Genomic DNA, 115,343 nt, shown 5'->3' on the forward strand with positions numbered 1-115,343 from the left:
TCGATGAACCTTCATAGAAGACAGACCGCGATTGATATCAATATAAAACCCGGTTCCAATGAGAACCGGGTTTGTTTCCTTACAGCAGCGTAGTGCCTCGCGGCGGAAGCATATCGTCCCGATCCAGATCAACCGCACCGGCACGACCCTCGTTTCTATAATCATAATCGCGGAATATATCGTAGATGCCTGTATTTTCTTGATCAGCGTCAACCAGTACCAGAATCCGTCCTTGCTCTATATAGGACTCGTACTCTTTCGCCTCATCTTCCGGGATGCCAAGGCCGATAAAACCACCGACCAGCCCCCCGGCTCCCGCACCCACTGCTGCGCCGGTAAGCGTCGCTGCAATAGGTCCTGCGGCAAGAATCGGACCGATGCCGGGAATAGCCAAAGCCCCAAGTCCTGCCAGCAAACCTGCCGTACCCCCAAGTATGCCGCCTGTTGCTGCGCCTGCAGCTACTCCTTCTGGCGCCATCGTTCCCGTCTGTTCAGCAATCATGTCTGCTTCGCGTTTATCCTTCGCTATAATCGAAATGGCATCATTCGGAATCCCATGCTGCTGAAGCTGCTCGATGGCTTGAGCCGCTTCCTGTTCCGAACGGAATACTCCAACAATTTTCTTCTCCATGATAAACCCTCCTCATCGGTGGTCGTTCATATTTAACATTACCCGACGGAAGGTGAAATTAAACGTGGCGCTGCTCTGTTAAGCCTTGGGCCGGATCCGACGGGTTGCAGTCGCCTCCATGGGATCATCAGGCCAATAATGTTTAGGATATCTTCCCTTTAAGTCTTTTTTCACATCGAAATAGCCGCTGCGCCAGAAACTGGATAGATCCGAGGTTACCTGAACGGGCCTTTGTGCAGGTGACAACAAATGCAAGGTCAACGCAACCCGTCCATTGGCAATTCGCGGAGTATCCTGAAGTCCGAATATTTCCTGCAGGCGAACAGCCAGGAACGGTTGTTCAGGGTCACTGTAGTTAATTGGGATCAAGGACCCGCTCGGTACCCTGATATGAGTTGGCGCTTCCTTCTGAAGCTGCTGCTTTTGCTCCCAGCTCAGCATATGCTCCAAGAGCGTTCCCGGAGCAAGACGTCTCATATCATTTCGATTCCGCAGCCCGTCCAAATAAGGGAGCAGCCACTCCTCCGCCTGATTCATCAGGCCTTCGTCCGAAACATCAGGCCAATTCCCCTCGGGATCATGTCGGAACATAAAAGCCAGCCGCTCTCTCAGCTGCAATGCTGCCTTGCTCCACTGTAACAATCCAAGGCCCTCTTGCCTGATCCCTTGCAGCAAGGCTAGCGCTATTTCCTCTCCAGTTGGATTCGAATAGGCTTGCTCCTTGATCACGATCGCTCCAAGCATCTGCTTTTGTCTCGCCCTGATGCTGCCGGTAGCAGCATCCCATACGACCTCTTTATGCTGTTCCATCTCGCCATGATAATACTTATCGAGCCATAATTCATCCATTTCAGAGGCAAGCTGAATATTCCCGTCCGCGCCTTGATCATCAACTGCAGCGACCACAATATACGGGGCACGGCTCATAGGCTGTACCGACACCAATTTCACACCTCTGCCGCTTCGCATAAGGAACCCGGTTCCTCCCCTGTTCTTTGCGATCCGATCCGGGTAGGCGAATGACAGTAATAGTCCACAGAGGTTCAGATCCCCGCTTACTGTATATGTGATATTTAGCTGTGTATGCAGTTTCCTAATCTCTTGTTTCATCCGCTGTAGTACGGCTTCATTGGACATATCTTGTTCGGCGAACCGCTGCCCACCTTGTTCATACGCGAGAAGCCGCTCCACGCGCGAACGCATATCCTGATCCCTTAAGGCTTCACCTCTGCTCATGATATCACGCTCCTGAAGCAGTACAGCCATTCGGATGGCCAGCGATGCCTCGCCTAGTTCTTGTGCCTTCAGCAGCATGTGGGCCAGCCTTGGATGAAGCCCGAGAAGCGCCATCTCACGGCCATGCTGTGTAATACTGCCCGAATCATCCAAAGCCGACAGCTGCTTCAATAACGTTTGCCCTTGCGTAAGAGCTGGTCGAGGCGGCACATCAAGCCAGGCAAGCTGCTCCGGGTCGCGCGACCCCCATACTGCCAATTCCAAGGCCAGCGGCGTCAGATCGGATTCACGGATCGCCGGAATGGTACTTTCCGGCAGATGGCGATGCTCTTCCTCACTCCATAAGCGATAACATACACCAGCAGATACACGTCCAGCCCTTCCCCTCCTCTGATCCGCGGATGCCCGGGATAACCGTCTCGTAATCAATTGCGGCAGTCCCGTTCTCGACGAGAACACCTCCGTCCGCATATAACCGCTGTCAATAACGGTCATGATCCCCTCAATGGTAATACTGCTCTCGGCAATGCTTGTGGAGAGTACAATTTTACGCCTGCCATTCGAATCGCGTCTAATCGCTTCATCCTGCTTCTCTATGGGAAGTGCGCTGTATAACTCTCGAATGACGACATCTTCCCTTAAACCCATTCTTAATAATTCGTTAGCGGTCCTCCTGATTTCGCGGGCGCCCGGCAAAAATACTAGGATATCGCCTTCCTGTTCGGAGAGTGACCGCATGATGGCACTCGCAGCACCTTTATGTAACTCTTCGAGAGAGAATGAGCGCAAATAGTGAGTAGACACTGGAAAAGCACGCCCTTCACTAACGATGATCGGTGCATCGCCAAGAAGCTTCGCTACTGGTGCGGCCTCAAGGGTAGCAGACATGACGAGCAGCCTTAAGTCTTCCCGCAGCACCGACTGGGATTCCATCGCAAAAGCCAGGCCGGTATCGGCCTGCAAATTTCGTTCATGAAATTCGTCGAATATAATCATACCAATGCCGGTTAATTCCGGATCATCCTGCAGCATGCGCGTCATGATGCCTTCCGTCACAACTTCGATCCGCGTATTCTGCCCGATCTTGCTGTCCATTCGGACGCGATATCCGATCGTCTCACCAACTGCCTCTCCTAAAGAGGATGCCATGTAACTCGCGGCCGAGCGGGCTGCGATCCTTCTGGGCTCCAACATGATGATCCGCTTGCCTTCCAGCCAGGGTTCATTCAGGAATGCTAAGGGCACCTGGGTCGTCTTGCCTGCACCCGGTTCAGCGATCAAAACCGCATGGGTCCCAGTAGATAAAGCCATTTTCAATTGTGGAAGTATTCGGTGAATCGGTAATTCAGTCATGGATACATCTCCGTTATCCTATTAAATATCAATATAATCCCTTAATTATATAAAACACCCGATGTTCGTCAAGGGGAGCTCCTTGTTCGCCACGGCTGGAAAGTATCGATATAATTGCGCTACAATATGAATATCATTCCCAAGTGAACATCAAGATTCATGGAGTCAAGAAGGTGAACTGTATGGAGTTGCATGCCACATTTCGCGGTCGCTTTGCCCCTACGCCATCAGGCAAAATGCACATCGGCAATGCATTGACCGCTTTACTTGGATGGCTGCAAATAAGGAGTATGAACGGCCAATATATACTCCGAATAGAAGATATCGATGTCCAGCGTTCCCGACAGGAGCTTGCCGTCGAGATTATGAGAGATCTGGAATGGCTCGGTTTGGATTGGGATGAAGGTCCTGGTATGGCCGGTGCCTATGGACCTTATCATCAGGCGGCACGCCAAGCGCTGTACGAGCGGGAAATCAGCAAGCTGAAGGAATCGAATAAACTATACCCCTGCTATTGCAGTCGGGCCGATATCACGGCTGCAGCCAGCGCACCGCACGGCATTGCATCGGAAGGCCTCCGCTACCCGGGAACTTGCAGAGATTTAACTCGGGAGGAAGCGGTGCTTAGAGAGCTTCATAAGAAACCTTCACTGCGGATGAAGGTACCGCAAACGATCGTTTCCTTTGTTGATGGCATCGCCGGAGAGCAGTCCTATCGGCTATCCGATGGAGGAGACTTTGTGGTTCGCAGGGCAGACGATATTATCTCATATCAACTTGCGGTAGTCGTGGATGATGCCTTAATGGGCATAACGCATGTACTCCGAGGAGCCGATCTACTGGACTCCACCCCACGTCAGCTTCTGTTATACCAAGCATTAGGCTACCACCCGCCACAGTTTGCGCACACCCCGCTGATGGTGGATGCGGAAGGCAGAAGGCTCGCTAAGAGAACCCGCGGACTTAGCCTCTCATTTCTTCGCGGCCAGGGCCTGATGCCCGAACGCATCATCGGCTGGCTGGCTTGGACCGCCGGCCTTCTGGATCATTTGGAATCCGTTCGCCCTGCGGATCTAATTCCCGTTTTTGACTTATCAAAAGTATCCTCTGCCCCGATAAAACTGACGGATCATGTCAAAAATCAGCTGTTTGAATCCTAAGTACGGCTCACCGAAATAAGGGATTCATTGAGCATTATTCAAATTACGTTCCTTCACATCCCGACAAACAATCAGCGCCAGCACTATCATTCTCGAAAAGAGAAGAAAGGCTGGCGCTGTTCTGTTATTCCTCATGGGTTAATCGTTCCCTGACCTTGGACTCATACTGTGTAAACGCGCTATTACCACTAAGGCCCCGCTGTTCCATCAGCAATTGCAGTCTTAGATGCTTTTCATTCAGCTTGCGTTGAAGCTGCTCCTGCTCACCCTCGTTTTGGGCTGCACCGAGTAGGTCATACAGCTGAACGCATTCCTTGCGAAGTGTAACTTCTTCAGGAACATAACCCGCATTTTTCATGATGCGGTAGGACATTCTCAGATCTTCCGGAATGTGCGAAAGATCGTCGATCGGAAGTTTCTTCCCGGCAAAAGGCAAATGATCGAGCTCTCCGTTACGGATCGCTTCTTCAATCTTCTGCTCAGCCAATCTGGAAAAGATGCTCATTATTATCCAGCCTCCTCCTTTTCCCTTCGTCCTCCTCATCATATAGCAGCGCAGTTTATATTCCAAGTTCTAAATGCAGGGAACCTTTGGGGGTTCAACTGATCTCATTTACAACAGCGATTCGGCTCCATCTATGAATATTTGAGCTCCTGTAATATGTCTCGACTGATCGGAAGCGAGAAACGCCACCAAATCCGCGACCTCTTCAGGCGTACCCGGACCGTCAGACAGCGGCTGGCTCCCCTCCGGATATTCCACCGGAATCACGATCTCCTCCAGATCGCCCTGCTTCTTCGTGCTTTGATCAATGTTGGTAGAAATTGCGCCGGGGCAGATTACATTAACCCTGATCTTGAATTTTGCCAGCTCCAGCGCAGCCATCTTCGCAAAAGCCACCTGTCCCGCTTTGGTTGTGCTGTAAGCGCTCATCCCAAAGTTGGAGAAGGTTCGGGTGCCATTGACGGAGCTGGTAATGATAATGCTGCCCTGTCCCCGTTTCTTGAGGTGCGGAATCGCATATTTGACCGTCAGAAACGTACCGTTCAAATTCACGTTCAGCGTCTTGGTCCATTCCTCCAGCTTCATTTCATCAATTGGCGTCATCACGCCATTAATCCCTGCATTGGCGAATACGATATCCACACCGCCAAAAATCTCCACCGTTTCGAGGACCGCCTTCTCCACCCGGTCAGGATCTGTGGTATCCACGTCAAAAGCTCTGGCGGAACCCTCCCGAATCGAGTTGATCTCCGATTCCGCTTTATTCGTTCGGTCATCCAAGAGATCAAATAAGGCAACGTTTGCGCCTTCCTTCGCCAGGTGAATCGCCGCTGCTTTTCCGATGCCTGATCCGGCTCCGGTAATGATCGCTGTTCTCCCATGAAAACGTCCGTGCACTTCATTCATTATCAACACGCTCCTTTTTATCGTCATCCGTTATGCATTCATCTGTCACAAGATTACCCAAAAGGAGTTGTTTTATAATCATGATTTCTAATTTTTTGCACAAAAAAGCCGGACCCTTGGGTCCGACTCAGCGTTTATCATACCATACTTCTTGGGAACCTACCATACAATCTCCAGAAACGAAGCATCATCTTCCAGACCGTCCGTATGGCGAGCATTCATTAATACTTGCACCTGCTCATCGGGAATCGGCTCCTTCATCGGGTCCAGATCGTTGAGCCCATCGCTGTATAGCTGAAGCCGATATTCGGTCTCCGGGTCTAATTTGCACGAGAACACATGAGGACTGCCTCCGATCGGTCCACTTCGGGAAGACCAGCGTTCCGACGTTCGGAAACGATCTCCGAATACCGAGGTGATCTCGTCTTCCTTGCGCCACAAGCGTACCCTGGAATCACCCTGCCATGCGAGCCACAGCCTTCCTTTGCGACGAAAACCCGAAGAGAGCTCTATGCGACCGCAAATATACATGGCTTCGCTTCCCTTGCGCTGCTTCTCCTCCAGTACTTCACGAAGCAGCTTTGGCGTTTCGGAACTCAGCGAATGCGTCCGCATTTCCCGATCGGCTTCATGGGTGAGTTCCTTCAGTTTGCGTTCAAGCGATGCGCTCGTGAGTTCCTCCACCGTTTCCAGCCAGTTCATTAACCCCTGACCCAGCAGACGTGAAGCCACATCGCCTCGATAACTCAATCCGACACCATCACACAGTACAAAATGGCACACATCTTCATTCATCTTTAACGCAATGAAATCCTGACCCATCTCGGAGAGCATGACAGATTCTGCCGCTCTGCCATACGCATAACGACATGTGAACAAATCTTTAATCTTCGTAATCGGTTCTTCCACGGTCTGCTTGCTCTCGTAATAAAACGACGCTGCTTGAGCCTTCCGCTTACGAATTCCCAACGATTCCATGCTTCTCGTGTATGATCGCTTCATCTTTGTGACCTCTTACCTTACCGGCGTGGCAGCTGACATCTGAAAACCGATGGACACCAGCTCAGAGCAAGTGCCTGGAAGCATCATCAAGGCTCCCGGGCTCAGTTGATAATCCGCCTCAAGCAGCATTTCTCGATAGCTTTCGGGAAGAACGGAAGACATCATTTTAAGTTTGCGCGCATGTTCATCCTCAAGCGATGTATCAGCCAAAATCCCCTTCCATCGGCGCGGTTCGGATATCGGCTGGCTCATCAGATGATCGGAAATGAAAATATTCTCCACGAGCACGTTGCCGTCCGGAACGCTCATGTTCATGATGCGGCGAGCAATTGGTTCCGGATCCTCTCCCGTGGCTACACCGTCCGTCATATGACACACAAGCGGTGCAGGGCAATCCTGCATATTCGGAATCTCCGATTGCAGAATTTTCTCGGCTTGAAGGAACGCTTTCGCCGAATCGGAGAACCGTTTAGGCGTTAAGTCCGGAAGCGATCCGATCGCTGCAATTTCGTCAATGCCCTTGATCCCGTTTAACAGATCATAGACATCATCGCTGTAAGCAAGAATGGCGATCCGGTACCTCGGCGTCAGCCGATTCCCTTTGGTGGAGCGAAACACCATTTGCCGAATGGCCAAGGACAATGCTTCGTATACGACGTCGATCCGCCTGCGGTCCTCCATCAGCATATTCATAGACGCGCTGATATCAATCAGATATATAATGAGCGCTGGCGTGCGCTGTGATGCTTGAATGGTATAGTTCATCGTGAATTAACATTCACCCCTGCATTTTCGTCATGTTTACTTCTTTATAGTTTTGGTATCCAGTGACTGTCGTTACTTATGAATTCCTGCAGATTATTAAGGCGGCTGCTCATTTTACCAACCGTCTTATAATAGGCTTTATCGTTGTTATACAGCTCTATGAACTCACGCGCGGCATTCTTGGCGCGGTCTTTGTTGCCGGCTACCTGCGCATTATAAGCCTTATTATATAGGGCAACCAGTTCTACAACGTTTTGGGAACGCTGCTTCTGAAGCATTGCGGCTTGGGCCTCTTGGGCAGCCTTGGCTTTCGCCTGACGCTCTGCCTCCGCCTTGGCAGCCGCTGCTTCCTGGGCCGCCTTTTTCTTCTTCTCTTCCATTTGGGCTAAGTACGCCTCATACTTGACTTGATTATCATATTTCTCTTGCAATGCTTGCTTCTTTTTCTTCTCTTCTAGCGATGCCAGGTAAGCTTCATATTTCGCCTGCTTCTCATACTTTGCCTGAAGCTCGGTTTTCTCCTGTTCCTTCAGCGCCTGCTCAGCTTCTTTAGCCTTCTTGGCCTCTTCTGCCTTCAAGCGCTCCTCTTCCGCTTTCTTAGATTCTGCTTCTTTCTGAGCCGCCTCTTCCTGCTGCTTCCGCGTCTCTTCCTCTTGCTTGCGGGCAGCTGCTTCTTTCTCCTGCGCTTGCTGCTCGGCTAATCGCTGGGCATCCAACTGACGGCTCTCTGCCTTCTCCGCCAAAATCTGGTTCACCGTAATCGCAGAACCTGCCAATATGACGATAGCCGCAGCGGCCGAGAGCATGAATTTGCGGGATAACAATAGTGCTTTAATGCCTTTGTTGGATGATTCTTCAGCCGGACGAAGCTGCTCCTCGAGCCCCTGTATAGCGGCGGCAAGCTCCACTTCAAGCGGACTATCCTTTTTTACAAAATGATACGCGGAGCGGAATATTTCCAACGCACCGGAAAGATTGCCCGCATCCTCCAGATCACGTGCCTGATGAAACAAACGTCCAACCACACTGTCGTTGACCTCTCGGGTGCCTGGCTCAATTCCAAGCGATGCCATAATCTCAGCCGGCACCTCTTGGGAAGTTTCAGAACGGGGTTCATCCGAATGGTCGTCATGGGCAGTTGCAGCGGCTGCAGCGGCTGATACTTCCTCCACCACTTCTTCCTCACTTAATGAGGATAATGCAATCAGCCACTCACCAAAGGTAGGACAGCTGCTCAAATCCTGACTGTCCCAGGTTCTGCCGAACAGATCCGAAATCCGTGTACCCCAACGCTGACCCAGCGACTTTTTCAGTAAAAAATAACGCTCGCACGGAGTCTGCATTTCATGCTGGTCAAAATAACTTTCGCCCCATGCCCGATTAACGATAGCCGGATCGCTCCATCCCAGCATTTCCGCAATGATAACAGCGCCCGCGAAACGGTCGGCATACGCACTCCATAACCCGCTATGTACCGTTCGATGAGCCGCATATCCAGGAGAGCCAGCAAGCAAAACATCAGGTCGATCCATTTTGGGGCTGTACATCTGCTCCACATCGACAAGCTCAACGGCGGCAGCGCCTTCCGGCAGCTTCACTTCCGAAAAAAACGGAAGCATGACATTGGGCGCAGACAGGTCACAGTGTGCTAATCCGCGCTGCTCCATGCTTGAACCGATGGCTGCCAATGCCTTGGCAAGCATCAGACTTTCAGAACGTCCCAGATTACGCTGATCGCTTATTACGTCAAACCAAGTACATCCATGAATCCATGGCATGATGACCGCGTAGAGCAAATCCGGATATTCCGCTATCAAATCTCCGTTTCTTTCGGGAGTGAGCACCTCTCGACTACTTACCTGCAAACCCGGTATCTCGCGATAATTCCCCATATGCTCGGATTGGTACACCATAGCCGGAATTCTGAACTTAGGAAAAAACACCTTTAGTGCTTTGGCTTCATGCAGCTCCCCATCCACAGGAAGCAGCTGATAGACGATTCCCTGCCGCCCAGCTTGGGCGTAGGCTACGCCTGGCGCTGCGGGATGCTGCCCTACTGTATAAGCCGTTCCATTTACAACAATCCCATCGCCCGGGTTTGGCTGAAATGTCATGAACGTCATCCTCTCTTAACTCCGTTACCTAACTATATAACTCTCTACTCTATTAACCAGATTGTTATATTCTAAACATCCAAAATTGCAAGAAAACCGGGTTGTCTTCCACCCGGTTTATTCTGCCTATTAAACTATTATAAAGCAAAAGTCTCCGAATGGGTATTAACGAGATTCGTCAGCCATACGGAATTTCTGAGCGATCGCTTTCAGCTCATTGCTGATGCTGTCAAGCGTTTGTACGAAGGAGTTCATCAAGCGGCTTGCTTCCTGGAATTCTTGGAAAAAGCGCTGCTTCGTCATACCGTCCCATTGACCTTCCATACCGTTGATCGATTGAGTCAGGCTGTTAACGATTTGCTGACTTTGATCACCGCTCTGTTTAAATTGGTTCGCTACTTGCTCGACTTGCTCTGGCGTAATTAAAATACGTCCTGCCATTTATGTAACCTCCTAGAAATTCGTTTTCTGGTGACACTTGACATCTTAGCCCAAGAGTCTCAGTTTATCAAAATGTCCTCAGACCTAATTTCCAGTTACCCTATACGTCCCAATTTGAAACATTTACCATCCTGATTATCCCAAAGGGAATAGGAATTTAGTTGGCAATACCAAATGAAGACGGATCGGTAAAGGTCCAGCTTTGCCCGGCTAATGCGGCTTGTTTAGCCGAATCCCCGTTGTCTCCACTGGCCATACCTACGGCAGCGGCTACCGAACTCGGGTTCGATATTACCGTCGAGGAATTGCCATATTCCGGTAATATGGATGAACGTCCCTCCATGCCGGAAGCCGCAAACAGAGCTGTCGGTGATACTGTACTTATGATTGCATGCTCCAAAATCGTATGGTACTGATGATCCGTTTCTTGAAATTGATCGGCTTTGCTTTGAAGATGCTTGCCCAGCTGAGCTAGAAGAGCTCCCAGATGCTCTCCAAGACTCCGGGCAGACTGCCACTCATCAATAACCGCCGCTTTGAGAGACGTCTCCCAAACGAGTGATTCCATAGCTTGGTTGAGCGTTCTCGTAATCGCTAAATATTCATCGCCACTATGCTGCAGCTGACGGCTTAACGTCCGGAGAGACTCCGGCTCGACAGAAATACGCATTGGTCCTCACCTTTCATACAGGCTCTGTTACTGTTTCAGCCACATGAGTAGCATATGACGAAACTGCTCTTTAGTCGCTGGCGCTGCGGTTAACCAGTCCTGGTCTCCCTCCAGGCTCATACGCAGCAGCCAATTCATGGACTCGTTCACTATAAATGCTGCATTTTGACTTTCCCAGCTGATTCCGTTCCATATCGACAGCTGGAGTTCCCCCGAAGACACCTTGTTTTTCATACATTTCGCTAGAGCGATTGAACCCTCCGCATCATCCGTCAACCTGGCCAAGCGATCGCCGATATCGTCACACTTCTGTTCGGAAACGGAGGTGTAAATATCTCCGAACTCCTTCCGGCTAAGGAGTAGTGCCGGTATATCCCCCCAGTTTTGGTCGCTTAGGGCCAGATCCTGCACGAGTTGATCGCAGGTTTGTTCGATAGTACCAAGTTCGCTAAGCAGGTAACATCGGTTGTCTTCGCTGCTTCTGCATACTTGTATTACCCGTTCGTCCGTAACATGCAGATATCCTTCAAACGCCGAATCCTGATTTTCATATTTCAACCAGCACGCACGTTCCGCAAGTCCGGCAATAGCCACTCTTGAGAAGACTTCGGGTGGAATCGACAATTCCCCGCCTTCCTCTTGAATCAAATATTGCTTGCTTAGGAGCGATTGTTTGGTTTTCTCCCACTCAACCGCGATTTCTTCCGTTAAGTATCCTACAAAAGGATCTTCAACACCAAGTAATCGGTCCGATCCGATAATTCCAGCCAAGAAGAAAAATTCCTTGTCGTTCAGCGTGATCGTTTCTTGTTTGGAAGCATGAATTGTCAACATTATGAGCCACCTCCCCTCAAACTACAACATGCCATCGGTCGCGAATTTCTGTGACCCATCTTTGGGCGTTCCATTCGTCATCGAACGGAACTGCGCCTTTTATTCTGGAAAATTTACGTTTTACATAGTACCCCTGTCCTGGCGGAAGTATTTTTAGTCCTCCAGGACTATTGGTGGATTCGGAAAAAGGAATTCTGAAGAACGATAAATCGTTGGAATCCAATGTTCCGAATAAAAATCCGTTTTGTGCAGCCTTGATATCGGTAAACCAATCGACGCCATACGTCGGGAAATCGGCCGGTACACCGGCAATGACAACATGTACCTTGCGGTCTCTTCCCTGTCTGACGATGGCAGACAGCTGGTCTTTCAAGGTGAAATCGGAAAGCTGCTTGCTGAGCACGTCAGCGTCATCAATCATAAGCAGGATAGTCGGATCTTCACTGTCTTTGGACCGGGTCTGAACCCGTTCATAAAGGCCTGAAATGAGCGGAGCCAAATCTTCCTCATTCTCCGCATGCCCACGGACATGCGGAAGATGGTTCATCCGACTCAGACCACTGCTTCCATAGCGCGTATCTACCGTATATAATTCCAGCTCATCCGGCGATGTATGATATGCAAGTGATAACATCCAGCTAAGGAGGAATGATGTTTTACCACCTTCCATCGGACTCGCCACAATAAAATGTGGTCCATCCTCCAGATTGATAGCAAAAGGGGTCAAGTCATCCGTAGCCACCCCGACAGGAACCCGAAACTTCACCATTCCTGCTGATTCATAAGGCTTTTGTACCTTCAGCAGTTGATGGAGCGGAATCTTGTCCGGCAGTGACTCAATCCGTGGTGCTTCTTCCCCGTGCCACGTTGCCCGGTGAGTGCGAATCGTATCGCGGAGCGCTGCGGAACGGTCCCCCTCTTCCTGACCGGAAGCCGGCAAAGCCGTCTGAAATTCAAGCGGCGGCACCTGCCCTTTAACCAATCCTCTTCCTGGAGGAAGCTGGCTGGGAACTCTTGTTGGACGCCCCACTGCATAATAGTAATCAGCAGGATCGGCGAGTTCGTACGATACTGCTTGCGAGATATTGCTTCGGACCTTCTCGAACATATCCGAAATCCGGTTCGCCGTAATGACAAACGTAATCCCCAGACTGCCGCCTTCTCGCAGCAAGTATTCAAGCATATCATTCTCATCCGGATAGGAGTTGCGGAAATTCAAGTAACCGTCAATAACCACGACCAGCTGCGGGACGGGGCCTGTGTTGCCCCGGCGGTAGGACGCAACAGTCTTCACACCTGCTTCAGCAATCATATCTTTGCGAGTCGCCGCCGTTTTCGTCAGAAAACGGAACAGGCGCTTGATACGATCCTCTTCCTCCGCCATCATGACTCCTCCGATATGAGGGAGCCCTGCAAAATCCCGCAGCATCCGGCCCATATCCACGATATACCCATGCCAAAAGTCCGGGGTATACCGATTGGCTAACGACATCAGCATCGTTTGAATAAAGGTGGTCTTACCAAGTCCGGGCATGCCATATACGGCCCAGTGGCCTTGCTCAAGATTGAGCATCAGCGGCTTCTGGCACTGGTTTGGCAGATCATCAACCATCCCAACATAGGACACAAGTGCCGAATCACTGAACAGATCCTGCTTCTGCAGCTCGGTCCCAGACGGTATGCTCTCCAGATCCAGACTCTCCGGAAGCGGTGGAAGCCAAGGTCCCTGGAGCCGTTCGATCCCTTGCTCCTTGGCCACCTCAGCCACATGGTCGATAAACACCTGGAGCTGTTTGGGCACCTCCAGATGCGCCCCCAGGGAGGGATTAGAAGCAAGCAGAGGCTCCGACTTCCCGTTGATTCGCACCTCGCGAATAACCACTGCGCCTGGTGTATCCTTTTCTTCAATATAAGGAGCGCCGCTCCAGGCAAACTGCATTTCTTCAAACACTTCGTCGCTGCCCACCTGAAAATAGCCTCGTCCGGGCTTGTTAATCCAGGCTGCATTCGGAATCTTCAGCATATCACGGCTGTCGCCCTCGCTTTGTACCCGAAGACAGATCCGAAAGCGCGAGTTACTCCAAATCTTATCGTCCACGACACCTGCCGGTTTCTGGGTCGCAAGGATCAGATGGACACCAAGTGTTCGTCCAATAGCGGCAATGCTGATCAATTCATCCATGAACTCCGGTTGATCTTTCTTCAGCTGTGCAAATTCATCAATGATGATAACGAGATGCGGGAGCGGCTCGCCATGGCGATTGCGCAGCAGCTTGTAGTACTCGTCGATATGCTGCAGATTTCCCGCATCGTTCAATATTTTCTGGCGGCGGACCAGCTCGGCTTTCAGCGACACCTTCGCACGTTCAATCAGATTGTTATCCAGGTTCGTTATGGTGCCTACTACGTGCGGCAAGTTAACAAACGTATTGGACATGCCGCCGCCCTTATAATCAATAAGCATAAATGCTAGATCATGCGGGTGAAACTCGGAGGCCAGGGAGGCCACAATAGATTGAATAACCTCACTTTTCCCGGAACCGGTCGTTCCCGCAATCAGACCGTGCGGTCCATGACCTTGACGCTCTATTTTATCATGAAGATTCAAATTAATCTTCTTTCCGCCCGCCCGGACACCCATCGGAACGGGTAATGAATCCGGATATCGGTTCTGCTGCCAGCGTCTGTGCATATCCAAATCGTTGATTTTCTGTATATCCATCATCTCGAAAAGTGCCAAAACGCTAGGGATATCGGACGCAGAAGATCGCTTCAGCCGGATCGGCGCCATGTATCGAGCCAAGGCTTCAATCTGCTCCCTACTAATATGATGGGATTGGAAGGTTTGTTTGGAGACCGTGCCGTCCGCTTTCTTAATCGTGTACGCTGCCTGCTCCCGGTCAACCTCAACAATAAGCTGGCAGTGCATCGGCAAGCTTTCCTTGCGGTCGGACAAGATGATGGTAACCGCATCGGTCGCTTCGGCATCTTCCATCAGCAGAGGCAGCAGCGGTTCTTCCTCGATTAATTGGGTAGCAGATAAGATCACCACGTATGCCGGCGTCTCAATCGATTTCTTCCCATGTTCAGAGCGATTATTTTTACGCCGGTACAAGTGAGTAAATATTTCATCGGCAAGTTGATGGGCATTGCTCCGTCGATCCGCAAGATAGCGGCTGGAACGATCATCATCCCACGTATGAGGGAGCCAGCGCAGCCATTGCCACTCGCTCGCTTCTTTCTCTTCGTAGAAAGCGGCAATCTTCACTTCATCGGGTGAGTGCCGCACAGCCGTTTGGGCCATCATCACGCGCAGCATATTTAATACGCGGTCTCTTCCGCCTACGATCCCTATTACCTTGGATTCGAATAACGGCAGCGCAATCGATGCATCGTCGACGGACTGAAATTCGGAAGACAGCAATTCGGCTGCTTCTATCAGAGGGTCCTTGTCATACCCATCCGCACGGGGTGGCTTTACGTTAATGTAGAACGGAACCTCTCCCTTGCCCACGCAAATCTCCAGAAAATCCTTATCTTCCGGGGAACGTTCCCACAAGCTGCTGCTCCGGTTCTTCACAACGTTGTAACACACGTCCGGATCGCCATGGATATCAAACAGAATGTGTACCTGATCCTCCTGCCGCTCCTTAAGCTCTTCCCGGTGCAGGTCAAGCTGTGCACGGTACTTCTGATTTCGTTCGGCCAGCTTCTTCTGATAAGTCTTCTTGTTGCTTAAATACATGAAGAACGGCAGCGTGTAGGAAGTCAGCATCATAAAGATGGTGAGTATCATGTAGCTGCTCCCCATTTTGCCGTTTGCGCTCATATAGAAATAGAAACCAACCATCGCAGCCGTCATAATAATCGGAATAATGATGGCAATCATCGAAAACGACGGTTTGCTTGGCTCGGACGGCGGTCTCAGAATCTCCATGTCTTCATTGGGTAAAGCCGGTCTAATACGCGGCGAACGTTGGTACAACACGTTCATATGTCACTTCCTCCTAATCCAGAGCGTCTGAAATGTACAATTATGTATTTTGCTGTTTCAATTAAAACCAAAGGGTTACTTACCCAATCTCAGCTTTCTTGAAACAACAATCTTCTGCCATAGACAGGAGCTTCCTCGGTGGTTGTTGAGAATGCCCGCTGTAAACGGATATAGGAGCCTTCTCTAAGTCCTGCTTCAACTAGGTTAGAATGGCCCCCTACCGTAAACCACAAGCCTTCCGGGAACTTTGCTTCCAATATATATTGAATCCCTTCACCCGAGGGTTCACGAAAAAGACGTAGCCCCAGCAGCTCATTCAACCGTTCAATTGAGCACTCATCGGGTACGTCGATATCAAACCAATCATCTTCATTTCGCCCGCTGATCACGGTGAGTATCATCTGGTTAACCTGCCTTTCCAAAAATGGTAATCCTTATGTTTATTCCATATGCAAAGTCCAATCACCTATTTCAATAGTTGCAAAAAATAGTTACATTATTGTAATAATATCATCCGAGGGTCAGTTCTGTCAATTTGTGTCATATTTCCTATTTCCTATTTTTCACGCGGCATTGTTAGTCCCGAGGGACTATTTATGTATTGATTATAGGTTAAATCCGGGTTTGTAGTCGGGAAAATATCGTCGTTCACAAAAATGTCACGCTCAGAAAAATGATGCTGATTAATTCTATGAATTTAAGGTTATTTTAAGATTGGCAATTTATAATGCAAATATCATGAAAAATCTTTCGTGAGGTGATTGATATGAAAACACTAATCATGTTCCAAAATAAGCCGGTTCCCGTATACTTTACAACGGATAGCAAGCAGCCGGTACAGAAGGTGCTAAAACTGCTAACCAGCGCGCTTGACCATAAAATTCAAACCGGTAAAAACGCGCTGCAAAAATGCCTCAATTCCCTGATCAGCATTGAAATCGAGGGATCCGAGGCAATTCTTCACAGCAAAAGCGAAAACGACTCTCTTGCGCTATCTCTCTTTTAAAGAGGGGTAGCCCTTTTTTTGTTTAACTTCATTATAACCCGTAATGGCGATCCTCGGCTATCTGCGCTCTCTGAATTCGGATTTGAAACAATTTTACGAGATTTCTCCGCGTTGTGATCTCCTGGCATCTGTCCAATTTTTTTAATATAAACCGATCGATGGACATACTGTTCATCCCTCCATTCTTCTTTTGGAAAAACGACCCAATGTTCTGATAACTTCTATTAACCGTGCCTTTTTAAGATTAAACGAGACTTTCTTTCGTTTAACAAAGCTTCTTATGATTCGACGATATTCTGACGACAGCCCATTTTATAATCAGTACCTTGCATTAATCAGTACTAAGTGATATCTTATTCATAGACCACTACTGAATATTAATTACTACCTCATGTTTACAGCATGAACATGGACTTATGAAAGGAGGTATCATCTGCCGTATGAATGTCAGTATTCAATTCAAAAAAGGCGTGCTTGAACTCTGCGTGCTTGTGTTAATCCATCGCAAGGACCAGTATGGCTACGAGTTGGCTCAAGCGGTATCGAGGCATATTGAGGTAGCCGAAGGGGCGTTGTACCCTCTCCTTCGCCGACTTGTTAATGAAGGCTATTGTACGACGTACCTCCAGGAATCGACCGAGGGTCCGCCCCGTAAATATTATAAGCTGACGCCTAGCGGAGTGATTTATATGAGAGCCTTGGTAAAGGAATGGCAAGCTTTTGTGGGCAATGTGACCAATCTGATAGAGGAAGGAAATTTGTATGACTAAAAAACAATTTATTTCAATTTTGGAATCGCGTCTTGCCGCGCTTCCTCCCGACGAACGGCGGGAATTCATTCATGATGTGGCGTCCCATTTTGTCATTGGCATGCAGAATGGACGAACCGAAGAGGAAATCGCCCGTGAATTGGGAGATCCTTTTGAAATGGCCAAGGAAGCGTTAGGCGACCGGTATGTGGATATGGATATGCCTGTTCCGGCAGCGATCCGAAGACCGTCTTCTTTTGGAAAATATGCGTTAGGAGTCGGTTTGTTCTTCTGTGCATTGGTGGCAGTCCCCTTCCTTGCAGCATTATGGTCCGGAGGGGTCGCCATTGCTCTGGGAGCCCTGGCAACCTTGCTGAGCCCAGTGCTCGTTCTGATTGACTATATCGTAAACGGAACGTTATATCCGGCCAAATTATTCTTATCCATCTCTTTGATCGGAATCGGCATCTTCCTCGGATATGCCACACGCTCAGCCATGGTTGGATTGTTATCGTTAACCTTGAGGTACTCCAGATGGAATACGCGTTTGTTGAAGGGACGTGACGCACAGTGAACAGAAAATGGTTGTTCAGTTTAGCAATCGCACTTATATTGGTAGGAATCATTGGCATGGCCTTGAACAAGTTTAAATTCGGTGAAGAGCTTGTCAGCTATCAGAATCGATGGGATCTGCAGGATGCCGTAAATTTGAAAAAATTAACTATTGCTAGCAATATTAATATCAGCTTCGCGTTTGAGGACAGCGGCGATTCGAACGGATATATCGCGTTTGACGGCAAATTAAAACCGGAGCATGTCGATATTCTTAAAAGATTTAATCCATCAGGCCCTGAGGTGAAATTGGATCTGACTACACCTTCCACTTTTCAGTTGATGAGTGTGGACTTTCGTTCACCGAAAGGAAAACTGACCATTTTGCTTCCATCAAGCACAAAACTCGACGAACTCGATTTATCGACGCTCTCAGACAATATCCAGGTAAGCGGAGCTTCCTCCAAGATGATTGACATCTCCGTGAAGTCAGGCGACATTAACATGAGCGGAATACAAGCCGAGCAGTTAAGCGTTGAGAACATTTCAGGAAATATTCGCGGTTCTGACATCCGGGCATCCACCCAGATGGTCAATCATTCGGGAAATGTCGTGCTGAAAAATATGGAAGGTCCCGTCGACGTTGAGGTCACTTCCGGAAACGTAAACGTGGGATTGCTTGGCGTTTCATCGGTTAATATCCTGTGCAGATCCGGCAATGTGAAAGTGCAGCCTGACCCGTCCTTCCGGGGATTCTATGACCTTAAGACACTATCGGGAGACGTTTCAGCGCCGGAGTCACTGAAAGAAACAACCGATACCATCCAAGTGGAAACCTATTCCGGAAATATCGATATCGTACATTAAGAGGTTGTTCAAAAAGTCCGCTTTTGATCACGAAGCGAATAAGGAAGCAGCTCGACATCGAATCTTGAATTCAGCCGGGCCTTCCGGTGCTCACGTACCCAAAACGTACGCTCCGCTCCTGACGTCCCTAGCTTCATCCAACCTTCTCGGTGCTGAAAATCGACCTTTTTGAACACGCACTTTAAGACGTTGTTGACAAACGATCGAAATGAAATATACTATATTTTATAAAGTAAACTACACAACAAGGAGAGTTTTCATACATGTCTAATGTACTATTCATCAAAGCAAACAACAGAGCCATCGAACAATCGGTAAGCGTAAAAATGTACCATGCGTTTTTGGAATCCTTCAAAGCAAGTCATCCGGAAGACCAAATCACGGAGCTTGACCTTTTTGCAGAGAATCTTCCTTATTATGACGGCACAGCCATTAACGGTATGTTCAAAGCTGCTCAAGGATTGGAATCTACCCCCGAAGAGCAGGCAGCTGCTGCGAATGTAAGCAAATATCTTGACCAGTTTCTTGCTGCTGACAAAATCGTGCTCGCTTTCCCATTGTGGAACATGACCGTACCTGCCGTTCTTCATACCTATATCGACTACCTGAACCAAGCAGGCAAAACGTTCAAATATACGCCGCAAGGCGTTGTAGGTCTGGTGACAGGCAAAAAAGTCGTCATCCTGAATGCTCGTGGAGGTAACTATTCGGAGGGACCTATGGCCGCGGCTGAGATGGCAGTTAACTTCGTAATGGGTAATCTTCGTCAATGGGGCGTGCAAGATATCGAAACCCTCATCATCGAAGGCCACAACCAATTCCCTGATGAAGCGGAAATGATCGTTCAGAACGGTCTCGAGCTCGTTAAAAAGGCTGCTGCCGGTTTCTAATCGAACTTTTACCTATGAATACAACGGATAGTTAATACAAAAAGCCACCTTCCACTGCTCAGGCAGTAAAAGGTGGCTTTTGTGTAATCCCGTTTAAACCTTTTCCCATTGGGTCCATAACTCGCGCGGGTTACGTGTATAGATTTCATGATCACGGCTCATATATTGATGAATGATAAATTCCCGCCGAATGGTCGCATAATCCGCATGATAACGCTTGATAAACGCATTGATATCCTTTTCCGGATATTCTTTCCCTGCTTCAAGCTGCTCTACCAGATACTCCAATATGACGAGTTTCTTTTTGTACTGGGCCGGAATGGAACGCAGCGTTCCGTCTTTCGTTATAAAATTCCGGAGAACGGATGCCTTATAGGCTTCACTTGCAATTGGTTCCATCATGGTGTTCTTCCTCCCTTCTAAATAAATTTTACAATCATCTAATTTAATATTAATCTAATTAGATGATAATCAAATTTGAAATGTTTGTCAATCCCGTCAAATCTGGATTTATCCTTTTATTTGCTGTAGGATTATTATGCAGATCGATTGCGTAAGGTTATTACATAAGGAGGTTCACCATGCTCGACGTCTTAATTATCGGCGCAGGCCCATGTGGTCTCTCAGCTGCCATTGAATGCCGCAACCGGGGCCTCAGCTGCGAGATCATTGATAAACACAATGTAGTTCATTCCATTTATCTCTATCCAACGCATATGCAGTTTTTCAGTACGGCTGAAATGCTTGAAATCGGAGAAGTTCCGTTCGCGATATCGAATGATAAACCGTTTCGGCACGAGGCACTGGCTTATTATCGCAGAGTTGCCAGACACTTTAATCTGAAGATCTCCCCATACGAAGAAGCTCTCACCATAACCAAGCAGCCTGACGGCAGCTTTCAGGTAAAGACCCAGCGCCGCGGCGGTGTAGAGTCCATACGAGAAGCCAAACACGTAGTCATTGCTACGGGTTATTTTGATCATCCGAATTATATTGGCATTCCTGGAGAAGACTTGGAGAAAGTTACCCATTATTTCCGGGAAGCCCATCCGTATGCTGGAATGAAAACCGCGATCATTGGCGGCAGTAATTCCGCTGTGGATGCTGCCATGGAGCTCATCCGTGTCGGAGCCGAGGTCACGATGGTATATCGGGGTGAGGAAGTTTCACAGAACATCAAACCTTGGGTACGTCCTCTGTTCGATAGTATGGTGCAAAAGGGACATATCCAGCTTCACTTGAACTCGCGTGTCGTACAAATCGCAGAGTCTTCCATTACCGTCCTTTCGAATCAAGGCCAGGAAACAATCATTGAAAATGATTTTGTACTGGCATTGACCGGATTCCGTCCTGATCGGAAATTGCTTGCCTCCTCCGGCGTTGAACTGGATGAAGACATGGAGAAGCCGCTCTATAATCCGGATACGATGGAGACCAATGTTTCGGGACTCTATGTCGCTGGTGTCATTGCATCCGGTCGTAATGCCAATGAGGTGTTTATTGAGTCAGGGAGACTACACGGTCGTTTGATTGCCGAGCACTTGGTCTCGAACGCTTAACAAAAAAGGAGCAATCCCCCATGGACGTAACTTCACTCATCCTGCTGGCAATGGCGGGAATTGGCATTATCAGCAGCAATTCTGCCGTGACGATTGCGATGCTGGCATTGCTTCTCATCCGTGTAACCGGCTTTCAGCAAGCATTCCCATGGCTGGAGAAATACGGACTGACGGTCGGCATTATCATTCTCACCATAGGTGTCATGTCACCGCTGGCCAGCGGCAAAATGAGCCTGCAAACGATCGGCGAATCCTTCCTGAACTGGAAATCTCTTTTGGCCATCGCCGTCGGCATGCTTGTCGCTTATCTGGGCGGTCGTGGTGCCACGCTGATGGGAAGCAATCCCACCGTGGTTGCCGGTCTTCTTGTTGGCACGGTACTTGGGGTCGCCCTATTCCGCGGCGTGCCCGTCGGGCCGCTCATCGCCGCCGGTCTGTTATCCCTGCTCATCGGTAAATCGTGAGAAACAGGAACAGATGCAACCTTTTTTATAAATAACATAAATAGAACAATAACCTCCCTGCCGGTTCGTGAACGCTTGGGGAGGTTTATTTGTTCTATTAACAAGCCTCGTATCGGACGGATCATTACCATATATAGTCTATTTTATGGTATGATAGCTATCGTGTTTTAGCGATTTTTCCGTAATCCCTTATGAAATATGATGTATCAGGAGGTAACACAATTGTCTTCAACGAATACCGAATCGGCGGCTGCTCCGCCTAGGCAGCTTCCCATGCTGCTCTTCAGGCAGCTGAGGCCGAAGCAATGGACCAAAAATCTGCTCATATTTGCAGCCCCCCTCTTCTCGTTTGAAGTGGTAAATCCAGGCGTGCTCTTCGACACCCTGATCGGTTTTTTCCTGTTGTCCTTCGTTTCCGGCTGCGTCTATATTGTGAACGATTATGCCGATCGCGAAGCGGATCGCAACCATCCGGTAAAGAAATACCGTCCCATGGCCTCGGGTGCGCTGCCGCCCAAGCTGGCTATTGCATTCGGCGTGCTGCTGCTAATCGCTTCGCTGGCCGTATCTTATTTCCTAAATCCGCTGTTTACCGTGTTATTGGTGCTCTATTTTGCCATGAACGTAGCCTACTCCTTCCGGCTGAAGCATGTTGTCATCATTGACATCATGATTATCGCGGCCGGGTTCGTGCTGCGAGCCATCGCGGGCGGACTGGTCATCCACGTCCCGTTCACGCCATGGTTCCTTCTCTGTACGATGCTGCTATCGCTCTTCCTGGCGATCGGCAAGAGACGACATGAGCTCCATCTGCTGCAGCATGACAAAGGCTCTCACCGCAAGGTGCTCGATCAATATTCGTTCGATCTGCTGGACCAGATGAGCAGCATTGTCACCACAGCAACCATCATCAGTTATTCACTGTTTACCTTTACGTCAGGCAGAACCGTTCACCTCATGTGGACCATACCGCTTGTCATATATGGGATGTTCCGCTATCTTTATCTGATTCATATCGAGAAAAAAGGCGGGGCTCCGGACCGGGTGCTCCTGGAGGACACACACATCCTGGTCACCGTGATCCTCTATGTCATCAGCGTTATCGGAATTTTAGTATACTTTGAATAATACAGAATTAGTAATTGAGGGAAATGATATGAAACAGAAATTCGCAATCTTTGACATCGACAAAACGGTCATCCATACAGACTCCATGTTTCAGTTTTTAAAATATGGTATTCGAAAAAAACCGTCTACAGCACCCTTCATTCTGAAAGTCGTGCTGCATTCCGTGCTGTACAAGCTCCGTCTTCTGGAGGCTGAGAAGGCAAAGAGCGCTTATTTTCATGCGATGCGCCATATGGATGATGCCGACCTGAAACATTTTTACGAAACGGAATTAAAACCTGCCATCTTTCCGGCTGCGCTGAAGGAAATGCAGCGAAAAAAAAGCGAGGGTTATCATGTGCTGCTTGTAACGGCGTCCCCCGACGCTTACATGAGATACTTTGCAGAGCTTCCTTGCGTCGATACCGTGATCGCTACGAAACTTTCCGTACGGGAAGGACGCTTTACCTCGATGATTGAAGGAAACAATTGTAAGGGGGAGGAAAAAGTGAACCGGATTCAGCAGTACTTGAACGAGCGGCAACTGAGCATTGATTATGCAGCTTCCTGCGCTTACTCCGATTCCTTGTCCGACCTCCCTATGTTCGGGCTCGTCAAATACAAATATTTGATCAATCAGAAATCTGCTCAGGGATGCGAGGGATTAACATGGAACAGATAAAAGTGCAGAGCGCCCCGCCCCACCTGGGCAAGCTGTTCATGGTTCTATCGGCTTTTTTGACGGCTACCGGCCAGCTGTTCTGGAAATGGGGCCACGCCAACTTGATATACATGGGAATCGGTTTTATCTGCTACGGCCTCGGGGCCATTCTCATGATCAAATCGTTTTCATTGGAGAAGCTCTCCGTTGCCTATCCTCTGATGTGTATCAGCTATATTGTGGCTCTGTTTTATGGTGATTTTTTTCTGGATGAACCATTAACCCTGCAAAAACTGGCAGCCGTAGCCCTGCTTGGAATCGGGGTGACATTAACTTCCTATGAAAAATGACGGGTTCCTATACTTGCTTCTGCTCCTGATGACCTTACTCGGCTCACTGGGCAGCGTATTCTTCAAAGGATATACCGCAAACAAACAAATCAAGCTGCTGCTGATCGGTTTTCTTAGTTACGGATTGGGAGCCTTGTTAAACATATACCTTCTAGGAGAGCTTCCTTATACGCTGGTTATGCCGGCGAATGCACTTACGTTTCTCTGGGCGTTACTGTTTGCCAAACTGGTATTCAAGGAAACCATCGGGATCCGAAAAATCGCTGGCGTCGCTTTTATTATTTCCGGATTGCTCCTGCTGATCTGGTAAGCGAATGCCGCTTGGCCTATTTTCAGTACATATAATAGCAAGATGGGGGGAACGAAAAACATGACTTTCTTCAGTTATTTATTTCGACATAAAAAAGATAATTACACGGCGATTGGCCTAAGCGTCTGTCTGGCCCTATGGTATGTGTTCATGAACCTTCCGTTCGTAGCCTACATCAAGGATCATGCAGCCGAGTTGATGCCTCATAGCCCATTCTATGGTGCGCCCTTTACGCTGAATCTGTTCAACTTCGATCCTTCAATGGAATATGGACCGGAAAACATCTCAATTATCCATCCGTTCATTAATTTCCTGACCAGTCCGTTAACAACGATGATCGGGAGCTCCAACCTCCCTTATCTTCTGATTCAATCGGTCCTGAACGCTTTTAGCGCAGCGCTGGTCTACTACATCGTCCGAAGAAGCGGAGCCAGCTGGTTGTTGTCTCTTGTCACGGCGGCTTTCTTCGGAATCAGCTCTTATTCGCTGTTCACGGCATTCATACCGGATTCCTACGCTTATGCGCAGTTTATGATCATCCTATCAGCCGTTTATTTGCACTATGGCCGGCTTACGAATCGATTTGCCGTCATGCCGAATGCCTCCCTGGCCCTGATTAATTTCGGCATCACGTCTACGAATGTAGCTACGTTCGCAGGAGCACTGCTGATCAGCCAGTTCGATAGAAAACAAAAGGACACGTTTAAACGGTTTATCATGATCATGCTGGTTTTCCTGGGGATGGCGGTGATCGTAACTCTGCTTCAACACTTGCTGTTCTCAGGTAAATCGTGGATCGCCAACGTGTTTTCAAGCGTGCAGAACGGTGCGCTCAGCTACGTTTCTCCTTTTTCATTTGAGCACCATTCCCGAGTCTTCTACATGCTATTTGTAAGTCCCATCCTGTCGCCTGAGCTTGCCATGATCGATCCGGGAATCGCTGCATTCGTGACGAATTTGGCCAAGCCGTATCCGATTCATGTCCATATCGTCGGTATCGGGATGCTTATCCTTGCGGTTCTATCCTTCATTAAGGGTATCCGTTCCCGCGATACCTGGGCATTTGGCATCTATATTCTGTTCGCGATTCTGCTGCACATCATCGTTGGGTTTGGTTTGGCTACGTATGCTTACGATCTGTACTTGTACGCAGGACATTATCTGTTTGCCCTGTTTGTGCTTGCAGCACTGTTTATTGCCAAAACAAAGAACCTCCGGATTCAACAAGCTCTGACCGGCATCATGGTACTGTTCCTGCTGATCACCTTGGTGAACAATATCGTATTACACGGGCAGACGCTGGACTATATTCAGACGACTTATGACACGGTGTTCAAGAATATCGAGAAATAAGCCTTTAAACACATCAAAAGACCCGTCCCCTGAAGCATGGCCGAACACCATGCCTTAGAAGGACGGGTCTTTCGTTAATCAATGAAATAAGAGAATATTAATTCTCCAAATGCTGCACGTTGTATAGTCTGGCATAACTTCCATCCAGATTCATCAGCTCGCCATGCGTGCCTTGCTCTGTAATTCTGCCATTCTCCAGCACAACGATTTGATCAGCATGCGTAATGGTAGAAAGGCGATGGGCCACGATCAATGTGGTGCGATTGTTGGACAAGGACTGCAGCGCCTGCTGTATCAGATGCTCGGACTCCAGGTCCAGCGCCGAAGTCGCCTCATCCAGCACCAGAATGTCCGGATCCTTGAGGAAGACTCTGGCGATGGCAAGTCTCTGCTTCTGCCCGCCCGAGAGCTTGACGCCCCGTTCCCCCACTTCGGTCTCATAGCCTTGCGGCAACTGGGTGATGAAATCATGCGCATTGGCGGCTTTGGCAGCGGCGACGATTCTCTGCTCATCCGCTTCCGGATTGCCAAACAATATATTTTCACGAACGGATCCGCTAAACAGGAAGTTGTCCTGCAGGACCATCCCCACCGATCCGCGCAGGCTGTCCAGCGTCAAATCCCTGACATCGTGACCGTTAATCTTCACTGCTCCCTGCTGTACATCGTAAAATCTCGGTATCAATCCAATCAGGGATGATTTGCCGCCGCCGCTCATGCCGACGAAGGCAACCGTCTGCCCCTGCTTGATGGTCAGGTTAATATCTTGCAGCACCCAGCCTGCGGCATCATTGTACTTGAAGCTTACGCGGTCAAACTCGATCTGTCCTGCTGTCTTGAGCGTTTTTGCACCCGGACGGTCCACGATGTCATATGGCTCGTCCATGAGCTCCTTGACCCTTTCCAGCGAAGCTGAAGCCTGTGTCAGCACCGTTGACGAGTTGATCAAGCGGCGAAGGGGCGCATACAGCCTGTCAAGATAACCAAAGAAGGCAACAAATGTACCTAATGTCAGATCTCCCTGAATCACCCGATATCCTCCATAACCGATAACCAGAATAGGCGCAATATCGGTGAGTGTGTTGATAATGGAGAAGGTGAGCGCATTCCAGCGGGTCTGCGCCATCGCTTTTTTCAGAAAATTGCCGTTGATGCCTTCGAATTTCTTCTGGTCGTACCGCTCCAGAGTAAAGCTGCGGATAACCGAGATCCCTTGAATCCGCTCATGCAGGTACGCTTGAATGCCTGCGAGAGCCTGCGACCGGTCCTTAGTCAAGCGCTTAAGCCGCTTATACAGCAAATTCACCGCTAACCCGTAGAGAGGAAGAATCGAGATGGCAACCAGCGTCAGAACGGGATTCATGAAGAACATGACGATTAATACAAACACCAATGTAAACATATCCAGCCAGATGTTCATCATACCGACTTCTACCAGGTTCTTGGATTGTTCCACATCATTGATAAAGCGCGATATCGCCTCGCCTACCTTGGTATTCTGATAGTAACGAAGGGATAACCGCTGCAGATGGGCATACAGTCGATTACGCATATCGAATAAAATACGACTGGTAATGAACTGGGCAAAATACTGCCGCAAATATTCCACCGGACCACGTACAACGACAAACAGCACCAGGGTCCCGGCGAGAATCCACATCAGATCCTGGATTTTCTGTTCAATGGTCATCTGCTGGTTGATTAGCAGATCATCCACGACATATTTCATGATCATGGGCAGTAACAACGGAATTGCAAATTTGATCATGCCGATAATAAGGGTCAGGATGATCCACTTCATATATGGCTTAACGAACGGATAATAGATTTTCCATGATTTCAAAGGTGATAACAGCCCCTTTCTGAAGTAACATCCACGTGGTTGACAGGCGAAGAGCAGTTGACATTTATGCGCTTCAATGCTTTATTAGTTCTAAACTTATGAATGTATCATGTCTTGCAGGAGGATTTAGTCATGACCAGAATTTTCGTGACGGAGGCCGTCATGCTGGCCATTTACGGTCAGCTGTTAGTACCACCTAAACCCGTCGAGTACATCATTCCGTACACTACCATTTTGGAATTATATGAGCTTCATACCACCGAGGAACATCTCATGAATAGCAGTGCTGATGACCAGCACGTCAAGATAAAGATTGGCGAATTGATTTCCTATTTTGAAGAACCACTGAACAAAAAGAAAATCGAGCGCGCCCTGCAGGTGCCTTGGTCCAAGAGCCCCACCATTCCCGTTAGTGAAACTACCCGGGTCTCGGTCATGAATACCATGGACACCGCACCCTATGGGGAATCCTTCGATCCTGTGGAAACCGAGCTGCTGCTGGCATCCCAAAGAGCCGCGGCTCCCATACTGACCGATCAATACGAATTGATTCAGCGTATCGTCGAAAGCGCTCTTCCCGTTCAGGTCTATGATATCGACGATTTTGATTTTGCATTGGAGGTCCCGCTGTCCGGGCAGCCATAATGATCCTATGTACACGCCTTCGCATGGCAAAAGGAGTCCCTCCCCCGGTTTGAATGGGGCAGGGACTCCTCATGTTGACCGAAAAAAATTCCCCGTGCGGGGAATTTAAGGCGTACAAACTGCCACCACTAAACGAGCCTCAGCTGTTCTTTTTTATCTTGTCCAGCAAGCGGACCGTGATCTCATCCATAACGGGCAATGCTTGAAAATCAAAATATTTAAGAGATACTTCCGTATTAGGGGACAAATGAATGGCACTGTGCAGGCCGGTTGCCGCATACACACCGATCACATAATACACTTCATCTCCACCTATTTGCTTCTTCATATACTCCGGACCCGACACAAGGTCCAAGAGTCGCATATCATCCGCTGTCTGGCCGCTCTCCTCCCACAGCTCTCTGGACGCTGTGTCTTCAAGAGCTTCGCCGGGCTTCAGGTTTCCGAGTGGAAGTCCCCACTCGTCCTTGTTCTGCCGCTTCAGGAGCAGAATCTCTCCGTTATCGTTCAGCACAAGCACCGCCGCTTTCACACGGACCACCGAGCGTTTGCCGATGTATTGGCGAATATCGCGGTGATATACGCTCATCTTGGGAACCTCCTTTCCCTAGATGGCGCTGCAGTCTCACATCAGGTTAATTCACTGCGCCCTCTTCTTCATAAATATACGAAATGTCATCCAAGGATTCCTCATACTTCACGCGTAGCGTATATCCCTCCAAGTACCACAAATCCTGTTCTTCCATAAAAAATGTTACCTCTTCGGAATGCTCCGTCAGTCCCGCTTCTCTTGGTTCTTCTACCGAAATACCGAGCGAAAATCCGGGATGGAGACCGCCGCCTGAGCTATATCGTGGAAAGAAGCGAACGAACGTGCCTGACTGAAGATCAAGTTCCTTCTTGTACCAACGTGCCGCCTGGTCGCTGACTTGAATTTGCATGTGTCGTACACCCTCCTTAGACGTCATATTATGTTGACCCCTATCTTTTTGCAGACCGGAGATCTTAGGGACGGTATCTTATAAATAGTTGCAATATTATCATAACGCATACGCACGTTAGGATACAAATCATTTTGATAATAAAATAGTGACATAAGGTTCTATCCTACCTTCACTATCGAATATCTTGCTATGATCCTGAAAAATAAGTTTGACACATTCCAGTTCATGGTGATAAAATTCAGTCCATACGAGATCGATTTGAATAAATTGTAAATTTACGAAGAAAGGGTGAGTGACATGTTTAAACTGTTTGCGATGGATCAAGATCATCTGGATCATCATTTCCTACAATTAAATATGGATCGACTCCCCAATGGTGCTGTCTCATCATCATCAAGCCTCGTTCATTCGTTGCCAGAATGATCAGAACGAAGCAGCTAACCGTTGCGCGGAAGTCATGATCGCCGTGCGAATGATAAGTTCAAAATTAATGAAGCATATCGTCCGTCGTCGGATGATGTGCTTTTTTTGGTTTTTAGGATGATATGATGCCGGAACGACCTACGAAAGGAAGGGATAATGTGTTTGCCGTACTTAAAAATTTAGGCTGGTTTTTCAAGCAAGAGAAAAAGCGTTACTTGATCGGCCTTGCGCTTCTCATCTTTTGCGGACTGGTTGAGCTGCTGCCGCCGCTTCTGCTCGGAAACGCCATTGACGATATCGTCAGCAGTTCCATAACGTGGGCGTCCCTCGTCCAATATCTGCTCATGATTCTCGGCATCGTTGCTGTCGTTTATTGTGCCACTTACATATGGATGCACCGTTTGTTCGGAGGAGCGAACCTCGTGGAACGCCTGCTCCGTACCCGGTACATGAACCATTTGCTGCGGATGCTTCCGCCGTTTTTCGAACGTAACCGTACAGGAGATCTCATGGCAAAAGCCACGAATGACCTTCGCTCCGTGGCAGCAACTGCTGGCTTCGGGATGCTCGTCATGACCGACTCCACCATATACTTGATTGTCGTACTGTTCGCCATGGGCTTCATTGTCAGCTGGAAGCTGACATTGGCAGCCATTCTGCCCATGCCGATCATAGCCATTGGTATGGTCATCTACGGAAGAGCCATTCATAAACGCTACACTCTGGCGCAGGATGCCTTCGGTGACATGAACGACCAGGTTCTGGAGTCCGTAGCCGGCGTGCGCGTCGTGCGCGCTTATGTACAGGAACGCGCCGATCAGCAGCGCTTCCAGGACATTACGGATGATGTATATCGTAAAAACCTGGCGGTAGCCAAAGTGGACGCCTTATTCGAACCAACCATCAATTTCTCCATCGGTCTCAGTTACGTCATCGGTTTAGCCTACGGTGTGTACCTGGTGTTCCAGAATCAAATCACGCTCGGAGATCTCGTATCGTTCAACATGTACCTCGGGATGATGATTTGGCCGATGTTTGCCATCGGGGAATTGATCAACATTATGCAGCGCGGAAACGCTTCCCTGGATCGGGTCAACGAAACCTTAAAGACCCCGCCAGATGTTACCGACGCCGCGAATCCTGTAGATGTGGAGGTTCCGGATACGATTCAATTTAAAGATGTCACGTTCCGTTACCCAACCTCTACAATTGATAATTTGAAACATATTAATTTTACGCTGCAAAAAGGCCAGACGCTCGGCGTCGTAGGACGCACGGGCAGCGGCAAATCGACGCTGCTGAAGCAGCTTCTCCATGAGTACCCTACTGGAACTGGCGAAATCCTCATTTCCGATATACCAATGGAGATGCTGGCGACTGACCGGCTCCATGGCTGGATCGGGTATGTGCCGCAGGAGCAGATTTTGTTCTCCAAGACGGTGCGTCAGAACATCCAATTCGGCAAAAAGGATGCCAGCGACGAATTGATCATGGAGGCCATTACGACCGCTGCGTTTGACCGCGATCTGGTCACCCTGTCCGATGGGCTTGATACCCTTGTAGGCGAAAAAGGTGTGGCGTTGTCCGGTGGGCAAAAACAAAGGGTCTCACTGGCCCGAGCTTTTATCGGCGACCCTGAAATCTTAATATTGGACGACTCCTTGTCCGCTGTAGACGCCCGGACGGAAGCCAGAATCATCGATAATATCCGGAGCAAACGCGCCGGCAAGACGACCCTGATCTCCACGCATCGACTCTCAGCCGTTCAGCATGCCGATGTCATCGTGGTGCTGGAGGACGGTCGAATCACGGAGCAAGGAACCCATGATGAACTGCTGGAGCTCGGTGGCTGGTACCGTGAGCAATTCGAACGCCAGCAGGTAGAAAACAATCTGACCTCGGAGGAGGTGTCTTAATTGACTCCAACCGATACGACCATATCGAATGAATCCGGCATTGCCAAACGACTGTTCCGTTATGCCTTAACAGCCAAGGGCACCTTCATCGCCGCCTTGATTCTGCTGGCCATCGGCGTTGCCGCAGAGCTTGCAGGTCCCTTCATCGCAAAAACGATGATTGACGAGCATATCCTGGGCATCGAACGGCCTTATTATGAGACGACGCAGGCTCAAGATGCCGCATCCTATAACGGGACTTATTATAAACGCGAGGATCGCTTTCTTGAAGGCGAGACGCGAGGACAGGAAGTACGTCTCGTTCAGGCTGGCCGCAGCTTTTACTTCATTAACGAGCCGGTAGCCCGAACCGAAGGAAACCGCTCCTTTCAGGACGGTGTCATGACAATTTCCTACGCCTCAGAGGAGATGCAGTATCCGGCTGTTAAATTGACCAAGGAACAGCTGTTTGAATTTTATAAACCCGAACTTCCCAACATATATAAGCTGGTCGGCCTGTTTCTGATCTGCCTGTTGATCTCCATGATTACGGTATTCGGCAGAACCTACTGGCTGCAATCGGCAGCTAATCGGGTCATTCAGAAGCTGCGCACCGATGTGTACGCCCACATTCAGCGGCTGCCCGTCAATTTCTTTGATGATTTACCGGCGGGCAAAGTCGTTTCCCGGGTAACCAATGATACCGAAGCGGTAAAGGACCTGTTCGTTGCGGTATTATCCAACTTCAGCTCCGGCGCCGTGTATATCACGGGTGTCTACGTCGCATTGTTCCTTCTGGATGTACGACTGGGCTTGATCAGTTTGTTTGTTATTCCGATGTTGATTGTATGGACCATTCTGTACCGTAAATTTGCAACCAAATACAATACCGTCATCCGCTCCCGTCTGAGCGAGATCAATGCCATCATTAATGAATCCATTCAAGGTATGGCCATCATTCGTGTATTCCGCCGCCAAAAAGCGACCCAGGACGAGTTCGAGGCGCTGAATGCGGACTATATGGCTCATCAGAACAAAATGCTCAATCTGAACTCCTTCACCACGCACAATCTGGTGAATGTTCTGCGTAACGTTTCCTTTGTAGTCGTACTCTGGTATTTCGGTTCTGCTTCATTAAATGGTGCCGGCATCGTCTCGATAGGCGTCCTCTACGCCTTCGTTGATCTGCTTGGCCGCATGTTCCAGCCGATAACGGGTATGGTTAACCAGCTGGCAGCGCTCGATACCTCCATCGTCTCCGCCAAACGAGTGTTTGAGCTGATGGATGAAACAGGCGAGAAAGTAACGGATGGCAGCATGCCGCGGTATTTAGGAAATGTAGAATTTCAGAACGTGTCGTTTGCGTACAAGAAGGACTATGTCCTTAAGAACATTTCTTTTGAAGCGAAGCAAGGCCAAACCGTGGCGCTTGTAGGTCATACCGGCTCCGGCAAAAGCTCCATCATCAATCTGCTGTTCCGCTTCTATGACCCGCAGAAAGGCACGATTACCATTGATGGCCAGCCCGTTACCGATATTCCAAAGCAATGGCTCCGCAAGCATATGGGGATTGTACTGCAAGACCCGTACCTGTTCACAGGCACCATTGCTTCGAATGTCAGCCTGGGTGATCCGAGCATTACACGGGAACAAGTGGAGCAGGCTCTGCGCGACGTAGGGGCTGATCGGCTGCTCGCTCATCTTCCGCAAGGCTTCGATGAGCCAGTACTGGAGAAAGGCAGCACACTCTCCGCCGGACAACGACAGTTAATCTCTTTTGCCCGGGCTCTTGCGTTCAATCCGGCCATACTGATTCTCGATGAAGCCACCGCTAACATTGATACGGAGACGGAAGCCTTAATCCAGGAAGCCCTGGAGGTCCTGAAGCGAGGGCGCACGACCTTTATCATCGCCCACCGCTTATCCACGATCCGCAGCGCCGATCAGATTCTGGTCCTTCACCGCGGCGAAATTGTGGAACAGGGTTCCCATGACGAGCTGATGGCCCTGGGCGGAAGATACTTTAATATGTATCAACTCCAGCAAGGCAGCACGACTCCGATTGCAGAGAGTAAGGAGACGGTACTTGCCTCCAACAGTAAAATGGCTGGTGGTCATGTATAAACCAAGTAGTTAGAAGAGTTTTTTCTTGCGAAATCAGGAAGACCCAGGCTTCGAAGTTTATACCTACAGATATCAATAAAAGAAGGCTGTCCCCTGTCGAATGTTACATTCGCTTGGGAACAGCCTTCTTTATTGCATTGTATGCTGGCGGTACATTACAAGAATTACTTTGCCGGATGATCAAGAGTAGCTTCTGCTTTGACCGTGATTTTGGTGTACTTGGAAGGCACGAGCACGTCATCTGAAGATTTGGAGATGACTTGCGGGTACATTTTGTCCGGATCGGGTTGAAGAACTTTGTAGTAGATCACGGCTTCGGTATCGCTAACATAGTCGACCGACGTAATTTTAATGCCATACCCCGGATTCGGTAGGTCTTCCTTGGTTACCGTGACTTTATTCTGCGCATCATCCACCTTAACGACGCTTGTACTTACATCCGGTTCAGATTGTCCCGGCTTCTCGGGTATCATGTTCTTCTGATGCTCCTCAATAAATTGAATGGAATTGTACGCAAGCTCTGCCGCTTCAATACGGGTTAAACTCTTGGCGGGATGGAACTTGGCGTTGGCGTCGAGCTCAGCGATCTTGGTTAACAGCAGGAATTGCACCGCTCCCCGGCTCTCCTCTTTCATCAAATCCTCGTCGGCCACATGCAGATACATCATGACCACGGGATAATTCCCGGTCTTCTGAATCGCTTCCGAGAGCAATGTCGCGAACCCTTCTCGGGTTATCGGTTCATTCCATTTCATGTCTGCGGATACGGACAATCCGTTCTGAGCCGCTATATTCACAGCATCCGCGAACCAGGCATCCTTCGGCACACTGTCAAACGAACGGCCCGTATAGTTCGGTTGTACCTTCAGGTCGGCGACATTCACAATCATCTGCACCGCTTGGGCGGTCGTTATTGTTTTGGCCGGAGCGAATTTATCGGCACTAATCCCTTGGATAATTCCTTTCGCTTGCAGCTCCTTCACCATTTGTAGTGGCTGCTCCTCTTGAATATCGTTGAAAGCAGAGGCGGCGCCGGCACCGAGCAATGACGAAGTGACAAGCATTGCAGTTAACAATTTCGTAGTTTTTTTCATAATTACACCTCCTAATCTATCTGACGCAGAGGTGCTGGAATATGTTTCATCTCAGCCCTAATTTCTTTTATACGCTTTTTTCGCTGTCCAGGCCAAGCTTCACATACATTTCGCGAGAATAGCCCTGCAGCTTTTGCTCTAACGCTTGAGCCTGGTCCTTAAATGCGGTCAGCTCCCGAATCATTCGGGAACGGCCAGCCGGACTGAACGTCTCATGAATCCGTTCTTTGAAATAATCATGAACGATGTAGTTACGCTGCTTCCAGACTTCTTTTAATTGAAGTGTTTCTTCTTCGGAGAATGGAAAGTAATGCTGGATCTCGTGTACCAGTTGGCCCAGAGAGCTGCTTAATTTCCGATGATATAGTTGGGTGAAATCTTCTTCTGAAGGCACATTCCCTTGGGAAAGCTTGATCAGCATCAACAGATTCGCGAGCTGCTGCTCAAGCGCCTGTGAATAATACACCGCTAATCCGAAATAGGCAAACAGCTCTTTGGAGTGGTCACTATCCATCAGTCGAGATTGTTTCATGGTATCCTCCTCTAGTATTGGCTGTCTTTACCGTTTCTATTTGTGTATATCCCTATGGTAAAGGAAGATTCCTCCTACTTCAACCTACTTTTCGGATTATGGTTGCCGCATCCTTACGACAGGCCGTCCATAGATAAACCGCCAGCAAAATAAAGCTGTATATGAACGTGTACGCAATCGTCATGAATAACACGAACTGGGAACGCTCGTCAGCGTGAATGAACATGTCAATCATAACAGAGACAGGTGGCAGAACATAAGGAATCAATCTCAAATCAGCAAGATCATCCTGAACGATAGATTGCCCGGCTAAGGAAATAACGATAACGATTAACAGCCATCCTGCCGCTCTTCCCTGATTCTCCATAAAGCCAAACTGAAAAAATACGGACAGAGAAATCCCAAGCAAGGACAATGCCACATGTCCCAGATAACCCAATGCAAACTGGGATAATGTAATCGGCTTATCAAACATTCCAAATACGATTGGATAAAGGACGGCAAATAAACTGAACAGGATAGATAGAAGCGTTACGGTTACATATTGGGCGGCATAATATCGTATGGCCTTCCCGCTGTGAACGATCAGGAGCATGGTTTGACGCCCTTGATCATGATTGAGAAAGTTCAAACCTAGCCAAGCTGAGCCAACAAACAGAAATGCAGCCGTTACGGCATAACTGTCCATGATCGGATTGGGCCGGTAGGAGTATATAAACACCACCGATATCAACATGAAGGCAATCGGAGCGAAATATCGATAGGATCTCGTGTAACTAGCAAGCATGTAACGAATCAATGACCACATTATGCTCCCTCCCCTTCATTTGATTGACCAGAGGTTGGGTACACTTGCTTTGCCATCTCTCCGCTCCAGGGTTCCAGCCGTATCAGCGAACCACCTGACTGTAAAATATCCAGCAGCATATTATCCGCGACTTGCCGCGACACGACCATCGATGCCGGGTTACCTCTCGAAATCCAATAGTGAAACCCTGAACGGCGTTCCAGTTCCAGCATTTTGTCCTGAGAAACACGCGTGAATTCCAGCTTCATCCGTCCCATCTCCGAACCGGCTTCCAGCGTTCCGTCCCGTTCGATCCGCCCCTGGCGGAGCTGCGTTACCCGGTCGGCCAGCGAAGCAATAAGCAGCGGCTCGTGAACGGACATCACAATGGCTGTCCCTTGTCTTTTGATTTCACTTAGAATGCCAATCATCTCCATTTGAGAAGCCTCGTCCAGTCCCGACAGAGGCTCATCCAGAACCAATAGATCGGGCTGACGAAGCAGGGCTTGCATGATGTTGACTTTTTGCAGCATCCCCTTGGAGCATAGGGTCATCTTCATGTCCTGCAGCTGAAACACATTCAGCATCGCACCAATTCGGTTCTCGGCTTCTTGCTTGTTCATACCCTGAATGGCGGCCATATGGCGCAAGTATTCAGAAGGACGAAATCGAAGCGCAGGGAATCGCTCCGGAACATATCCGACGCGAAGGGAGGTTTCATACTCGACCCGGGACCCTCCCGATGGATTAGCAAGTCCGGCTATTACATGCAGTAGGGTGCTCTTTCCCGCGCCGTTGCTTCCTGTAATAGCAACACACTCGGCTCGGGAAATGCACCAGGTAATGTTATGTAAGATGGCAAATTTACCGAAACGCTTGTGTACTCCGTTCAATTCCAGCAGCTCTTGCAAACATTTCAACTCCTGTTCACTTAATCTGGTGTTGTATGTATTGTAGAGCTATTTTACCTGAAAGCACAACACTTCAAGCTCTGTGAACAAAGGTACCGTTATCTCACATGACATGAAAATCCAGCGATTATTCCGGCCACGAGGCCATTATCAAAAAGCATCGTAGGTCACGGGCAGGAAGATAAAATAAGCAAAGGCGACCTAATGGCCGCCTTGTTAATCATTCTTTCTTAACGTTTACCTTGGTCATAACCCTTTTCTGATTAACCCAACAATATTTACGTCGCTAATTATTTTTCTTATTCTTCAGATCATCGATATTCTGATCGCCTTCATCCTTGATATCGTCATAAACCTGATTTCCACTTTTCGAAACAGCGTCATATAATCGCTTTCCGGTATCACGAGCGTATTTCCACGCGAAACTTTTGCGTTCATTGATTATTTTGACAAGCTCGCTTCTAGGGAAGTCCTGTTCCTTTTTAGTTTCCAGATATTTAAGAGCTTCCAGAAGATGTGCATTTTCTTTGTTCACTAAGCGTTGCATCTCCTCCTGTGCATTGTTGATAGCTCCCTGCTTTTGTTCTTTTTGTATATTGGCCTCCCCTTCCCCTTTCTCTTTCCACCTCGTCCACTCGCCTTGTAATTTATCGTAAGCCTTATTTAAATAATTTTTCAAAGCTTCGTCATTATCAACGGAAGTGAATTCCCCCCCGCCGGATGCAGCCACCTGTCGAAGCAGTTTTTGTCCTTCATTATCCACGTCAAAGCCAATAATGTTCACGACGGTTTTCACTCTGGACTGATTAAGTTCTTTGGCAATCTGCACGGGATTACCGCCACAGGTTTCAATTCCATCACTCACCACATACACGACCGAATCGGTTGTCTCAGGATTTATATCTTGTTTTACAGATTTCAGAGCATTTGCAATGGGTGTCCATCCAGCTGGTTGTACACTTTGAAGTGCGGTTTTCATCTGATTTGTCTGGTCACCTAGCCCATGAAATAGTTCTTCTGTACTGTTACATGATACTTGTTTATCTTTCTGACTCCCTGATCCTTTATGTCCATACACCCGCAATGATACCTCGGCATTCTCGGGTAATTTATCAGCAAAGATCTGAATAGCTTCTTGGGCAGATTCCATTTTTGATTTGCCATTGATCTTTGCTTTCATGCTGCCACTGGCATCAAGCAGGATCGAAACGTGTAACTTCTTACTTGCGGGTAATGTGATGTTACCATTAGGTCGTTCATTCTTCACTTTAACTTCTGTCTCAAAATTATGGAAAGTGGCCACATAAGAGCGATAATCTTCAGCTAATAGGAGGAGGAGTTCTTCCGTATATTGATCAGCTGTCATTTCACTTGGTATTTCATCCAAAGCTGCTTGAACTTTCTGTTCATTATAGTTAGAACCAGCAAAGCGACCTGGAGGTTTCATTAATATTTCTTCATCAGTTAAGGGAGTCTGACTAGAGTCCGGTGGACTCTGAATTTCCGAGCTGGGTTCTCTTTGAGCTGAATCTGATGGGGTTTGAATTTTAGAAGGGTCCTTTTCTGGTTCATTACTTTGCGCAGAATCCGATGAGTCAGGAATTTTTAAAGCACCCTTATCTGTTTCATCTCGGCAACCTGCAAGCAAGAAGATTAACATCATACAAATGAAAATAGATCTTCGAAACATCAACTCACCTCAAATTTAATAATCGACTGATACATAATCAAATACCGCTTACGGTCAGCGGACATGATAAACGTCTCCCCTTTAAGCTCGTGCAGCTGTATTTAAGGGAAATTCGGAACCTGCCCTCTCGTATTCGGACTTCCCTCCTTAATCTAATTGTTGTTATAAGGACCCGAATCTCCTGTGTCTTTCCAAAATCATACACGACAATCAAGTAATTAACACCTAATAATGGATAATTAAATAAATATTAGACTTTCTTCCCATAACCATGGGACCATGAAGAGGACCCACCAGCACATACCGTGATCCTTCGTAAATAAATGCCGGATAGCCCGGTACAGTCCGCAATGCCTAGACTTGGGTAAGGATGAATATACTTCGGCAGCAAAAATAGATTAAAAAAGCAAAAACAGCCCGTTTATCGTTGGATAAACGGGCTGTTTTTGCTCCCCTGCTAAACTCACGGATTTGCCTTGCCAAAATCAATACTTGAGCATAGCCAAGAACATTCAGGAATTTATTAAACCTTATTTAATATTAATGAAGGTGAAGAAGTCCTTTCCCTCTAATCGCTCATTTCATTCAGATATTTTTCAAACACAATCGTCCCTGCACCAATGATGCCCGCATGTTCTCCAAGCTCTGAGGGCTGCAGCACCATCTGATTATGGAAGCTGGACGAGCTTCTGTTAAAGGATGTTTCATTAACATGATTGTAGAAATCCGGGTAACGATTAGCCAGTACTCCGCCAAGGATGATGGTTTCCGGTGTTAGCAGATTTATCATATTGGCCAGGGATATACCGACATAACATGCCGATTCATGCAGGATATTGGCAGCTAGTGGATCTCCAGCCAGCCCGGCATGGATTACATCGGCTACATCCAGATTCTGATTCTCACCATTTAAATAAGAACAAAGAGAACTTTCAGTCCCACGTCCTATCTCCTCACACACTCTACGGACGATGGCAATCCCTGACGCCATTGCTTCAAGGCAGCCGTCATTACCGCAAGTGCAGCGCGGACCATTGATATCTATCGTACAATGCCCAATCTCACCGGCTCCAAAGGGGAAACCCTGATATATTTTCTGGTTGATGATCAGGCCGCTCCCAATCCCGATATCCGCATCCACGTACACCAGATTGTTGAAATGGCGACCGTTTCCATACCATAGCTCACCGAGTGCCATTACGTTAGCGTCCTTCTCTACATGGGTTGGGAGCTCCGTATTCTCCTCGATTAGTTCCTTTAAACGTACTTGTTGCAGACCGGGTAAGTTGGGCGGAGACAGAATTTTGCCTTGAAACGGATCAAGCGGTCCGGGAGCCCCTACGCCGATGCCGATAATTTCGGACTCCAAACCTGACTTGTCCAGTACAGCTTGTATCGTGGATATAATAATATTCACTACACTGCCGCGATTGGCGCTATCTTCAAAGGAGCAATGTTTCGTGAACAACATGTCTCCCTGCAAATTAATGACCGCTGCCCGCACGGAGGCTGCGCTAATATGGACGCCGACCGAATACTTATCGGCGGGATTCAACGAGATGAGCTTGGGCTTCCTGCCACGGCTGGAGTCATCATATAACCCGGCTTCAATGATCAATCGCTCCTTCATCAGCTCTTCCACCAGATTGTTAACCGCCGTAAACGTCAAGTCCATCTTGGCTGCGATTTCCGCTTTCGTTAGACTGCCATAATCGCGAAGCAGCCCGATAATGCCGATACGATTCATATTTCGGACATACCGATTGTTTTTTCCAACTGAATTATTCATGTTACAACCTCATTCTTTACTCTTCATTGTACTTACCTTCCTCGCACATCTATCATAGGGGAAAATACGAAGTTAGTAAAATTCCTCCAGTTGATCTCGTGGAGAAAAGTCAGTTCACCGAACCTGAAGACACTCAACTTACAACTAAAAAGCCTAATTTCCCGCTTCGGAAATCAGGCTTTGTTATATCGTACTACGATAGTTAACTTACATGTGCTTTAGCATTTCGCGGCATGCGTCGGCACATTTCCGGCATGCGTCGGCACATTGTTTGCAGTGCTCGTGATCATGCTTCCCGCATTCTTCCGCACAAGCCAGGCATGCCTTGATGCATAGTTCGCAAATTTCCTTAACGTAAGGACTTTTCCGTGACATGGCTTGAGCCGCAAACGCGCATATATCGGCACACTCTCTGTCGAGCGTTATACAATCACGAAGCATGGCCAGTTCGTATTCTTTCAGACAGGATACATAGCATACATTGCAAGCGTTCATACATTGGAGACATGCTTCAATACATTCTTTATATTTGAGTTCATTTAACATTGGGTAGGTCCTCCTTGTAGTTATTACGCTATGCCTTTGTATTAAACTTTGAACTGCCCTCTGAATCAAACATGGGCCAGAAAGACCCCAGTACAATTGCCCAAAAATGATCAGGCAAGTCTGTGACTTATGCCCGACTTATCTTCCCTTCCAGCATTTCAAGCTGCTCTCGCAGCAGCGACTCCTGGAAGTGCTCCCCGATAAATACCACCACATCCGGTACTTGACCCTGGGGCGTAATTTTCATAAAATCGGATTCCCGGAAGGCGTACTGAAATAGAAACCGGCTGTTGGTATCATTGAAGGTGAGGATGCCTTTAGCCCGGTACACATCCCTTGGCAGCCCAGCTATGAATCGCTCGAATTCCACACTGTCTACCGCATGGCTGAAATAGTAGGTGTACGACATCACATGATCATGAGAATCGTGAGCATGACCATGGTCGTGGTTGTCGGCATGGTCACGATTGTGCGCATGTTCATGGCTGTTGGCGTGCTCTTGCTTGTATGTATGTTCATGGACATCCCTGTTCTCTCGACCATGTACATGCGAATGCTCATTCTGTCCATGTGAACCGCTCTGCAGCAGATCTTCAAAATTCAAGTCGCAGCGTACCGCAGGGATAATCGGAGCATACGGGTTCCAACGCTCAACCAGCTGCTCAATCGTCTCTTTGTCCTGATCGTTCACCAGATCCATCTTATTGAGGACGAGCGCCGAGGCGGCGCGAATCTGCTCCTGCATCAAACGATACGTCTTCCCCTTCTGCTCTATATTCAAATGCAGCAGATGCGCGGCATCCACGACAGTGATCAGCTTTTTCACATCGATTCTCATGTATAAAGAAGCTTCTGCCGCTGCGTCCAGGATTTCCATCGGATTGGCGATCCCCGTCGCTTCAATGACGATGACATCCGGCTGTTCCCGCTGGATCAGCATCGCAATTTCAGATGATAAATCGGATCGAATGGTACAACAAATACAGCCACTTAGCATCTCTGCCGTTGGTACCTCTTCACCGGCGACAAGCCCTTCAATGTTGACCTCGCCGATTTCGTTCATGACAATGGCCGGCCGCAAGCCCTGCTGCTTGAAGCAGGTAATGAGACGGCTAAGCAATGTCGTTTTTCCACTGCCAAGAAAACCTGATAAAATATAAATGGGTGTTACATGCTCCACGTTCCATACTCCTTTGCGTGCATCATGATTATGCTAGCGAGTGTACTACATTTCATCCGACTACTGCAAGTTCACTACCATTAACTACTACAGGAGATGTCATTTCTATGAATTCAACGCAAGAGCATAAACAGCAATCCCCCGCTTCCGTGAACTGTAAGGTGATTACGGTCTCGGACACGCGGACCAAGGACACGGACAAGAGCGGTAAACTGATGATCGGCTTGCTTGAAGAAGCTGGGCATGCCGTTGTATCTTACAGCATTGTCCAAGACGACTATGAAATAATCCGTGAAACGATCTATTCCGCGGTCAGCAATTCGGAGATTGATGTCGTCCTACTAACCGGCGGTACAGGCATATCGAGCCGGGATACCACCTATGAAGCCGTATCTTCACTGCTAGATAAGGAACTCCCCGGATTCGGCGAGATCTTCCGCTTCCTAAGCTTTACGGAGGATATTGGGTCTGCGGCCATTTTGAGCCGCGCGATCGGCGGCACGCTAAGCCACACAGCCGTCTTCTCGATGCCAGGTTCGACCGGAGCTGTAAAACTTGCGATGAACCGGATTCTGCTGCCTGAGCTGCGGCACATCAAATATGAGCTGGATAAACACAAATCATAATAACAGCGAATTTAACATGCTAAAGAGGGTGTCCCAAAAGTTCTTAAATCTGGCGGGATGCCCCCTTTTTCTGTTAGGAGACGCTCCGTGTACGAATCGTTCCTCCCATCGCTGTTGCCCCCAAATTTCTTGGAACGACTTCCGTACCATCAATCGTTTTCGTTCCTACGTCAAACTGGAACACTATTATTTATATTTCTGCTTCGAGGACTGACGAAAGTGAGCCTATGTCGGATGGCTTTCGCTTGCCCATAATCTACTCAAGCAAGCGACAATGACCGAAAAGCAAGAAATAGCGGTGCAAGGATAATATCCTGAGCACCGCCATTTCTTCATTTGACACATTTTTTATCTGACGAACCGCCCGTCAAGTGAGCAAACCTACTTATGGACAGCTACTTCTCTCCACTCTAACTGCTGGCGCGTCGTTGATGTTTGGCAAGCAGGGAGGGCGCTATTTTTTTGACCTGGTCATAATAGTTATCCGTTTTGTCGCCCGTCGACGTATATACGATGGACGTTTCCTTGTCGCTCATGATCAGGTTATGCCCGCCGGCCGCATTGGCATCCCCTTCTGTAACGCCGTATATCTCCTTGATCCCTTTTTCCCTGGCCGCTTGATCCTGATAGACATACACGGTAATAAACTGGCTTGCATCATAATTGATCCGGTATTGATACGTGATGTTGCCTACGTTGTCCTCCGCATAGGTTTCATTGGTCAGCGGCATGCCCACCTGATTGAATGAGGCCTGGAGATCCTCAAGGAATTTTCCATTCATGCCCCGCCCCGATATCCGGGCCTCCCTGGAACCTTCCTCGTAAGCCCTCATGTTATATAAGCGCGCCTCGTCCCTGGCCACCTGCCTGGAACAACCGACCGATATGGCAAGAATGGAACAAAGCAATAAAGCGGTAACGATTCTGCGGTAATTCATGTTCACTCACCCTTCCTTAGGTGTCAGAGGTTGCCTTCCCTTAGCATGTCTGAGGATGAGGAACATTATGCGTATGAGAAATCAAGGTAATATTATAGAGCGATGACGCTTCTTCCAACCGCCCTGCCCTGCAGAATGGTGTTCAGCACTTCAGGCAGATCGTGTAGACCGTATTCTGTAATTCCTTCTTGAAGAACAGATGCCGGCTTCCATTCATCGGCCAGCTTCGACCATACCGATCGGCGGAAGGCCATAGGACAATACACCGAATCGATTCCGAGAAGATTGATCCCCCTAAGGATAAACGGAAACACCGTCGAATCAAAAGCACCGCCGCCCGTCATGCCGGAAACGGCGACGCTCCCGCCGTATTTCACGCCTTTCAGCAGTGAACCCAATTGGTTTCCACCGACCGGATCTACCACCGCTGCCCATCGCTCGGCAGAGATGGCCCCCCTGGAGGATGCCGCAGCCTCTTCCCTGGATATCACTTCATGGGCTCCCAGCTTTAAGAGCCAGTCCCTCTGACTTGATTTGCCTGTGGATGCTGTTACGCTATAGCCTAATTGACTGAGGATGGAGACCGCGAAGCTGCCCACGCCCCCTGTTGCCCCCGTAACTAGAACGGCCCCCTGTTCCTGTCGCAGTCCATTCCCTATCAAGGCCTCTATCGATAATGCAGCCGTAAAACCTGCGGTTCCGATAGCCATCGCATCACGCGGGGACAAACCCTGCGGCAACGGGACGAGCCATTCTCCCTTAACCCGTGCGTACTGGCTGAACCCACCTTCATGAGATACCCCTAATTCATAACCGGTACAGAGAACGCCATCACCTTCCTTGTAATCAGCATGAGCGGAATGCATAACCGTCCCTGCCAGATCAATACCCGGAATGAACGGGTACCGGCGGACAATTTTCCCCTCCGGTATGCTGGCTAGACCGTCTTTATAGTTGACCCCGCTGTATAATACCCGCACAATAACGTCACCTTCGGGCAGCTGCTTCAACCTCATGTTCTCCACACTGCCGCGAACCCCTTGCTCATCTTGACGCAGCACGTAGGCCTGAAATTCGGTTTCGTTGTCCACACATATCACTCCTTGGGTTAGTTTAGGTGCTGTAAAGCAATTTGGATCTGCACTATGAATATGTCGAAGCTTTATACATGCTCTCGAAATATGGCGACTTATGCGCTTTCCCGAGAAACGATCCAGTATCGTCCTTTATAATCAGAATTATGTTATTATGGAAAAAGAATACTTTCATAAAAAAATTATCAGCAGGAGTTGAAATCCACGTTATGACTCATTTTGATCATGGATCTAAACGTAGATCCTACCGCTTCTCGTTCTTGCTCACCCTGGTGACACTACTTTTGTTACCGGTCATCTATAAACCGATCAGCCAGGTTTTTGGATTCCTTGGGATACATACACAATCAGGGGGCATTGCCGGCTCGTTTCTCGTTTTCTTTCTAAGCTTGGGTCTCGTTCTAACGCTGTTTAGACTAGTCTTCTGGGTTTTCCCTTTAATTACCCGGCCTGGTCTCAAAGTGTACGTACTAATCGGCCTCCTCTTCATTTTGATAACAGCTACGAATACACAAGCACACACCGCTCGATCGAAGCGGCGGTATTCAACGAGAAACATGCTTTTCTTGAAACACCTTTCAGCATTGATCATGCTAAAATCATACAATCCGAATTAAAGAAGGCTTATTCTTTCGTGGTGACATCTAGACTGGGACTACAATTATCCACCTATACCAAAGGATGGTTCGGATGGAATATGTCCGCCGTATCTACATTATACCCTTCTGCCGAGAATCCCTCTTCTCCATCCGTTTTTTCGGAGACAAGCATGGATTCATCACTCGTATTTGGCCTGTATAGAAGCACAGAACCCATTCAGATTCATGTAAATGGTCAGCCGGCACATACCATACCCTACCAACAACTGAGGCCATATGTCAGTGAAGATTTGTACATTTGGTATTACGAACGCCAGCCCGACATGCTAGAGAACAAGGACAAGGTTCATCTCACCGCGCGTGACGTCAACGGAAGTATAGTGGATCGACTTGACCTATAGCCGAGTACAAAAAGACGCCCCTTCTCCTGCCAAGCGGCAAGATTGGGAAAGCGTCTTTTTCATTGCTGTATTTTATAACCTACTCTTCATGCTGTTCCATGAACTCGGCCATCATCCGATGTTTCACTTCCCAGACCTCTTCACTCAGATTAACGCGGTATATTTCCGGATTAAGCTTCCGCAGATACTCCGGCCAGAACTGATCCAGCTGAGCATCATGATAGCTGCGAATCTCTTCAAGCTTCGGCAGCTCATACACCAGTTCGCCATTCAGGAACACCGGTTCAAGCATGGACACCGCTTCAAAATTCTTTACATTCTTGCGCATGTAAGGATGCAGCGGATTAAACAGCTTTAATTTCCCGTTTTCCGGCGGCATCTCTTCTTCCGGGAAGCAGATGTAATCGGCTATCGCTTTACCACTTCCCTTGGATATGATGCGGTATACTTCTTTTTTGCCTGGTGTGGATACTTTTTCCGGGTTGCCCGAGATTTTGAGAGTCGGCACCATCTTGCCGTCAACTTCCCGCTCCACGAGCTTATAGACGCCTCCAAGCGCAGGCTGGTCGGCTGCCGTGATCAATTGGGTACCCACGCCCCAAGTATCCACTTTAGCCCCCTGTGCCTTGAGATCCAGAATCGTTCCTTCATCCAGATCATTGGATGCCACAATGCCAACATAATGAAGACCAGCCTCATCCAGCATCTTCCGTGCCTGAATCGACAGATAGGCCAAATCCCCGCTGTCCAGACGAATAGCATTCATCCGCTTCCCTTGAGCCTCCAGCTTCTTCGCTGTTACAATGGCATGGGGAATCCCGCTCTTTAACGTATCAAAGGTATCCACCAGCAGCGTCACTTGATCCGGCATCACCTCGGCAAAAATATCAAAGGCCTCCTGCTCACTCCGGAAGGTCTGCACCCAGGAATGCGCATGCGTACCTTTCGTCGGGATTCCGAACTTCTCGCCAGCCAGCATATTCGATGTGGCATGGAAACCGGCCAGATACGCAGCACGCGCGCCCCAAACCGCCGCATCCGCTTCCTGTGCACGTCTTGTGCCAAACTCCAGCAAGGTATCGCCGCTGGCAACCTGACGGATACGGGACGCCTTGGTGGCGATCAAGGTTTGAAAGTTCATGAAGTTCAAGAGTGCCGTTTCAACCAGCTGTGTTTCAAAAATGGTCCCTTCAACTCGAATGAGCGGCTCATTCGGGAATACCAGCGCCCCCTCTTTCATGGAATGAATATTCCCTTGAAAACGGAACCGGCGAAGCTCCTCCAGAAATTCAGGTTTATACTTCTCTTCCTGTTTGGCCAAATACGCGATATCATCCTCCGTGAAACGCAAGGATTCAATATAATGTACAATCCGTTCAAGACCGGCAAAAACCGCGTATCCGTTACCGAATGGCAGCTTGCGGAAATACGCCTCAAACACCGCACGCGTACGATGAGAGCCATTAATCCAGTGAGCGTACATCATGTTGATCTGGTATTTGTCCGTATGTAGTGCTAATCCTGCTGTCAGCATCACGATCATCCTCCACTGTTACCCGGTTCAACTAGGCTTCCGGGTGGTTCAAGCTGTCTATTGATTAAGAAGTTCCTTACTTCGCACGACCGATGCCCCGAGACTGCCTTGAAAGTGACTTAAAGCCCACTTGTGTCCCTCCGGATTAAAGCTCGCGACGGCATCTTCATAAATCGTAATCCGGTATCCGTAATTATAAGCATCCACTGCAGTATGCAGAACGCAGATATCTGTGCATACTCCGACGAGATCGACTTCGGTAATCCCGCGTTCCCGCAGCTTCTGGTTCAGATCCGTACCGCAAAATGCGCTGTATCTCGTTTTGTCCATCCAATAAATGGTGTCCTTGCGTTCCTCATATACCTGCTGAAGTTCACCGTACAATTCCCGCCCCCGGGTTCCCCGAATGTTATGCGGAGGAAACAGCTTGGTTTCGGGATGATAAGCATCATTGTGCTCATGCAGGTCCACGGCCATTACAACAAAATCACCACGATCACTGTATGACTTGGTTAGCTCCGCGATTGTGTTCTGAATGTTGATGGCGGGTTCGCCTACAGGCAGATTGCCATCCACGAAATCATTCGTGAAATCTATCACGATCAAGGCTTTCATCTGACACACACTCCTCTTCAACATGATTAATGTGATCGATAAAATAACAGCGGGTGAATCCATTCCATTCCTACGTATAAATCGATAGCAGTGGTGCATGATCCGTAAACCGATACAATTGGGCCGGCCGTTGGGAATATTGATTGGAATTTAGCGGCTTGCCGTTCTCATCACGGGCTTCTTCCAGTATCCCCTGCCTGCTGCGGGTCGATGTGATTTTACGGATGAAATTGGGCTCGTTGAACTCGGGCACGACGGTCTGAATGACCTGATACAACTCACTCAGTGTAAAATGCTCCGGTAAAAACTGCCTGGCAATCGTCGTTTGCAGCATTTGCAGCTGAATCTTGCGGTAAGCATCCATGATGATATCCCTGTGGTCAAAAGCAAGCTCCAGCTTCTCCAGAGCTTCCGCTACAGTAAACAGACCCACCTCTTCCGCATCATCGGCAGCCTGGCGGTGCTCCAGCATCCATTCTTCTACCAACGCATAGAATGCATGGCTGATGATCCAGCCCCTTGGATCCCGTCCCGGTGCGCTGTATACGCCCAAGTACTCCAAGTGACCGCCGTCCACCCCGGTCTCTTCTTTCAGTTCCCGTTTGGCGGCATCGTAAATAGACTCACTCTCACGGCAAAATCCACCGGGAAGTGCCCACATCCCCGCACATGGCCATGATCTGCGCCTGATCAGCATCACCTTAAGCTCACGTATGGGCAATGTCTTGGTGAAGGTTTTCCGTTCCCGCTTCGTCAAGGTAAACATCACGATATCGGCGGGTACACCATCCGGTGTTCTGTATTTCTTGGCACTGCTCTTTGGCGCCTGTTCGCGATCCGTCATTTCCATCACCATAACTATTATTTTGATAATTTCATTATGACATATTTAAAGATGATGTCAAGGATTTCCTGACCTCATCCTCTTTATAAGTGTACTATGCCCTATTCATTCTCATTCTGTGCATAATGCAGCAAGAATAGAAAAGGTGCGGAACCATTCCGCACCTCGTTTTATCTATCCGCAGCTGCTTGGCGGCGTATCTTTTCCTGTTTCCACATTCACTTTTTCCGAAACGGTATCATGAATCACGGACACAACCAGCTGAAGAAGATAATTAATATCGCTTTGACTTTGCTGGAATTCCATCACGAGCGGAATACCGTCAATTTCCTCTTGCAGTTCCTCGATCTCCCGTTCGATTTTGGCAACCATATCCTTGTTCTGGAACGATTCAAAGGCTACGATTTCTTTTTGCTTTTTCTTAATGGTTTTAATCAGGTTTTGAACCCGTTCGTGGTTCTGGATCTTCTCTTCGGCCTGCTTAAACATCTGAACTTCTTCACTGGTGGATATTAATTCAGCCAGCTCGCCGGCTTTTGCTAAAATATCGTCACGTATAATCAATTCACGCGTGTTGTAAGTTGACATACCGTATGTGTTCGTACGAACATGATCATGTGCCAAGGTTCATCGCTCCAATTCTTCATCATCTATATGGGAATATGCAGCACCAGCCGCATTCTGCTCGCAGCCCAATGCTGCATTTGAATGCTGTGCTTCTCTATTATACCGCATCCGAGGCAGGAATCGTGTTCGGGATCATATCCCCTTTGATATACCAGGTCTTCGTATCCGTAATTCGTACATTCACAAAGCTGCCTATGAGATCCGCTGAGCCTTCGAAATGAACCAGCTTATTCGTGCGTGTGCGTCCCGACAGCATGGAATCATTGTTCTTGCTGACACCTTCTACAAGGACCTCCACCGTAGCGCCAAGCAGCCTATCATTGCTCTGGCGGCTGTACTCACTAATGGCTGCATTCAAACGTTGAAGTCGCTCGCTCTTGACCTCCATCGGTACATTATCCTCCATCACTGCAGCCGGTGTTCCTTGGCGAGGAGAATAGATGAACGTATAAGCAGCATCATAACCTACTTCTCGCACAAGAGACAGCGTCTCCTCAAACTGCTCATCAGTTTCACCGGGGAACCCGACAATAATGTCGGTGGTAAACGCTACATTGGGAATTGCCTTCTTAATTTTATGGGCCAGTTCCAAATACGTCTCGCGTGTATATTTGCGGCTCATTTTTTTGAGCACTTCGGAGCTGCCCGACTGTACCGGCAGATGAATATGCTCGACCAGGTTGCCACCCTTCGCCAGCACTGCGATCAGATGATCGTCGAAATCCCTTGGATGGGATGTCGTGAAGCGAATACGTGGGATATCGATCTTGTGAATATCATCCATCAGATCGCCGAAACGATACTCGATATCTTCAAAATCCTTGCCGTAGGCGTTCACGTTCTGACCGAGCAGCGTAATTTCCTTATACCCTTGCCGGGCCAATTCACGAACCTCAGCAATGACATCCTCCGGACGCCGGCTGCGTTCCTTGCCGCGAGTGTATGGAACGATGCAATATGTACAGAATTTATCACAGCCGTACATAATGTTGACCCAGCCGCGGAGACCTTCTCTCTTCTTCGGAAGATTCTCAACAATGTCGCCCTCCTTGGACCACACTTCAACCACCATTTCCTTGCTGAAGAGCGCTTCCTGAATAAGGTGAGGCAGACGATGTACGTTGTGCGTACCAAAGATCAAGTCCACGAAGCCATGCTTTTGAAGAATTCGATTAACAACCGATTCTTCCTGCGACATACAGCCGCAAACCCCAAGCAGCATATCCGGCTTTTCGATCTTCAAATGCTTCAGGTGGCCGAGTTCGCCAAACACTTTGTCCTCCGCATTTTCACGAATGGCACATGTATTGAGCAAAATGATGTCCGCCTGCTTCCGATCCTCGGTTGCCTGGTAGCCCATCTGCTCCAGTAATCCCTTAATCGTCTCGGAATCATGCTCATTCATCTGACATCCGAACGTATACACAATATAATGCTTGCCAGCTCCGATGCTTCGGAACTCTTCCGGCAGCTCGGTATCATACAATACTTCGACACTCTGCTTGCCGCGCTGTTTTTCCTGTCTATGATTAGGCTCCGAAAGGATGTTGATTTCCCGGCCATTGATGCGAATTCTCTTCCCGTGTTCATCTTCCGAGAGAACTTTGGCTCCTGAAAAATCAAAATACTTGGAGTAGTCCTTACTTTCTTTGGACATGCTTGGTCACTCCTTAGATCCGCAAAATCTTTGGTTTACATGACAAAATATCTTAGATAGTACGTGTTCAAAAAGTCAGGTTTTCAGCACCGAGAAGGTTGGATGAAGCTAGGGACTGAGGAGCGGAGCGTAGGCAAAACCTACGTGAGCACCGGAAGGCCCGGCTGAATTCAATATTCGATGTCGATTAAGCTTCATGTGCTGCTTCGTGTTAGATATAGGATTTATAAGTTATCAACGGAGTTGATGAAATTCTATATCGCAAGAAAACCTACTTCCGAATCGTGGTCGCTCAGCCTTGAATTTGCCTCGATCGGTTTTCTTATCAAAAGATGACTTTTTGAACTACCTCTAATTAGGCACTGTTTTAAATTATATCATGATCTTATTGCCTAAGCTACCACCCTGGCGTTATTGAGGCTAAACCTTAACAGATGAACTTTTTCCTTCAAATTGGCTTCCAGAAACATTAAACCCTTGGGAAATTTCAAAAAAGAGCCTGAAATCGAAGTGAATCGACTCAGGCTCTTCCAGCTGTGATCGCTTAACAGCAGCACATGCGTGACACATACAGTATGTTCATAAAGGTTTACTGAAGCTATGGATTAATCAATAATTTCAGCAGTGTCTCCGGTTTTGGCGCCAGCAGCGTTAGCTTCATCGGTATCGATGTGCATGTCGAGCGCAAAATTATCGGATACGCGGGCAATGACATTCTCCAGTACAAGACCGCGTTCGCCGCCTAAGCGTACCTTCAGCAGATCCTTGTCTTTAATCCCCCATTGATCCGCAACGGACGTATGGAAGTGAATGTGACGAGCAGCTACGATAACACCTTCGTCCACCGTTACTTCACCTGCCGGGCCTTTAATCGTGATACCCGGGGTACCGGCGATGTTTCCGGATTCGCGTACGGGTGCTTTCACACCGATGGCGAAGGAATCCGTGCGGGAAATTTCCAGCTGGGTTGCAGGACGTGCAGGTCCCAAAATTCTTACTTTATCGAATTGTCCCTTCGTTCCAATGACCGCTACCGTTTCGTTGGCTGCGAATTGTCCTGGTTGGGACAATGGTTTGAACTCTGTAAGCTGATATCCAGGGCCGAACAATGCCTCAATATGCTCTTGGGTTAAATGAATATGGCGGGCGGATACACCCACAGGTACAGTTTTACTCATCTGTCTCACTCCTTGTTTTTCTCTATATGCTGTACATGCCATCACCTATTATACTCTCTATTACCCAAAAATAAAAAGGCAACCCGGGTGATTCAGGCCGCCTTCTTCCGTTTCATGAGCAATCTGCAACAGGATTGTCAAAGTTATCCTCGAATCATGGTCGTTATGCGAAAGGTTACTATGCTTGAGTTGACAATGAAGGTAAATTCTGCTCAAGAAAACGGAGGGCATACTCCGACATCCAGCCCTTGACCATCGATTCAGGATAATGTTTAAGCAGCAGCTCCTGAAAATCCGAATACTGGCCCGGATGCTCAAGTCCGGCTACCCATTGATCAATCCCGTCGAAATCCGAACCAAACATGATGTGCTTCTCTCCGCCCATCTCACAAATTTTCTCGATGTGCGGCAATACGTCCTCCGGCTTGACACGCTCTACACCGCTGCGGATAAACCAGGGCACAAACGTGATTCCGATCATCCCGTTTAGCGCGATTAATGCCCTTATCTGTTCATCATTCAAATTCCGGGGATGCTGGCAGACGGAGTACGCATTGGAATGCGAGGCGATAATGGGTCGCTTGGTCAGCTCCGCGAGCTCCCAGAAGCCAGCTTGGGACAGATGGGACACATCCAGAATAATACCTGTCGAATTGCATAGCTCTACCAGTTGACGCCCCCGTTCTGTGAATCCCCCATTTCGCTGCTCCAATGCTCCATCTGCAGCCCAGTTCGCATAATTCCAGGTAATCCCCATAAAACGAACGCCCATCTCATACAAGAGCTGGACGTAATACAGATTCCCCTCCAGCCCGTCAACGCCTTCCAGCGACAGAACGCCGTATCGTCCATTCTTCCGTTGTCCGAACTCCTGGACTTGTTCTCGCCAGAGCAGTGGCTTCAGATGACCCGGTTTAACAATGCGTCTGCGGTAAGTATCTATTTGTCCCAGCACCCGTTCAAAGGAAGGTCTCCCCCATTTCTCCGATAAAAAAACAGCGAACACCTGAAGGGCCAGATCGCCCTCCTCCATGCGCTGCAGCGTTACATCCAAATGCGGGTCATCCACAAAGGAGGCTTGGGAATCTTCCCACATTTTGCTCAAAACATCACAGTGAAAATCAACCGTCCGCATCGCGCCATTCATCTCCCTTCTAAACTTATCACAGCAAAAAGCCTGTTTACACCAAGGAGAGTAAACAGGCTAATACCTCAACATTCGAAATTTATCTAGGTTCTACGATCAATTTAATTGCCGTCCGGTCTTCGCCATCAATCACAATATCCGTAAAAGCAGGGATACAAATCAAATCCACCCCGCTCGGTGCTACAAATCCCCGGGCAATCGCTACCGCTTTAATGGCCTGGTTCAGTGCTCCCGCCCCAATCGCTTGCAGTTCCGCCCCGCCTCGCTCCCTAAGAACTCCAGCGAGCGCCCCTGCAACTGAATTAGGATTGGATTTTGCTGAAACTTTTAATACTTCCATGGTAAGTACCTCCCCTGGGAATGTTGAGTGATGGTTTGCTTCCGCTTACTAGATGTTATTCGTGAGAGGGGAAAAAATTCCTGCTTTTTACCATCCGTTCCTAATTTAATTAAACGGATTCCGCCTTTTTTAATCCATCCGCCATTCGTCTTCGTACATGCGGATTTTCTGTATCTTCCGGGCTCTTCCCGTTTCCTCATCCATATCCACGCATACGGCATGGAACTGCCATTTGCCTTCGTCGACCTGGAAACGAGCAGGAAGCTGGGTCTTGAACTTATACATTACCGCATCGCGCTGCATGCCGAGGATGCCTTCCTTGGAACCGACCATGCCGGTATCCGTAATATAAGCTGTTCCTCCAGGCAGTATGGTGTCGTCATTGCTTTGTACGTGGGTGTGCGTTCCAACCACCATCGAGGCGCGGCCTTCCAGATGCCATCCCATGGCAATCTTCTCCGAGGTTGCCTCTGCATGGAAGTCCACCAGAATGCACTTCGTCTTCTGGAGAAGTTCATCCACAATGTCATCGGCTGCACGAAACGGGCAATCGATCGCTGGCAGGAATGTTCGTCCCTGTAAATTCACAATCGCTAGCTGTTTGCCGTTCCCTTTGATGATCGTGTATCCGCGGCCCGGTGTGCCGGGCGGAAAGTTTGCCGGACGAATCATGCGAGGCTCATCATCGATAAACTCAAAAATATCCTTGTTATCCCACGTGTGGTTTCCCAAGGTGATGCCATGAATGCCCCAATTAAAAAATTCATTGGCTATGGCCGAGGTAATGCCGCGTCCTGAAGCTGCATTCTCCCCATTGGCAATAATGATGTGCGGATTATATTTGGACTTCAGCTCCGGAAGGGAAGCCTTCAAAGCTTTACGACCTGTACTGCCGACAATGTCTCCGATGAATAATACGTTGATGTCAATCACTCCTTCAGGGATGCTTGTCCTGATTCCCGGCAAGACCGTTCCCGATTCATAAATGTCCGAACTGTATTTTCGGAAATTTCAAAGATAAAAAGTGGCCGGATTGCGGCCACTTTTTAAGGTCCAAACTCTATTTTGCGTAATCCACCGCTCGGGTTTCCCGGATAACGGTGACTTTGATATGACCCGGATAATCCAGTTCATTCTCAATCGTTTTGGTAATGTCGCGTGCCAAGCGGAATGCTTCAGCATCGTCGATTTTCTCAGGCTGTACCATGACACGAACTTCACGTCCTGCTTGAATGGCATAGGATTTCTCAACGCCTTCAAAGGATTCGGAAATTTCTTCGAGCTTCTCAAGACGACGGATATACGTCTCAAGCGTCTCTCTGCGTGCTCCCGGTCTGGCAGCAGACAATGCGTCAGCTGCGCCAACCAGCATGGCAATAACCGAAGTTGCTTCACAATCACCGTGATGAGAGGCAATGCTGTTGATAACCACCGGATGTTCCTTATACTTCTTCGCCAGCTCCACGCCGATTTCAACGTGCGATCCTTCCACTTCATGATCCAGCGCTTTACCGATGTCATGCAACAGTCCTGCCCGTTTCGCAAGCACGATGTCTTCGCCCAATTCGCCGGCCATCAGGCCAGTCAAATAGGCCACTTCCATGGAGTGTTTCAACACATTTTGTCCATAGCTTGTACGGAATTTCAGTCGACCCAGAATTTTGATCAAATCTGGATGCAAACCGTGAACGCCAACCTCGAAAGTGGCTTGTTCTCCGTACTCGCGAATGCGTTCGTCCACTTCCTTGCGGGATTTCTCCACCATTTCTTCGATACGAGCCGGATGAATCCGTCCGTCTGCCACTAGCTTTTCCAAAGCTGTACGGGCAATTTCACGGCGAATCGGATCAAAACCGGAGAGAATAACAGCTTCCGGAGTATCATCGATAATAAGGTCAATCCCTGTAAGGGTCTCAAGCGCACGAATGTTTCGGCCTTCACGTCCGATAATCCGGCCCTTCATTTCTTCATTCGGCAAGGTGACTACAGATACCGTGGTCTCAGCTACGTGATCAGCCGCACAGCGTTGAATAGCCAGCGTGATGATCTCGCGTGATTTCTTATCTGCCTCTTCCTTCGCCTGCTGCTCGATTTCTTTAATCATCTGAGCGGTTTCATGACGAACTTCCTGCTCAACATTACTGAGAATAATGCTGCGGGCATCCTCCATCGACAGGTTGGAGATGCGCTCCAATTCTGTCGTTTGTTTCTTGTAAATGGCATCGATTTGCTGCTGGGTCTCTTCTATTCGTTTCTCTTTGTTCGCCACTTGTTCTTCTTTACGTTCCAAAGATTCTATTTTTTTATCCAGCGACTCTTCCTTTTGCAACAATCTGCGCTCCTGCCGTTGAATTTCATTCCGGCGCTCACGAGTGTCTTTTTCAGCTTCGGCTCTGATTTTATGAACTTCGTCTTTAGCTTCAAGAACCGTTTCTTTCTTCAATGCTTCTGCTTCCTTCTTCGCACTTTCTACGATCTGCAAAGCGGCATGCTCGGCACTGGAAATTTTAGCTTCTGCAAGGGATTTGCGAATAAAATAACCGAACCCAAAGAATATAGCGGCTACAACGAGAACGATTATGATCCACCAAATTGGATGCATCTGATCACCTCCTCGTTGGTTCCTCCAAGGCATTCCTTGGGAAATGTGCAATTGTCAGGTTACTCATTCATACATAAAATTTTCCGGCAGTGGAAGCTGCCGTCCATACTGCGAACGCCGTATCACGTACGCAAATTCCGCCTTAACCAGCGGAATACATTTCACTATGAATTGGCGATTTAAGAATCTTTCACAAAGTAGTCACTTTTTTGGAAGGAAAAAGGATTCTAATTTATGATAAAAAGATTCATATTTATTTTAGTATTTATAAAAAGATATTGTCAAGGGAAAGCAATGGGTAAACGTCAGTTTCATCCAACGAAACCATTTCTTTCACGAAAAAGTGCCCAATTTGCCCTTTATTCGAAATCTTCCAGCCCATCGTCCCACTCGCCCTGTTGCTGATCCTCATCGACCAGACGTTTGAGTACCTGACGCACCTGGTCCCCGCCGAAGCCCCTACGCATTAAATATGCTCCCGTTTTACGTTTGCGATCCAGCATCTCCCCATGGGTTTGCTGCCATTTTTTCCGTCCCACGGCGAGCGCGCTCTCCAATTCGGCATCTGCACTGATCTCGCCCAATGCCTCGGAGATCAGCTCCGTGCCGATTCCCTTCTGTCTCAGCTCCTGTTTGACCCACAGCCGTCCCTTCTTATGGCTCGTCATGCGCTGCTCCGTCCACATCTTGGCGTATAACGCGTCATCAATCAGCTTGTCCTTCTCCAGGCGCTCCAGCGTTGTCTCTACGCTGCTCGGCTCGAAACCTTTTTGCTGCAGACGCTGGGTGATCTCCTTGGCTGTTCTTGGTTTCCTGGCCAGATGATTCAGCGCCTCTACGTAAGCCCGCTGTCGCTCATCGGCCACGATAATTTCTTCCAGCTCTTCCTTGCGAAAAACATTTCCCTTGAACATCCGGTATTTCAGCATCACATCTTCATGAACGGTCATGAGGTACGGACCAAACGCGATTTGGTATCGGTGTTTGGGCTTTTTCAGCATTTCGACTGAAGTTACAACCAAATCCTCGTGAGCCGGAAAATGCTCAATACCTGATGATTCTGCCTGCTCCGACATTTCTTTATTCTCTTCTTTCATATGTCGCTCCTCTCACTACCGCGCCATCCTGAGTAAAATAACCAAGACTGACTCTCAATTCTGGATAAATGCAAAGAAGACCGTCTGGTGTTACAAACACCGGACAGTCCTCAACACTTAATCGTTAACCAGCAATTTACTACTCTACTTTAAACAACTCTTGCTCTTCTATTTCCTCTTGTTCCTTATCCTTCTCGGAAGGCTCAGGAACAGCCGTAGTCAGATTGCTCGCTTCACGGATTTTGTTCTCGATAACACTAGCAATCTCCGGATTCTCCTTCAAGAATTGCTTCGCATTCTCACGTCCTTGGCCAAGACGGTCACCTGCATAAGAATACCATGCACCACTCTTATCCACGATATCGAGGTCCGTTCCGATATCGATTAGGCTTCCCTCTCTAGAGATGCCTTCACCGTACATAATATCAAGCTCAGCCTGTTTGAAAGGTGGCGCTACCTTGTTCTTAACAACCTTAATCCGTGTGCGGTTACCCACCACATCGTTCCCCATCTTGATGCTCTCAATTCGACGCACATCCAAACGAACCGTCGAGTAGAACTTCAGAGCACGTCCGCCTGGAGTCGTCTCAGGGTTACCAAACATAACACCAACCTTCTCACGAAGCTGGTTGATAAAGATGGCAATCGTTTTCGATTTATTAATAGCACCCGACAATTTACGAAGAGCCTGGGACATCAGACGAGCTTGCAGACCCACGTGGGAGTCCCCCATGTCGCCTTCAATTTCAGCTTTTGGAACAAGCGCAGCAACCGAGTCAATAACGATGACATCCACTGCACCACTGCGTACCAGAGCTTCCGCAATTTCCAACGCCTGCTCACCCGTGTCCGGTTGGGAGAGCAGCAATTCATCAATATTAACGCCCAGTTTGCTTGCATACGATGGATCCAGAGCATGCTCGGCATCGATAAATGCAGCCTGTCCACCAGCCCTCTGAACTTCCGCAATAGCATGGAGGGCCACTGTTGTTTTACCGGAGGATTCCGGTCCATACACTTCAATAATCCGGCCTCTAGGCAAGCCGCCGGTTCCTAAAGCTATATCCAATGCCAACGATCCGCTCGGCACAATCTCAACTTGCATGTGGGTGGATTCACCCAGTTTCATGATGGAACCTTTTCCGAACTGTTTCTCTATCTGACGAAGCGCCATTTCCAGCGCAGCACGACGATCTGACAATTGTTCCACAACCCTTCACTGTTGATAGTCATATCATACCTTGTTTTGACACGTTTGCCAAGCTTTTTTTCGAACATACATTCGTTTTTTTTATTCAACGCCCCTTCCGGTATATGCTCCATCCCCTATGTATAAAGAACAAGAACCGTGGCAACATCATTCGATATGCCACGGTTCTTCCGTATTTCCCATTATACTTGGAACTGTTCGTTAATTCAAGAAGAGGTACCAAGCAAGGTGTAAATTATTTACTTTTTTTGAAAAGCGGATATCTCTATTTTCGCAAAATTAATCTTGTTTGGAGGCAACAAGACGCTGCCAAAGCCGGTAGAGCAGCGCCTTCGTCGCACGGAGTCGGATCGTCTCACGGTTACCCTGGAGGTGCAGCTCATACACTTCTGTTTCTTTTCCCCGTTGAGACAATCCGATGTAAACAAGACCTATAGGCTTGCGTTCAGCGTACCCTGGACCTGCTACGCCCGTTACCGATAAACCAAAGTCGCTGTCGGTTACCATCCGAACATGATCTGCAAGCGCTTCGGCAACCTCCGCACTGACGGCTCCCGGCGCATCATCCCCCTCAAGCAGCGCATGCGGGATATGCACAAGCTTCTCCTTGATCTGGTTAGTGTAACAGACGATCCCGCCAAGGAACATCGATGCGCTGCCGGGGATGGAGGTCAGCGTCTCCGCTACAAGGCCTCCCGTGCAGCTCTCCGCGGCGCTCAGCGTCCAGCTATGATCTGCCATCATATCCACGATAACCTTCTCAATGGGCACATCCTCGTTAGCATACATAAACTCAGGGCCTCTCTCCTGGATCCGGGCTTCCAGTTCATTCAACCGGACCATCGCCTCAGCCTCGCTGGAGGCCTTCGTGGAGATTCGGACGGTGACCTCCCCTTCCTTGGCATACAATGCAATCGTCGGATCGGTCTGGGCCGTAATCAGGTCTTCCAGGCGCTTATCAAGCGCGGACTCCCCGATGCCTGCGAATTTGAGCATCTTCGAATAGATGGGAAGCTCTCCCGTAAGCACATGCTGCAGAAGCCAAGGCTTGGCCTCCTGCTCAAACATCGGCATCAGTTCTTTCGGCGGTCCCGGCAACACAATATAATGAGTGCCTTCATACGATACCGCGTTCCCGACGGCGAGGCCTGTTTCGTTCGGAAGGGGAGTCCCTCCCTCGATAGCCAGGGCCTGTCGCCGATTGTTCTCGGTCATTACGGATCCCCGTTCTTGGAAGAAACGTTCGATCCGGTCCATAGCCATCCGATCAATATGCAATGAACGATTCAGAAAGGATGCGAGCGCATCCTTCGTCAGGTCATCCTGTGTGGGGCCCAGGCCGCCGGACAGAAGCACGATATCGGCTCTGCTGCTGGACAGCCGCAAGGTCTCCTTGAGCCTCTCCATGTTATCCCCGACAACCGTTTGATAGTACACATCGATTCCCATTGAGGCAAGCTGTCTGGACAAATACTGTGCATTGGTATTCACAATCTGTCCAAGGAGAAGTTCGGTTCCAACTGCAATGATTTCTGCTTTCATGATTCGTCGATCCTCCTGTATCTTCTATCTCTTCACAATACTCGCCACTCGCCGTCACAAATTTATTACCCTGCGGAAGAAAAAAGCAATAGGATAGCTCCTATTGCCGTTATGCCCCGGTACCTTTAAGAAGATGCCTGTTCTGGACAAAATATTCGATTCCCGAATAGATCGTAATTATCGCGGCAGCCCAGATTGCAATGACATCAAACGGAATTCCCAAGAATACAAACGGGAAATTATTGATCAGAAGCGCGACAATTGCCACAATCTGAATCACCGTCTTGATTTTTCCTGATTGACCTGCTGCAACGACGGAACCTTCCAGGAGCGCAATTTGTCTCAAGCCAGTAACCGCGAATTCTCTGCTGATAATGACAACAGCAATCCATGATTCACATTTCCCCATCTCCACAAGCGATATGAGGATAGCTGCCACCAGCAGTTTGTCCGCGAGCGGATCCATAAGTTTACCCAGGTTTGTCACCATATTGTTTTTCCGGGCCAAATACCCGTCAATCCCATCCGTGCTTGCAGCAAGTATGAATATCAAAGCCGCAATCAATTGGTTATAGGGCAGGACAAAATCATTCCATACAATAGGAGCCGGATAAAAATCAAAATCCACCAGCAGAAAAATCATCATGACAGGGATCAAGCAAATGCGGGCCAACGTGATACGATTGGGTAAATTCATGGGGCAACCTCCCTTGCAACGGGTTGTCTTGAAATTTTCGCAGACCCCGCGACTGTTATCCATCTGTACTTCAATAGGGTCGCTCTTCCCAAGAGCCTAAAGGGTTTGAAGCGTGAAGCGCTGTCTGTCATATTCATCCCCCAGTGATCTATGTATACGTTAATCCTTATATATCGTTTTTTAGTATAATATTTCCGTTGACGCCCTGTCAAAAGAAACAACCTGTCCATCCAATCCTACGTGAGCCTGTGACGAGCGTTTATTTAAAATTGGTGAACTGCAGGTCCAGAGAAAGATCCGCTTTGCGAAGCAGCTGCATGATCTGTTGAAGATCGTCCTTGTTTTTTCCGGTTACCCGAATTTGGTCACCTTGAATCTGACTCTTGACCTTCAGTTTGGAATCACGGATCAATATATTGATCTTTTTCGAATTTTCCTGATCGATTCCCTGTTTTAAGGTCAAACGCTGGCGAACGGTACCCATGGAAGCCGGCTCGATTTTGCTGTACTCCACATTTTTCAGCGACAAGCCCCGTTTCACCATCTTGGTTTGCAAAATATCAATAACGGCGTTGAGTTTATACTCGTCATCGGATGCAATGACCAGTGCGTCCTTGTCCAGCTTCAAGCTGCTCTTGCTGCCCTTGAAGTCAAAACGGTTCTCAATCTCCCGCTCCGCCTGATTAACCGCATTACTAAGTTCCTGCATATCCATTTTGGATACGATATCAAATGAATTTTCTGAAGCCATGGTGAATCCTTCCTTTCATTAACGATAATGCTTCTATTATAGGTAAAACATAGAGACAAGTCTAATCCCATTAAGGATCAGCGGGTGGATCTGGAACGAAAAAGACTCCGCTTATCGCCAACACCCGGCGAAAACGAAGTCTGCTCCTTCAACTGCTAGCTTTCTCATCCTGCACCGGACGGCGGAACATGCTCAATATACCAAGCAAAATATGTGCCAGTCCAAAGCCTAATATGCCATATCCCCAGTCGCTTGGAATCAAATAATAGCCCAAGAGGCTGACGATGACGCCTAATCCGAATATAATCCAGTTGACCGTCACGAAAGCAACACCTCTTCCATGAAGCGAAATAACAGCATGCAGCTGCATGCTGTTATGATGGCCTGGAGGTGAGACAATTATTCTACATCCGTAGTGCCTGTAGAGTCAGTAGTACTGGTATCCGTAGTCCCTGTGGAACCATCTGCCGGCTCCAGCAAGATACGCGACGTTGATTTCCCATCTGTTACGGGCTGGCCGCCAACCGTAATGGTGGTTGCAGCGGAATTCCCCGATTTCACGTAGAGTCCCTGGCTATCCAGGTCAAAGCTGAGCGCAGCACCATTCTCAAGCATTTGGAAAGCCAGCTTCTCCCCGGAGGTATTGTAACCACGATACACTTCTACCCAGCTCTTTCCTTCACTTGTTGCCACAATTTCAACCTTCACAGACGAGCCTGATACCTTAAATACGGTGTTCTTGCCTTCCGTCCGGTCCTGCGTCACCGTAGTTGCTCCAGGCGTTGTATTCCCTGGTTCATCGATGTCCGTGCCATCTGTTCCATCCGTTGCGTCTGTTCCTTCACCGTCTGTGCCTTCGTTACCTGTACCGTCCGTGGCGTTATCGCCGCCCTGCGCTCCGTCACCTGGCGTGGCGGGATCCGTATTGCCAGAATCTTCCGGCTTTTGCGCTTGATCCGTCTGCGTCTGGTCATTATTGCTTACCTGAGGTTCATCCTTAGGCTCATTCGAATTGATTGCCACCAAATAAATGACGACAACGATCAGAATCGGGAATGTCCACATCAGCAGAGTAGGCAGCCATTTCATGTTCCGTTCGGCTGAAGGTCTGGTGGCACGCTTTTGAATAACCGGCTCCATGGTCGCTTCCGGTTCGGATTTAGGCACATCCTGTTTATGGCCTTCAAGCAGTTCGTCCGGGTCAATCCCCACCGCTTCCGCATAGGTTTTGATGAATGCCCGCACGTAAAAACTGCCGGGAAGTACTTTGTAATCCCCTGCCTCGATGGCTTCCAAGTATCGCTTGCGTATTTTTGTCATTTCCTGCACATCATCAAGGCTCATCCCTTTTTGTAGACGCGCCTCCCTCAATTGCTGTCCCAGTTCGGACATGCCATCACCTCCTACTTTAGAATTTCGTGGTCAAAGTCAAAAAAATATTATAAATCGTCACTATAAGAACCCGTGAACGTATCATAAACGATTTCCTCTTCCGGATTGTTTCGCAATTCGATTATAATGTCGAAATCATCATAGGAATATTCGGATTCGCGAACAAAAATATCCGGATGCTCGATCACCTTCGTGCTCCCCATCCCCATAATATCCTGCAGGAGTTGATAGTGGCGCTCATTCGATCGGATCGTGCTGACAATCCCGTCAATGATGAAAACGTTGTTCGAGTTCATCTCGTCCTCAGAGAGTTGACTGCGAATGGTTTGGCGGAGCAGCGTAGAGGAGACAAACGTCCAGCGCTTCATCGCGCAGACACTGCCAGCGATAATGGACTCGGTTTTGCCGACGCGAGGCATTCCGCGAAGACCGATGACCTGATTACCTTCCCTTTTGAACAATTCACCCAAAAAATCAACAAGTAAACCGAGCTCATCACGCGTAAAACGAAACGTTTTACGATCATCCGAGTCCCGGTCAATATATCGTCCATGTCGGACAGCCAAAATATCCACCAGTTTTGGGGGTCTCAAGGCTGTTACCGTAATATTTTTCATTTTGTTTAACATTTTGCCCATCAGGATAATTTTTTCTTCATCATCCGTTTCCAGCAGCATTCCGCGAGTTTGGCCTTCAACGCCGTTAATTGTCAGGATGTTGACTTCGAGCATACCTAACACGGATGCAATGTCACCGAGCAAACCAGGTCGGTTCTTATGTATCTTGTATTCCATGTACCATTGATTCGATTCCACAAAGACACCTCTTTGCACTTCTTTTCCATCAATATTCGACAAATTTCAGCGAAAATCGCACGCAAAAACAGGTCAAATGAAAAATGGGTCACGTTAATGATATATAAAATAAAAATGAAAGGCAAGTATTAACGATGACATGAAAATTACATTCTTTTTTCTTGACAAAAAGCCCCCGTTGGCGGGGGGCTTTTTGCAAGAGGGTTATGCGTTGTTCTTGGCCAGTTTCACCATCAGACGCGCGATAACGTGGCGTTCTTCCTCGTTACCTACATCCCACAATTCTTTCAGTGCCCGGTTGGATGAGTTTTGCGGATCAACCTTCTCATCAAGGAAATCACCAATTTCATAAGCCAGCTGAGAAATGGTGTCTTCACTCATACCCGCTTTCTCGGCTTGAACGACACGATCGCCCAGGAATTTCTTCCAAGAATCAAAGTTTTTGATTACGGATGACATGAGTTAAATCCTCCTTTTGCGTGGTGGCAATTCAGATTTAAAGTAACAATAGTAATATGTCCCCGTAACCAATACCTTATGAGTGGTGAATTGCACCACGAACTTACGATCAGGTCACCCAGCCGCCATTCGGGCTGATCACTTGCCCGGTAATGTATCCCGACTCGGGCAGCGCCAGAAAATACACCAGTGATGAAATCTCATCCGGCTGTGCCAATCTGCCGACCGGAATTTCATCCTCCAGCATGCGGATTTCATCCGATTCCAGATGCCCCAGCATGGACGTATCCACCGCGCCGGGTGCAACGGCGTTCACTGTCACTCCTGATGGAGCAAGCTCCTTCGCAAGGGCCTTCGTAAAGGCGTTAACGCCGCCCTTGCTTGTTGAATACAATACCTCGCAGGAGGCACCCGATAAACCCCAGATCGAGGACACATTGATAATCCTGCCAAACCGCTGGGAGATCATACGCCCCATAAACGCCTGGGAACACAGAAACATCCCTCTCAGGTTAATGGACATCAAAGTGTCCCACTCTTCTTCCGTCACGTCAGACAGAAGCCCATAATGGGATACCCCGGCATTGTTTACCAGGATATCGGGCTCCATATCATGACTCTGCAGCTTCTCTTTCATGCGCAATATCTGCTCTTTGTCGCGAAGGTCCGCAGATACGGTTAATACCTTAGCTCCATAGCCCATACAGCGACGGGCAACTTCATTGGCCGCTTCATGCGAATTCATATAGTGAATAACCACATTCATGCGTACCGAGGCAAAGCGCTCGGCAACAGCCGCACCAATGCCTCTGCTCGCACCGGTGATCAGCACCGTCATTTCCCCGATCGGTTTCAGTTCTCTTCCCATGTCTTGCTTCATTACGGACTCACAACGATTGATACGGCCAATTGATCCCAATCGACATGCTCCTGCAGGCGGCGATTTACATCATCAATGGTAATCGATTCATAAACCGAAAGAACCTTGAAGAAATCCACCCCGCGGAATTGATAGCGAGTGAATTCATGAGCAATGTTTTCCGGGGAATTGAGCATACGCAAGTATCCGCCCATTTTCTTTTTGCGGGCACGTTCAAAGTCGGAGACCTGAAATCCGGTTGCCTTTAGCTTATCCACCTCTGTGCGGATGCGCTCAAGCAGTTGATCCGGATCCTTCGTATCTCCGCCAACCGCAGAGAACGCATACTGGGGTGAACTGTTATACTCATGGCCGAAGCTGTCGGAAATCAAATCTTCGTCATATAGCTGCTGATACAATTCCGTACTGGATCCGAACAGGAGATCCATCATCAGCTTCGTTGTCAAATCGCGTCGCAGCTGCTCCTCGGCCGTTAAACCGATCTGCTTCTCCTTGAAGCCGAACAGGCATTTCGGAAGTGATACAGCCAGGCGGCTCTCTCTCCGCTTCTCTTCAACTCCCTGCGGCTCCGGATCGAATAAACGCTCAATGGAGCCTTGCTTCTCATACGATTTCGCGGCTTGATTTGAACGAATCAGGTTCATCGTTTCTACAGGATCTACGCCACCCACCACGAACAGCAGCATGTTGCTCGGGTGATAAAACGCATTGTAGCACGTATACAGATCTTCCTTCGTAATCGTCCCGATGGATTCAACCGTACCGGCAATATCAATATGCACCGGATGCACCTTATACATCGCTTCGATCAAACCGAAGTATACGCGCCAATCCGGATTGTCCTGGTACATGTTGATTTCCTGGCCGATAATCCCTTTTTCCTTCTCCACGTTCTGATCGGTAAAATAAGGGTTCTGCACGAAATTGATCAGTGTCTCCAAATTTTCATGGATGTTCTCCGTGGCAGAGAAGAGATACACGGTCTGGTCAAAGCTTGTAAATGCATTCGCCGAGGCACCGTTCGAGGCAAACTTGGCAAAAATGTCGCCTTCCGGCTCCTCAAACATTTTGTGCTCGAGAAAATGCGCAATGCCATCAGGTACGCGAGTTTCGGACTCGCCTTCGACCTTGAAATGGTTATCCACCGAACCGTATTTGGTTGCGAAGGTCGCATAAGTTTTCTGGAAGCCGGGTTTAGGCAGCACGTACACGTGCAGCCCGTTATCCATCACTTCGTAGTACAGCGTCTCCTGCAGGTTGTCATAATGAATGCTCTCCACCGGCTATTCCTCCTTTTGACCTTTCAGGAAATAGATCGTATCCAGCGAAAATGCCGCAGCCGCCTGCTTCACATCATCCACTGTAATGCCTTCCACCTGCTGCAGCAGCTCATCCGGCGTACGTTCCCGGCCTGACAGCGTTCGGTTGAAGTCATAGGCAATCATCTCAAAGGCCGAATCCTGCATTTCCTTAATTACGTTGCGAATCATCGCTTTCGTTTGGGTCATTTCGATATCCGTAATGGCACCCTTAGCCATGTCATCAAGCTGCTGGCGAATAATTTGGACGGCTTTCTCGAAATTTTGAACTTCGATGCCGGACTGAATGGTAGCAATCCCTTTATGACCGTCATATCGGGACGACGCGTAATACGCCAGACTTTCCTTCTCCCTCACGTTAACGAATAGCTTTGAATGCGGGTAACTTCCCAAAATCCCGTTATACATGAGCGCAGCGGCATACTCATCATCGCCGTAAGTAATCGTGCTTCTCAGGCCCATGTTGAGCTTGCCTTGATTAATGTCCAGCTTCTCCACAACCGTCTGCGTCTCGCTCGCGACCGTTCGTGTGGTGGAAGGGACATAATCCTTACTTCCGGTTCGGTTCAGTTTAAAATGCTCCTCTACGAGCTTCTTCACCTCATCCAAACTTGTATCGCCAACTACATACAGATCAAGAACAGATTCATTAAGCCAATTCTGATAGGACTCATACAAGCCTTCCGGCGTGATACCGTCAAGATCCTTCCGTTCTCCTAACGGATGCAATCGATACGGTTCGTTCTTGCACATGACCTCAATGCAGCGTTCCGCGGCGTAACGAATCTTATCATTGACGATGGACTCCAGCTTCTTGCGGACCGTATCACGCTCGGTCTGTACATAAGATTTGCGGAATGCGCCATTCTCTAGCACAGGCTGGGTGAAAGCTTCACCCAAAAAAGCAAATGAAGAGCGCAGCAGGCTCTCCGGACTCTTAACAAAAGAGTCATTGATCGTATCCATGCGAAAGTGTACGATCTGATAATCGCCACGCTTATACACGTCAAATCCAAATCCGGCGCCATATAACTGCTCCAACTGCTCTCGGAATGCTCTTGTTTCCGGGTATGAAACAGTTCCTCTGCGCAGCACAAAAGGTGTAAGCGCGGTCGAGGTCACGGTTTCTTCTGCTAATGGACTTCCGGCGTAAAGCGATATCGCAAATGTCTTGAATCGGTTGGTCGGCAACACGTGAATTCGTATTCCTCCGGCCATACCGTGTTCAAATTCCGTTTTCGTCAAGGTCCATATCCCCTTACATCATGGATTGTCGTTGCCATAATTTACTTCATAGATAACTTTCATTCTAACCCATTCCAAAGTGAAGAAGCAACCGAAGACAGGCCCCGGTTGCTGTTGTTTGCGGCTTACATACAGAAGATATGTTGACCGATGGTTTTGACTTGAGGGCGGGTCCATATCCATGGCGAGGTCGCTGTTTTCGGATTAAAGTAATACAGACAGCCCCCTGTCGGATCCCAGCCATTTAGCGCCTGCTCTACGGCTTTCCGCGCCTGCTCGTTCGGCTCAAGCCATATTTGACCGTCAGCTACAGCGGTAAAGGCTCTCGGCTCAAATATAACCCCATGCGGCGAGTTAGGGAAGCTTGGAGATTTCACTCGATTGAGAATAACCGCCGCTACGGCAACCTGGCCTTCGAACGGTTCTCCGCGCGCTTCACCATAAACGGCATTCGCCATGATCCTTAAATCATTGTCTGAAAGTCCCATGGTATTCGAAGAGGCTAAGTTGTTATTGCCGCCTTCCTTGTTGGAGGTACCGCCGCCCGCACCGGCCGCTGCTCCGCCCCCACCTTCATGAAGCTTCGGAGCGGTCGGACGGAAATCCTTGGTTGCATTATACAGTTTAAGCTTGACCTTCGGACCTACGATACCGTCAACCTTCATGCCAAACTCCGATTGGAACCATTTAACGGATCCTTGGGTTTTGGAACCGAATACGCTATCGATTTTGCCATGATAAAAGCCCAGGTATTTCAGACGGCCTTGCAGCTCATACACATCTTCGCCGGTAGAACCAAATTTGATGGTCTGCTGGCTAAAGGTTGGCAAAGCTTCCTGAAGATTTGAATGATCTGCTTTAAGGCCTCCCTGAGCGAAGACAACGGCAGATAACAGGATCGCAATGCTGATCAGAATCCAGATTCTTGAGTTTTTCATGCTGCGCTCTACCTTTCTCTTGTGGTTTAACAAGCCTCGCTACCGTTATTATGACATGCCTGCCAGTTTCCTATGCACCTGTTCGGGAGAGGAGCGAACGAAGACGGCACATCATTGAAACACAAAGAGAGCTGTTCCTCTAAGGAACAGCTCCTTGTCGTTCGGAGTAGAGTTAACGATCCTGCGCCGATTTATTCAGATGTTCTGCCAAGTTCTACACACGCCATGACCAACGCTCCGACCCCATGAAGATCATTCTCGCATTGCTGCCTTTCCACATAGTGCTTATAATCGCCGACACCTGTGCCGATGCAGATTTTAGGCATAACCAGATGCCCCTGATCATTCATATATACGGATTGGGCCAGGCCAGTATATCCGTGTCTTGCGTGCGAGATCAGGGAAGAATCCAGGTAACCGAGACGGATTCCTTTGGCTAAGGTATATATGAAGAGACTGGAGCATGAGGTTTCCAGCCAATTGTCCTCCCGGCCCCCTTTATCTATAACCTGATACCACAGCCCGGTCAGTGGATCCTGATAACGCACCAGCGCCTCACTTAATTCGCGGAGCACGACAGCCAGTTCTTCCCTCGCCGGATGATCCTCAGGCAGTAAATCAAGGAATTCCACGATCGACAGCGCGTACCAGCCTAACGCGCGTCCCCAAAATTCCGGGGATTGTCCGCTAACCGGATCTGCCCAGGGCATCGTTCTGCTCTCGTCCCAAGCATGATAAAATAACCCGGTTGCCTGATCCTTGGTATGGGAACGCATCAGCCTCTCCTGGAACAGCACCTCGTCAAATAAATGCGGCTCGTTATACTGCTGCGCATATTTCATCGTGAACACGCCACCCATATACAAGCCGTCCAGCCACATCTGGTAAGGATAGCGATCCTTATGCCAGTATCCTCCATCCGTGGTCCGATTCAGCGTAGATAACAGACAGAGCAGTTTATCTGCGGCAGCCCTGTACCGATGTTCGGGACATACAGCATCCAGCTCCATCAGGAGTTGGCCCGCTTGAACGGAATCCAGCTCCCCCCGCTCCAGCAGCAGATTCCCGTTGGAGTCCACCAGATGATCGACATAACCCTTTACGTAATCCAAAAACTTTGACTCACCGCTAAATTTCCACAATTGTGACATGCCAACCAGAAATACGCCCTGGTGGTAATGCCACCGCCCTGCAGGCGGCAGCTGCTCCGGCGAATACGTTCCCATGATCGATTGACAAGCCTTGGTGCCAAGTTGTAGGGGTGATAAGGTTAACGGTCCTTGCTGCTGAATAGGATTGGACATATGTGCTCCTCCTCTTTTTTCTAACCATCGTTCCAACAACTCACGCTATAAAATGACGCCATCCTTAAAAATGGATATTTCCCTGAAGCCATTGCGTTCATTTCTCGTCTGTTCAACACCCGAGGCTAATTGGACCATACGATTCATGAGTTCCTCATGGAGATCCTCCATGCTTTTGCCTTCCAGCAAAGCACCTGCATTAAAATCAATCCAATGCTTTTTGCGAGCGGCCAGTTCGGAATTGGTCGCGATTTTGATGGTGGGGACCGGGCCGCCAAACGGCGTCCCCCTACCCGTTGTGAACAGGACGAGATGGGCGCCCGCTGCAGCCAAGGCCGTAACCGATACGAGATCATTGCCTGGCGCTTCGATCAGGTTTAACCCCGGCTTTGTTGATCTCACGCCGTAACGGAGTACATCGGTCACCGTTGCATTTCCTCCTTTTTGAGTGCACCCCAGTGACTTCTCCTCCAGGGTTGTGATGCCGCCGTCTTTATTCCCTGGAGAAGGATTTTCATAGATTTCCTGTCCGTGCGATACGAAATATTGCTTAAAATTGTTAATCAGCACCGTAATATCCTTAAACACCTGTTCGTCGGCTGCCCGGTCCATCAGGATCGTTTCGGCTCCGAACATCTCCGGCACCTCCGTCAGCAGAGCTGTGCCACCGTGAGCGGTGATGGTATCTGCAATGCGGCCCGCCAGCGGATTGGCTGTAATGCCCGACAGACCGTCCGAACCCCCGCATTTCAGTCCGACCTTCAGTTTGGAGAGAGGAACTTCCGTTCGTTTGAAAGTCTCGGCATATTCCACAAGCTCGGATATGAGGGACATGCCCTCCTCCAATTCATCCTCCATATCCTGAGCACGCATATACTTGATCCGTTTTCCGTCCTGCTCGCCAATCATGGCCTGCATTTGATCGATCTGATTATTCTCGCAGCCGAGCCCGATAATAAGCACGCCTGCCGCATTGCCATGCTGGGCCAGGGACGAGAGCAGACGCTGGGTATGGCTTAGATCATCTCCAAGCTGCGAGCAGCCGTAGGGATGCGGGAAGTGATAAACTCCATCAATGCCTCTCCCTTGAAACTGCTGGCCAGCCATACGCGCTAACAGCTCGCAGGTTTTGTTAATGCAGCCGACGGTGTTGATGATCCAAATTTCGTTTCGGATCCCAACCTCACCGCTTGATCTGATATACCCTTGGAACATCGAGGATTCCATAACAGTTGGTGAATCTTGAGGCACTGCTTTTGCACTAGGATTATACTGGTACTCCACTTCACCGGATAGTCCGGTTTTCAAATTGTGAGTATGGATCCATCGTCCCGGCAAAATGACTTCCTTCGCCAGTCCGATCGAATAACCGAATTTTAAAACATGGCTGCCCGGCTCTATCAATCGAAGAGCCACCTTGTGACCTTTTGGCACGCTCTCGGTTACCTCGATCGCATGCTCCTTCCCGTTCAGAAACCCGATGGCATGTTCTCCTGCTGACAAAGGACGAAGCGCGATGCCTACATCATCCTTGTTGTGAAGTATGACGATGTCGCTCATGTCTCGATCAGCTCCATTTCTTCGATATAGCTGCTTACAACTTCATGAAGATGGGATATCCGGTTCAAATCCTCGCCCCATAAAGCCTGATTGCCAAGAATGGATGCCACAAGCTGACGTATACTCCATTCCCCGTCTTCTACCTTTTGCCACGCTTGGTAAAATGTCATCAGGCTGTCCGGATCATCTCTTAACAGCATCTGTTTACCGTCAAGACACGTTCCGTACCACTGCCCCTCGACCGATTTGGCATGATACAGACGGATCAAGGAGGCCAATCCCCGAGTCATGAGGCTTGGGAGCGTGTTGTGCGAACTGACATATTCCTTTAAGCTTGGCAAAAGCCTCACCTTGAACTTGGAGATGCTGTTCATGGCAATATCCTGGAGCTTGTGCCGAAGAAAGGGATTGCGGAATCGCTCCCATACAGATATGGCATATGCCGTAACCTCTTCCAACGGGAGAGGCACCAAGGGGACGATCTCTTGCAGCATTGCGTCGCGAATGTCTTTTCCCCATTCCGTGCTTTCTGCGATCTCTTTCACTTCAGTGAAACCATGAAGCAAACCGATGGAAGCCATCAGCGTATGCGTTCCATTCAATATTCTTACCTTTCTCACTTGATACGGGGTCAGATCGGGTACCCATCTTGCCTGGAGACCCGCTGACTGCAGGGGCAGCCTGGACTCCAATGACGAGTCGCCCTCAATAGCCCAGAAATAATAGGGCTCAGCCGTGTTCAACAATCGGTCTTCATAACCCCATTGGTCAAAATAGCGCTCAGCCTCTTCCGGATAACCGGTTACGATCCGGTCCACAAGTGAGTTCAGAAACAGGTTGCACTCCTCGATCCAGCTCTGAAAAGACGGCGAAAGGCCCCAATCCTCTGCATGCCGCAGCACAATCGAGCGCAAGATGTCCCCGTTTCGTTCCAGCAGCTCGCATGGGAGGATCAACAGGCCCTTGTCCGGCGAGCCTTCATAACACTCATAACGCCGATATAAAAGCATAGTCAGCTTTGCGGGGAATGACATCGGTGGTTCCGACGGATTCCAGTCACTGAGCTGATAATCGAGACCAGCTTCCGTTGTATTGGAGACTACGATCTCCAGGGAATCCAGCTCGGCGATCCTTAAGAAATTCTCCCATTCCGCATAAGGATCTATGATCTTTGAGAACACCGGGATCCACCGTTCTTCTTCTATCTTCCGTCCATCCTGGATACCTCGGGTCAGCAAACCGTAAATCCCTTCCTGCTCTCGAAGCTGCTCCAGCTTGCGTCGTCCCCCTGGTCTTGGCTGACTGACGGCAACGCTCCCTTGAAATAACCCCTGCCGGTTGCATTCATAGATCATCCAATCGAAGAACCCTCTAAGAAAGTTGCCCTCGCCGATTTGAAGCACCTTAACAGGGTAATTCAACATGTCCAAGTGGTTCTGCTGTTGTAATTGTAAAAAATCCCGTCCTATCAACTTCAGCGCTCGGCTACGGTCTGTGTTTGCATCCATGTTCTGATCTATCTCCCTTCCATCCCGCCAAATCGGAAATAACTCTCTGCGTTGTTGTAACAAATATCCTGTACAATTCCCCCGAGCCATAGAAGATCATCCGGCGCTTCTCCCCGTGTAACCCACTCTCCGAGGAGATTGCACAGAATCCGCCGGAAATACTCATGCCGGGTATAGGATAAGAAACTTCTGGAGTCGGTCAGCATGCCGACAAAGCGGCTTAACAGCCCCATATTGCCTAGTTTGCTCATCTGGTCGACCATACCGTCCTTGGTATCGTTGAACCACCACGCGGATCCGAACTGAATTTTACCCGGAATGCCGTCGCCTTGAAAACTGCCGATCAGTGCTGCGAGAATATCGTTATCGCTTGGGTTAAGTGAATAGAGAATCGTTCTCGGAAGTGCCCGCTCTTGATCAAGCCGATCCATCAGCTTCACGAGCGGTACCGCAATTGAACTGTCGTGAATCGAATCATAACCGGTATCCGGGCCCAACTCTCGGAACATCCGGGTGTTATTGTTGCGCTGGGCATTAATATGAAATTGCATGACCCAGCCAAGTTTTGCGTAGATTTGGCCGAGATAAAGCAGCGTATACGTTTTGAATTGTTCCTCCTCCTGACGGGAAACCCGCTCCCCTTTAAGCGCTTTCAGGAATATGTCAGCCGCTTGCTTCTCCGTAACCTCTTGATAGGGCACATAATCCAGCGCATGATCGGATACCCGGCCGCCAACCGAATGGAAAAACTTAGCCCGCTGCTCAAGTGCCTTCAGAAATACCGAATAATCCGTAATCTCCATCCGGCTTCGGTCCGCCAACAACTTCACCCAGGGCAGGAACGTCTCCCGGTTAATCTCCAGTCCCTTATCCGGACGGAATGAGGGGAGCATCTGAAATCCGGTATCGCCTTCCTCCGCCAACTTGATATGATAATCCAGGTTATCCGTCGGATCATCTGTCGTACAGACGACTTTCACACGGCTTGAAACGATCAATCCCCGGGTTGTCAAATCATGTTCCTGCAGTCGCTTGTTCGCCGCTTCCCATATCTGCGGAGCATTCTGTTCATGAATAATATCCTTAATGCCAAACAGTCTTTGCAGCTCCAGATGAGACCAATGGAATAACGGATTGCCGATCGTCATCGGAACGGTGCGCGTCCAAGCCAAGAAGCGGTCATAATCGCTCACTCCCGGGCCGCTCGTGATATATGCCTCTTCCACTCCAGCGGCTCGCATTGCCCGCCATTTATAGTGATCGCCGTTAATCCACGCTTCGGTCAAGTTCTCAAACCGGTGATTGTCATAGATCATTTTTGGACTCAGATGACAGTGGTAGTCGATGATTGGCATGTCTTTTGCATAATCGTGGTATAAGGTACGCGCAGTCTCGTTATTGAGCAAAAAATGTTCATCCATAAAAGATCTCATCATAACACCGCCCATTTCTGTAGATTATCTACTATGTTACGGCATCATCAGTTGGATTTCTTCACGTTTATTGCGAAATTGAAGGATTATTCAACATATCTTGCTTTGTTTTGGTCAATAGAAGTTGCTACAATATAACTGAAGAACTGGAATAGACCTGATCATGAAGGAATTGAAACGAAGCGGGGGCGATTATGATATCCAGCGATACCCATACCGTAACCTACGGAGAAGAAGAAGGGGAATTTTACTACCATCGCATTCATCGCACAAAGCCCTTTGAACGAAATAACCATTATCATGGAACCTATGAAGTCTACTATCTGGTTTCAGGCGAGCGCAATTATTTTATCAAAGAAAAATTGTACACCATTCGGGCGGGAGACCTCATTCTCATCAATAAATTCGACGTTCATAAAACCTCGGGTCAAGGCGATCCGGAGCATGAACGTATCGTCATAAATTTTAGCGATTCTTTTCTGGGGAAAGGCCACCCCTTGCTGGCATCCGAATTGCTGAGCATGTTTAATCAGGATACGCCGCTGCTGCGTTTAACCGTTCCAGAGCAAGCAATCATCATGCAAATTTTGAATAAAATGGCCGATGAGATCAGAGAAGGCTCTGCTTCGTACGAATACATGCTGCAGGTACTGCTTACCGAGTTATTAATTAAAACCTCTCGGTTAACCCATTCCGCCTCGCTGCCTGCTCACATCTCCATGAACCCGCTCCATCAGAAAATCACGGACGTCGTTAAGTTTATTCACGCCCATTACGCAGACAAAATCACGCTGCAGCAATTATCTGAAACCTTCTACATCAGCCCGTTCTACCTGTCCCGGATATTCAAAGAAATTACGGGCTTTACGATCATTAACTATCTGAACCTCACCCGCATTCGCGAGGCACAGCGCCTTCTGACGGATACGGACCTGAAAATCGTGGACATCGCCGAATCGATCGGCTTTGAAAGCCTGACGCATTTTGACCGAACCTTTAAGAAACTTATGAAAATGACGGCAAGCAAATACCGCAAAAGGCACAGCATTCCGTGAACCAACAAAAAAGGAAGCGATCAACCCAAAATTCTGGTTGTTCGCTTCCTTTTTCTGAAGTTAAGGGATTGACTCCCTTAACTGATTCGATTCTGCTGTTGTTGGTATTGCTCCATAGACATCAGCACTTCCCGCGGTTTGCTTCCCTCGTAAGGTCCGATAATCCCGCGTGCCTCCATGGAATCTATAAGACGCGCTGCACGGGTATAGCCTACGCGCATTCTCCGCTGCAGCAGCGATACGGACGCTTGCTTCGCTTCCAGTACGATGGTCACCGCCTGCTCATACAGCTCATCCAATTCTTCTTCATCCGAATTCGACGATTCCTCTATCTCAGGCACTAACGACTCATCATATTCCGCCTGCCCTTGATCCCGGACAAAATCCACAATGTTCTCGACCTCATGATCACTCATGAAGGCTCCCTGCACCCGGATCGGCTTGGAGGAGCCCATCGGCATAAACAGCATATCCCCGCGGCCAAGCAGCTTCTCTGCTCCCGCCATATCCAGAATCGTTCGGGAATCGACCTGCGAAGACACGCCAAAGGCAATACGCGACGGAATGTTTGCTTTAATGACCCCCGTAATAACGTCGACCGACGGACGCTGCGTCGCGATGATCAAGTGAATCCCGGCGGCACGGGCCATTTGGGCCAGACGCGTGATCGCGTCTTCCACATCGTTGGCTGCAACCATCATCAAATCGGCCAGCTCGTCCACGATCACGACGATATAAGGCAATACTGCCGGCAGATTATCCTTCATCAGATTGTTGTAACCTTCAATATTTCGCGTCCCGGATTTGGAGAACAGCTCATACCGTTTCTCCATCTCTACTACGATTTTCTTAAGTGCCAAGGATGCCCGCTTCGGATCCGTTACCACCGGTGCCATCAAATGCGGAATTCCGTTGTAGACATTGAGCTCGACCATCTTCGGATCGACCATCAGGAACTTAACCTCATCCGGCTTCGCTTTATACAGAATGCTGGTAATGATGCCGTTGATACATACGGATTTACCCGAACCCGTTGCACCTGCAACAAGGAGATGGGGCATGCGTGCCAAATTACCGACAATCGTCTGACCTGAAATATCACGGCCAAATGCAATTGACAGCTTCGATTCCGCTTCCTGGAACGTCGGCGTCTCCATAACCTCTCTCATCGTAACCAGTGATACTTCGTTGTTCGGCACTTCGATCCCGATGGCTGATTTGCCAGGAATCGGCGCTTCCATCCGAATATCCTTGGCCGCAAGCGCGAGTGCAATATCATCGGTCAGATTGACGATCCGGCTGACCTTAACCCCGATGTCCGGCTGAATTTCATAACGGGTTACCGACGGCCCCCGGACCACCTCCAGTACCTTGGCCCGAACGCCGAAACTTTCCAGCGTCGCCTCCAGCTTGCGCGCTGTCTGCATATAATCATTCTGGTCTCCACCCTTACCGCCGTTATTCGGTTTGGATAGCAGCCGGAATGGCGGCAGCTTGTACGGCTTGGGCGGCGGAGCCGGAGGTGCTGCCGGTGCCGTTCCCTCCTGCCCCTCATTACCTGCAGTAGCAGCTCCATTCAACTCGCCATTCGACGCTTCAAGGCCACCCATGGGCTCAGGACTAGCTGCCGTGTTCCCCGAAGGGTCCTCTTGTGCCGAAGGTATCACCGCTTCGTGATCGTCGTACTCGTCATCCAGGCGTCCTTCTTGTTTCACTTGCTCGAAGAAATCACGAATAATCGGCGAGGAAGGCACGGATTCTGCTGCAGGAGTGATAACATCGGCTCCCTCCTCCGGTTGAACCGGACTGTTGAACAGGACGACCTCCCCTTTCTCCTTAGCACCATGCCCGTTGCCAACGGTAAATACCGGAGCCGCCTCATCCGCAGCATCCCCAGCCTCTTCCACTGCTTCGTTCCGTTTGTTGCCTTTGGAACCGAACAACTGGAAGAATTGCGGCGTTTTGCGGCGCGGCAGTCTCATGCTCTCCATATCATCCAGATCATCATCTTCATCCAGATCTTCCGGCAGCTGGATGCGTTGTTCCTTCGCGCTTGATTTCGCCGCAGCTCTTGATTTGGTCTGCTGGCTGTTCACTTTTTTCTGAATCCGTTCTCCAGCCTTTACAACCCTCACGCGGAACATCCGCATTAAATCCACATAGGACAGATTGGTAATCAGCATGAAGCTGATCACTAGCATGACAATCACAATCAACTTTGCCCCTATGCTGCCAAACAGCATTAACAGAAAGGCAAACTGCAACGCTCCAATGTAACCGCCGCTGATGTCTCTGCCCATGACGGGATGATGTCCATCATCTGCCCCGGCATGAAGGAGCTCGCCTTGCAAATCACTATGTATCTGGCTCATCGCATTTGACGCACTCAATTGTCCAATCGGGGCCAGCTTCGACTCCAAACCTGCAATGCTGCTCATTAAAGTGAGCGATAATACCAAGAGAAGGACACCGGTGCGTCTGCTGTTCCACCGTTTGGGCCATTTCCGGTGAATCATCACCATTAACCCGTAATAGATGCCGATTAGGGGGATGATAAAATAATACTTGCCCAGCAGATATCCCGACATCTTGGACAGGGAACGCCCCACCGGTGCTTCTCCGGATAATGCGATGACCGAAAGTGTCATCAATACAATCCCATAAATTTCATACTTCAATACGGCTGCAAAGGCTGCCTTCTTCTTTCTTTTCCGCTTTGCCAAAAGTGTCACCCCCGAATCCATATTATAGCATAATATTCGGTGGCGTACCTATGTTCTGTTTTCAGCCTTTAGCCTCATTTTCAACCGTCGGAATATAGCGAATCATTGCCCCCGGAGCGTAGCGTGGATTCAAGTAATCTTGAAGCCCGCAATCGAGTAAACGGACAATTTTCGCCTGATCCTCTGCCATAGGTTCAACTTCCATTAGTATTCCTTCAACCCGAACTTCCCTGGACGTGACGGCTGCCTGTTCCCCTTGCAGCATCCCGATCGGATCCAATGGCATGACGCTGTACCATATCATTGCGTAATCCCTCCAGGTATCGTTTTACGTTCTTCAATCATGCTATTCAAACGGCTTAATGCCTGCCCAATGCCCCCCACCTCGTTCATAAGGCCATATTTGACGGCGTCTGTACCTGAAACCGCGGTACCGATATCCCTGTTCAATTCACCGGTTTTGAACATCAGATCCTTAAACAGTTCCTCTGTTATCCTCGAATGACTCGTTACAAAACGTACGACACGTTCCTGCATTTTCTCCATGTATTCAAAGGTTTGCGGCACGCCAATGACTAACCCGCTCATGCGTATCGGGTGAATGGTCATCGTCGCGCTCTCCGCGATGATCGAGTGATCTGCTGCTACAGCGATAGGGACGCCGATACTGTGCCCCCCTCCAATGACTACCGTTACGGTCGGTTTGCTGAGCGATGCAATCATCTCGGCAATGGCAAGTCCGGCTTCAACGTCGCCGCCAACGGTATTGAGTATGATCAAGAGTCCTTCGATCCGCGGATTTTGCTCAGCTGCCACAAGCTGTGGAATCATATGCTCATATTTTGTGGTTTTATTTTGCGGTGGAAGCACGATATGTCCCTCGATTTGTCCAATGATGGTCATGCAAAAAACGTTGGATTCCCCGCCGCTCGGCAGTCCCGTCTGTCCCAGCTGCTGTATCGTTTCCGTTACGGCCGCTTTTTTGCCTTCCTCGGTGGGGACGACCGGAGGCGCTTCCGTCTCGCCAGTCCATCCTGCTCTTCTGTTGCCGGTAGTCCATTGATCTTTCTCCATCGCGCATCCCTGCCTTTATCTTAATGTCTAGCTGCTGCAATCAACACATAGCTAACCCTTAGTATGGCAAATGACGGGATCATTTTATGCTTATATGGGTACATTCAGCTTGGCAGCGGAATAGCAGCAACCAAAAAAACTCCTGCCGAAATCTTTCGGGAGAAGTTTAAGGATCAACCTATAAAAAGCCCTCTTTCGCGGGAACCGTCCAATTATTACCTGCGAAAAAGGGGCGACTGTGTGCCTGATTATTTTATTATCTTGTATCAGACTTCCATAATGATCGGCAAGATCATCGGTCTGCGACGTGTTTGTTCATACAAGAAGCGTCCCAAAGCGTCTTTTACGCTGGTTTTCAGTGACGCCCACTCATTCACGTTTTCACTCATCAGCTTCTGAAGCGTGCTGGAAACGATACGGTTCGCTTCATCCAGAAGCCCTTCGGATTCCCGTACGTATACGAATCCACGCGAAATAATATCAGGACCGGATACGATGGAACCGTTTTGCTTGCTCAAGGTAACGACAACGACCAGAATTCCGTCCTGGGACAGAAGCTTGCGGTCGCGCAATACGATGTTTCCTACGTCACCAACGCCAAGTCCGTCAATCAGAACATTTCCAGCAGTTACTTTGCCGGCTTTGCGGGCCGAGCCACCTTGGATTTCCACAATTTCACCGATATCGGTAATAAAAATGTTGTCCGGATCAACACCAACGGACTCTGCAAGCAGAGCGTGACGGCGCTGCATCCGGTATTCTCCATGGACAGGGATGAAAAATTGCGGTTTCATCAGATTCAGCATCAACTTGAGTTCTTCCTGGCTGCCATGACCCGATACGTGGACACCCGAATTGGATCCACTATAAATCACGTCTGCTCCAAGGCGGAACAACTCATCAATCGTACGTCCCACATATTTTTCATTACCTGGAACCGGAGTTGCTGCAATGATAACCGTATCCCCTGGCAGAATGTCCACCTTGCGGTGAGTGGAACGTGCCATGCGTGTGAGCGCTGACATCGGCTCTCCCTGACTGCCTGTACACAATACGACAACCCGGTCAGCTGCCATTTTGTTAACCTCTTCAGGTTCGATCAGCATGCCGTCCGGAATGTGCAAATATCCAAGCTCAGCGGCAATGGACACCACATTGACCATGCTTCTTCCGATAACCGTTATTTTGCGGCCCGTGGATTCGGCTGCATTAACAACCTGCTGAATCCGGTGCACATTCGATGCAAACGTTGCAACAACCACCCGCTGCTCGGCTTTGCGGAAAATATCTTCCAGCACGATGCCCACGTTTTTCTCGGAAGGCGTGAAGCCTGGTCTCTCTGCGTTCGTACTATCTGACAGAAGAGCCAATACTCCCTTGCTTCCGATCTCAGCCATACGCTGCAGATCCGCATATTGGTCGTTTACCGGAGTATGGTCGAACTTAAAGTCACCCGTATGCACAACATTGCCTTCCGGTGTTTCGATACAGATCCCTACGGAATCCGGGATACTGTGATTGGTCTTGAAGAAGGTCGCTTTCAGTGTGTTTCCGAGTTGTACTTCCGAATCCGCATGGATCAGAATCCGTTTCGTCTCACCCAGCAAATTCGCTTCTCTGAGCTTGTTTTCCACTAATCCGAGCGTCAATTTCGTTCCGTACACAGGAACATTCAAGTGTTTCAATACGTAAGGGAGGCCGCCGATATGGTCCTCGTGACCGTGAGTCAGCAAAATCGCTCTCACTTTGTCGCGATTCTCCGTTAAATAGCTAATATCAGGAATAACAATATCAATCCCAAGCATATCTTCTTCTGGGAACTTCAATCCCGCATCCACGACAACGATGTCATTGGCATATTGAATGACATACATGTTCTTCCCGATCTCACCGACGCCGCCCAAGGCAAAAATCGATAGTTTATCGTTGCTTATTTTCTTAGACAAATGTATCTAACCCTCCTATAGTTTTGGACGTCGTACCATTGTTATATTAAATTTCAAAAAAATACCGCACCCAGTCACTTGAATTCATTATACATGATGAAAAAGTGAAAACACAAGTCAACCACCTTCGTGAGCCATAGGATACCCAGAAACAGAAGGGTTTAAAACGAAGAAAGCCACTGCCTTCATTGAAGGCAATGGCTTAGGTTTGGTAGGTGCGCAGCTTACAAGGATGACAGCATATTACGGATAAATGCAGCCTCGTTCTCACTAGGAGAAACGAGCGGCAGACGAACGCCGCCGACCTGATAGCCCCGCTCATGCAGAGCGAATTTAACCGCCGCCGGGTTTGGAAGCGGGTCAGGACATTCAAACAGGCCCTTGAACAACGTGAACAAGGATTGATGCAGCTTGGCGGCTTCCTTCACGTTTCCTTCCACATAGGCGTGGATCATATCCTTCATGCGGGCGCCAGCGATATGGCTGGCCACGCTTACGATTCCGTAAGCACCTACCGCCAGAGCAGGCAGGGCTGAGGAATCGTCGCCGGAATAAACGATGAAGCCGTCCGGAGCACCTGCGGCAATGGCGGTGACCTGATCAATCGAAGCACATTCCTTCGTCGCAACGATGTTCGGTAATTGAGCCAGACGCAGGGTGGTAGCCGCGCTCAGGCTGATGCCCGTCCGTCCCGGCACATTGTACAGCATGATAGGTAAGGAAGTTGCCTCAGCGATCGCCTTAAAATGCTGGTAGAGCCCTTCCTGGTTCGGCTTATTGTAGTACGGAGCGACAAGCAAAATGCCATCGACGCCGCAGCTTTCCGCTTTTTTCGTCAATTCTGCAGAATGTGCCGTATCGTTGCTGCCGGTACCTGCGATAATCTTGCTTCGTCCACCTGCCTGCTTCACTGCGAACTTAAACAATTCAAGCTTCTCGTCTTCGCTAAGCGTCGGGGATTCGCCCGTCGTTCCTGCAATGACCAGAGAGTCCGACTTCTGTTCGACAATCAGGTACTCAATCAATCTCGCAGTCTCGTCCCAATTGATCTCGTTATTCTGATCAAATGGGGTTACCATAGCCGTAATCAATCTTCCGAAATCCACAATGATTCCTCCTTAAAGCTCTCCCGAACAGGCAAGCTTCCTTCGTAAGTAATCTTATATATAGTATTTCCTATCAAACGATTAACGAACAGACTCTAAGGTATTATCGGTGAAGTTCAAATTTGTGATGCAATGCGCGCAGCGCTTGAGCCATATCTTCCTTCTTCACAAGCACCCAGATCGTAGTGTTCGAATCTGCCGATTGCAGAATCGGAATATCGTGCTCGCTCAAGGATTCTACGATTTTGGCCATGATGCCAGGAACCCCGTTGATGCCGCCGCCAATAACGGATACCTTTGCACAGCCGGACAAGCTTTTTGGTTTCAAATCCAGGCTCTGCAGCACTTCAATCGCCTTCTCCGAGTCGCTGTCAAACACTGTATAAAGGACTCCCGTAGGGGTAACATTAATAAAGTCCACGCTAATGGAATGCTCCGCCATCGATTTGAAAACCTTCAGTTGAAGACCTTCCGTGCGATCGCATTCCACTGAGATTTGCGTAATATTGCTTACATAAGCAACTCCCGTCACAAAGCGGTCCACAATTCCGGATTGTATATCTCTGAAGCCCTCCGGCTGGGTGACCAGTGTTCCCTCATTATCCGAGAAGGTTGACCGCACTCTGACCGGAATTTGGGATTGCATGGCAATCTCAACTGCTCTAGGATGAATGACCTTGGCACCTTGATGAGCCATATTGCAAATCTCTGTATAACTTACATAGCTGAGTGGCTTCGCATCCTCGACGATGCGGGGATCTGCCGTAAGAATGCCGTTGACATCCGTGTAGATATCAACCATTTCGGCGCGAAGCGCGGCTCCAAGCGCGGTGGCCGAGGTATCGCTTCCGCCCCTGCCCAGCGTCGTGAAGTCACCCGAATCGGTCTGCCCCTGGAAACCAGTGACGATAACAACTTGGTGAGACTCCAACTCTTTCAAAACCCGTTCAGGTTTTACGTCCTTAATGCGTGCATTTCCGAAGTGATCGTCTGTAAGAAATCCGGCTTGGGCACCCGTCAGCACCGTTGCGGTTATCCCTTCATGCTGAAGCAGACTGCATAGCGTTGTGGCTGAGATAATCTCACCGCAGCAGAGCAGCATATCCCGCTCTCTGTCTGGAAGCGCGTTTCCGCTCTGACCGATCCAATCCAGAAGAGTATCTGTAGCGTAAGGCTCCCCGCGGCGTCCCATAGCCGATACGACCACGACCAATTGGTAGTGATTAGCCAGTTCGCGCTGGATGTGCCCAATAACATGGGTTCTTGCTTGCGGTGTAGACAACGAGGTTCCGCCGAATTTTTGAACTAAGATGCGCATAAAATATTCCTCCGTTTATATATGCCCAGGAGACGTAAATTTCGGGCCGACCGATTGAAACGGCCGGCTACTAAGCCAGGCCGTTCCGTTTGTTGACGATGATTTCTGCGATTAGCACGGCATTCCATGCTGCACCCTTCAGAAAATGATCTGAAACGATCCACATGTTAAGTCCGCACTGATGTCCCTCCAACAGTTTGAGGATCTTTTGCCCGACTGCGCCAGTTGCTCCAACAACGGCCACATTATAATAATGCTCGGTCATATGGCTAAATTCCCCTTCATGAATGAAACTGCAGCTGTAACTTTCTATGTTGCCCTTATTGATCAAAAGGCTTTATCGCGGTTAACGCGAATATTCAACGATCATCGGCTGCAGCTGCTTCCCTTCTAGGGCCGCATAACACGCTTCCGGAATCAAATCCATTTTGGCGACAAGCGAGTTAGGCTTCTGCTGCGGATTATCCTGTCCGTAAGGAACAAAATAAATATTTTTCGTTACAAGCAGCTTCGCGATATTCGCCGCATTCAGTCCAAGGCCATCATTCGTTGAAATCGCCAGAACCAGGGGTCTGCAATTTCTCATCTGCGCCTTGGCTGCCATTAACACAGGGCTGTCAGTCATCGCATTGGCCAGCTTGCTGGTCGTGTTTCCCGTACATGGGGCGATAACCAAAACGTCAAGAAGCTTGGATGGGCCTAGCGGTTCCGCCTCCACAATTGTAGAAATAATATCATTCCCGGTTATTTCTTTCAACTGTTTCTGCCAATTCTCCGATGTGCCGAATCGGGTATCCGTTGTCATAATAGTGCTGGACACAATCGGCACCACATTCGCTCCACCATCTTTGAACCGCTGGATCTGCGGCATCACTTCTTCAAGCGTGCAGTGCGATCCTGTCAGGGCATAACCCACTGTTATTCCATTCCAATTCATCTACGCATCCCCCCGAATCTTGATTTCTTCAGAAATCAGCTCCACCAGCGTATTGGCCATAATGATGCCGGCTGTTTTAGGAGCCACGATTCCGGGTAGTCCGGGTGCGAGCATGGCTTTGATACCCCGTTTTTCAGCATAGCGAAAATCGCATCCACCGGGTGCGGAGGCAAGGTCGATGATGACAGCCTCCCGAGGCATTTTCGAGATGATTTGTGCTGTGACTATCATAGTTGGAATCGTGTTAAAAAGCAAGTCAATATCCGACACATAAGAACTCAGATCCCTTACCAGGAAGGGCTTCCAGCCCATTTCCTCCGCTCTGGCATAGTGCTCCGATTTACGTACGCCCATCCGAATTTTGGCACCCAGGCCTTGCAGGCTGCGCGCCATGGTGAATCCTGTCCGTCCCATGCCAAGCACCATGCTGGTTGATCCGTGAATCGTAAAATCCGTGTTTTGGATCGCCATCATCAGTGCACCTTCCGCTGTCGGAATGGAATTATAGATGGCTACATCGTCCCTCTCCAAAATCTCTACCAGCTTGATCTTATATTTGTCACATAGCGAGCGCAAATAGGGCTTCGCCATGCCTGTATAGATCACTCCATGTCCAGGCATCGCTGCGATATGCTCCTCCTGCAGTCGCAATGGCCCCTCTGAGAACAGCGCGCTGACACGTCCCTCATCATCACATCCCACGACAGGCAGGATCAGAGCATCAGCATTCGATAACAGCTCTGGCGTGAGCGGCTCGCGAGTCACTCCCTGAAAAGAATCCTGCAGTTTCTCAAACCCGGCGATCATGACGGAGGCATCCATCTCAGCGCATTTTCGTATGACTTCAATTTGCCTTGCGTCTCCACCTACAAAGACGGTCCGGACTCCAGTCAGCATGGAAGGCCTCGCTCCTTTCTTCTAACCAACGTATAAACCATCTTATGCCGTAGCCTATAGGGTGGTGAGCGCATTTCAATTAAACTACCGCCTTAACGCAATAAACAACACTATAGATGGAGAGTCGGATCCGAAGCCATTTTGCATGGACGCTAACGCAAAAAACACCGCCCGGCTAGGCCGGAGCGGTGTGCTTGATAAAACCATGATGATGATATCCATAAATTATCTATAATATAGATTACTTGCCGGTATGACCGAATCCGCCTGCACCCCGTACGGTATCGGACAACTCGTCAACTTCCATGAATTCTACCGCCGGGACGGTTTTGAACACCATCTGGGCAATGCGTTCATTACGCTCAATTGCAAACGGCTCTTGTCCTAAATTCACCAGCAGCACCTTCACTTCCCCGCGATAATCAGCATCAATCGTGCCTGGAGAATTCAAGCAGGTAATACCATGTTTGTAGGCCAGTCCGCTGCGCGGACGGATTTGAGCTTCAAGCTCGGCCGGCATGGCAATCGCAAAACCGGTCGGGATTAATTTGCGTTCGCCCGGGTTCAATACCACCGGCTCATGAACCGCTGCGTGCAGATCAAAACCTGCGGCTAGTTCGGACATTTTCACGGGAAGTTTCACATCTTCATTACCTGGCAATCTATTGATTTGAACGTAGTGCAACAAATTCATTCCTCCTAAGTACATTCAGCGCTTTATCTGAAGTTCCTACCATCGCTAGTGCATATGGAGTCCCGAACATGCGGTCAAGAACCGCGTCGACATCCTTCATGTCCACCTGCTCAATCCGCTTAATAATTTCATCCAGGCTAAAATGGCGACCCAGCATTAATTCGTTCTTACCCAAGCGATTCATGCGGCTGCTCGTGCTCTCCAGACTCAGAATGAGACTGCCCTTCAGTTGTTCCTTCCCTTTGCGCAGCTCTTCCTCTGTCATACCGTTCTGTGCCAGATCCTGCAGCATTTCCGTGGTCAGTTGAAGGACTTCCTTTGTCTGTTTAGGCGCTGTGCCCGCATAAATGGTGAACATTCCGTTATCTGCGTGCGAACTATGATATGAGTATACCGAATAAGCCAGTCCGCGCTTCTCCCGGATTTCCTGAAACAAGCGTGAACTCATGCCGCCACCAATGGCGTTATTCAAGAGTACCATTGCATACTGAAGCTCGTCTCCGATGGAGCAGCCGGGAAACGACATGCAGATATGATTCTGCTCTGTTTTCTTCTTACGGAACTGAACACCATCCAAAAAGGCAGGCACGGCCAGCAGTTCGGAGCTGCCGTGATTGGCAAAGCCGCCAAAATGACGCTCCAATAACTCAATCGCATCCTCATTAATGTTGCCTGCCAGAGCGATCACTGTATTCTCAATGGTATAGTGTTTGTCCATGTAATTTCTCAGCGCTTGCGAATCCATCGATTCCAGCCGTTCCTTTGTGCCAAGAATCGGATAAGCCAGCGGATGATCGCCGTATGCCGATAACGACATCAGGTCATGCACCAGATCATCCGGTGTATCCTCATACATCGCGATCTCTTCCAGAATGACATTCTTCTCTTTGGCTAACTCGCCCGCATCCAGCTTGGAGTTGAAGAACATGTCGGACAGCACATCAACCGCAATCGGAAAATGCTCATCCAGCACCTTGGCGTAATAACACGTATATTCCTTGGACGTAAAAGCGTTGACGTTGCCGCCGATAGCATCAAATTCTTCAGCAATGGCACGGGCGTCAAAGCGATCGGTCCCTTTGAACATCATGTGCTCTATAAAATGCGTTATCCCGTTGATGTCCTCCGATTCATTGCGGGATCCGGTCTTCACCCAAATACCGAATGAAACCGAACGACTTGTCGGGATTTGCTCCATAACCACTCTTAGGCCGTTAGACAATTGTATTTTTTTCACGAGGGCCCCCCTAACTGTTCCATCCAGGCTCACTTTGGCTGATTACCAGCCTCATGCCATCCATTCATTCTATCAAACTTTACCATGCCGCTCAACTTCCCTTCGGCATAATTCGCTCAGGAGAAAGCGTCTGGCTCACGGTTCCGATTTCCAGCCCTTTGGCCCGTATTCCGTCAATCATTCCCTTTAACGCCCGGGACGAGGAATCCGTGGGATGCATCAAAATCAGGAAACCAGGCTCCACCTTCGTGGAGATTTTCTGAACGACAGCATCCGGTGCAGGATGCTTCCAATCGACCGTATCGAGCGTCCACAGGACCGTCTTCAATCCCCTTGCCTGGGCGATGGATACGGTCTGCTGATTAAAATCGCCAGAAGGCGGCGCAAACCATTTGTTCTCCACACCGAGGCTTTCTTTGAGCAGATCCTGCGTCTTCGCGATTTCCAGTTCCGCCCGATCTCTGCTGAGACGGCTCATATTCGGATGCGTATAGGCATGATTCTCCACCTCATGACCTCGTTTCAGAATTTCGCCGGCAAGCTCCGGGTTCTTCTTCAACCAGCTCCCATCCAGGAAAAAGGTCGTCTTCACTTTCTCCGCATCCAGCGTGTTCAGCATCGGTACCAGAAATTCATTCCCCCAGGCCACGTTAATCATCAGCGATACCATCGGCTTGTTGGGGTTGCCCCGATAAATCGGTTGCTCTCCAAGATCATTAAGCGTTACTTTGGCCGGAATTTGCCGGTATACGTAAGGAATGGCCTCTCCAGCTTTTCGCTTTTTCGACGATGCTGCTTGGTATGTAGCTTCAATATCGATCTCAAGTCCATTATAACCGGGAATCGCTTTCCACACGGAGTCCACCCTGGCATCCACTGGCTCAATGCGTGATTTTGCCGCAGCGGCTTCGATTTGACTCAATAAATTCAGATCTACTGCATTCTCTGAACCGCTAACGAGTTGCCCCTCGGGTTTAATCTGCAGTCCCGAAACATATCCCCAGGCCCCGCTGAACACGGCAACAGCCGACACCATTGCGGCACCGGTTAGCAGCACAACCATCTTTTTTCCATTCATGGGCATATCCACCCTCCCCTTGAGAAGCTTTGTCCCATTTTATGTAGGTTCAGGAGGAAATATGTGCCTCAAAGTGGGCCTATGCCGTGAAGCCTATTGTAGATGCTTGTTCAAGACTAGAGGAATCCCATGGGCCGAAAAGATTAAAAAAAGAGCCAGAATGATAGGTTCTGCCTCTTTTCCTTGTATCTATATGCTGTTAAACAAACAAAGCGCGGATTAAGATCCGCTCTTGTTTGTTTCCGCAGTCAAAACCGCTTTGCGAGACAGGTTAATCCGTCCCTGCTGGTCGATTTCGGTAACCTTCACAGTAATGACATCACCGATGGCAACCACGTCCTCTACCTTCGCTACGCGCTCAGTCGAGAGCTGGGAGATATGAACAAGCCCGTCTTTGTTAGGCAGAATTTCAACGAATGCACCGAATTTCTCAATCCGTTTGACAGTACCTGTATAGATTTCGCCAACAGCTACCTCACGGACGATGCCTTCGATAATCGAAAGAGCTTTTTTGTTCATCTCATCGTTGGCAGATGCAATGAACACGCGGCCGTCTTGTTCGATATCGATCTTCACGCCGGTTTCCTCGATGATTTTGTTAATGATCTTGCCGCCGGCACCGATCACATCGCGAATTTTGTCCGGATTGATCTGCATCGTAATAATCTTTGGCGCATATTGGGACAACGTTTCTCTTGGCTTTTGAATGGCTTCTGCCATTTTTCCAAGGATATGCATGCGTCCTTCTTTTGCTTGCTGCAGTGCTTCCTGCAAAATCGCGCGGTCAATACCGTCAATTTTGATATCCATTTGAATGGCGGTAACCCCGTCAGGTGTCCCTGCCACTTTGAAGTCCATGTCGCCGAGATGATCTTCCATCCCTTGAATATCTGTCAAGATGGAAACATGATCTCCGTCTTTAATCAAGCCCATCGCCACGCCGGCTACAGGTGCTTTGATCGGCACCCCTGCATCCATCATAGCAAGTGTGCTTGCACAAATACTCGCTTGGGAAGTCGAACCATTTGACTCAATTACTTCGGACACGAGGCGAATCGTGTACGGGAATTCCACTTCATTCGGAATAACCTTCGACAATGCACGTTCACCAAGTGCACCATGACCAATTTCACGACGGCCCGGAGCGCGAAGCGGACGAGCTTCCCCTACGCTGAACGGCGGGAAGTTGTAATGGTGCATGAAACGCTTGGTCTCTTCCAGATCGATTCCATCGAGAATCTGTACATCACCTAGAGCACCTAGTGTACATACGCTAAGAGCCTGGGTTTGTCCACGTGTGAACAGACCGGAACCATGCGTTCTAGGCAGCAGACTGGTATCGCAATCGATAGGACGGATCTCAGACAGACCACGACCGTCCGGACGAACTTTGTCATGCGTGATCAAACGTCGAACTTCTTCCTTCACGATATCGTGAAGCACTTCTTTAACATCCTTCAACAACTCAGGTGTCTCGATATACTTCTCTTCAAATACGGTGTATGCTTCATCATTGATAGCGTCAATCGCATCCTGGCGAGCATGTTTCTCCTCAATGCGAACGGCTTCAACAAGACGGGCTTCGGCGAAATCACGCACTTCACGATTCACCGTTTCATTGACCGCATGAAGTTTAACTGCCATTTTCTCTTTACCGCAAGCGGCTACGAGTTCTTCGATCTTAGCTACGATTTTCTTGATTTCCTCATGCCCGAACATAATCGCTTCCAGCATGACTTCCTCAGGAACTTCGTTCGCTTCGGCTTCAACCATCATGATTGCATCTTTGGTACCTGAAACAACAAGATAGATGTCGCTTGCTTCCTGCTGTGCAATATTCGGATTCACCACAAATTCGCCATCAACACGCCCTACGGCTACGCCGCCGATCGGACCGTTAAAAGGCACATCCGAGATGCTCAAGGCAGCGGAAGTACCGATCATGGCCGCGATTTCCGGCTCGCAATCCTGATCTACGCTCATCACGAGATTTAGAACCTGTACATCATTACGGAATCCTTCAGGGAACAACGGACGAATCGGACGGTCTGTCAGACGGCTGGCAAGAATCGCTTTCTCGCTTGGTCTGCCTTCGCGTTTGATGAATCCACCCGGAATTTTACCGACTGCGTACAAACGCTCCTCATAGTTAACCGTCAATGGAAAGAAATCCAAATCCTTCGGTTCACTGGAAGCTGTCACTGTACACAGGACTGCCGTTTCGCCGTAACGAACCATCACAGCCGCATTTGCCTGCTTCGCAAGGCGCCCTGTTTCGAATACGAGGGGTCTTCCGCCAAGCTGCATTTCAACACGTGTTTCCATGTAATCCCTCCTCATGGGGATAAATTTTTTTGAAATCTTCTTCTACCATCAGCATGTCTTTTGCAAAACACTGTCCACATTTCCTAACCAGAGCCATCCAAACGGTCGAAATCGCAAACCTATGTACAGGAACAACCCGAACCGTATAGAACATTCTCCGTATAGATTGCCCCTGGTTATACCATTAAGCGAAATTTAGCGAACAGACCACGCCTACAATCTATAAGAATCTATATTAAGATAACCCCACAAAGTGGAGTTTAGGCTATGAAGCGTACGCAGTACTTTGTGGGGAAGCTCGAAAACGGTAAATTGTACAATACTTAGAAAAGAGCCCGGCTGTGCCGCTGTCGTTCCAAGAAGGACAGTGGACAACCAGGCTGTTTTCGGCACATCTTATGGATGATTAGCGACGCAATCCAAGCTTCTCGATCAAAGCACCGTAACGTTTAACATCCTTATTTTTCAAGTATGCAAGCAACTTACGGCGTTGGCCGACCATTTTCAACAATCCACGACGGGAATGATGATCCTTCTTGTGTGTACGCAAGTGGTCAGTCAAGTTCGTAATGTTTTCCGTTAGGATAGCGATTTGCACCTCTGGAGATCCTGTATCGGACTCATGAGTTTTGTGCTCGTCAATCAGTTGTTGTTTACGTTCTTGAGTTAATGCCATCCTGTTCACCTCCCTCATTATAATCGCCGTTGGCCCAGGTACCGACGGTGAGATCGAACATCCAAGCCAAGGTTAAAATCGCCCAATCTTCAGGCGACCTCTAAGAGTATAGCATACTTTACCTGAAAAAGAAAATCCGTTTGCGAACAATTTGTCCCAAAACGTTTATTCACTAATTTCTAATATTTTGCGAGCCTCGACGGCATCTCGCTGAATCCACTCCACAAGCTCCTGAACCGATTCGAATTTATGCTCCTTGCGGATATATTGAACGATATCCACCGTCATGGTCTGATCATACAGATCCCCTTCAAAATCAAACAGATGCACCTCAAAAACAGGCTCTGTGATCCCTTCATGGAACGTTGGCTTCACGCCGATGTTCATCACGCCCGGAATCCAGTCGCGATGCTTATCCGTGCGTGCCCGAACGGCATAGACGCCTAATGCAGGTACCACGAACGGATCCGTCAATTCCAGGTTAGCGGTAGGAAAACCGATCTTTCTTCCCCGCTTCTCCCCATGAATGACCGTGCCGCGGATATGATAATTCCGTCCGAACCAGCGGTTTGCATCCGACAGCTGCCCCGTTTTCAAGGCAATCCGTATGGATGAACTTCCTACCTTCTCGCCATCAACCAAGAATGGCGGAACCGTAACGACAGACATCCGGTCTTCACCGAGTTCCTGAAGTTTGACTGCGTCACCGGCGCCTTTATGGCCGAAACGGAAATCAAACCCGACCACCGCTGTTTGAAGATTCAAGGGAAACAGCATCTCTTCAACAAATGTTTCCGGACTCACCTGGGAGAATTCCTTATTGAACTCGACAACGTACAAAATATCGATGCCCATCTCCTCAAGCAACTGCTGCTTGTCAGGCTGAGGCGTCAGATATCCCTCGTAGCTTCCTTTACCAATCACGTCTTTCGGATGAGGATAAAAGGTAATAACGGCGGCCGGCACTCCATTCTCCCGCGCAATATTGACTGCGGTTGAAAGCACGCTGGCATGTCCCAGGTGAAGACCGTCGAACTGGCCGATTGCAGCTACCTTCGGCTCGGCAGCTTCTCGTACAATATCAGAAGATACAGGATAAGATAAAGAAACAATCCTCATGATTACTCACCTCCACTCACTAAATCCAGTCATGCTTAGGAAAATACTTTCACAGGAACGATAGCCCCTGTCTCCTCTTGCTGCTGATAGATTCCCAGAAAGTTTTCCTTTATATCATACAAGCGAATAGGCTCCGAGCTGTCAACAGGTGGTTCTACCGCTCTCGAGGACAAGCGCTGTCCCTGCAGGGCAGCATCCGTTTTCTCTTCAGAAACCGTATGCTTCGGCAGATAATCAATCGCTTGATCCACGGGAATAAGCCGGGTGTGCAGCGTTTCATCCTTCATGAACTGCTCAATTTGCTCCAGGGTTAAGCACTGCTCCTCCGTGATTCCCGCCGATACTGTGCGTACCAGCTTAACCATGACAGACGGCACGCCGAGTTTCCTCCCGATATCCACGCAAAGCGTGCGGATGTATGTACCTTTGGAGCACAATACTCGAAAAGAAATTTCCGTATACTCCCCTTCAGCATCAAAATCCGTCATTTCGATTTCATGAATCGTTACGGTCCGGCTCTTGCGCTCCACGGTCTTACCTTCTCTGGCAAGCTCGTATAATCGTTTACCATTGATTTTGACAGCGGAAAACATGGGTGGGATCTGAGAAATCTGGCCTGTAAAAGATTGCAGCGCTTCAAGCGCCTCTTCTCTGGTCACATGAACATCATCTGCCGTCTCTACTACTTGCCCAGTGATATCCTCGGTATCCGTCGAATATCCAAGACGGAGGACCGCGTGATACTCTTTAGGCAGTTCCTGAAGGTATTCCACTACTCGCGTGGCCCTCCCCAGGCATAACGGAAGCACGCCTGTTACTTCGGGGTCCAGCGTACCCGTATGTCCAATTCGCTTCAAACGAACCATTCCACGAACCTTCGCCACCACATCGTGGGATGTCCAGCCTGCCGGTTTGTGAACGGCCAAGATGCCTTCTAATTGCGTCATAGCTTTAATCTCACCTGCTCTACTACTCTAGGGATGATGTCATGAAGGGAGCCTTCAATGCTGCAACCGGCTGCCCGAACATGGCCGCCTCCTCCAAATAACTGGGCTAATGCCGCAACATCCACTTTTCCGGCTGAACGCAAACTCGCCTTGACCATTCCGGATTTCAGTGACTTGAATAGAATCCCGACTTCAACTCCTTGAATGTTTCGGGGGTAATTCACAATCCCTTCCAGATCCTCGCTAACGGCGCCGCATGATTCCATAAACTCAGGCGTTACGTATACCCAGGCTATTTTACCATCATCCGACACACTTAACGTATTTAATGCCTGAACCAGCACTTTCATCTGTGGAAGCGTCATTTCCTCTAGTAACGTTTCCGCAATTTCAGGTCCGTTCACGCCATAGGACAACAGATCGGAAGCGATGCTCATAACCTTGGGCGATGTATTCGAGTACCGAAAACCGCCGGTATCCGTTAGCAATCCCGTATAAATCGCTGTTGCAATATCGGCATCCCAGTCCACTTCAAACAAATTCAGCAAATCATAAAGGATTTCTGCGGTTGCTGCCGCATCCGGCACGACCAGGTTGACGGCTCCATAACGATCATTTGTTGGATGATGGTCAATATTAACGATGCTTGCCTGATCGGCAAATACCTGTTTCGTATAGCCTACTCTAGCAAAATCCGCACAATCCACACAAATGACGTGAGAGAACGTTCTTCCTGGCTGCTCTTCAGACAGATTGAGAATGTCTTCTGCATGCCACAACATTTTCATGCGTTTTGGAATGGGCCCCTCATTAATCATCGTGAATTTCTTGCCCAGACATGAGAGAAGCCAGCCCACCGCAAGGGTGGAACTGACTGCATCTCCATCGGGCTGAACATGCGACACAACCAAATAATCATCGTGCTCCAGCAGGAACGATTTCACCTGCTGCAGCTCTTGTTCATAGGTCTGCATTCGCCCTCTCCTTTATAAAAACGAACTACTCTATTTCTCTTCGCGATCCACGATTTCGGTCAGCAGCTTCTCAATATGGCTGCCATATGCAATGGAATCATCGAATTTGAAGATCAGCTCCGGCACATGCCGAAGTCGGATCCGCTTGCCCAGCTCGGAGCGGAGAAAGCCGCTTGCCTTCTCCAACCCTTTTAAGGAAGCTGCCTTCTGCTCGTCGTCGCCGAGCACGCTCAGGTATACCTTCGCTTGAGACAGGTCATTTGTAACATCAACACCGGTCACAGTAATGAAACCGATTCTTGGGTCTTTCATCTCCGATTGGATCAGTTGGCTGAGCTCTTTTTTAATCTGCTCGCCTACGCGCCCAGTTCTGATTTTTGCCATGGTCTGATCACCTCATTCGTTAGCGCTCTACTGTCTCCATGATGAAGGCTTCGATTACGTCTCCTTCTTTGACGTCGCTATAGCTTACCAAGGTAATACCACACTCATAACCTTGTGCCACTTCTTTAGCGTCATCTTTAAAGCGCTTGAGGGAATCGATCTTGCCTTCATGAACGACAATGCCGTCACGGATCAAGCGAGCTTCTGCGTTACGCGTAATTTTACCGGATGTCACCATACATCCTGCAATCGTACCCACTTTGCTCACTTTAAAGGTGCTGCGGACTTCCGCATGACCGATCACGGTTTCTTTGTACTCCGGATCGAGCATCCCCTTCATAGCTTGCTCAATTTCCTCGATTACATTATATATTACACGGTGCAGACGAATATCAACCTTTTCCTGCTCGGCGGTTTGTTTCGCTTGGACGTCCGGACGAACGTTAAAGCCGATAACAATCGCGTTGGAGGCAGCTGCCAAAATAATATCGGACTCCGTGATCGCCCCGGCACCGCTGTGGAGAATTTTGACGCGAACGCCTTCCACTTCGATTTTGTTCAAGGAACCTTTCAGTGCCTCAACAGAACCTTGTACGTCACCTTTGATAATCACGTTAAGATCTTTGATCTCGCCGTCCTTAATGTGTTGGAACAGGTCATCCAGCGTCACGCGAGTATTCGTGTTCAACTCGGATTGACGATGGGTAATCGCACGCTTATCAGCGATATTACGCGCTTTACGCTCATCCTCAAACACCATAAACGGATCGCCGGCACCTGGAACTTCAGTCAAACCGGTAATTTCAACTGGTGTTGAAGGACCCGCTTCTTTTAATCGACGGCCTTTATCGTTCACCATCGCACGAATACGTCCAAAGCAGTTGCCCGCTACGAAGGCGTCGCCCACTTTCAATGTACCATGCTGAACGAGAATGCGTGCTACCGGACCTCTGCCTTTATCCAGCTCAGCCTCAATAACGGTACCGCGTGCGCGTTTGTCAGGATTTGCTTTGTATTCATTCACTTCTGCTACCAGAAGAATCATTTCAAGCAAGTCTTCCAGACCCATCCGCTGTTTCGCCGAAACGTTAACAAAGATGGTATCTCCGCCCCACTCTTCAGGCACTAACTCGTATTCCGTCAATTCTTGTTTAACTTTATCCGGGTTAGCATCCGGTTTATCGATTTTGTTCACGGCAACGATGATCGGCAAACCTGCTGCTTTCGCATGGTTAATCGCTTCGACTGTCTGTGGCATTACGCCGTCGTCAGCCGCAACCACGATGATCGTCATGTCCGTTACTTGTGCACCACGGGCACGCATGGCTGTAAACGCTTCGTGACCCGGTGTATCCAGGAACGTAATCTTCTTGTTATTGATCTCGACTTGGTAAGCACCGATATGCTGCGTAATACCGCCAGCTTCGCCACTTGATACGTTCGCGGAACGGATCGCATCAAGCAGCGTCGTTTTACCGTGGTCGACGTGACCCATAATAGTAACAACTGGTGGACGCTCTTTCAGTTCTTCAGGAGCATCGTTTTCTTCAACGGTCTCAAAACGATCTTCCTCTACCGGAATTTTCACTTCGACTTCTACACCGAATTCACCAGCGAGCAATAGAATCGTATCGATATCCAGCTCCTGGTTGATGGTGGCCATCACGCCGAGGAAAATCAGCTTCTTGATGACTTCGGAAGCGTCCTTATGAAGCAGCTTCGCCGTTTCACCGACGGTCATGTTGCCACGGACGATAATTTTCTTCGGCGTGTTGTCGATTTTCTCGCGAGGCGGCTGCTGATTATATTGATTCCGGCCGCGGTTGTTCTTTCCACCGCGATTGTTGCCACGGAATCCTCCCTGACGGTTGTCATCAAAACGTTTGGAGTCTGAACGATTGTTATTGTTGTTTCTGGAATTGCGGTTCTGGCCGTTGCTGTTATTGCTATTGTTATTGTTGGATCCTGAGAAACCGCCTCCGGTTCCACCCGGCTTGCTCTGTGGACGCGCTCCGCCTTGGTTGTTGCTGCCCTGCGGACGCGTTCCACCTTGATTATTGCCTTGCGGACGTGCGCCGCCTTGACCTCCGCCCTGAGGACGTGATCCGGTCTGCGTGCTGCCGCCTGGTCTGGATGATTGGCTACGATTGTTCTGCTGACTTCCTTGTGCGGAGCCAGACTGAGTTCTTCGGGTATCCTGCCCTCCTTGGGGGCGCTGGGAACCTGAAGTGTTCTGAGTGTTTTGATTCGTTCTACTATTCATACCTACCTGCTTTTCCTGTTGTTTTTTGGGCTGGCTTTGACCTTGTTGTCCTGGTGCTCTCTGTCCTGAATTACGCATACCGTCCTGCCCATTACGGTTGCCTTCGGCACTTACACTAGCGGAAGTGCCTTCTGTTTTTGCATTGGATACAGTTGCAGCCGCATTGGCTCCGGAAACCGCTGGTTTACGGTTCTCGGTTCGGGAAGCGTCACCACTATCCCGTTTGGCTGCTGCATTGGATTTGATATCTTTGAAAAACTGCTCTACCTTGGACACCGTATCGTTCTCCATTACGCTCATATGGTTATTGACCGGAATGTTCAAACGTTTGAGGATCGTGATGATTTCTTTACTGCTCATGTTCAACGATTTAGCATATTCGTATACTCGAAGTTTATTGTCTTTGTTTTCCTGTTTACTCAATATACTCCACCTCCGACATTGTCTCCATTTTCTTGGAGATCATTTCTGCGAATCCTTGATCCGTAACTGCCAGCACAACCCGCTCGGGTTTACCTACACTTGTGCCCAGACTTTCCCGGTCAAATCCGATTACCAGAGGGATATTGTAAGTACCGCATTTATCGCGGAACTTCTTTGTTGTATTAACTGAGGCGTCACCCGCCAGAATAACCAATTTTGCATCAGAAGACCGGATGGCTTTGAGCACGATCTCATCCCCGGTAACCACCTTACCTGCCCTCATGGCCAGGCCGAGCTGAGAAAGCGCCCTATTCATCATCGGCAGCACTCTCTTTTGCAGCCAGGAATTCATCTTCCACCTTGATGAAATCCTGTGCCAACTGTTCATAGATCTCAGGTTTCACATGTTGTTTCAACGCTCGATCCAGTGCTTTATTTTTGTGTGCCAGCTTGAAGCAGGAAACTTTGCCGCATAAATACGCTCCCCGTCCCGATTTTTTGCCGGTGAGATCGATCAGGACAGCATCCTCGGGCGTCCTAACAATCCGGATAAGCTCTTTCTTCGGCATCATTTCCTGACACGCTACACATTTACGCAGCGGTATCTTTCTCTGTTTCAAGACGACAACCCCCTGTCATTTGGAATTAATCGACAGAGACGGAATCCTGGTGCATTTCACCTGATTGGGACTTCGGTCTGCCAAATTCCTGCTCCGCCTGACTTTCGCTCTTAATATCAATCTTCCAGCCTGTCAGCTTCGCCGCGAGACGAGCATTCTGGCCTTTGATCCCAATCGCAAGCGAGAGTTGATAATCCGGAACAATTACACGCGCCATCTTCTCATCTTCAAATACTTGAACTTCAAGTACTTTGGATGGGCTGAGCGCATTGGCCACGTATTCTTCAACCTGATCGGAATAACGCACGATGTCAATTTTTTCGCCGCGAAGCTCATTGACAATCGTCTGTACGCGCATACCCTTAGGTCCTACGCAAGAACCAACCGGATCGACTTCATCGTTGCGGGAAAATACCGCAATTTTGGAGCGGAATCCAGCTTCACGCGCAACCGAGCGAATTTCAACGACGCCATCAAAGATTTCCGGCACTTCAAGCTCGAACAGGCGCTTCAAGAGGCCCGGATGCGTACGGGACAGCATAATCTGCGGCCCCTTGGTTGTGTTCTCAACCTTGGTAATGTAAGCTTTGATCCGGTCGCCATGCTTGAACTTCTCGTTAGGCATAAGCTCGGTAAGCGGCAAGGCCGCCTCGATCTTGCCAAGGTCGATATAGATGTTGCGTAAATCTTGGCGCTGCAGCGTACCCGTTACGATATCATCTTCCTTGTCAATAAAAGCGCTGTAGATCAGGCCTCGTTCGGCTTCTCTAATGCGCTGGGTAACAACTTGCTTTGCCGTTTGAGCTGCGATCCGTCCGAAATCACGCGGCGTAACCTCGATTTCCGCTATATCTTCAATCTGAAAATGCGGATTGATTTCCCGGGCCGCATGCAGCGAAATTTCAGTCCGCGGATCCAGCACCTCGTCCACAATCAGCTTCCGCGCGAACACCTTGATGACACCCGTATTGCGATTCATGTCTACCCGTACATTTTGCGCCGTGTTAAAATTGCGCTTGTAACTCGAGATCAGTGCCGCTTCAATGGCTTCAAACAGCACATCTTTGCTGATGCCCTTTTCTCTTTCCAACTCATTCATCGCTTCAATAAAATCCATACTCATTGAAAATCGGTTCCCCCTTTCAAAACTTCCGTTTAAAAAATGATGGCCAATCTGGCACTGGCTACTTTTGCATATGGAATCACGTGCTGCTTCTTGACGGTTTGAATGACTAGCTCCTCGTTATCGAAGGATTCCAGCTTGCCTTCAAACTCTTTCAACCCGTTAATCGGCTCGTATACCGTAACAAACACGTTCTTGCCGACTGACTTCGCAACATCCTCTTTTTTCTTCAGGGGACGTTCCGCGCCAGGAGAAGAGACTTCAAGAAAATAAGCTGTCGGAATAGGATCGTTCTCGTCCAGCTTCTGGCTCAGGTATTCACTGATTAAACCGCAATCGTCAATGTCAATGCCGCCGTCTTTATCAACAAACACGCGCAAGAACCAGTTGCTTCCTTCCTTAACGTATTCCACATCTACCAGTTCAAAGCCGTGTTCGTCCAAATACGGCTGCACCATTTCTTCCACAGTCGTTTTAATCTTTGATGTGCTCAAAGAACATAACCTCCAAGTTGATTTCCTATATACCAAAGAGTAAAGAGTGGGTTGCCCCACTCTTTACACAACGGTTTTATCTCCATGATTACCAAAAAAATTATAACATAGTCTGGTAATAGTGACAAGTATGACTCCTTGACTGTCAAGGCGTCACGGCCATGAAAGGATGACAAGAATCAGAACAATGACAACTGATTGCTCTCCGGCAGACCGCGGAAGCATCCCATTTGGGTCAACAGTTCCACGGCGGTTTTGCTTGCCTTCGATTTTTGCTGGAAATCCTCTATGGAGAGGAATTCACCGAATTCACGTGCGGCAGCAATATTGCGGGCGGCATTATCACCGATGCCCTGCAGTGCAGAGAACGGCGGAATGAGCGAATTTCCATCCACCTTAAATCGGAGCGCATCCGATTCATACAGATCGATGTTCTTAAACGAGAAGCCCCTTGCCGTCATCTCCAGCGCCATCTCCAGAATTGGCAGCATCCCTTTTTCCTTCGGGCTTGCTCCGAAGCCCAGCTGCTCAATCTCTTCAATTCGGCGATAAATCGCCTCATAGCCCTGACAGCATAATTCGATATCGAAGTCCTCGGCTCGAACCGAGAAGTACGTTGCATAATATTCTATCGGATAATAAAGCTTGAAGTAAGCCGTCCGCACCGCTGAGATAACATACGCAGCGGCGTGGGCTTTCGGGAACATGTACTGGATTTTGAGACAGGAATCAATGTACCACTGCGGCACTTTGCATTTCTTCATCTCGTCAATCCATTCCTGTGACAACCCCCGGCCTTTACGCACACTTTCTGTTATCTTAAATGCGAGGCTAGCATCCATGCCTGCCTTATAAATCAGGAACAACATGATATCGTCGCGGCAACCAATAACGGTTTTGATGTTGCATGTACCATTCTTGATGAGCTCTTGAGCATTGCCGAGCCAAACGCCGGTTCCATGTGATAGACCTGAGATTTGCAACAAGTCGGCAAAACTCGACGGCTGCGATTCCACCAGCATCTGGCGTACAAATTTGGTTCCCATCTCCGGAACGCCGAAGGTGGCCACCGGTGAGCGTATTTGCTCCGGCTTGACGCCCAGCGCTTCCGTTGAGTTAAACATGCTCATCACTTTCGGATCGTTCATCGGAATGGTCGTTGGATCCACGCCGGTCAAATCCTGAAGCATTCTCATCATGGTTGGATCATCGTGCCCGAGTATATCAAGCTTGAGCAAATTCGCTTCAAAGGCATGATAATCGAAATGCGTCGTTTTCCACTCGGCGTTGACATCGTCCGCAGGGAATTGCACCGGCGTAATCTCTTCCACTTCGATGTAATCCGGCACAACGACAATACCGCCGGGATGCTGGCCCGTGCTTCGCTTGACGCCGGTACAGCCTGACGCAAGCCGATTCAACTCCGCGCCCCGCCAGCGCTTGTTGTTGTGTTCCTCGTATTTTTTAGCGAAACCAAACGCCGTCTTCTCTGCCACGGTACCGATGGTTCCGGCACGGAATACATTCTCCTCGCCAAACATCTCTTTGGTGAAATTATGGGCATGCGGCTGATATTCACCGGAGAAGTTCAAGTCAATATCCGGAACCTTATCCCCTTTAAAACCCAGGAAGGTTTCAAAAGGTATATCCTGTCCCTCGCCTTTCATCATGTTTCCGCATTCCGGACAAGCTTTGTCCGGCAAGTCAAATCCACTCGGCACGCTGCCGTCCAGGAACCATTCGCTGTGCTTGCAGTCGCTGTTCAAGCAAATGTAATGGGCGGGAAGCGGGTTAACCTCGGATATGCCGAGGAATGTGGCAACGACGGATGAGCCTACGGAACCCCGTGAACCAACCAAATAGCCGTCCCGGTTCGATTTCTTCACCAGTTTCTCGGAAATCAAATAGTTCGCTGAGAAACCGTATTTAATGATCGGCTCAAGCTCTTTCTCCAACCGGGCCACTACGACTTCCGGCAAGTTCTCGCCATAAATGGACTTGGCCGTGTCGTAGCAGGTGTTGCGGATTTCTTCATCCGCGCCATCCAGAATCGGCGTAAACAGCTTATCCGGGAACAATTCCAACTCTTCAAAGCGGTCGGCCAGCTCGCTAGTGTTCGTTACAACAACTTCATAACATTTGTTTTGTCCCAAAAACTCGAACTCTTCGAGCATTTCTTCCGTAGTCCGAAAATGCGCGTCAGGCTTGCGCATATCCTTGAGCGGGCTGAAACCGGTAATCCCATGGATGGTAATGTCCCGGAACAGCTTATCCCGCGGTTCAAGATAGTGCACGTTTCCTGTGGCGATGACTGGCTTCTTCAGCTTTTCGCCGATGCGCACGACTTTGGAAATTGCGGTTTTGATCTCTTCGGGACTGCCCACCAAGCCTTTGTCCACCAAATGCATATACATCGTCAATGGCTGAATCTCTAGAACATCGTAGAAGTCCGCAATCTCTTCGGCTTCCTCCTCCGTTTTGTTCAGCACCGTTTCGAAGAACTCCCCTTTTTCGCAGCCGGATAGCACCAGTAACCCATCTCGCATCTCTTGAAGCTTGGATTTAGGAATACACGGCACTCGCTTGAAATATTCGGTATGTGACATGGAGATCAGTTTGTACAAGTTTTTCTTGCCCGTCATATTCAAAGCATAAATGCCGCAGTGGAAAGGACGGGTATTGGACAGATCCTTACCGACGTAATCATTGAGGCGGTCCAGCATCTTGACGCCTTTGGTTTTGTCCACATCGCTAAGGAGCCCGTTCAGGATTCCAGCCAGTGCAATCGTATCGTCAATCGCGCGGTGATGGCTTTCGAGCAGTACCTTATACTTATCTGCCAATGTGTTAAGACGATGATTTTTAAGTCCCGGATGCACCAGACGTGCAAGCTCCAGCGTATCCAGGTAGGGATTGTCGAGCGTATCCATCCCGGCATTCTTGAGTGCTGCCTGAATGAACCCCATGTCAAATCGAGCGTTGTGAGCCACAAGTACGGCATCCCCAACGAATTCAACAAACTCTTTCAATACCGGCTCCAATTCAGGGGCATCCTTAACCATATCGTCATTGATATTGGTCAATTGCTGGATATGATATGGAATTCGCTCATGCGGGTTAACGAAGGTTGCGTATCGATCAATCTCCTTGCCATCGTTCATCTTCACGGCAGCAAGCTCGATGATTTTGTTTGCGGTAATGGACAAACCTGTGGTTTCAATATCGAATACCACATAAGTGGCACTGCTGAGTTCAATCGACTGTGCCTGTTCCACGATGTTGACGGCATCATTCACGACATTGGCCTCAACGCCGTACATCATTTTAATCCCATGCTTCTTGGCGTTCTTTGCTGCATCAGGATAACACTGTACACCACCATGATCACTTACGGCGATGGCTTTATGTCCCCAGCTCGCCGCTGTTTTGATATAACGGTCGATCGGCGTGACCGCGTCCATCGTGCTCATGGTCGTATGCAGATGGAATTCCACCCGCTTCTCGGCCGCGTTATCCTTGCGCGAAGGAGGCGACGGTACTTCGTTGAGATCAGACGGGATCATCACCAGCTCAGGCACCTGCATAAACCGGTCGTATTCAACCCGTCCGCGAGCCTTCACCCACTTGCCGTTTTCAAGCAGGCTCAATACCTTAAGATCGTCCTTCGTCTTGCCAAACATTTTCATTTGCAAGGAATCGCTGAAATCCGTCAGATAGAATGTAAATAACGTACTGCCGTTACGAAGCTCCTTACGATCCAATCCGAAGATGGTTCCCTGAATCGTAATTTTCTTCTCTTCGTCTTGGATCTCCTGAAGCGGAACCGGCTGTTCCTTGATATCATACCCAACCTGCAGTCGAACCGCGCCCTCTTCCTCATCTTCCGCGTCCAGCTCAGCTTCCATGCTGCTCATGATCTGCTCGATGACCTCACGCTCTTCTTCTCGTTTCCTCTGCTCGAACTCCTCATAAGCCGCCTGGCCATTATCGCCGACCTGCATTTTCACGCGCAGCGTCAGATCAAAATATTGTCCGAAAAAACGGGTAATGGCGGCATCGATCTGTTTCTTTCGGGCAAGCTCAAGCGACATGCCATCCGACATGGAGAGAAGGACTTGCCCATCCTCCACCTCGTATTTGGCCCTTGCCATCCATCCATTAACCGAAGGGATCTCCCGATGTGCCCACTCTAGGAACAAGCCCCAGTATTCTTGCACGATATCTGTTTCGGGAACGCCGCTTCCATATCGGAACACAAATTTAATCTTCGCGATATGCCCCATCTTCTCCTGAATTCTCAGACAAAATGTGCGATAGACCTCAGCTGGAACCAAGGTCTCCTTCAGGACGGTTATTCTCCAGTCCTTACTGGCCTTGCTTGTCTCTACCTGCTCAATCACGCCGTCCAAAAAATAGGGTTCCACCAGATTGGCCGGAACTTCTCCCTGCTTGATCAGCAGTTCAAATCGCTTCCTTTTATCTTCTGTTGTGCCCATGGTTCCCTCCCCCTGCAATGCATAAAGCTATAAGAAAAAAATTCTATCGACGTACATCCACAGAAGACAGACTGCGTTTAGTCGATGTAAAAAAATAGAATAAAGCCTCCGCTGGCAGCACCCATTCGTCCTGCCCCAATAAAGAAGAGCGTCCGCCATACTGCCATCCGGAAGCTTACTCCAGATGATGAATCCCGGTTTTGGACGAAGGACTCCTCCCTCACCCAAACTTGCCGGGAACTCATAATATCGATTTACTAGTACGCTCTCGCGAACAGCACCGTATGTTTCGCATCATCACCGCATACGAGACACTTGGTTTTCTTCTCAGACGGTTCAAACGGAATGTTTCTGCTCGTAGCACCGGTTTCTTGCTTGACAGTATCTTCACAAGCTTCCGAACCGCACCATCCTGCCAAGGTAAACCCGCGTTTTTCTTCCATGCTTTCCTTCATTTCATCCAGCGATTCCACGGAATAGAAATGATCCTCACGGAACTGCTTCGCGCGCTCGAACATTTCCTGGTGCACCTGCTCCAGCATATTCTGTACTTCCTGTGTCAGATTAGCCTGTTCTACGATTTTCTTCTCACCTGTTATGCGGGAGACAAGCACGCACACGCCATTCTCCATGTCACGTGGCCCGATCTCCAGACGCACCGGAACTCCGCGCATTTCATACTCATTGAATTTCCAGCCTGGACGCACATCCGGATTATCGTCAACGCGTACGCGGATGCCTGCTGATTTCAGTTCACGGAACAGCTCGTCCGTACGACCCACAACCGCATCTCTTGTCTTCGGTGGACCGATTGGAATCATGATCACTTGCGTTGGCGCGACTTTAGGAGGAAGCACCAATCCGCGGTCATCCCCGTGAACCATAATCAAGGAACCAATGAGACGCGTGCTGACGCCCCAGGATGTTGTATGAGCGTATTCCAGCGTATTTTCACGGTTCAAATATTGAATGTCAAAAGCTTGTGAGAAGTTGGTACCCATATAATGCGAAGTACCTGCCTGTACAGCTCGTCCGTCTTTCATCATCGCTTCGATCGAGAATGTATCCACGGCGCCTGCGAATTTCTCCGAAGGTGTCTTCTGTCCTTTGATTACCGGAATCGCGAGATAGTCCTCTACGAATTGCTGATAGATATCCAGCATTTGCATGGTTTCCCCTCTTGCCTCAACTTCCGTTTCATGAGCAGTATGGCCTTCTTGCCATAGAAACTCGCTCGTGCGAAGGAATGGCAGCGTGCGTTTTTCCCAGCGTACCACGTTGGCCCACTGGTTGATCAGCACAGGGAGATCACGATAGGATTGAATCCATTTGGAATACATATGCCCGAACATCGTTTCAGAAGTCGGACGGATTGCCAGACGCTCTTCCAGCTTCTCTCCTGCCGCTTCCGTTACCCATGGCAGCTCCGGATTAAATCCTTCGACATGCTCCTTCTCCTTCTGGAAAAAGCTCTCGGGAATGAACAGCGGGAAATACGCATTCCGATGGCCCGTCGCCTTAAAGCGCCGATCCAACTCCTCCTGGATATGCTCCCAAATTTCATAACCGTCCGGTTTGAAGACGATGCAGCCTCTGACTGGAGAATAATCCATCAGGTCCGCTTTTTTGATGACATCGATATACCAGCGCGAGAAATCTTCCGCTTGCGGCGTAATCTCCGTCACGAATTGTTTATCCTTCGATTCCTTAGACATATAAATCGTGTGCCTCCCATTAATAAAACGCATGGTCAAAGCTCCTGATTCAGGCGGCTCGACTGGCGTTATTGGCGATATGTGTGAACGAGCTGCGGCTATAAAGCCAGCCCTTATAGTAACTCCATTTGCTAGATAGTGAAGCGTCATAATCTGCTAACAATAGAAAAGGTACGGCATTCGTTGCGGCTGGCGCACCGAGCCGTACCTTAGGGTTTATCCGTTGATCAAACGTAAAATATCGTTATAGGTTACGGCTATCATTAACAGGAACAGCATTGCAAACCCGATAAAATGAACCATGCCTTCTCGGTTCGGGTCAACTGGCTTGCCCCTTAAAGCTTCGATCCCTAAGAATACGAGCCGGCTTCCATCCAATGCCGGTATCGGCAGCAGATTGAATATGCCCAGATACAAGCTTAGAATGGCTGCCCAATAGGTCAGCTGTGCGATACCCTGTTTGGCGATTTGTCCCGTCACTTCGAACGTCCGTACAGGACCGCCAAGATCATCCATGGAGAACTTCTGAATCAACTGTCTGAAGCCCTGGAAAATAATATTCGTTGTATCTACCATCGCGGTCCCGGAACTGGTAATTGTCTCCCCAATCCCTGCGGATCGGGTAGGAAGCTTGGGAACAATCCCGACCTTGCCGCCTTCCTGACCCTCCATGGTCCGCGGAGTTAAGGTCAGATCAAATGACTCTTCACCCCGGCGTACCGTCCATTCCATCGGCTTGTCCTTGGAAGCCGCAATCAATTCGATCATCTTCTGATAATCGGCACCAATAGCGGTTCCGTTAATGCTCTCAATGATGTCTCCCTCTTTCAGATTGGCTTCATCGGCAGGCATGCCTTTGGTAATCTCGCCAATCTGTACATAGGTTGGATTCTCAACCGGTATACCGGCCATTTGGATGTGAAGAGCAAACAGCACGAAGGCCAGAATGAAGTTCATGACAGGACCTGCAAAAATCGCAAGCGCTCTTTGGCCCACGGTTTTGCTGCCGAATTGGCGGTCTCTCGGTGCGATCTGCGTCTCTACACCTTTGGCTACCGTTAAGGCTTGCGGATGGATTTCAAATTGCTGGAATTCACCATCCACATCAAGCCTAACCGACAAACGATCCACCATATCCATAAACTGGACTTCGCCGCGAATAACATTCTTACGGTTGTCGAGTTGATCCAGATAAATCTTTTTCACTTGATTCTCTGCATTCAATCGAACCGCAATCGTCTGACCGGGTTGAATCTCGACAAGTTCCGGATCTTCTCCGGCCATGCGGGCATATCCGCCGAATGGAAGAAGACGAAGCGTAAACTGCGTTTCATTGCGTTTATATGAGAACAGCTTTGGACCAAATCCAATCGCGAACTCGCGTACCAAGATTCCGGCACGCCGGGCAAAATAATAGTGACCCCATTCGTGCACGGTAACGATCACAAAAAACATGAGCACCGTTAAAAAAACGACCCGAACCATTTCCAATTCTTTACATCCCCCTTTTCCTCTGAGAACGCAGTATGTCCCTATAGATTATCATTATTCTCCTGTCGTCCACAAGAGAATCACAAGCTGTCCGCTTTTTTTCAAGGGAGATTTCAAAAACACTTCAAATCCTATAGTCGGGAAGCTAATTCACGTGCGATTCGATCATTCTCTTCAATCGTCTCCAGTGCCGGTTCCGGCACAGCATGATGGCTTTGCAGCACTTCCTCAATGATCTCTTCTATCCGCAGAAAAGAGATTTCGCCGCGGAGAAACCGGGCAACCGCAATTTCATTGGCAGCATTGAATACCGTTGGCGCTGTCCCACCTATTTTACCACATTCATAAGCAAGCCTTAAACAAGGAAAACGTTCAAGGTCCATCTCCCGGAAATGCAGCTTGCCCGCTTCTGCCAAAGATAGCCTTGGCGCAGGCGAAGACCAACGCTCCGGATAAGTAAGCGCATATTGAATCGGAACCCGCATATCCGGGTTGCCGAGCTGGGCAATAATACTCGAATCACGGAATTCCACAAAAGAGTGAATGATGCTTTCCGGATGAAGAAGCACGGAAATATTGTCATAAGGAATATCATACAACCAGTGGGCCTCCATCACCTCAAGCCCTTTATTGACCATGGTGGCCGAATCAATCGTGATTTTGGCACCCATGGACCAGTTTGGATGTTTAAGCGCATCCTCCACCGTAACGTTAACCAGTTGTTCACGGGTATAATCCCGGAATGAGCCTCCGGAAGCCGTCAGCGTGATCCGTTCAATATCTTCATGCCGCTCTCCGTTGAGGCATTGGAATATGGCGGAATGCTCACTATCAATCGGCAAGAGTTTTACCCCTTTTGCAGCCGCTCGAGCCGTAACCAGATGACCAGCAGTTACCAATGTTTCCTTATTGGCAAGCCCGATTGTCTTCCCCTCATCGATGGCTGCAAGCGTAGAGGACAGCCCCATGCTTCCAACGACCGCTGTAACCACCATTTCCGCATCCGTCGCTGCCGCAATCTCGATCAAGCCTTCATGACCATGGAACACTTCGGTTCCGGCAGGAAGATCATGCCTGATGCTGTCAGCAAGCTCTTTTGTGGCAACGGACACTTTACGCGGAGAAAACTCCTTGACCTGCTGAAGCAGTAATTCCTTATTACTCCCTGCTGCAAGGCCCTCAATCTGAAAATGTTCCCGGTGTTTCCTCACGACATCCAAGGTCTGGGTACCTATGGAGCCAGTGGAGCCGAGTACGCTGATCTTCTTCATGCACATCTTTCCTTTCATCAGTAAGGCAGGAGACTCAATATATGTACAAACGGAAATACGACGATCCAACTGTCACATCGATCCAGTATCCCTCCATGGCCCGGCAGCAGTTTGCCCGAATCCTTGATGTCATACACCCGTTTATAAGCGGATTGCACCAAATCTCCGAGTTGACCGATAACAGCGCAGGAAAGTCCAATCAGAATCGCTTGTCCAGCCGTCAGGAATCCATCTGAGAAGAATGAAAAGAGCAGTGATGTGAACACGGCAATGACCACACCGCCGAGCGCACCCTCAACCGTTTTGTTCGGGCTTATGGAAGGCCATAATTTATGGCGCCCCATGGCGCGTCCGACAAAATACGCTCCCGCATCACTTGCCCAGATCGAGGCCAGAAGCAGAAAAGTCCAGAATACGCCATGGCCGTCAGGAGCATGTCGTGATTCGGCGATAAAGGAAAATCCGATTCCGATATACGCTGATGCCAAAAATAATAATGAAACCCGTTTGATATCAATTACATTCTTCGTCGTTACGGTCGCCAGCAAAAATAAAAGCAGCAGGAGCCAAAGTACATGTTCCCACGGGATCTGAATATTCAAATTAAGCGGTCCCCATGGAAATACAAGCAGCAGCACCCCCGCGTACCCAATCCATGCCGTTCCCCCGAACGGTGCCGTATTGGTCATGCGCACAAACTCATAATAACCGATTAGCGCCATCGCCAGAATAAGAAGATGGTACCATAGACCGCCTATGAAACATAATCCTAAAAAGACCGCTCCCGCTATAATTCCGGTAATCAATCGCTGTTTCAAAACGTTCCATCCTCCATCGGCTACGAAAGTCCACCGTAGCGCCTTGTTCTTTGTTGATAATCGGCTATGGCCTCCACCAAATGATCTTTGGTGAACTCCGGCCAATAGGCATCCGTAAACCATAGCTCACTATACGCTAACTGCCACAGCATGAAATTACTCAGCCGCAGCTCGCCGCTTGTGCGGATCAGCAAATCCGGATCCGGCAATTCGCCTGTGAGGAGCCGCTGGCCAATCAGTTCCTCTGTAATATCCTCAGGACGAAGAATTCCATCTCGCACTTCTCGTCCGAGCGCCTTGACACTTTCGGTGATCTCTTTCCGGCTGCCGTAATTGAGCGCAAAGTTAAGCACAAGCCCGTCATTGCCGGCTGTCTTCGCAACTGCTTCTTCCATCGCAGACACGGTATGGGACGGAAGGTCTTCCGGATGCCCCATCATGCGGACCTGGACATTTTTCTCGATCAGCTCCTCCAGCTCAATAGCCAGGAACTCCTGAGGAAGCTTCATCAGAAAATCGACCTCATCCTTCGGACGCGTCCAATTTTCTGTCGAAAAGGCATACATCGTCAATATTTTGATTCCCAAATCATCGGCAGCAATGGCCGCTCTTTTGACAGCCTTCATGCCATTCTGATGGCCAACGATTCGCGGCATACCGCGCCGTTTTGCCCAGCGTCCATTACCATCCATGATGATGGCGACATGATGTGGGATGTTGTCCGGAGAGAGCTGATGCGTCTGCTGACTGTCCTCCTGATTCAACCACGATCGAACCCGTTTGATCATTCCATTTCCTCCAGGCATCTTTCTGCAAAAAAAGAGACAAACCCCACCATTGACAGGAGGGGCCACAAGTCTCTTATACTTCCATAATCTCTTTTTCTTTAGCAACGAGGACTTTGTCGACTTCTGCGATAAATTTATCCGTCGCTTTTTGGATATCTTCCTGATGTCTCCGGGACTCGTCCTCGGAAATATCTGTTTTCTCCAATTTTTTGATGTCGTCGTTGGCATCACGGCGAATGTTGCGGATGGCCACTTTCGCTTCCTCGCCGAATTTCTTCGTCATTTTCACCAGCTCGGTTCTGCGCTCTTCTGTCAGTGCAGGTACGACGAGGCGAATTTGATTACCATCATTCGCCGGCGTCAATCCGACATCCGATTTCATGATCGCTTTCTCGATATCGGCCAAGGACGACTTGTCCCAAGGCTGGATCATGAGCGTTCTGGAGTCCGGCGTGCTGATGTTAGCCAGCTGATTCAGCGGGGTTGGTGCTCCGTAGTATTCCACCGTGATCCGGTCGAGTAGCGCTGGTGCTGCCCGTCCTGCGCGCAGCGTTGCCAGGTCACGCTTCAAAGACAGGATCGCTTTTTCCATGCGTTCTTCTGCATTCTTTTTCACCGATTGCGGCATTAATCTACACTCCCTTTGACGATCGTTCCGATTTTCTCGCCCAGAACGACGCGCTTGATATTACCTTGCTCCGTAATAGCGAAGACGATGAGCGGGATGTTGTTGTCCATACATAACGATGAAGCTGTAGAGTCCATTACCCCAAGGTTTTTGTTCAATACGTCTAGATACGTCAGCTGCTCGTACTTCTCGGCAGTTTCATCCTTAAATGGATCAGCGGAGTACACTCCGTCCACCTTGTTCTTCGCCATGAGAATCACTTCTGCTTCGATTTCCGCTGCGCGAAGCGCTGCAGTCGTATCGGTGGAGAAGTAGGGGTTACCTGTTCCTGCCGCGAAAATAACGACACGGCCTTTTTCCAAATGCCGAATGGCTCTACGGCGAATATACGGCTCCGCAATTTGCTGCATGGAGATAGAGGTTTGCACCCGAGTCGGCACGTCGATCTGCTCCAAAGCATCTTGCAATGCCAAAGAGTTCATCACCGTTGCCAACATCCCCATATAATCTGCTGTTGCACGGTCTATTCCGTTCGCGCTGCCAGCAATACCGCGCCAGATGTTTCCGCCGCCGCACACGATCGCGACCTCCACACCAAGCTCGACAACCTCACGAACCTGCTCAGCGATCGATGAGATCGTCTCAGCATCAATACCATATCCATTCTGCCCTGAAAGGGATTCCCCACTGACTTTCAATATCACTCGTTTATATACAGGCTGTTCCAAATGATAACCCTCCACTTTAAGACGGCGCCTAAGTATACGACGCCCGTTTGAAAAACGACAGACAGACACACCGGCACACTGCTTGACGGTTTATAAAAATCGGGTACACACATCCGTCTCAAGTAGAAACTTCTGGTCGTCTAATCAAGACTTAAATCCATACTTTCTTGTGAGATAAGGGTGCCTTTACTCCGAATTTATAACAATCTTATCTCTCTTATGCCTTTATATCTCTTAAAAAAGAAGGAACACAGGTGTGTTCCACTCTTTTCTATAACTTATATTAGCCTATTCGGCTTATTTATTCACCTGGGACATAACTTCTTCAGCGAAGTTTTCTTGTTTTTTCTCCAAGCCTTCGCCAAGTTCAAAACGAGCAAAACGACGGATGGAGATGTTCTCACCGATCGTGCTGATTTTTTCGTTAAGCAGCGTGTTGATCGTTTTGTCAGGATCTTTGATGAAGGATTGCTCAAGCAAGCAATACTCTTCATAGTATTTGTTGATGCGGCCTTCAACCATTTTTTCAACGATTTTTTCAGGCTTGCCTTCGTTCAGGGCTTGGTTTTTCAAAATTTCTTTTTCTTTCTCAAGCTCTTCCGTTGGCACTTCTTCGCGACGAACATATTTAGGGTTTGCAGCGGCAATATGCATCGCGATATCGCGAGCAAACTCTTTGAATTGATCTGTTTTACCTACGAAGTCGGTTTCACAGTTGATTTCAACGAGAACGCCGATTCGTCCGCCGCCGTGAATATAAGACTCGACAACGCCTTCAGTTGCAATACGTCCAGCTTTGTTAGCTGCTGCAGACAAACCTTTTTCGCGAAGTACTGCGACCGCTTTGTCGATATCACCATTTGTTTCATCCAGCGCTTTTTTGCAATCCAGCATGCCCGCGCCTGTTCTTTCGCGAAGTTCTTTTACCGCACTAGCTGTTACTGCCATTAGAATTCCCTCCAAATTGGTATGATGAAGTTTGCGTTTGAACCTCTCGAAAACCGTCATACGATTGTTCTCTCCAAGATTCAGACCGCGTTAAGTAGTTGTTCTTCCCCTGCGATGCCAGGCTCCAGATTCCACGCGTTATTCGCACGTCACCCGTTCTAACATCTTAAAAAAAGGGCAGTGAGAGGTTATACACCTACCAACCACCCTTTTCATTTAATTCATGATTTATACGTTTAATCCTGATTACGCAGTTGTTTCTTCGCCTTGGTGAGCTTCAACAACAGCATCGGCCATTTTACCAGTCAACAATTTAACAGCGCGAATCGCGTCATCGTTACCTGGGATTACATAGTCGATTTCATCCGGATCACAGTTCGTATCAACGATACCAACGATTGGGATACCCAATTTGCGAGCTTCCGCTACGGCGATACGCTCTTTGCGAGGATCGATAACGAACAATGCGCTTGGAAGACCCTTCATGTTCTTGATACCACCCAAGAATTTCTCAAGACGATCTTTCTCTTTGCGGAGAAGGATAACCTCTTTCTTAGGCAATACTTGGAACGTGCCGTCCTCTTCCCAAGCTTCGAGCTGCTTCAAGCGGTTAATACGCTTTTGGATCGTTTCGAAGTTAGTCAAAGTTCCGCCGAGCCAACGTTGGTTGATGTAGTACATACCGCAACGCTCTGCTTCTTCCTTCACGGAATCTTGAGCTTGTTTTTTCGTGCCGACGAACAGGATTGTACCGTTCTCTCCAGCTACGTTTTTCACGAAGTTGAATGCTTCTTCAACTTTCTTGACCGTTTTTTGCAGGTCGATGATGTAGATACCGTTTCTTTCAGTGAAGATAAATTTATCCATTTTCGGGTTCCAGCGACGAGTCTGGTGACCGAAGTGTACGCCAGCTTCCAAAAGCTGTTTCATGGAAATTACTGCCATCTTCACGCACCTCCTAGGTTTGGTTTTTGTGTGTCCCTCCGCCAAGATCATTTTTCATTAAGACTCCCAATCCTGGAAGCACCCTCAACGAAATCACTCTAGCGTGTGTTTTAACACCGTCAATTACTATAACATAACCATGGGCAGGTTGCAATGTCTTTTGTGTACTTGATCAGGTCCATTCCATCAACGGCTGCAACCAGATCCTGTAAAGAAAAAAACCACTCTCAACCGAAGAGCTAGTTGGAGGGTTTTGCTGTGATTTTGGTTATGATCGAATTGTAGCTCTCGCCTGCTGTGAACGAATATGTACCGCTTTGGATCATGGTATTGATCTTTTTCTCGGTTGCCTTATTAATGAATGCTTGTTTGTTATCAATGACGCCAGCACGCAAAAGACTGTTTGCCACATCACTGAGATTATTTCCAGCTGGAATATTCACTTTGATAGGCGCTTCCGCTTTGGCTGGCGTTTTCGGCTTCGCCGGATCCGTCACTTTGAGAGTAGATTCCTGTTTCTTATCCACGCCCGCTTCAGGCTTCTCCGGCTGCTGCGGTGCTTCCGGCTTGTCCGTTCCCGTCTTCCGTGCAGGATCGGCCCCTTCTTCGGACTCACCAGCGCTCTCACCAAGCCTCTTCTCTTCCCACTGCTCCGCCGTCATCAGCTCGTCCGAACCTTCGACAACTTGCATGTCCAAAGCTTCCGCTGCAGCCATCAGCTGCTCCTTCGTTAACTCCTGCGTCTCCGATGCGGCTGTGCCTTGACCGATCCACATCAGCTGAAGCAGTACCGCGCCGATCACGAGACCGCTCCCCAGGCCCATCATAAATGTACGGTTCTTGATCACACGGATTCCTCCTGTTTGGCCAACTGGATAATAAGTTGAACTTCGCCTCGCTGAAGACCCGTGGTCTTGGCAATCATATCGATGGACTTTCCTTGTTCATATAGATCAAACAGCTCCGCGTATCTGGATTTGATGGAATGGACAAGTGGTGCAGGCTCAGCTTCGGAAGCCGCTGCAGCCTCTCCTGCAGACAAAGAAGCGGCCGCAGTCGTTTGCGCCAGCTTCTCTTCCGCTGTTCGAAGACGCGTTTGCGATTCGGTCATTTTCTGCTCCATGGCCAGCATGCGCTGCCGCAAATCACTGACCTGCTCTTGATGTGCTTGCTGCTTGGCATCAAGATCTTTCTTCATCTGACCAACCAGTTCCAGCAGCTGTTCGTTCTCGTGCTGGATTTCCGCCATATATCCTTCAAGCGTGTTCTCCACTTCTTTTACAACCCGCTCGCTGGACACGGCCTCTTCACGACGTTTCGGCAGCATAAAAGCATACAGCACGGCGGCAATGCCAAGCAGCACGATATATATCCATGGTTTCAAATCCATTAACTCCTTTGTGCCTATAAATTATCTAGAGCGAAACATCGAAATTTTTGCCTTTATAGGGATGCTCTGCCGGCTGCTCCAATGTCTCGCCCGTTTCCGCCGTTCCCCGACCTTGTTGCTGCCCAGAGGATTGACGGCTCCCGTCATCGCGCACGGCTGTTTCCGCCGTCTCACTCACTTCAGTACTTCGCTGGGCTTCCGCACGGCTGTTCTTGGATAACTCACCCGCAAGCAGCGTCTGATCATTCATCGGGCGCTGCTGGGATTCATTATGCATCTTACCCGCTTCATTGGTTCTGGGGACCGCAATTTGCATCTCAACCGATTTCAAACTCAATGGAATCACCTCATGATATAGGATCATGTCCACAAGCATTTAAAACGTCTGTTCTGTCCTACAAGAGCGGTACCATAGTGATATCCCCTTCATGATAGTAAAAAGAAACCCGCTGCGTGGGATCCTTAACAAAGCGGGTAT

109 protein-coding genes (1 of these 109 cut by a window edge) are annotated in these 115,343 nt (G+C 48.9%); 19 read left to right on the forward strand and 90 right to left on the reverse strand.

Annotated elements, in window-relative coordinates; genetic code table 11:
- Positions 1–79 precede the first annotated feature (79 nt).
- The gene (locus tag NYE54_RS21500) at positions 80–631 is read right to left on the reverse strand and encodes a general stress protein (protein WP_215153847.1); all 552 of its coding nucleotides are present in this window, start codon (positions 629–631) and stop codon (positions 80–82) included.
- A 78-nt stretch (positions 632–709) separates the two neighbouring features.
- On the reverse strand, positions 710–3,220 hold the full coding sequence (gene hrpB, locus NYE54_RS21505) for an ATP-dependent helicase HrpB (protein ID WP_339266114.1): 2,511 nt from the start codon (positions 3,218–3,220) through the stop codon (positions 710–712).
- Between the two features lie 182 nt (positions 3,221–3,402).
- Here hrpB and gluQRS point away from each other — a divergent pair, with 182 nt between their 5' ends.
- Positions 3,403–4,380, forward strand: a complete 978-nt coding sequence (gene gluQRS / locus NYE54_RS21510; protein WP_339266116.1) for a tRNA glutamyl-Q(34) synthetase GluQRS — start codon at positions 3,403–3,405, stop codon at positions 4,378–4,380.
- Between the two features lie 124 nt (positions 4,381–4,504).
- On the opposite strand, the gene NYE54_RS21515 is transcribed toward gluQRS, so the two are convergent.
- The 10 genes from NYE54_RS21515 to NYE54_RS21560 all read right to left on the reverse strand — a co-directional run bounded on the left by NYE54_RS21515 (position 4,505) and on the right by NYE54_RS21560 (position 16,012).
- Positions 4,505–4,885, reverse strand: coding sequence for a DnaJ family domain-containing protein (locus NYE54_RS21515; protein ID WP_076322109.1), 381 nt, complete (start codon positions 4,883–4,885; stop codon positions 4,505–4,507).
- Positions 4,886–4,993: 108 nt separating this feature from the next.
- The gene (locus tag NYE54_RS21520) at positions 4,994–5,791 is read right to left on the reverse strand and encodes an SDR family NAD(P)-dependent oxidoreductase (RefSeq protein WP_339266118.1); all 798 of its coding nucleotides are present in this window, start codon (positions 5,789–5,791) and stop codon (positions 4,994–4,996) included.
- A gap of 159 nt (positions 5,792–5,950) precedes the next feature.
- Complete coding sequence (locus NYE54_RS21525) at positions 5,951–6,793, reverse strand: hypothetical protein (protein ID WP_076322111.1); 843 nt, start codon at positions 6,791–6,793, stop codon at positions 5,951–5,953.
- A gap of 12 nt (positions 6,794–6,805) precedes the next feature.
- A complete protein-coding gene (locus NYE54_RS21530) occupies positions 6,806–7,558 on the reverse strand; it encodes a vWA domain-containing protein (protein WP_076322112.1) in 753 nt (250 codons plus the stop codon).
- A gap of 44 nt (positions 7,559–7,602) precedes the next feature.
- On the reverse strand, positions 7,603–9,672 hold the full coding sequence (locus NYE54_RS21535; RefSeq protein WP_339266121.1) for a hypothetical protein: 2,070 nt from the start codon (positions 9,670–9,672) through the stop codon (positions 7,603–7,605).
- Between the two features lie 165 nt (positions 9,673–9,837).
- Complete coding sequence (locus NYE54_RS21540; protein WP_006211202.1) at positions 9,838–10,113, reverse strand: WXG100 family type VII secretion target; 276 nt, start codon at positions 10,111–10,113, stop codon at positions 9,838–9,840.
- A gap of 157 nt (positions 10,114–10,270) precedes the next feature.
- On the reverse strand, positions 10,271–10,783 hold the full coding sequence (locus NYE54_RS21545; protein WP_076322113.1) for a hypothetical protein: 513 nt from the start codon (positions 10,781–10,783) through the stop codon (positions 10,271–10,273).
- Between the two features lie 27 nt (positions 10,784–10,810).
- Complete coding sequence (locus NYE54_RS21550; protein WP_339266123.1) at positions 10,811–11,617, reverse strand: hypothetical protein; 807 nt, start codon at positions 11,615–11,617, stop codon at positions 10,811–10,813.
- A gap of 16 nt (positions 11,618–11,633) precedes the next feature.
- Positions 11,634–15,611 (reverse strand): type VII secretion protein EssC, encoded by a 3,978-nt coding sequence (gene essC / locus NYE54_RS21555; protein ID WP_339266125.1) that lies wholly within the window; start codon positions 15,609–15,611, stop codon positions 11,634–11,636.
- An 89-nt stretch (positions 15,612–15,700) separates the two neighbouring features.
- Positions 15,701–16,012: a hypothetical protein gene (locus NYE54_RS21560; protein WP_076322205.1), complete on the reverse strand. Its 312-nt coding sequence runs from the start codon at positions 16,010–16,012 to the stop codon at positions 15,701–15,703.
- Between the two features lie 365 nt (positions 16,013–16,377).
- Between NYE54_RS21560 and NYE54_RS21565 the strand changes: the two genes are divergently transcribed.
- The 5 genes from NYE54_RS21565 to NYE54_RS21585 all read left to right on the forward strand — a co-directional run bounded on the left by NYE54_RS21565 (position 16,378) and on the right by NYE54_RS21585 (position 19,675).
- Positions 16,378–16,617 carry a hypothetical protein gene (locus NYE54_RS21565; RefSeq protein ID WP_098746871.1) on the forward strand — a complete coding sequence of 80 codons (240 nt, stop codon included), beginning with the start codon at positions 16,378–16,380 and terminating at the stop codon, positions 16,615–16,617.
- 440 nt (positions 16,618–17,057) lie between these two features.
- On the forward strand, positions 17,058–17,387 hold the full coding sequence (locus tag NYE54_RS21570; protein WP_071220202.1) for a PadR family transcriptional regulator: 330 nt from the start codon (positions 17,058–17,060) through the stop codon (positions 17,385–17,387).
- Complete coding sequence (locus NYE54_RS21575; protein WP_339266126.1) at positions 17,380–17,940, forward strand: DUF1700 domain-containing protein; 561 nt, start codon at positions 17,380–17,382, stop codon at positions 17,938–17,940. The genes NYE54_RS21570 and NYE54_RS21575 overlap by 8 nt, the downstream gene beginning before the upstream one ends.
- Entirely contained in the window at positions 17,937–18,785 is an 849-nt protein-coding gene (locus NYE54_RS21580; protein WP_339266127.1) for a DUF4097 family beta strand repeat-containing protein, read from the forward strand. Before NYE54_RS21575 ends, NYE54_RS21580 begins: the two co-directional genes overlap by 4 nt.
- A gap of 263 nt (positions 18,786–19,048) precedes the next feature.
- The gene (locus NYE54_RS21585) at positions 19,049–19,675 is read left to right on the forward strand and encodes an FMN-dependent NADH-azoreductase (protein ID WP_098746877.1); all 627 of its coding nucleotides are present in this window, start codon (positions 19,049–19,051) and stop codon (positions 19,673–19,675) included.
- A gap of 93 nt (positions 19,676–19,768) precedes the next feature.
- On the opposite strand, the gene NYE54_RS21590 is transcribed toward NYE54_RS21585, so the two are convergent.
- Positions 19,769–20,077 (reverse strand): DUF2087 domain-containing protein, encoded by a 309-nt coding sequence (locus NYE54_RS21590; protein ID WP_339266129.1) that lies wholly within the window; start codon positions 20,075–20,077, stop codon positions 19,769–19,771.
- 179 nt (positions 20,078–20,256) lie between these two features.
- Between NYE54_RS21590 and NYE54_RS21595 the strand changes: the two genes are divergently transcribed.
- From NYE54_RS21595 to NYE54_RS21625, 7 genes are all read left to right on the forward strand, one after another.
- Positions 20,257–21,234, forward strand: coding sequence for a YpdA family putative bacillithiol disulfide reductase (locus NYE54_RS21595; RefSeq protein WP_213644222.1), 978 nt, complete (start codon positions 20,257–20,259; stop codon positions 21,232–21,234).
- Between the two features lie 20 nt (positions 21,235–21,254).
- Positions 21,255–21,698, forward strand: a complete 444-nt coding sequence (locus tag NYE54_RS21600) for a DUF441 domain-containing protein (RefSeq protein WP_076322120.1) — start codon at positions 21,255–21,257, stop codon at positions 21,696–21,698.
- 222 nt (positions 21,699–21,920) lie between these two features.
- The gene (locus NYE54_RS21605; RefSeq protein ID WP_339266131.1) at positions 21,921–22,826 is read left to right on the forward strand and encodes a decaprenyl-phosphate phosphoribosyltransferase; all 906 of its coding nucleotides are present in this window, start codon (positions 21,921–21,923) and stop codon (positions 22,824–22,826) included.
- A gap of 28 nt (positions 22,827–22,854) precedes the next feature.
- Complete coding sequence (locus NYE54_RS21610) at positions 22,855–23,487, forward strand: HAD family hydrolase (RefSeq protein WP_339266133.1); 633 nt, start codon at positions 22,855–22,857, stop codon at positions 23,485–23,487.
- A complete protein-coding gene (locus NYE54_RS21615; protein WP_339266135.1) occupies positions 23,475–23,816 on the forward strand; it encodes an EamA family transporter in 342 nt (113 codons plus the stop codon). Before NYE54_RS21610 ends, NYE54_RS21615 begins: the two co-directional genes overlap by 13 nt.
- Positions 23,806–24,126, forward strand: a complete 321-nt coding sequence (locus NYE54_RS21620) for an EamA family transporter (protein WP_076322124.1) — start codon at positions 23,806–23,808, stop codon at positions 24,124–24,126. Before NYE54_RS21615 ends, NYE54_RS21620 begins: the two co-directional genes overlap by 11 nt.
- Before the next feature lie 60 nt (positions 24,127–24,186).
- Entirely contained in the window at positions 24,187–25,479 is a 1,293-nt protein-coding gene (locus NYE54_RS21625; RefSeq protein WP_339266137.1) for a DUF6080 domain-containing protein, read from the forward strand.
- Between the two features lie 97 nt (positions 25,480–25,576).
- On the opposite strand, the gene NYE54_RS21630 is transcribed toward NYE54_RS21625, so the two are convergent.
- Complete coding sequence (locus NYE54_RS21630) at positions 25,577–27,322, reverse strand: ABC transporter ATP-binding protein (protein ID WP_076322126.1); 1,746 nt, start codon at positions 27,320–27,322, stop codon at positions 25,577–25,579.
- A gap of 132 nt (positions 27,323–27,454) precedes the next feature.
- On the opposite strand from NYE54_RS21630, the gene NYE54_RS21635 reads away from it, so the two are divergent.
- The gene (locus NYE54_RS21635) at positions 27,455–27,967 is read left to right on the forward strand and encodes an ADP-heptose synthase (protein WP_098746891.1); all 513 of its coding nucleotides are present in this window, start codon (positions 27,455–27,457) and stop codon (positions 27,965–27,967) included.
- 139 nt (positions 27,968–28,106) lie between these two features.
- On the opposite strand, the gene NYE54_RS21640 is transcribed toward NYE54_RS21635, so the two are convergent.
- Together NYE54_RS21640 and NYE54_RS21645 are read right to left on the reverse strand one after the other, a co-directional pair.
- On the reverse strand, positions 28,107–28,556 hold the full coding sequence (locus NYE54_RS21640) for an NUDIX domain-containing protein (protein WP_076322128.1): 450 nt from the start codon (positions 28,554–28,556) through the stop codon (positions 28,107–28,109).
- A 46-nt stretch (positions 28,557–28,602) separates the two neighbouring features.
- Complete coding sequence (locus NYE54_RS21645; protein WP_076322129.1) at positions 28,603–28,908, reverse strand: HesB/YadR/YfhF family protein; 306 nt, start codon at positions 28,906–28,908, stop codon at positions 28,603–28,605.
- A gap of 584 nt (positions 28,909–29,492) precedes the next feature.
- On the opposite strand from NYE54_RS21645, the gene NYE54_RS21650 reads away from it, so the two are divergent.
- The gene (locus NYE54_RS21650; protein ID WP_339273601.1) at positions 29,493–31,250 is read left to right on the forward strand and encodes an ABC transporter transmembrane domain-containing protein; all 1,758 of its coding nucleotides are present in this window, start codon (positions 29,493–29,495) and stop codon (positions 31,248–31,250) included.
- Entirely contained in the window at positions 31,251–33,353 is a 2,103-nt protein-coding gene (locus NYE54_RS21655; protein ID WP_339266140.1) for an ABC transporter ATP-binding protein, read from the forward strand.
- 164 nt (positions 33,354–33,517) lie between these two features.
- On the opposite strand, the gene NYE54_RS21660 is transcribed toward NYE54_RS21655, so the two are convergent.
- The 8 genes from NYE54_RS21660 to NYE54_RS21695 form a co-directional block, all read right to left on the reverse strand.
- Positions 33,518–34,447 carry an S-layer homology domain-containing protein gene (locus NYE54_RS21660; protein ID WP_076322131.1) on the reverse strand — a complete coding sequence of 310 codons (930 nt, stop codon included), beginning with the start codon at positions 34,445–34,447 and terminating at the stop codon, positions 33,518–33,520.
- Positions 34,448–34,514: 67 nt separating this feature from the next.
- Positions 34,515–34,979, reverse strand: coding sequence for a hypothetical protein (locus NYE54_RS21665; protein WP_076324908.1), 465 nt, complete (start codon positions 34,977–34,979; stop codon positions 34,515–34,517).
- A gap of 79 nt (positions 34,980–35,058) precedes the next feature.
- The gene (locus NYE54_RS21670; protein WP_339266142.1) at positions 35,059–35,787 is read right to left on the reverse strand and encodes a hypothetical protein; all 729 of its coding nucleotides are present in this window, start codon (positions 35,785–35,787) and stop codon (positions 35,059–35,061) included.
- On the reverse strand, positions 35,787–36,677 hold the full coding sequence (locus NYE54_RS21675) for an ABC transporter ATP-binding protein (RefSeq protein ID WP_339266144.1): 891 nt from the start codon (positions 36,675–36,677) through the stop codon (positions 35,787–35,789). Before NYE54_RS21675 ends, NYE54_RS21670 begins: the two co-directional genes overlap by 1 nt.
- Before the next feature lie 286 nt (positions 36,678–36,963).
- Positions 36,964–38,367 (reverse strand): VWA domain-containing protein, encoded by a 1,404-nt coding sequence (locus NYE54_RS21680; protein WP_339266146.1) that lies wholly within the window; start codon positions 38,365–38,367, stop codon positions 36,964–36,966.
- 568 nt (positions 38,368–38,935) lie between these two features.
- Positions 38,936–40,156, reverse strand: coding sequence for an ROK family protein (locus tag NYE54_RS21685; RefSeq protein ID WP_339266148.1), 1,221 nt, complete (start codon positions 40,154–40,156; stop codon positions 38,936–38,938).
- A 207-nt stretch (positions 40,157–40,363) separates the two neighbouring features.
- Positions 40,364–40,702 (reverse strand): four-helix bundle copper-binding protein, encoded by a 339-nt coding sequence (locus NYE54_RS21690; protein WP_076324913.1) that lies wholly within the window; start codon positions 40,700–40,702, stop codon positions 40,364–40,366.
- Positions 40,703–40,829: 127 nt separating this feature from the next.
- The gene (locus NYE54_RS21695) at positions 40,830–41,882 is read right to left on the reverse strand and encodes a GTP-binding protein (protein ID WP_339266149.1); all 1,053 of its coding nucleotides are present in this window, start codon (positions 41,880–41,882) and stop codon (positions 40,830–40,832) included.
- 107 nt (positions 41,883–41,989) lie between these two features.
- Here NYE54_RS21695 and NYE54_RS21700 point away from each other — a divergent pair, with 107 nt between their 5' ends.
- The gene (locus NYE54_RS21700; RefSeq protein ID WP_339266151.1) at positions 41,990–42,508 is read left to right on the forward strand and encodes a molybdenum cofactor biosynthesis protein B; all 519 of its coding nucleotides are present in this window, start codon (positions 41,990–41,992) and stop codon (positions 42,506–42,508) included.
- A 410-nt stretch (positions 42,509–42,918) separates the two neighbouring features.
- On the opposite strand, the gene NYE54_RS21705 is transcribed toward NYE54_RS21700, so the two are convergent.
- Together NYE54_RS21705 and NYE54_RS21710 are read right to left on the reverse strand one after the other, a co-directional pair.
- On the reverse strand, positions 42,919–43,446 hold the full coding sequence (locus NYE54_RS21705) for a hypothetical protein (protein WP_076324916.1): 528 nt from the start codon (positions 43,444–43,446) through the stop codon (positions 42,919–42,921).
- 92 nt (positions 43,447–43,538) lie between these two features.
- Positions 43,539–44,537: an acryloyl-CoA reductase gene (locus NYE54_RS21710; protein ID WP_339266152.1), complete on the reverse strand. Its 999-nt coding sequence runs from the start codon at positions 44,535–44,537 to the stop codon at positions 43,539–43,541.
- A 637-nt stretch (positions 44,538–45,174) separates the two neighbouring features.
- Here NYE54_RS21710 and NYE54_RS21715 point away from each other — a divergent pair.
- Positions 45,175–45,540, forward strand: coding sequence for a hypothetical protein (locus NYE54_RS21715; RefSeq protein WP_339266153.1), 366 nt, complete (start codon positions 45,175–45,177; stop codon positions 45,538–45,540).
- A 79-nt stretch (positions 45,541–45,619) separates the two neighbouring features.
- Here NYE54_RS21715 and NYE54_RS21720 read toward each other — a convergent pair whose 3' ends face one another.
- The 27 genes from NYE54_RS21720 to uxaC all read right to left on the reverse strand — a co-directional run bounded on the left by NYE54_RS21720 (position 45,620) and on the right by uxaC (position 74,234).
- Complete coding sequence (locus NYE54_RS21720) at positions 45,620–47,074, reverse strand: nicotinate phosphoribosyltransferase (RefSeq protein ID WP_339273603.1); 1,455 nt, start codon at positions 47,072–47,074, stop codon at positions 45,620–45,622.
- 57 nt (positions 47,075–47,131) lie between these two features.
- Entirely contained in the window at positions 47,132–47,689 is a 558-nt protein-coding gene (locus NYE54_RS21725) for an isochorismatase family cysteine hydrolase (RefSeq protein WP_076324920.1), read from the reverse strand.
- 70 nt (positions 47,690–47,759) lie between these two features.
- Complete coding sequence (locus tag NYE54_RS21730; protein ID WP_339266155.1) at positions 47,760–48,545, reverse strand: NUDIX domain-containing protein; 786 nt, start codon at positions 48,543–48,545, stop codon at positions 47,760–47,762.
- A gap of 162 nt (positions 48,546–48,707) precedes the next feature.
- On the reverse strand, positions 48,708–49,157 hold the full coding sequence (locus NYE54_RS21735; protein WP_076324921.1) for a YlbF family regulator: 450 nt from the start codon (positions 49,155–49,157) through the stop codon (positions 48,708–48,710).
- 100 nt (positions 49,158–49,257) lie between these two features.
- Positions 49,258–50,817 (reverse strand): tRNA (N6-isopentenyl adenosine(37)-C2)-methylthiotransferase MiaB, encoded by a 1,560-nt coding sequence (gene miaB / locus NYE54_RS21740; RefSeq protein WP_339266156.1) that lies wholly within the window; start codon positions 50,815–50,817, stop codon positions 49,258–49,260.
- 605 nt (positions 50,818–51,422) lie between these two features.
- A complete protein-coding gene (locus NYE54_RS21745; RefSeq protein ID WP_076324923.1) occupies positions 51,423–51,995 on the reverse strand; it encodes a phosphate propanoyltransferase in 573 nt (190 codons plus the stop codon).
- Between the two features lie 178 nt (positions 51,996–52,173).
- Complete coding sequence (locus NYE54_RS21750; protein ID WP_339266158.1) at positions 52,174–53,130, reverse strand: dipeptidase; 957 nt, start codon at positions 53,128–53,130, stop codon at positions 52,174–52,176.
- A 91-nt stretch (positions 53,131–53,221) separates the two neighbouring features.
- Positions 53,222–53,482, reverse strand: a complete 261-nt coding sequence (locus tag NYE54_RS21755) for a stage V sporulation protein S (RefSeq protein WP_006211249.1) — start codon at positions 53,480–53,482, stop codon at positions 53,222–53,224.
- A 129-nt stretch (positions 53,483–53,611) separates the two neighbouring features.
- Positions 53,612–54,406, reverse strand: a complete 795-nt coding sequence (locus tag NYE54_RS21760) for a TIGR00282 family metallophosphoesterase (protein WP_339273605.1) — start codon at positions 54,404–54,406, stop codon at positions 53,612–53,614.
- A 136-nt stretch (positions 54,407–54,542) separates the two neighbouring features.
- Positions 54,543–56,084 carry a ribonuclease Y gene (gene rny, locus NYE54_RS21765; RefSeq protein ID WP_076324926.1) on the reverse strand — a complete coding sequence of 514 codons (1,542 nt, stop codon included), beginning with the start codon at positions 56,082–56,084 and terminating at the stop codon, positions 54,543–54,545.
- Between the two features lie 359 nt (positions 56,085–56,443).
- On the reverse strand, positions 56,444–57,181 hold the full coding sequence (locus NYE54_RS21770; protein WP_339266160.1) for a RecX family transcriptional regulator: 738 nt from the start codon (positions 57,179–57,181) through the stop codon (positions 56,444–56,446).
- 139 nt (positions 57,182–57,320) lie between these two features.
- On the reverse strand, positions 57,321–58,382 hold the full coding sequence (recA, locus tag NYE54_RS21775) for a recombinase RecA (RefSeq protein WP_076324928.1): 1,062 nt from the start codon (positions 58,380–58,382) through the stop codon (positions 57,321–57,323).
- Positions 58,383–58,670: 288 nt separating this feature from the next.
- Positions 58,671–59,933: a competence/damage-inducible protein A gene (locus NYE54_RS21780; RefSeq protein WP_339266162.1), complete on the reverse strand. Its 1,263-nt coding sequence runs from the start codon at positions 59,931–59,933 to the stop codon at positions 58,671–58,673.
- A gap of 109 nt (positions 59,934–60,042) precedes the next feature.
- Complete coding sequence (gene pgsA, locus NYE54_RS21785; protein WP_076324930.1) at positions 60,043–60,630, reverse strand: CDP-diacylglycerol--glycerol-3-phosphate 3-phosphatidyltransferase; 588 nt, start codon at positions 60,628–60,630, stop codon at positions 60,043–60,045.
- Between the two features lie 259 nt (positions 60,631–60,889).
- Positions 60,890–61,381 carry a YajQ family cyclic di-GMP-binding protein gene (locus NYE54_RS21790; protein ID WP_076324931.1) on the reverse strand — a complete coding sequence of 164 codons (492 nt, stop codon included), beginning with the start codon at positions 61,379–61,381 and terminating at the stop codon, positions 60,890–60,892.
- A 148-nt stretch (positions 61,382–61,529) separates the two neighbouring features.
- A complete protein-coding gene (locus NYE54_RS21795) occupies positions 61,530–61,703 on the reverse strand; it encodes a DUF4175 domain-containing protein (RefSeq protein ID WP_144023504.1) in 174 nt (57 codons plus the stop codon).
- 77 nt (positions 61,704–61,780) lie between these two features.
- Complete coding sequence (locus tag NYE54_RS21800; RefSeq protein ID WP_076324932.1) at positions 61,781–62,773, reverse strand: helix-turn-helix domain-containing protein; 993 nt, start codon at positions 62,771–62,773, stop codon at positions 61,781–61,783.
- Positions 62,774–62,820: 47 nt separating this feature from the next.
- Complete coding sequence (locus NYE54_RS21805) at positions 62,821–63,588, reverse strand: DUF3388 domain-containing protein (protein WP_076324933.1); 768 nt, start codon at positions 63,586–63,588, stop codon at positions 62,821–62,823.
- Positions 63,589–63,792: 204 nt separating this feature from the next.
- Entirely contained in the window at positions 63,793–64,047 is a 255-nt protein-coding gene (locus NYE54_RS21810) for a DUF3243 domain-containing protein (RefSeq protein WP_076324934.1), read from the reverse strand.
- 109 nt (positions 64,048–64,156) lie between these two features.
- Complete coding sequence (gene fabG / locus NYE54_RS21815) at positions 64,157–64,927, reverse strand: 3-oxoacyl-ACP reductase FabG (RefSeq protein WP_076324935.1); 771 nt, start codon at positions 64,925–64,927, stop codon at positions 64,157–64,159.
- Positions 64,927–66,207: a pitrilysin family protein gene (locus NYE54_RS21820; RefSeq protein WP_339266167.1), complete on the reverse strand. Its 1,281-nt coding sequence runs from the start codon at positions 66,205–66,207 to the stop codon at positions 64,927–64,929. The genes fabG and NYE54_RS21820 overlap by 1 nt, the downstream gene beginning before the upstream one ends.
- Before the next feature lie 3 nt (positions 66,208–66,210).
- A complete protein-coding gene (locus tag NYE54_RS21825; protein WP_339266169.1) occupies positions 66,211–67,491 on the reverse strand; it encodes a pitrilysin family protein in 1,281 nt (426 codons plus the stop codon).
- 125 nt (positions 67,492–67,616) lie between these two features.
- Positions 67,617–68,429: a spore cortex-lytic enzyme gene (gene sleB, locus NYE54_RS21830; protein WP_339266170.1), complete on the reverse strand. Its 813-nt coding sequence runs from the start codon at positions 68,427–68,429 to the stop codon at positions 67,617–67,619.
- Between the two features lie 191 nt (positions 68,430–68,620).
- On the reverse strand, positions 68,621–69,733 hold the full coding sequence (locus NYE54_RS21835; protein ID WP_339266172.1) for a glycoside hydrolase family 88 protein: 1,113 nt from the start codon (positions 69,731–69,733) through the stop codon (positions 68,621–68,623).
- A 45-nt stretch (positions 69,734–69,778) separates the two neighbouring features.
- Entirely contained in the window at positions 69,779–71,293 is a 1,515-nt protein-coding gene (locus NYE54_RS21840; protein WP_339266174.1) for an altronate dehydratase family protein, read from the reverse strand.
- Positions 71,290–72,801, reverse strand: coding sequence for a tagaturonate reductase (locus NYE54_RS21845; protein ID WP_339266176.1), 1,512 nt, complete (start codon positions 72,799–72,801; stop codon positions 71,290–71,292). The genes NYE54_RS21840 and NYE54_RS21845 overlap by 4 nt, the downstream gene beginning before the upstream one ends.
- Before the next feature lie 8 nt (positions 72,802–72,809).
- Complete coding sequence (uxaC, locus tag NYE54_RS21850; protein WP_339266178.1) at positions 72,810–74,234, reverse strand: glucuronate isomerase; 1,425 nt, start codon at positions 74,232–74,234, stop codon at positions 72,810–72,812.
- A 194-nt stretch (positions 74,235–74,428) separates the two neighbouring features.
- Here uxaC and NYE54_RS21855 point away from each other — a divergent pair, with 194 nt between their 5' ends.
- The gene (locus NYE54_RS21855) at positions 74,429–75,289 is read left to right on the forward strand and encodes an AraC family transcriptional regulator (protein WP_339266180.1); all 861 of its coding nucleotides are present in this window, start codon (positions 74,429–74,431) and stop codon (positions 75,287–75,289) included.
- 77 nt (positions 75,290–75,366) lie between these two features.
- Here the strand turns inward: NYE54_RS21855 and NYE54_RS21860 are convergent, their stop codons facing one another.
- From NYE54_RS21860 to NYE54_RS22040, 37 genes are all read right to left on the reverse strand, one after another.
- A complete protein-coding gene (locus tag NYE54_RS21860; RefSeq protein WP_339266182.1) occupies positions 75,367–78,033 on the reverse strand; it encodes a DNA translocase FtsK 4TM domain-containing protein in 2,667 nt (888 codons plus the stop codon).
- A 40-nt stretch (positions 78,034–78,073) separates the two neighbouring features.
- Complete coding sequence (locus NYE54_RS21865) at positions 78,074–78,316, reverse strand: YlzJ-like family protein (protein WP_076324945.1); 243 nt, start codon at positions 78,314–78,316, stop codon at positions 78,074–78,076.
- Complete coding sequence (locus NYE54_RS21870; protein WP_076324946.1) at positions 78,313–79,086, reverse strand: ATP-dependent Clp protease proteolytic subunit; 774 nt, start codon at positions 79,084–79,086, stop codon at positions 78,313–78,315. The genes NYE54_RS21865 and NYE54_RS21870 overlap by 4 nt, the downstream gene beginning before the upstream one ends.
- A gap of 266 nt (positions 79,087–79,352) precedes the next feature.
- Positions 79,353–81,032, reverse strand: a complete 1,680-nt coding sequence (locus tag NYE54_RS21875) for a ribonuclease J (RefSeq protein WP_076324947.1) — start codon at positions 81,030–81,032, stop codon at positions 79,353–79,355.
- A gap of 224 nt (positions 81,033–81,256) precedes the next feature.
- On the reverse strand, positions 81,257–82,138 hold the full coding sequence (dapA, locus tag NYE54_RS21880; protein WP_076324948.1) for a 4-hydroxy-tetrahydrodipicolinate synthase: 882 nt from the start codon (positions 82,136–82,138) through the stop codon (positions 81,257–81,259).
- Between the two features lie 103 nt (positions 82,139–82,241).
- Entirely contained in the window at positions 82,242–83,456 is a 1,215-nt protein-coding gene (gene dapG / locus NYE54_RS21885; protein WP_076324949.1) for an aspartate kinase, read from the reverse strand.
- Between the two features lie 70 nt (positions 83,457–83,526).
- Entirely contained in the window at positions 83,527–83,721 is a 195-nt protein-coding gene (locus tag NYE54_RS21890) for a hypothetical protein (protein ID WP_339273758.1), read from the reverse strand.
- An 81-nt stretch (positions 83,722–83,802) separates the two neighbouring features.
- A complete protein-coding gene (locus tag NYE54_RS21895; protein ID WP_339266184.1) occupies positions 83,803–84,393 on the reverse strand; it encodes a dipicolinate synthase subunit B in 591 nt (196 codons plus the stop codon).
- Positions 84,394–85,290, reverse strand: coding sequence for a dipicolinate synthase subunit DpsA (gene dpsA, locus NYE54_RS21900; RefSeq protein ID WP_098746977.1), 897 nt, complete (start codon positions 85,288–85,290; stop codon positions 84,394–84,396).
- Positions 85,291–85,531: 241 nt separating this feature from the next.
- Positions 85,532–85,978 (reverse strand): dUTP diphosphatase, encoded by a 447-nt coding sequence (gene dut, locus NYE54_RS21905; protein WP_179090701.1) that lies wholly within the window; start codon positions 85,976–85,978, stop codon positions 85,532–85,534.
- Positions 85,953–87,221, reverse strand: a complete 1,269-nt coding sequence (locus tag NYE54_RS21910; RefSeq protein WP_339266186.1) for a pitrilysin family protein — start codon at positions 87,219–87,221, stop codon at positions 85,953–85,955. The genes dut and NYE54_RS21910 overlap by 26 nt, the downstream gene beginning before the upstream one ends.
- Before the next feature lie 91 nt (positions 87,222–87,312).
- The gene (locus NYE54_RS21915; protein ID WP_076324953.1) at positions 87,313–88,305 is read right to left on the reverse strand and encodes a polysaccharide deacetylase family protein; all 993 of its coding nucleotides are present in this window, start codon (positions 88,303–88,305) and stop codon (positions 87,313–87,315) included.
- A 213-nt stretch (positions 88,306–88,518) separates the two neighbouring features.
- Positions 88,519–90,624 (reverse strand): polyribonucleotide nucleotidyltransferase, encoded by a 2,106-nt coding sequence (gene pnp / locus NYE54_RS21920; protein WP_339266188.1) that lies wholly within the window; start codon positions 90,622–90,624, stop codon positions 88,519–88,521.
- Positions 90,625–91,030: 406 nt separating this feature from the next.
- Positions 91,031–91,300, reverse strand: a complete 270-nt coding sequence (gene rpsO / locus NYE54_RS21925; protein WP_339266190.1) for a 30S ribosomal protein S15 — start codon at positions 91,298–91,300, stop codon at positions 91,031–91,033.
- 165 nt (positions 91,301–91,465) lie between these two features.
- The gene (locus NYE54_RS21930; RefSeq protein ID WP_339266192.1) at positions 91,466–92,419 is read right to left on the reverse strand and encodes a bifunctional riboflavin kinase/FAD synthetase; all 954 of its coding nucleotides are present in this window, start codon (positions 92,417–92,419) and stop codon (positions 91,466–91,468) included.
- Between the two features lie 35 nt (positions 92,420–92,454).
- Positions 92,455–93,366: a tRNA pseudouridine(55) synthase TruB gene (truB, locus tag NYE54_RS21935; protein WP_339266193.1), complete on the reverse strand. Its 912-nt coding sequence runs from the start codon at positions 93,364–93,366 to the stop codon at positions 92,455–92,457.
- Positions 93,363–94,340 carry a bifunctional oligoribonuclease/PAP phosphatase NrnA gene (locus NYE54_RS21940; protein ID WP_339266195.1) on the reverse strand — a complete coding sequence of 326 codons (978 nt, stop codon included), beginning with the start codon at positions 94,338–94,340 and terminating at the stop codon, positions 93,363–93,365. The genes truB and NYE54_RS21940 overlap by 4 nt, the downstream gene beginning before the upstream one ends.
- 30 nt (positions 94,341–94,370) lie before the next feature.
- Positions 94,371–94,724 (reverse strand): 30S ribosome-binding factor RbfA, encoded by a 354-nt coding sequence (rbfA, locus tag NYE54_RS21945; protein ID WP_076324958.1) that lies wholly within the window; start codon positions 94,722–94,724, stop codon positions 94,371–94,373.
- A 19-nt stretch (positions 94,725–94,743) separates the two neighbouring features.
- Positions 94,744–97,410: a translation initiation factor IF-2 gene (infB, locus tag NYE54_RS21950; RefSeq protein WP_339266197.1), complete on the reverse strand. Its 2,667-nt coding sequence runs from the start codon at positions 97,408–97,410 to the stop codon at positions 94,744–94,746.
- Positions 97,403–97,726, reverse strand: coding sequence for a YlxQ family RNA-binding protein (locus tag NYE54_RS21955; protein WP_179090708.1), 324 nt, complete (start codon positions 97,724–97,726; stop codon positions 97,403–97,405). Before NYE54_RS21955 ends, infB begins: the two co-directional genes overlap by 8 nt.
- Entirely contained in the window at positions 97,719–98,030 is a 312-nt protein-coding gene (locus NYE54_RS21960) for a YlxR family protein (protein ID WP_053492673.1), read from the reverse strand. Before NYE54_RS21960 ends, NYE54_RS21955 begins: the two co-directional genes overlap by 8 nt.
- Before the next feature lie 25 nt (positions 98,031–98,055).
- A complete protein-coding gene (gene nusA / locus NYE54_RS21965; protein ID WP_076324961.1) occupies positions 98,056–99,153 on the reverse strand; it encodes a transcription termination factor NusA in 1,098 nt (365 codons plus the stop codon).
- Positions 99,154–99,185: 32 nt separating this feature from the next.
- Positions 99,186–99,647, reverse strand: a complete 462-nt coding sequence (gene rimP, locus NYE54_RS21970) for a ribosome maturation factor RimP (protein ID WP_076324962.1) — start codon at positions 99,645–99,647, stop codon at positions 99,186–99,188.
- Positions 99,648–99,826: 179 nt separating this feature from the next.
- A complete protein-coding gene (locus NYE54_RS21975; protein ID WP_339266198.1) occupies positions 99,827–104,143 on the reverse strand; it encodes a PolC-type DNA polymerase III in 4,317 nt (1,438 codons plus the stop codon).
- A gap of 257 nt (positions 104,144–104,400) precedes the next feature.
- Positions 104,401–105,858, reverse strand: coding sequence for a proline--tRNA ligase (gene proS, locus NYE54_RS21980; RefSeq protein ID WP_339266199.1), 1,458 nt, complete (start codon positions 105,856–105,858; stop codon positions 104,401–104,403).
- A gap of 216 nt (positions 105,859–106,074) precedes the next feature.
- Complete coding sequence (gene rseP / locus NYE54_RS21985; protein ID WP_076324965.1) at positions 106,075–107,349, reverse strand: RIP metalloprotease RseP; 1,275 nt, start codon at positions 107,347–107,349, stop codon at positions 106,075–106,077.
- A gap of 131 nt (positions 107,350–107,480) precedes the next feature.
- A complete protein-coding gene (locus tag NYE54_RS21990; RefSeq protein ID WP_339266201.1) occupies positions 107,481–108,620 on the reverse strand; it encodes a 1-deoxy-D-xylulose-5-phosphate reductoisomerase in 1,140 nt (379 codons plus the stop codon).
- A gap of 17 nt (positions 108,621–108,637) precedes the next feature.
- Positions 108,638–109,438, reverse strand: a complete 801-nt coding sequence (locus tag NYE54_RS21995; RefSeq protein WP_098747006.1) for a phosphatidate cytidylyltransferase — start codon at positions 109,436–109,438, stop codon at positions 108,638–108,640.
- 20 nt (positions 109,439–109,458) lie between these two features.
- Positions 109,459–110,226: an isoprenyl transferase gene (locus tag NYE54_RS22000; RefSeq protein ID WP_339266204.1), complete on the reverse strand. Its 768-nt coding sequence runs from the start codon at positions 110,224–110,226 to the stop codon at positions 109,459–109,461.
- A gap of 73 nt (positions 110,227–110,299) precedes the next feature.
- Positions 110,300–110,854, reverse strand: coding sequence for a ribosome recycling factor (frr, locus tag NYE54_RS22005; RefSeq protein WP_071220110.1), 555 nt, complete (start codon positions 110,852–110,854; stop codon positions 110,300–110,302).
- Positions 110,854–111,582: a UMP kinase gene (gene pyrH / locus NYE54_RS22010; RefSeq protein ID WP_006211297.1), complete on the reverse strand. Its 729-nt coding sequence runs from the start codon at positions 111,580–111,582 to the stop codon at positions 110,854–110,856. The genes frr and pyrH overlap by 1 nt, the downstream gene beginning before the upstream one ends.
- Positions 111,583–111,879: 297 nt before the next feature.
- Positions 111,880–112,530, reverse strand: a complete 651-nt coding sequence (gene tsf / locus NYE54_RS22015; protein ID WP_339266207.1) for a translation elongation factor Ts — start codon at positions 112,528–112,530, stop codon at positions 111,880–111,882.
- A gap of 246 nt (positions 112,531–112,776) precedes the next feature.
- Positions 112,777–113,475 (reverse strand): 30S ribosomal protein S2, encoded by a 699-nt coding sequence (gene rpsB / locus NYE54_RS22020; protein ID WP_036642081.1) that lies wholly within the window; start codon positions 113,473–113,475, stop codon positions 112,777–112,779.
- A gap of 239 nt (positions 113,476–113,714) precedes the next feature.
- Positions 113,715–114,323 (reverse strand): endolytic transglycosylase MltG, encoded by a 609-nt coding sequence (locus NYE54_RS22025; RefSeq protein ID WP_076324969.1) that lies wholly within the window; start codon positions 114,321–114,323, stop codon positions 113,715–113,717.
- Positions 114,320–114,865, reverse strand: coding sequence for a hypothetical protein (locus NYE54_RS22030; protein ID WP_339266209.1), 546 nt, complete (start codon positions 114,863–114,865; stop codon positions 114,320–114,322). The genes NYE54_RS22025 and NYE54_RS22030 overlap by 4 nt, the downstream gene beginning before the upstream one ends.
- Before the next feature lie 25 nt (positions 114,866–114,890).
- Positions 114,891–115,202, reverse strand: coding sequence for a hypothetical protein (locus NYE54_RS22035; protein WP_076324971.1), 312 nt, complete (start codon positions 115,200–115,202; stop codon positions 114,891–114,893).
- Positions 115,203–115,260: 58 nt separating this feature from the next.
- Positions 115,261–115,343 carry the 3' end of a FapA family protein gene (locus NYE54_RS22040; RefSeq protein WP_339266212.1) on the reverse strand. It continues 1,327 nt past the right edge of the window, so the window shows 83 of its 1,410 coding nt (coding positions 1,328–1,410); its start codon lies beyond the right edge, outside the window; the stop codon is at positions 115,261–115,263.

This window comes from Paenibacillus sp. FSL K6-1330 (assembly GCF_037976825.1).
Taxonomy (GTDB): Bacteria; Bacillota; Bacilli; order Paenibacillales; family Paenibacillaceae; genus Paenibacillus_AQ.

Coding starts and splice junctions, on each gene's coding strand:
- NYE54_RS21640 (WP_076322128.1), bottom strand. CDS start 28,556: ATGAGCGTATATCACCGCGATATTCGCCAATACATCGGCAAACGCTCG.
- NYE54_RS21610 (WP_339266133.1), top strand. CDS start 22,855: ATGAAACAGAAATTCGCAATCTTTGACATCGACAAAACGGTCATCCAT.
- fabG (WP_076324935.1), bottom strand. CDS start 64,927: ATGAAGCAAGACATGGGAAGAGAACTGAAACCGATCGGGGAAATGACG.
- rpsO (WP_339266190.1), bottom strand. CDS start 91,300: ATGGCATTAACTCAAGAACGTAAACAACAACTGATTGACGAGCACAAA.
- NYE54_RS21535 (WP_339266121.1), bottom strand. CDS start 9,672: ATGACATTTCAGCCAAACCCGGGCGATGGGATTGTTGTAAATGGAACG.
- NYE54_RS21645 (WP_076322129.1), bottom strand. CDS start 28,908: ATGCAAATTCAAGTCAGCGACCAGGCGGCACGTTGGTACAAGAAGGAA.
- rpsB (WP_036642081.1), bottom strand. CDS start 113,475: ATGGCAGTAATTTCCATGAAACAGCTTTTGGAAGCTGGCGTACACTTC.
- NYE54_RS21770 (WP_339266160.1), bottom strand. CDS start 57,181: ATGAAAGAAGAGAATAAAGAAATGTCGGAGCAGGCAGAATCATCAGGT.
- NYE54_RS22000 (WP_339266204.1), bottom strand. CDS start 110,226: ATGATCAAACGGGTTCGATCGTGGTTGAATCAGGAGGACAGTCAGCAG.
- rbfA (WP_076324958.1), bottom strand. CDS start 94,724: ATGGCAAAAATCAGAACTGGGCGCGTAGGCGAGCAGATTAAAAAAGAG.
- NYE54_RS21915 (WP_076324953.1), bottom strand. CDS start 88,305: ATGCCCATGAATGGAAAAAAGATGGTTGTGCTGCTAACCGGTGCCGCA.
- tsf (WP_339266207.1), bottom strand. CDS start 112,530: ATGGCAGTAACAGCTAGTGCGGTAAAAGAACTTCGCGAAAGAACAGGC.
- pgsA (WP_076324930.1), bottom strand. CDS start 60,630: ATGAATTTACCCAATCGTATCACGTTGGCCCGCATTTGCTTGATCCCT.
- NYE54_RS21500 (WP_215153847.1), bottom strand. CDS start 631: ATGGAGAAGAAAATTGTTGGAGTATTCCGTTCGGAACAGGAAGCGGCT.
- NYE54_RS21560 (WP_076322205.1), bottom strand. CDS start 16,012: ATGATACTCACCGTGATCAGCGGGCGAAATGAAGATGATTGGTTTGAT.
- NYE54_RS21680 (WP_339266146.1), bottom strand. CDS start 38,367: ATGTTTCGAAGATCTATTTTCATTTGTATGATGTTAATCTTCTTGCTT.
- NYE54_RS21530 (WP_076322112.1), bottom strand. CDS start 7,558: ATGAACTATACCATTCAAGCATCACAGCGCACGCCAGCGCTCATTATA.
- NYE54_RS21975 (WP_339266198.1), bottom strand. CDS start 104,143: ATGGGCACAACAGAAGATAAAAGGAAGCGATTTGAACTGCTGATCAAG.
- NYE54_RS21840 (WP_339266174.1), bottom strand. CDS start 71,293: ATGAGCGACATCGTCATACTTCACAACAAGGATGATGTAGGCATCGCG.
- NYE54_RS21855 (WP_339266180.1), top strand. CDS start 74,429: ATGATATCCAGCGATACCCATACCGTAACCTACGGAGAAGAAGAAGGG.
- NYE54_RS21720 (WP_339273603.1), bottom strand. CDS start 47,074: ATGCTGACAGCAGGATTAGCACTACATACGGACAAATACCAGATCAAC.
- gluQRS (WP_339266116.1), top strand. CDS start 3,403: ATGGAGTTGCATGCCACATTTCGCGGTCGCTTTGCCCCTACGCCATCA.
- NYE54_RS21755 (WP_006211249.1), bottom strand. CDS start 53,482: ATGGAAGTATTAAAAGTTTCAGCAAAATCCAATCCTAATTCAGTTGCA.
- NYE54_RS21895 (WP_339266184.1), bottom strand. CDS start 84,393: ATGAATTGGAATGGAATAACAGTGGGTTATGCCCTGACAGGATCGCAC.
- dapG (WP_076324949.1), bottom strand. CDS start 83,456: ATGCGCATCTTAGTTCAAAAATTCGGCGGAACCTCGTTGTCTACACCG.
- NYE54_RS21525 (WP_076322111.1), bottom strand. CDS start 6,793: ATGAAGCGATCATACACGAGAAGCATGGAATCGTTGGGAATTCGTAAG.
- NYE54_RS22030 (WP_339266209.1), bottom strand. CDS start 114,865: ATGGATTTGAAACCATGGATATATATCGTGCTGCTTGGCATTGCCGCC.
- NYE54_RS21730 (WP_339266155.1), bottom strand. CDS start 48,545: ATGGTGATGGAAATGACGGATCGCGAACAGGCGCCAAAGAGCAGTGCC.
- NYE54_RS21515 (WP_076322109.1), bottom strand. CDS start 4,885: ATGAGCATCTTTTCCAGATTGGCTGAGCAGAAGATTGAAGAAGCGATC.
- NYE54_RS21810 (WP_076324934.1), bottom strand. CDS start 64,047: ATGTCATCCGTAATCAAAAACTTTGATTCTTGGAAGAAATTCCTGGGC.
- sleB (WP_339266170.1), bottom strand. CDS start 68,429: ATGAAAAACTCAAGAATCTGGATTCTGATCAGCATTGCGATCCTGTTA.
- NYE54_RS21780 (WP_339266162.1), bottom strand. CDS start 59,933: ATGAAAGCAGAAATCATTGCAGTTGGAACCGAACTTCTCCTTGGACAG.
- NYE54_RS21545 (WP_076322113.1), bottom strand. CDS start 10,783: ATGCGTATTTCTGTCGAGCCGGAGTCTCTCCGGACGTTAAGCCGTCAG.
- NYE54_RS21700 (WP_339266151.1), top strand. CDS start 41,990: ATGAATTCAACGCAAGAGCATAAACAGCAATCCCCCGCTTCCGTGAAC.
- NYE54_RS21595 (WP_213644222.1), top strand. CDS start 20,257: ATGCTCGACGTCTTAATTATCGGCGCAGGCCCATGTGGTCTCTCAGCT.
- NYE54_RS21990 (WP_339266201.1), bottom strand. CDS start 108,620: ATGAAGAAGATCAGCGTACTCGGCTCCACTGGCTCCATAGGTACCCAG.
- NYE54_RS21930 (WP_339266192.1), bottom strand. CDS start 92,419: ATGAGGATTGTTTCTTTATCTTATCCTGTATCTTCTGATATTGTACGA.
- essC (WP_339266125.1), bottom strand. CDS start 15,611: ATGAACGTGTTGTACCAACGTTCGCCGCGTATTAGACCGGCTTTACCC.
- NYE54_RS21620 (WP_076322124.1), top strand. CDS start 23,806: ATGAAAAATGACGGGTTCCTATACTTGCTTCTGCTCCTGATGACCTTA.
- NYE54_RS21860 (WP_339266182.1), bottom strand. CDS start 78,033: ATGGATTCGGGGGTGACACTTTTGGCAAAGCGGAAAAGAAAGAAGAAG.
- NYE54_RS21685 (WP_339266148.1), bottom strand. CDS start 40,156: ATGAATAATTCAGTTGGAAAAAACAATCGGTATGTCCGAAATATGAAT.
- NYE54_RS21615 (WP_339266135.1), top strand. CDS start 23,475: ATGGAACAGATAAAAGTGCAGAGCGCCCCGCCCCACCTGGGCAAGCTG.
- NYE54_RS21520 (WP_339266118.1), bottom strand. CDS start 5,791: ATGAATGAAGTGCACGGACGTTTTCATGGGAGAACAGCGATCATTACC.
- NYE54_RS21705 (WP_076324916.1), bottom strand. CDS start 43,446: ATGAATTACCGCAGAATCGTTACCGCTTTATTGCTTTGTTCCATTCTT.
- NYE54_RS21800 (WP_076324932.1), bottom strand. CDS start 62,773: ATGTCCGAACTGGGACAGCAATTGAGGGAGGCGCGTCTACAAAAAGGG.
- NYE54_RS21670 (WP_339266142.1), bottom strand. CDS start 35,787: ATGTGGTCATTGATTCGTTACATGCTTGCTAGTTACACGAGATCCTAT.
- nusA (WP_076324961.1), bottom strand. CDS start 99,153: ATGAGTATGGATTTTATTGAAGCGATGAATGAGTTGGAAAGAGAAAAG.
- NYE54_RS21550 (WP_339266123.1), bottom strand. CDS start 11,617: ATGTTGACAATTCATGCTTCCAAACAAGAAACGATCACGCTGAACGAC.
- NYE54_RS21660 (WP_076322131.1), bottom strand. CDS start 34,447: ATGAAAAAAACTACGAAATTGTTAACTGCAATGCTTGTCACTTCGTCA.
- miaB (WP_339266156.1), bottom strand. CDS start 50,817: ATGTCCAAAGAAAGTAAGGACTACTCCAAGTATTTTGATTTTTCAGGA.
- NYE54_RS21955 (WP_179090708.1), bottom strand. CDS start 97,726: ATGAATAGGGCGCTTTCTCAGCTCGGCCTGGCCATGAGGGCAGGTAAG.
- NYE54_RS21600 (WP_076322120.1), top strand. CDS start 21,255: ATGGACGTAACTTCACTCATCCTGCTGGCAATGGCGGGAATTGGCATT.
- NYE54_RS21690 (WP_076324913.1), bottom strand. CDS start 40,702: ATGTTAAATGAACTCAAATATAAAGAATGTATTGAAGCATGTCTCCAA.
- NYE54_RS21635 (WP_098746891.1), top strand. CDS start 27,455: ATGACCAGAATTTTCGTGACGGAGGCCGTCATGCTGGCCATTTACGGT.
- frr (WP_071220110.1), bottom strand. CDS start 110,854: ATGCCGCAATCGGTGAAAAAGAATGCAGAAGAACGCATGGAAAAAGCG.
- NYE54_RS21540 (WP_006211202.1), bottom strand. CDS start 10,113: ATGGCAGGACGTATTTTAATTACGCCAGAGCAAGTCGAGCAAGTAGCG.
- NYE54_RS21845 (WP_339266176.1), bottom strand. CDS start 72,801: ATGGATGCAAACACAGACCGTAGCCGAGCGCTGAAGTTGATAGGACGG.
- NYE54_RS21890 (WP_339273758.1), bottom strand. CDS start 83,721: ATGACCGAGCATTATTATAATGTGGCCGTTGTTGGAGCAACTGGCGCA.
- NYE54_RS21565 (WP_098746871.1), top strand. CDS start 16,378: ATGAAAACACTAATCATGTTCCAAAATAAGCCGGTTCCCGTATACTTT.
- NYE54_RS21665 (WP_076324908.1), bottom strand. CDS start 34,979: ATGAAACAATCTCGACTGATGGATAGTGACCACTCCAAAGAGCTGTTT.
- NYE54_RS21625 (WP_339266137.1), top strand. CDS start 24,187: ATGACTTTCTTCAGTTATTTATTTCGACATAAAAAAGATAATTACACG.
- NYE54_RS21575 (WP_339266126.1), top strand. CDS start 17,380: ATGACTAAAAAACAATTTATTTCAATTTTGGAATCGCGTCTTGCCGCG.
- dpsA (WP_098746977.1), bottom strand. CDS start 85,290: ATGCTGACTGGAGTCCGGACCGTCTTTGTAGGTGGAGACGCAAGGCAA.
- rny (WP_076324926.1), bottom strand. CDS start 56,084: ATGCATCCAATTTGGTGGATCATAATCGTTCTCGTTGTAGCCGCTATA.
- NYE54_RS21585 (WP_098746877.1), top strand. CDS start 19,049: ATGTCTAATGTACTATTCATCAAAGCAAACAACAGAGCCATCGAACAA.
- hrpB (WP_339266114.1), bottom strand. CDS start 3,220: ATGACTGAATTACCGATTCACCGAATACTTCCACAATTGAAAATGGCT.
- NYE54_RS21835 (WP_339266172.1), bottom strand. CDS start 69,733: ATGTCCAATCCTATTCAGCAGCAAGGACCGTTAACCTTATCACCCCTA.
- truB (WP_339266193.1), bottom strand. CDS start 93,366: ATGACGCAATTAGAAGGCATCTTGGCCGTTCACAAACCGGCAGGCTGG.
- NYE54_RS21870 (WP_076324946.1), bottom strand. CDS start 79,086: ATGGAGAAAGATCAATGGACTACCGGCAACAGAAGAGCAGGATGGACT.
- NYE54_RS21590 (WP_339266129.1), bottom strand. CDS start 20,077: ATGATGGAACCAATTGCAAGTGAAGCCTATAAGGCATCCGTTCTCCGG.
- NYE54_RS21940 (WP_339266195.1), bottom strand. CDS start 94,340: ATGCAGACCTATGAACAAGAGCTGCAGCAGGTGAAATCGTTCCTGCTG.
- NYE54_RS21865 (WP_076324945.1), bottom strand. CDS start 78,316: ATGATATGGTACAGCGTCATGCCATTGGATCCGATCGGGATGCTGCAA.
- NYE54_RS21790 (WP_076324931.1), bottom strand. CDS start 61,381: ATGGCTTCAGAAAATTCATTTGATATCGTATCCAAAATGGATATGCAG.
- NYE54_RS21750 (WP_339266158.1), bottom strand. CDS start 53,130: ATGCGGACGGTTGATTTTCACTGTGATGTTTTGAGCAAAATGTGGGAA.
- proS (WP_339266199.1), bottom strand. CDS start 105,858: ATGTCTAAGGAATCGAAGGATAAACAATTCGTGACGGAGATTACGCCG.
- NYE54_RS21725 (WP_076324920.1), bottom strand. CDS start 47,689: ATGAAAGCCTTGATCGTGATAGATTTCACGAATGATTTCGTGGATGGC.
- NYE54_RS21745 (WP_076324923.1), bottom strand. CDS start 51,995: ATGAGTAAAACTGTACCTGTGGGTGTATCCGCCCGCCATATTCATTTA.
- uxaC (WP_339266178.1), bottom strand. CDS start 74,234: ATGAGATCTTTTATGGATGAACATTTTTTGCTCAATAACGAGACTGCG.
- NYE54_RS21570 (WP_071220202.1), top strand. CDS start 17,058: ATGAATGTCAGTATTCAATTCAAAAAAGGCGTGCTTGAACTCTGCGTG.
- pnp (WP_339266188.1), bottom strand. CDS start 90,624: ATGGAAACACGTGTTGAAATGCAGCTTGGCGGAAGACCCCTCGTATTC.